The 111,394-nt window shown below is 71.8% G+C and carries 108 protein-coding genes, 4 tRNA genes and 1 pseudogene (2 of these 113 cut by a window edge); 62 read left to right on the top strand and 51 right to left on the bottom strand.

The window, feature by feature from the left end; all coding sequences use genetic code 11:
- The 5 genes from BGP79_RS12185 to BGP79_RS12165 all read right to left on the bottom strand — a co-directional run.
- Window positions 1-430, bottom strand: partial view of an inorganic phosphate transporter gene (locus BGP79_RS12185; protein ID WP_076695863.1) — the beginning only. 590 nt of this gene lie to the left of the window's left edge; 430 of the gene's 1,020 nt are visible here — the first part of the coding sequence; it begins with the start codon at window positions 428-430; its stop codon lies off the left edge, out of view.
- Between the two features lie 2 nt (window positions 431-432).
- Complete coding sequence (locus BGP79_RS16640; protein WP_076696077.1) at window positions 433-1,050, bottom strand: hypothetical protein; 618 nt, start codon at window positions 1,048-1,050, stop codon at window positions 433-435.
- 278 nt (window positions 1,051-1,328) lie between these two features.
- The gene (locus tag BGP79_RS12175; RefSeq protein ID WP_076695861.1) at window positions 1,329-2,804 is read right to left on the bottom strand and encodes a tetraspanin family protein; all 1,476 of its coding nucleotides are present in this window, start codon (window positions 2,802-2,804) and stop codon (window positions 1,329-1,331) included.
- Between the two features lie 87 nt (window positions 2,805-2,891).
- Window positions 2,892-3,539 (bottom strand): hypothetical protein, encoded by a 648-nt coding sequence (locus BGP79_RS12170; protein WP_076695859.1) that lies wholly within the window; start codon window positions 3,537-3,539, stop codon window positions 2,892-2,894.
- 54 nt (window positions 3,540-3,593) lie between these two features.
- Window positions 3,594-4,385 (bottom strand): carbon-nitrogen hydrolase family protein, encoded by a 792-nt coding sequence (locus tag BGP79_RS12165; protein WP_076695857.1) that lies wholly within the window; start codon window positions 4,383-4,385, stop codon window positions 3,594-3,596.
- A 35-nt stretch (window positions 4,386-4,420) separates the two neighbouring features.
- Here BGP79_RS12165 and BGP79_RS12160 point away from each other — a divergent pair, with 35 nt between their 5' ends.
- Complete coding sequence (locus BGP79_RS12160; RefSeq protein ID WP_076695855.1) at window positions 4,421-5,068, top strand: GntR family transcriptional regulator; 648 nt, start codon at window positions 4,421-4,423, stop codon at window positions 5,066-5,068.
- A 78-nt stretch (window positions 5,069-5,146) separates the two neighbouring features.
- Here the strand turns inward: BGP79_RS12160 and BGP79_RS12155 are convergent, their stop codons facing one another.
- The gene (locus tag BGP79_RS12155) at window positions 5,147-6,502 is read right to left on the bottom strand and encodes an MFS transporter (RefSeq protein ID WP_076695853.1); all 1,356 of its coding nucleotides are present in this window, start codon (window positions 6,500-6,502) and stop codon (window positions 5,147-5,149) included.
- A 148-nt stretch (window positions 6,503-6,650) separates the two neighbouring features.
- On the opposite strand from BGP79_RS12155, the gene BGP79_RS12150 reads away from it, so the two are divergent.
- The 6 genes from BGP79_RS12150 (at window position 6,651) to BGP79_RS12125 (ending at window position 11,909) form a co-directional block, all read left to right on the top strand.
- Window positions 6,651-7,328 carry a DUF2848 domain-containing protein gene (locus BGP79_RS12150; protein WP_076695852.1) on the top strand — a complete coding sequence of 226 codons (678 nt, stop codon included), beginning with the start codon at window positions 6,651-6,653 and terminating at the stop codon, window positions 7,326-7,328.
- 59 nt (window positions 7,329-7,387) lie between these two features.
- Window positions 7,388-8,137, top strand: coding sequence for a LamB/YcsF family protein (locus BGP79_RS12145; RefSeq protein WP_076695850.1), 750 nt, complete (start codon window positions 7,388-7,390; stop codon window positions 8,135-8,137).
- A 77-nt stretch (window positions 8,138-8,214) separates the two neighbouring features.
- Entirely contained in the window at window positions 8,215-9,924 is a 1,710-nt protein-coding gene (locus BGP79_RS12140; protein WP_076695848.1) for a 5-oxoprolinase/urea amidolyase family protein, read from the top strand.
- A gap of 15 nt (window positions 9,925-9,939) precedes the next feature.
- A complete protein-coding gene (locus BGP79_RS12135; RefSeq protein ID WP_076695847.1) occupies window positions 9,940-10,380 on the top strand; it encodes a hypothetical protein in 441 nt (146 codons plus the stop codon).
- Between the two features lie 67 nt (window positions 10,381-10,447).
- Window positions 10,448-10,523: transfer RNA gene (locus BGP79_RS12130), tRNA-Lys, on the top strand.
- 159 nt (window positions 10,524-10,682) lie between these two features.
- Window positions 10,683-11,909: a YbfB/YjiJ family MFS transporter gene (locus BGP79_RS12125; RefSeq protein ID WP_076696075.1), complete on the top strand. Its 1,227-nt coding sequence runs from the start codon at window positions 10,683-10,685 to the stop codon at window positions 11,907-11,909.
- A 10-nt stretch (window positions 11,910-11,919) separates the two neighbouring features.
- Here BGP79_RS12125 and BGP79_RS12120 read toward each other — a convergent pair whose 3' ends face one another.
- The 3 genes from BGP79_RS12120 to BGP79_RS12110 are packed head-to-tail and all read right to left on the bottom strand — an operon-like array spanning window position 11,920 to window position 15,223.
- Window positions 11,920-12,675 (bottom strand): SDR family NAD(P)-dependent oxidoreductase, encoded by a 756-nt coding sequence (locus BGP79_RS12120; protein ID WP_076695845.1) that lies wholly within the window; start codon window positions 12,673-12,675, stop codon window positions 11,920-11,922.
- Window positions 12,672-13,013, bottom strand: a complete 342-nt coding sequence (locus BGP79_RS12115) for a metal-sensitive transcriptional regulator (protein WP_076695843.1) — start codon at window positions 13,011-13,013, stop codon at window positions 12,672-12,674. Before BGP79_RS12115 ends, BGP79_RS12120 begins: the two co-directional genes overlap by 4 nt.
- Window positions 13,014-13,033: 20 nt before the next feature.
- Window positions 13,034-15,223, bottom strand: a complete 2,190-nt coding sequence (locus BGP79_RS12110; protein ID WP_083701868.1) for a heavy metal translocating P-type ATPase — start codon at window positions 15,221-15,223, stop codon at window positions 13,034-13,036.
- Between the two features lie 127 nt (window positions 15,224-15,350).
- Between BGP79_RS12110 and BGP79_RS12105 the strand changes: the two genes are divergently transcribed.
- Genes BGP79_RS12105 through BGP79_RS12095 form a run of 3 tightly spaced genes read left to right on the top strand, consistent with a single transcriptional unit; the run spans window position 15,351 to window position 18,212 of the window.
- The gene (locus BGP79_RS12105) at window positions 15,351-16,073 is read left to right on the top strand and encodes a DUF969 domain-containing protein (RefSeq protein ID WP_076695841.1); all 723 of its coding nucleotides are present in this window, start codon (window positions 15,351-15,353) and stop codon (window positions 16,071-16,073) included.
- Window positions 16,070-17,158 (top strand): DUF979 domain-containing protein, encoded by a 1,089-nt coding sequence (locus BGP79_RS12100; RefSeq protein WP_076695839.1) that lies wholly within the window; start codon window positions 16,070-16,072, stop codon window positions 17,156-17,158. Before BGP79_RS12105 ends, BGP79_RS12100 begins: the two co-directional genes overlap by 4 nt.
- A gap of 1 nt (window position 17,159) precedes the next feature.
- Window positions 17,160-18,212 carry a DUF2891 family protein gene (locus tag BGP79_RS12095; RefSeq protein WP_076695837.1) on the top strand — a complete coding sequence of 351 codons (1,053 nt, stop codon included), beginning with the start codon at window positions 17,160-17,162 and terminating at the stop codon, window positions 18,210-18,212.
- 12 nt (window positions 18,213-18,224) lie between these two features.
- On the opposite strand, the gene BGP79_RS12090 is transcribed toward BGP79_RS12095, so the two are convergent.
- On the bottom strand, window positions 18,225-18,572 hold the full coding sequence (locus tag BGP79_RS12090) for a branched-chain amino acid transporter permease (RefSeq protein WP_076695835.1): 348 nt from the start codon (window positions 18,570-18,572) through the stop codon (window positions 18,225-18,227).
- Complete coding sequence (locus BGP79_RS12085) at window positions 18,569-19,315, bottom strand: AzlC family ABC transporter permease (protein WP_076695833.1); 747 nt, start codon at window positions 19,313-19,315, stop codon at window positions 18,569-18,571. Before BGP79_RS12085 ends, BGP79_RS12090 begins: the two co-directional genes overlap by 4 nt.
- Window positions 19,316-19,497: 182 nt before the next feature.
- Between BGP79_RS12085 and BGP79_RS12080 the strand changes: the two genes are divergently transcribed.
- The 3 genes from BGP79_RS12080 (at window position 19,498) to BGP79_RS12070 (ending at window position 23,412) form a co-directional block, all read left to right on the top strand.
- Window positions 19,498-19,923 carry a low molecular weight phosphatase family protein gene (locus BGP79_RS12080; protein ID WP_076695828.1) on the top strand — a complete coding sequence of 142 codons (426 nt, stop codon included), beginning with the start codon at window positions 19,498-19,500 and terminating at the stop codon, window positions 19,921-19,923.
- A gap of 107 nt (window positions 19,924-20,030) precedes the next feature.
- Window positions 20,031-22,337, top strand: a complete 2,307-nt coding sequence (locus BGP79_RS12075; protein ID WP_076696072.1) for a DEAD/DEAH box helicase — start codon at window positions 20,031-20,033, stop codon at window positions 22,335-22,337.
- 178 nt (window positions 22,338-22,515) lie between these two features.
- A complete protein-coding gene (locus BGP79_RS12070; protein ID WP_076695821.1) occupies window positions 22,516-23,412 on the top strand; it encodes an alpha/beta hydrolase fold domain-containing protein in 897 nt (298 codons plus the stop codon).
- Window positions 23,413-23,541: 129 nt separating this feature from the next.
- Here BGP79_RS12070 and BGP79_RS12065 read toward each other — a convergent pair whose 3' ends face one another.
- From BGP79_RS12065 to BGP79_RS12040, 6 genes are all read right to left on the bottom strand, one after another.
- Window positions 23,542-23,856: a sigma factor gene (locus tag BGP79_RS12065; protein ID WP_076695815.1), complete on the bottom strand. Its 315-nt coding sequence runs from the start codon at window positions 23,854-23,856 to the stop codon at window positions 23,542-23,544.
- Window positions 23,857-23,976: 120 nt separating this feature from the next.
- The gene (locus tag BGP79_RS12060) at window positions 23,977-25,296 is read right to left on the bottom strand and encodes an amidohydrolase family protein (RefSeq protein WP_198928475.1); all 1,320 of its coding nucleotides are present in this window, start codon (window positions 25,294-25,296) and stop codon (window positions 23,977-23,979) included.
- A 28-nt stretch (window positions 25,297-25,324) separates the two neighbouring features.
- Window positions 25,325-26,326 (bottom strand): sugar phosphate isomerase/epimerase, encoded by a 1,002-nt coding sequence (locus tag BGP79_RS12055; protein ID WP_076695814.1) that lies wholly within the window; start codon window positions 26,324-26,326, stop codon window positions 25,325-25,327.
- Between the two features lie 58 nt (window positions 26,327-26,384).
- Complete coding sequence (locus BGP79_RS12050; RefSeq protein WP_076695813.1) at window positions 26,385-27,554, bottom strand: Gfo/Idh/MocA family protein; 1,170 nt, start codon at window positions 27,552-27,554, stop codon at window positions 26,385-26,387.
- Between the two features lie 2 nt (window positions 27,555-27,556).
- Window positions 27,557-28,687 (bottom strand): Gfo/Idh/MocA family protein, encoded by a 1,131-nt coding sequence (locus tag BGP79_RS12045; RefSeq protein ID WP_076695812.1) that lies wholly within the window; start codon window positions 28,685-28,687, stop codon window positions 27,557-27,559.
- Window positions 28,684-29,442: a sugar phosphate isomerase/epimerase gene (locus BGP79_RS12040; protein ID WP_076695807.1), complete on the bottom strand. Its 759-nt coding sequence runs from the start codon at window positions 29,440-29,442 to the stop codon at window positions 28,684-28,686. Before BGP79_RS12040 ends, BGP79_RS12045 begins: the two co-directional genes overlap by 4 nt.
- Before the next feature lie 165 nt (window positions 29,443-29,607).
- Here BGP79_RS12040 and BGP79_RS12035 point away from each other — a divergent pair, with 165 nt between their 5' ends.
- From BGP79_RS12035 to BGP79_RS12015, 5 genes are all read left to right on the top strand, one after another.
- Entirely contained in the window at window positions 29,608-30,870 is a 1,263-nt protein-coding gene (locus BGP79_RS12035; protein WP_083701866.1) for an ROK family transcriptional regulator, read from the top strand.
- Window positions 30,871-31,298: 428 nt separating this feature from the next.
- On the top strand, window positions 31,299-32,486 hold the full coding sequence (locus BGP79_RS12030) for an ABC transporter substrate-binding protein (RefSeq protein ID WP_369800200.1): 1,188 nt from the start codon (window positions 31,299-31,301) through the stop codon (window positions 32,484-32,486).
- 98 nt (window positions 32,487-32,584) lie between these two features.
- A complete protein-coding gene (locus BGP79_RS12025; protein WP_076695806.1) occupies window positions 32,585-33,565 on the top strand; it encodes a carbohydrate ABC transporter permease in 981 nt (326 codons plus the stop codon).
- Window positions 33,558-34,397: a carbohydrate ABC transporter permease gene (locus BGP79_RS12020; protein WP_076695805.1), complete on the top strand. Its 840-nt coding sequence runs from the start codon at window positions 33,558-33,560 to the stop codon at window positions 34,395-34,397. Before BGP79_RS12025 ends, BGP79_RS12020 begins: the two co-directional genes overlap by 8 nt.
- 241 nt (window positions 34,398-34,638) lie before the next feature.
- Entirely contained in the window at window positions 34,639-35,205 is a 567-nt protein-coding gene (locus BGP79_RS12015) for a type 1 glutamine amidotransferase domain-containing protein (protein ID WP_076695804.1), read from the top strand.
- 181 nt (window positions 35,206-35,386) lie between these two features.
- On the opposite strand, the gene BGP79_RS12010 is transcribed toward BGP79_RS12015, so the two are convergent.
- Window positions 35,387-36,355, bottom strand: a complete 969-nt coding sequence (locus tag BGP79_RS12010; protein ID WP_076695803.1) for a serine protein kinase RIO — start codon at window positions 36,353-36,355, stop codon at window positions 35,387-35,389.
- Between the two features lie 270 nt (window positions 36,356-36,625).
- Window positions 36,626-37,333, bottom strand: a complete 708-nt coding sequence (locus tag BGP79_RS12005; RefSeq protein ID WP_369800197.1) for an ABC transporter permease — start codon at window positions 37,331-37,333, stop codon at window positions 36,626-36,628.
- A gap of 118 nt (window positions 37,334-37,451) precedes the next feature.
- On the opposite strand from BGP79_RS12005, the gene BGP79_RS12000 reads away from it, so the two are divergent.
- Together BGP79_RS12000 and BGP79_RS11995 are read left to right on the top strand one after the other, a co-directional pair.
- Window positions 37,452-37,739, top strand: a complete 288-nt coding sequence (locus BGP79_RS12000; RefSeq protein ID WP_076695802.1) for an acylphosphatase — start codon at window positions 37,452-37,454, stop codon at window positions 37,737-37,739.
- Between the two features lie 32 nt (window positions 37,740-37,771).
- Entirely contained in the window at window positions 37,772-38,365 is a 594-nt protein-coding gene (locus tag BGP79_RS11995; RefSeq protein WP_076695800.1) for a hypothetical protein, read from the top strand.
- A gap of 113 nt (window positions 38,366-38,478) precedes the next feature.
- Here the strand turns inward: BGP79_RS11995 and BGP79_RS11990 are convergent, their stop codons facing one another.
- The gene (locus BGP79_RS11990) at window positions 38,479-39,852 is read right to left on the bottom strand and encodes an NAD-dependent succinate-semialdehyde dehydrogenase (RefSeq protein WP_076695798.1); all 1,374 of its coding nucleotides are present in this window, start codon (window positions 39,850-39,852) and stop codon (window positions 38,479-38,481) included.
- Between the two features lie 139 nt (window positions 39,853-39,991).
- On the opposite strand from BGP79_RS11990, the gene BGP79_RS11985 reads away from it, so the two are divergent.
- The 4 genes from BGP79_RS11985 to BGP79_RS11970 all read left to right on the top strand — a co-directional run bounded on the left by BGP79_RS11985 (window position 39,992) and on the right by BGP79_RS11970 (window position 43,220).
- Entirely contained in the window at window positions 39,992-40,639 is a 648-nt protein-coding gene (locus BGP79_RS11985) for a hypothetical protein (RefSeq protein WP_076695796.1), read from the top strand.
- 215 nt (window positions 40,640-40,854) lie between these two features.
- Entirely contained in the window at window positions 40,855-41,664 is an 810-nt protein-coding gene (locus tag BGP79_RS11980; protein ID WP_076695794.1) for a hypothetical protein, read from the top strand.
- Window positions 41,665-41,714: 50 nt separating this feature from the next.
- Entirely contained in the window at window positions 41,715-42,461 is a 747-nt protein-coding gene (locus BGP79_RS11975) for a class F sortase (RefSeq protein ID WP_083701864.1), read from the top strand.
- Between the two features lie 168 nt (window positions 42,462-42,629).
- Window positions 42,630-43,220 carry a YdeI family protein gene (locus tag BGP79_RS11970; RefSeq protein WP_076695792.1) on the top strand — a complete coding sequence of 197 codons (591 nt, stop codon included), beginning with the start codon at window positions 42,630-42,632 and terminating at the stop codon, window positions 43,218-43,220.
- Window positions 43,221-43,244: 24 nt separating this feature from the next.
- Here BGP79_RS11970 and BGP79_RS11965 read toward each other — a convergent pair whose 3' ends face one another.
- The 8 genes from BGP79_RS11965 to BGP79_RS11930 all read right to left on the bottom strand — a co-directional run bounded on the left by BGP79_RS11965 (window position 43,245) and on the right by BGP79_RS11930 (window position 51,522).
- A complete protein-coding gene (locus BGP79_RS11965; RefSeq protein WP_076695790.1) occupies window positions 43,245-44,195 on the bottom strand; it encodes a spermidine synthase in 951 nt (316 codons plus the stop codon).
- A gap of 264 nt (window positions 44,196-44,459) precedes the next feature.
- Entirely contained in the window at window positions 44,460-46,004 is a 1,545-nt protein-coding gene (locus BGP79_RS11960; RefSeq protein ID WP_076695788.1) for a long-chain fatty acid--CoA ligase, read from the bottom strand.
- A 46-nt stretch (window positions 46,005-46,050) separates the two neighbouring features.
- The gene (locus BGP79_RS11955; RefSeq protein WP_076695773.1) at window positions 46,051-47,388 is read right to left on the bottom strand and encodes an MFS transporter; all 1,338 of its coding nucleotides are present in this window, start codon (window positions 47,386-47,388) and stop codon (window positions 46,051-46,053) included.
- A gap of 127 nt (window positions 47,389-47,515) precedes the next feature.
- On the bottom strand, window positions 47,516-47,989 hold the full coding sequence (locus BGP79_RS11950) for a DUF3237 domain-containing protein (protein WP_076695771.1): 474 nt from the start codon (window positions 47,987-47,989) through the stop codon (window positions 47,516-47,518).
- Window positions 47,989-48,444 (bottom strand): MaoC family dehydratase, encoded by a 456-nt coding sequence (locus BGP79_RS11945; protein ID WP_076695769.1) that lies wholly within the window; start codon window positions 48,442-48,444, stop codon window positions 47,989-47,991. The genes BGP79_RS11950 and BGP79_RS11945 overlap by 1 nt, the downstream gene beginning before the upstream one ends.
- A gap of 42 nt (window positions 48,445-48,486) precedes the next feature.
- Window positions 48,487-49,671: an acyl-CoA dehydrogenase family protein gene (locus BGP79_RS11940; protein ID WP_076696064.1), complete on the bottom strand. Its 1,185-nt coding sequence runs from the start codon at window positions 49,669-49,671 to the stop codon at window positions 48,487-48,489.
- Between the two features lie 7 nt (window positions 49,672-49,678).
- Window positions 49,679-50,593 (bottom strand): amidohydrolase family protein, encoded by a 915-nt coding sequence (locus BGP79_RS11935; RefSeq protein ID WP_076695767.1) that lies wholly within the window; start codon window positions 50,591-50,593, stop codon window positions 49,679-49,681.
- Complete coding sequence (locus BGP79_RS11930; RefSeq protein ID WP_076695765.1) at window positions 50,590-51,522, bottom strand: SDR family NAD(P)-dependent oxidoreductase; 933 nt, start codon at window positions 51,520-51,522, stop codon at window positions 50,590-50,592. The genes BGP79_RS11935 and BGP79_RS11930 overlap by 4 nt, the downstream gene beginning before the upstream one ends.
- 125 nt (window positions 51,523-51,647) lie before the next feature.
- On the opposite strand from BGP79_RS11930, the gene BGP79_RS11925 reads away from it, so the two are divergent.
- The 5 genes from BGP79_RS11925 to BGP79_RS11905 all read left to right on the top strand — a co-directional run bounded on the left by BGP79_RS11925 (window position 51,648) and on the right by BGP79_RS11905 (window position 56,598).
- Complete coding sequence (locus BGP79_RS11925) at window positions 51,648-52,109, top strand: MarR family winged helix-turn-helix transcriptional regulator (protein WP_233121461.1); 462 nt, start codon at window positions 51,648-51,650, stop codon at window positions 52,107-52,109.
- Window positions 52,110-52,368: 259 nt separating this feature from the next.
- Window positions 52,369-53,712: a glycosyltransferase family 2 protein gene (locus BGP79_RS11920; protein ID WP_233121459.1), complete on the top strand. Its 1,344-nt coding sequence runs from the start codon at window positions 52,369-52,371 to the stop codon at window positions 53,710-53,712.
- On the top strand, window positions 53,709-53,942 hold the full coding sequence (locus BGP79_RS11915) for a hypothetical protein (protein WP_076695761.1): 234 nt from the start codon (window positions 53,709-53,711) through the stop codon (window positions 53,940-53,942). The genes BGP79_RS11920 and BGP79_RS11915 overlap by 4 nt, the downstream gene beginning before the upstream one ends.
- 135 nt (window positions 53,943-54,077) lie before the next feature.
- A complete protein-coding gene (locus BGP79_RS11910; RefSeq protein ID WP_076695759.1) occupies window positions 54,078-55,448 on the top strand; it encodes a cystathionine beta-synthase in 1,371 nt (456 codons plus the stop codon).
- A 1-nt stretch (window position 55,449) separates the two neighbouring features.
- Window positions 55,450-56,598, top strand: a complete 1,149-nt coding sequence (locus BGP79_RS11905; RefSeq protein ID WP_076695757.1) for a cystathionine gamma-synthase — start codon at window positions 55,450-55,452, stop codon at window positions 56,596-56,598.
- Window positions 56,599-56,710: 112 nt separating this feature from the next.
- Here the strand turns inward: BGP79_RS11905 and treS are convergent, their stop codons facing one another.
- From treS to BGP79_RS11880, 5 genes are all read right to left on the bottom strand, one after another.
- The gene (treS, locus tag BGP79_RS11900; protein WP_233121456.1) at window positions 56,711-58,963 is read right to left on the bottom strand and encodes a maltose alpha-D-glucosyltransferase; all 2,253 of its coding nucleotides are present in this window, start codon (window positions 58,961-58,963) and stop codon (window positions 56,711-56,713) included.
- 258 nt (window positions 58,964-59,221) lie between these two features.
- Entirely contained in the window at window positions 59,222-59,461 is a 240-nt protein-coding gene (locus BGP79_RS11895) for a hypothetical protein (protein ID WP_076695755.1), read from the bottom strand.
- A 113-nt stretch (window positions 59,462-59,574) separates the two neighbouring features.
- Entirely contained in the window at window positions 59,575-59,985 is a 411-nt protein-coding gene (locus BGP79_RS11890) for a RidA family protein (RefSeq protein ID WP_076695753.1), read from the bottom strand.
- Complete coding sequence (locus BGP79_RS11885; RefSeq protein WP_076695751.1) at window positions 59,982-60,764, bottom strand: IclR family transcriptional regulator; 783 nt, start codon at window positions 60,762-60,764, stop codon at window positions 59,982-59,984. The genes BGP79_RS11890 and BGP79_RS11885 overlap by 4 nt, the downstream gene beginning before the upstream one ends.
- Window positions 60,761-61,795 carry a sugar kinase gene (locus tag BGP79_RS11880; RefSeq protein WP_076695749.1) on the bottom strand — a complete coding sequence of 345 codons (1,035 nt, stop codon included), beginning with the start codon at window positions 61,793-61,795 and terminating at the stop codon, window positions 60,761-60,763. Before BGP79_RS11880 ends, BGP79_RS11885 begins: the two co-directional genes overlap by 4 nt.
- 159 nt (window positions 61,796-61,954) lie before the next feature.
- Between BGP79_RS11880 and BGP79_RS11875 the strand changes: the two genes are divergently transcribed.
- The 6 genes from BGP79_RS11875 to BGP79_RS11850 all read left to right on the top strand — a co-directional run bounded on the left by BGP79_RS11875 (window position 61,955) and on the right by BGP79_RS11850 (window position 69,046).
- Window positions 61,955-63,334: an amino acid deaminase gene (locus tag BGP79_RS11875; RefSeq protein ID WP_076695747.1), complete on the top strand. Its 1,380-nt coding sequence runs from the start codon at window positions 61,955-61,957 to the stop codon at window positions 63,332-63,334.
- Window positions 63,334-65,001, top strand: a complete 1,668-nt coding sequence (locus tag BGP79_RS11870) for an amidohydrolase family protein (protein ID WP_076695745.1) — start codon at window positions 63,334-63,336, stop codon at window positions 64,999-65,001. Before BGP79_RS11875 ends, BGP79_RS11870 begins: the two co-directional genes overlap by 1 nt.
- Window positions 64,994-65,731, top strand: a complete 738-nt coding sequence (locus BGP79_RS11865; RefSeq protein ID WP_083701862.1) for a bifunctional 4-hydroxy-2-oxoglutarate aldolase/2-dehydro-3-deoxy-phosphogluconate aldolase — start codon at window positions 64,994-64,996, stop codon at window positions 65,729-65,731. The genes BGP79_RS11870 and BGP79_RS11865 overlap by 8 nt, the downstream gene beginning before the upstream one ends.
- Window positions 65,731-67,122: a GntP family permease gene (locus tag BGP79_RS11860; protein WP_076695743.1), complete on the top strand. Its 1,392-nt coding sequence runs from the start codon at window positions 65,731-65,733 to the stop codon at window positions 67,120-67,122. Before BGP79_RS11865 ends, BGP79_RS11860 begins: the two co-directional genes overlap by 1 nt.
- Before the next feature lie 70 nt (window positions 67,123-67,192).
- Window positions 67,193-68,350, top strand: a complete 1,158-nt coding sequence (locus BGP79_RS11855; RefSeq protein ID WP_083701861.1) for an SDR family oxidoreductase — start codon at window positions 67,193-67,195, stop codon at window positions 68,348-68,350.
- A gap of 57 nt (window positions 68,351-68,407) precedes the next feature.
- On the top strand, window positions 68,408-69,046 hold the full coding sequence (locus tag BGP79_RS11850; RefSeq protein ID WP_076695741.1) for an alpha/beta hydrolase: 639 nt from the start codon (window positions 68,408-68,410) through the stop codon (window positions 69,044-69,046).
- A 201-nt stretch (window positions 69,047-69,247) separates the two neighbouring features.
- Here the strand turns inward: BGP79_RS11850 and BGP79_RS11845 are convergent, their stop codons facing one another.
- From BGP79_RS11845 to BGP79_RS11835, 3 genes and pseudogenes are all read right to left on the bottom strand, one after another.
- The gene (locus tag BGP79_RS11845; RefSeq protein ID WP_076695739.1) at window positions 69,248-70,000 is read right to left on the bottom strand and encodes a maleylpyruvate isomerase family mycothiol-dependent enzyme; all 753 of its coding nucleotides are present in this window, start codon (window positions 69,998-70,000) and stop codon (window positions 69,248-69,250) included.
- Between the two features lie 2 nt (window positions 70,001-70,002).
- Window positions 70,003-70,845, bottom strand: coding sequence for a fumarylacetoacetate hydrolase family protein (locus BGP79_RS11840; protein WP_076695737.1), 843 nt, complete (start codon window positions 70,843-70,845; stop codon window positions 70,003-70,005).
- Window positions 70,842-71,471, bottom strand: a pseudogene (locus tag BGP79_RS11835) (cupin domain-containing protein); the annotation flags it as partial. The pseudogene BGP79_RS11835 and the gene BGP79_RS11840, both read right to left, overlap by 4 nt.
- 88 nt (window positions 71,472-71,559) lie before the next feature.
- Here BGP79_RS11835 and BGP79_RS11830 point away from each other — a divergent pair.
- Window positions 71,560-72,450, top strand: a complete 891-nt coding sequence (locus tag BGP79_RS11830) for a hypothetical protein (protein ID WP_083701860.1) — start codon at window positions 71,560-71,562, stop codon at window positions 72,448-72,450.
- Window positions 72,447-73,202, top strand: a complete 756-nt coding sequence (locus BGP79_RS11825; protein WP_076695735.1) for an SDR family oxidoreductase — start codon at window positions 72,447-72,449, stop codon at window positions 73,200-73,202. Before BGP79_RS11830 ends, BGP79_RS11825 begins: the two co-directional genes overlap by 4 nt.
- Before the next feature lie 428 nt (window positions 73,203-73,630).
- On the opposite strand, the gene BGP79_RS11820 is transcribed toward BGP79_RS11825, so the two are convergent.
- Entirely contained in the window at window positions 73,631-74,941 is a 1,311-nt protein-coding gene (locus BGP79_RS11820; RefSeq protein ID WP_076695733.1) for a DUF445 domain-containing protein, read from the bottom strand.
- A gap of 168 nt (window positions 74,942-75,109) precedes the next feature.
- On the opposite strand from BGP79_RS11820, the gene BGP79_RS11815 reads away from it, so the two are divergent.
- From BGP79_RS11815 to BGP79_RS11800, 4 genes are all read left to right on the top strand, one after another.
- On the top strand, window positions 75,110-75,559 hold the full coding sequence (locus tag BGP79_RS11815) for a DUF4383 domain-containing protein (RefSeq protein WP_076695731.1): 450 nt from the start codon (window positions 75,110-75,112) through the stop codon (window positions 75,557-75,559).
- A gap of 243 nt (window positions 75,560-75,802) precedes the next feature.
- Window positions 75,803-76,852: a DUF4383 domain-containing protein gene (locus BGP79_RS17125; RefSeq protein ID WP_083701859.1), complete on the top strand. Its 1,050-nt coding sequence runs from the start codon at window positions 75,803-75,805 to the stop codon at window positions 76,850-76,852.
- A gap of 72 nt (window positions 76,853-76,924) precedes the next feature.
- A complete protein-coding gene (locus BGP79_RS11805; protein WP_233121453.1) occupies window positions 76,925-77,884 on the top strand; it encodes a glycerophosphodiester phosphodiesterase family protein in 960 nt (319 codons plus the stop codon).
- A gap of 4 nt (window positions 77,885-77,888) precedes the next feature.
- A complete protein-coding gene (locus BGP79_RS11800; RefSeq protein WP_083701858.1) occupies window positions 77,889-79,787 on the top strand; it encodes a glycoside hydrolase family 15 protein in 1,899 nt (632 codons plus the stop codon).
- A 10-nt stretch (window positions 79,788-79,797) separates the two neighbouring features.
- On the opposite strand, the gene BGP79_RS11795 is transcribed toward BGP79_RS11800, so the two are convergent.
- Both BGP79_RS11795 and pta read right to left on the bottom strand, forming a co-directional pair.
- On the bottom strand, window positions 79,798-80,958 hold the full coding sequence (locus tag BGP79_RS11795) for an acetate/propionate family kinase (protein ID WP_076695729.1): 1,161 nt from the start codon (window positions 80,956-80,958) through the stop codon (window positions 79,798-79,800).
- Between the two features lie 30 nt (window positions 80,959-80,988).
- Window positions 80,989-83,094, bottom strand: a complete 2,106-nt coding sequence (pta, locus tag BGP79_RS11790) for a phosphate acetyltransferase (protein WP_076695727.1) — start codon at window positions 83,092-83,094, stop codon at window positions 80,989-80,991.
- 105 nt (window positions 83,095-83,199) lie between these two features.
- On the opposite strand from pta, the gene BGP79_RS11785 reads away from it, so the two are divergent.
- Window positions 83,200-83,538, top strand: coding sequence for a thiamine-binding protein (locus BGP79_RS11785; RefSeq protein WP_076695725.1), 339 nt, complete (start codon window positions 83,200-83,202; stop codon window positions 83,536-83,538).
- 48 nt (window positions 83,539-83,586) lie between these two features.
- A complete protein-coding gene (locus tag BGP79_RS11780) occupies window positions 83,587-84,447 on the top strand; it encodes a spermidine synthase (RefSeq protein WP_076695723.1) in 861 nt (286 codons plus the stop codon).
- A gap of 42 nt (window positions 84,448-84,489) precedes the next feature.
- Here the strand turns inward: BGP79_RS11780 and BGP79_RS11775 are convergent, their stop codons facing one another.
- The 3 genes from BGP79_RS11775 to BGP79_RS11765 all read right to left on the bottom strand — a co-directional run bounded on the left by BGP79_RS11775 (window position 84,490) and on the right by BGP79_RS11765 (window position 86,112).
- Complete coding sequence (locus BGP79_RS11775) at window positions 84,490-84,867, bottom strand: type II toxin-antitoxin system VapC family toxin (protein WP_076695721.1); 378 nt, start codon at window positions 84,865-84,867, stop codon at window positions 84,490-84,492.
- Complete coding sequence (locus tag BGP79_RS11770) at window positions 84,864-85,106, bottom strand: hypothetical protein (RefSeq protein ID WP_076695719.1); 243 nt, start codon at window positions 85,104-85,106, stop codon at window positions 84,864-84,866. The genes BGP79_RS11775 and BGP79_RS11770 overlap by 4 nt, the downstream gene beginning before the upstream one ends.
- 91 nt (window positions 85,107-85,197) lie before the next feature.
- A complete protein-coding gene (locus BGP79_RS11765) occupies window positions 85,198-86,112 on the bottom strand; it encodes a LysR family transcriptional regulator (RefSeq protein ID WP_076696049.1) in 915 nt (304 codons plus the stop codon).
- A 193-nt stretch (window positions 86,113-86,305) separates the two neighbouring features.
- On the opposite strand from BGP79_RS11765, the gene BGP79_RS11760 reads away from it, so the two are divergent.
- From BGP79_RS11760 to BGP79_RS11745, 4 genes are read left to right on the top strand one after another with little or no spacing between them, the layout of a single operon-like run.
- Window positions 86,306-87,697 carry an MFS transporter gene (locus BGP79_RS11760; RefSeq protein ID WP_083701857.1) on the top strand — a complete coding sequence of 464 codons (1,392 nt, stop codon included), beginning with the start codon at window positions 86,306-86,308 and terminating at the stop codon, window positions 87,695-87,697.
- Window positions 87,694-88,488 carry a 3-hydroxybutyrate dehydrogenase gene (locus BGP79_RS11755; RefSeq protein ID WP_083701856.1) on the top strand — a complete coding sequence of 265 codons (795 nt, stop codon included), beginning with the start codon at window positions 87,694-87,696 and terminating at the stop codon, window positions 88,486-88,488. The genes BGP79_RS11760 and BGP79_RS11755 overlap by 4 nt, the downstream gene beginning before the upstream one ends.
- Before the next feature lie 53 nt (window positions 88,489-88,541).
- Window positions 88,542-89,324 carry a CoA transferase subunit A gene (locus tag BGP79_RS11750; protein WP_076696045.1) on the top strand — a complete coding sequence of 261 codons (783 nt, stop codon included), beginning with the start codon at window positions 88,542-88,544 and terminating at the stop codon, window positions 89,322-89,324.
- Between the two features lies 1 nt (window position 89,325).
- A complete protein-coding gene (locus BGP79_RS11745; RefSeq protein WP_076695717.1) occupies window positions 89,326-89,955 on the top strand; it encodes a CoA transferase subunit B in 630 nt (209 codons plus the stop codon).
- Window positions 89,956-90,037: 82 nt separating this feature from the next.
- Here BGP79_RS11745 and BGP79_RS11740 read toward each other — a convergent pair whose 3' ends face one another.
- Window positions 90,038-91,531: an NCS2 family permease gene (locus tag BGP79_RS11740; protein WP_083701854.1), complete on the bottom strand. Its 1,494-nt coding sequence runs from the start codon at window positions 91,529-91,531 to the stop codon at window positions 90,038-90,040.
- 181 nt (window positions 91,532-91,712) lie between these two features.
- On the opposite strand from BGP79_RS11740, the gene BGP79_RS11735 reads away from it, so the two are divergent.
- A complete protein-coding gene (locus tag BGP79_RS11735; protein WP_076695715.1) occupies window positions 91,713-92,699 on the top strand; it encodes a universal stress protein in 987 nt (328 codons plus the stop codon).
- 43 nt (window positions 92,700-92,742) lie between these two features.
- Here the strand turns inward: BGP79_RS11735 and BGP79_RS11730 are convergent, their stop codons facing one another.
- From BGP79_RS11730 to BGP79_RS11710, 5 genes are all read right to left on the bottom strand, one after another.
- Window positions 92,743-93,597 carry an ABC transporter permease subunit gene (locus tag BGP79_RS11730; protein WP_083701853.1) on the bottom strand — a complete coding sequence of 285 codons (855 nt, stop codon included), beginning with the start codon at window positions 93,595-93,597 and terminating at the stop codon, window positions 92,743-92,745.
- On the bottom strand, window positions 93,594-94,688 hold the full coding sequence (locus tag BGP79_RS11725) for an ABC transporter ATP-binding protein (protein WP_233121450.1): 1,095 nt from the start codon (window positions 94,686-94,688) through the stop codon (window positions 93,594-93,596). Before BGP79_RS11725 ends, BGP79_RS11730 begins: the two co-directional genes overlap by 4 nt.
- The gene (locus BGP79_RS11720; protein ID WP_076696036.1) at window positions 94,685-95,365 is read right to left on the bottom strand and encodes a TetR/AcrR family transcriptional regulator; all 681 of its coding nucleotides are present in this window, start codon (window positions 95,363-95,365) and stop codon (window positions 94,685-94,687) included. The genes BGP79_RS11725 and BGP79_RS11720 overlap by 4 nt, the downstream gene beginning before the upstream one ends.
- Before the next feature lie 50 nt (window positions 95,366-95,415).
- Complete coding sequence (locus BGP79_RS11715) at window positions 95,416-97,071, bottom strand: C40 family peptidase (protein ID WP_076696034.1); 1,656 nt, start codon at window positions 97,069-97,071, stop codon at window positions 95,416-95,418.
- A 249-nt stretch (window positions 97,072-97,320) separates the two neighbouring features.
- Entirely contained in the window at window positions 97,321-97,668 is a 348-nt protein-coding gene (locus tag BGP79_RS11710) for a metallopeptidase family protein (protein ID WP_233121447.1), read from the bottom strand.
- Window positions 97,669-97,805: 137 nt separating this feature from the next.
- On the opposite strand from BGP79_RS11710, the gene BGP79_RS11705 reads away from it, so the two are divergent.
- The 5 genes from BGP79_RS11705 (at window position 97,806) to BGP79_RS11690 (ending at window position 98,964) form a co-directional block, all read left to right on the top strand.
- Window positions 97,806-97,881, top strand: a tRNA-Glu gene (locus BGP79_RS11705).
- A gap of 70 nt (window positions 97,882-97,951) precedes the next feature.
- Window positions 97,952-98,025: transfer RNA gene (locus BGP79_RS11700), tRNA-Asp, on the top strand.
- A gap of 83 nt (window positions 98,026-98,108) precedes the next feature.
- Window positions 98,109-98,184, top strand: a tRNA-Phe gene (locus BGP79_RS11695).
- A 112-nt stretch (window positions 98,185-98,296) separates the two neighbouring features.
- Window positions 98,297-98,425: a hypothetical protein gene (locus BGP79_RS17050; RefSeq protein WP_255363083.1), complete on the top strand. Its 129-nt coding sequence runs from the start codon at window positions 98,297-98,299 to the stop codon at window positions 98,423-98,425.
- A 95-nt stretch (window positions 98,426-98,520) separates the two neighbouring features.
- Window positions 98,521-98,964 carry an Asp23/Gls24 family envelope stress response protein gene (locus BGP79_RS11690; protein WP_076695713.1) on the top strand — a complete coding sequence of 148 codons (444 nt, stop codon included), beginning with the start codon at window positions 98,521-98,523 and terminating at the stop codon, window positions 98,962-98,964.
- 62 nt (window positions 98,965-99,026) lie between these two features.
- Here the strand turns inward: BGP79_RS11690 and BGP79_RS11685 are convergent, their stop codons facing one another.
- A complete protein-coding gene (locus BGP79_RS11685) occupies window positions 99,027-100,748 on the bottom strand; it encodes a glycoside hydrolase family 13 protein (protein ID WP_083701851.1) in 1,722 nt (573 codons plus the stop codon).
- A 177-nt stretch (window positions 100,749-100,925) separates the two neighbouring features.
- Here BGP79_RS11685 and BGP79_RS11680 point away from each other — a divergent pair, with 177 nt between their 5' ends.
- The 5 genes from BGP79_RS11680 (at window position 100,926) to BGP79_RS11660 (ending at window position 105,749) form a co-directional block, all read left to right on the top strand.
- Entirely contained in the window at window positions 100,926-102,218 is a 1,293-nt protein-coding gene (locus tag BGP79_RS11680; protein WP_076695710.1) for an ABC transporter substrate-binding protein, read from the top strand.
- Between the two features lie 107 nt (window positions 102,219-102,325).
- Window positions 102,326-103,351 (top strand): carbohydrate ABC transporter permease, encoded by a 1,026-nt coding sequence (locus tag BGP79_RS11675; protein WP_076695708.1) that lies wholly within the window; start codon window positions 102,326-102,328, stop codon window positions 103,349-103,351.
- Entirely contained in the window at window positions 103,348-104,247 is a 900-nt protein-coding gene (locus tag BGP79_RS11670) for a carbohydrate ABC transporter permease (RefSeq protein WP_076695706.1), read from the top strand. Before BGP79_RS11675 ends, BGP79_RS11670 begins: the two co-directional genes overlap by 4 nt.
- Window positions 104,248-104,266: 19 nt before the next feature.
- Window positions 104,267-104,536: a hypothetical protein gene (locus BGP79_RS11665; protein WP_076695704.1), complete on the top strand. Its 270-nt coding sequence runs from the start codon at window positions 104,267-104,269 to the stop codon at window positions 104,534-104,536.
- 55 nt (window positions 104,537-104,591) lie between these two features.
- Complete coding sequence (locus BGP79_RS11660; protein WP_076695702.1) at window positions 104,592-105,749, top strand: LacI family DNA-binding transcriptional regulator; 1,158 nt, start codon at window positions 104,592-104,594, stop codon at window positions 105,747-105,749.
- Window positions 105,750-105,777: 28 nt separating this feature from the next.
- On the opposite strand, the gene BGP79_RS11655 is transcribed toward BGP79_RS11660, so the two are convergent.
- Window positions 105,778-106,620 (bottom strand): hypothetical protein, encoded by an 843-nt coding sequence (locus tag BGP79_RS11655; protein ID WP_076695700.1) that lies wholly within the window; start codon window positions 106,618-106,620, stop codon window positions 105,778-105,780.
- Between the two features lie 21 nt (window positions 106,621-106,641).
- Complete coding sequence (locus BGP79_RS11650) at window positions 106,642-107,445, bottom strand: exodeoxyribonuclease III (RefSeq protein WP_076695698.1); 804 nt, start codon at window positions 107,443-107,445, stop codon at window positions 106,642-106,644.
- A gap of 163 nt (window positions 107,446-107,608) precedes the next feature.
- Between BGP79_RS11650 and BGP79_RS11645 the strand changes: the two genes are divergently transcribed.
- From BGP79_RS11645 to BGP79_RS11630, 4 genes are all read left to right on the top strand, one after another.
- Window positions 107,609-109,108, top strand: a complete 1,500-nt coding sequence (locus BGP79_RS11645) for a CoA-acylating methylmalonate-semialdehyde dehydrogenase (protein WP_076695696.1) — start codon at window positions 107,609-107,611, stop codon at window positions 109,106-109,108.
- The gene (locus BGP79_RS11640; protein WP_076695694.1) at window positions 109,108-110,250 is read left to right on the top strand and encodes an enoyl-CoA hydratase/isomerase family protein; all 1,143 of its coding nucleotides are present in this window, start codon (window positions 109,108-109,110) and stop codon (window positions 110,248-110,250) included. Before BGP79_RS11645 ends, BGP79_RS11640 begins: the two co-directional genes overlap by 1 nt.
- A gap of 98 nt (window positions 110,251-110,348) precedes the next feature.
- Window positions 110,349-111,299, top strand: coding sequence for a 3-hydroxyisobutyrate dehydrogenase (mmsB, locus tag BGP79_RS11635; protein WP_076696030.1), 951 nt, complete (start codon window positions 110,349-110,351; stop codon window positions 111,297-111,299).
- 4 nt (window positions 111,300-111,303) lie between these two features.
- Window positions 111,304-111,394 carry the start of an enoyl-CoA hydratase gene (locus BGP79_RS11630; RefSeq protein ID WP_076696028.1) on the top strand. It continues 686 nt past the right edge of the window, so 91 of the gene's 777 nt are visible here — the first part of the coding sequence; it begins with the start codon at window positions 111,304-111,306; the stop codon falls past the right edge of the window.

Below are 111,394 nucleotides of genomic sequence, written 5' to 3'. Positions count from 1 at the left end.
TCGCGAGCAGCGGCAGGGCGACCGCGAGCCAGAACTGACCGTCCACCCCGTCGAGCGCCTCGTGGCCGAGCAGCACGGTGGCCACGGACGCCCCCACCAGCCCCGAGACGAGCGCGTGCGTCGTGGATGAGGGCAGCGACCACCAGTACGTCAGCAGGCCCCAGCAGCACGCGGCGAGCACGCCGCACAACAGCACGCCCAGATTGAACGGGCCGTCCGGCAGGATCAGCCAGTCGGCGACGGTCGAGCCGAGGGCGGTGCCGGCCACGCAGCCGAAGGCGTTGAAGACGGCCGCCACCAGGACGGCGATCGAGGGGCTGAGCGCGTGCGTGCGGACGGCCGTCGCGATCGAGTTGGAGACGTCGTGGAAGCCGGCGATGAACACGAGGGCCCCACTCACCACGAGGGTGATGACGAGCAGCAGCGACACCTCTAGGTTTCCCGCACGATGATCTGCCCGACGTCGCTGGCCATGTCCCGCAGCCGCCGGGTGGTCTCGACCAGCTGGTCGGCGAGGAAGCGGTGCCGTTCGAAGCCGGTCTGCGTGTGCTCGGCGAGCAGCTCGGCCAGGTGCTTGCGGTGGGTGCTCTCCGCCCGGCGCGAGAGCCGGTGCACCTCGATCCAGTAGTCCTCCAGCTCGTCCAGGGTGGTGAGCCGGCGCATCGCCCGGGTGGTGCTGTCGACCTGCTGGCTGATCACCTCGAGCTGCTCCGCGGGGCGCCGGGACAGGCCGGTCAACCGGTGCAGCTCGATCAGGTGGCCCGCGGCGTCCAGGCTCGTCATCACGCCGGTGATGTGGACGGCGAGCGCGTAGAGGTCCTCGCGGGGCAGCGGCGAGATCAGGCTCGTCCGCATCCGGGTGAGCAGCGCGAACTGCAGGTTGGCCGTGGTCGCGTCGAGCTCGTGGAGGGAGGCGGAGAGCCGGCCGGCGTCCTGCACGGACGCCCCGAGCAGTTCACCGAGGATGCGGACCGCTTCGCCCAGCTGCTGCGCCATCTCGGTGAGCAGCTCGATCCCCTCGTTCTGCTGGGGGAACAACGTGAAGCGCACGGGCTCACTGTAACCGGCCTGCGTGAACACCGGCGGCGACGCCGTCGCCGGTCCTCTTCACGTGGTCCGGTCGCGGAGGTCCCGGCCGTGCTCCGGGCAGAGAGGTGGCGCCGAACCGGGAGCGCCTCTCGGCGTAAGGCCGCTCGAAGCGGCTATATGTTGGAGCCCGGGGCTGCCACGGTTCGACGCCGTGCCTCAGTCAACTCCTCGACGTCGGGCCCTGTCAAACACCACCGGGAGCGCCTTGGCCGGGGCTCGCGAAACCGCAGGTCAGCGGCTCAATACCAATCGGCGGACCGCTCGGGTTCCCGGCCCAGCGACAGGCCGGCGAAGGACGCCACGAGCAGGCTGAGGCCCGCCAGCAGCGCCGCGAGCGGCGCTGTCGCGGTGACGTCGCGCTGCACGACGCCGAACACGCCCGCGGGCAGCACGGTCGAACCGGCGAGGAAGAGGAAGCCGGCCGCGAGGGCGACGACGAGGACCAGCACGCCGGCGACCACCATGCCGCCGGGCGCCCGCGACGTGCACGCCACCCCGATGGCCATCAGCACGATGCCGAGGACGAGGGAGAGCGGCCGGGTGACCTCGGCCGAGGGCCAGCCCGCCTGGGCGAACGAGCGGAGCAGGTTCTCCTGGGTCCCGAGGCAGAACAGCGCCAGCCCGGGGAGGAAGCAGATGGTCGAGAACAGGCCGAGGAAGAACGAGCTGACGGGGCCGGCCAGGTCCTCGGCGCGGCGACGGGTGGAGAAGGCGACACCGATCAGGAACAGCAGGACGCCGGCCAGCGCCGTCTCCGGGCGCACGAACGCCTCCGCCATCGGGCCCGGCACCGACCACGACGTCAGCTGGCCGCGGACCAGCGCGGCGGCGTCGCCGCTGAACAGGGCGACCAGAGCCGGCAGGCCGATCAGCGAGCCCATCAGGGGTGCCGTGGAACTGGTGCGACCGGCGATGAGCACGACCGCCACACACAGCACGCCGGCGCCGAAGCCCAGCACCGCGAGCAGGCCCCCGCCCAGCGGGGCGCCGGCGCGGACCGAGGGCGCGGCGGCGGTCCCGTTCATGCCGAGCAGCAGGGCGGCGATCACGGCGAGCAGCAGACCCAGCACCAGCAGGCCCAGCTTCGCGCCGATGCTCGCCCGGTACGGGTCGCGTGCGCTGACGAATGCCCGGTCGTCGACGCGGTCGTCCCGGTCGAGGCGGTCGGATCGCAGGGCAGCCGCGCGACCGCGCCGGCCCCGGCCGTTCTGGTCGTCCTGGTCATCGGGATACCGGTCGTCCGGATCCGCGTCCTGGTCGTCCTCGCCCCAGGCGGCTCGCTCGCTGCTGATCGGCTGCGGGGCCGTCGTCTCCCGCTCGTCCCGGCGTGACGGCGCCTCGGCCCGGTCGAACGCCTCGGTGCGGTCGCCGACCGGCTCGCGGGTGCCCGCGGATCCGCGACCGGTGGACGCGATCGGCCGGGTGGGCGTCTCGTCCACGCCCTCGTCGCCGCCGTCGTCCTCGGAGACGTACAGGTCGGATTCGTACCAGTTGCTGTAGTCCGGGCCGTCGCTTCTGCGGCTCTTGCCGGAGCGGTTCAGCGGCGTGGTCGGGTTCACCTGGGTGGGGGCTCCGCCGTCGAGGTCGGGCCGGTCGATGGCCTGCGTCCGGTCCCACGACGACGTGGCGATCGGCTCGGTCGGCGACGTGGACGATCCGCGCGTCCTGCGGGCGCCGGTGGTCTCGTCGGGCTGGTCCTCTGGCCGGATCTGCATGCGTTCCAGCCTATCGGCGTGGGGTGGACGACGCCGGTCCGGCGACCCGCCGGCGACCACCGTCCGGGTGGGTCGGCCCGGACGAGATCAGTCCAGGTGGCCGCGGCGCCAGGCCTCCGCCGATGCCTCCAGGTCCTCCGCCGTCTTGATCAGCCGGTGCGAGCGCCGGGTGAGCTCGGTGGCGTAGTCGGGCTTGCTGGTCTCCGCGTCGTCGGCGAAGTTCGCCTGCCCGAGGGCGACCACCCGGCAGAAGGCGGCGCTGCGCTCGAGGGCGACGTCGAACTCCCCGTCGAAGGCGCCGGAGAGGATCGCGTCCGCCATCTCCCGCATCTCGACCGCCCCGGGCGGCTCGGCCACCCCGGCGACCACGTTGGCGACCTGCGCCTTCGCCTGACCGGACTTGAAGAACTCGGCGATCCGCTGCGGGTCACGCTGCGCGGAGGCCCGGATCGCGTACAGCCGCCAGAGGGCACCGGGCAGCGAGCGGGCGGGGCTCTCCGCCCACATCTCGGCGATCGCCTCCAGCCCCTGCTTGTCGGCGAGCTTGACCAGCCGGCGGGTCACCTCGGGGTCCTCGGACGCGCGGCCGTGGCGGACGAGAGCGCGGGCGGCCAGGTGCGCCGCCTCGGAGATCCGGACGGGATCCGCGCCCCCCTCGTACGACTCGAATCCCGCGGGATCCATCTGCACGGGGCGGTGCGGTCGGGGTGCTGAAGAGCTGGGCTTCTCGCTCATGCCCGTCAGGATACTCCCGGCCCGCCGGACGAACCCGACGCCCGGAGCACCCGGTCAGAGCCGGGCGTTGGCCAGGACCGGCAGCGTGCGGCGGGTCTGCGCGACGACGTCGGGATCGACGTCCACGACGAGCAGATCGGCCTGACCCTCGAGGACGGCGACGGGGAAGCCCAGCGGATCGATCAGTGCGCTGTGGCCGACGCCGGTCGGGGCGCCGTCCTTGACCGGGACGCCCGTGACCTGCGGGTCGGCCTGGCCCGCCGCCGCGACGTACGCGGTCGCGTCCAGGGCGCGGGCCCGCACCAGCAGGTCCCACTGCTCGGTCTTGGACGGGCCGGCGCCCCAGGACGCGCAGACGGCGATCACCTGGGCGCCCTCGTTCGCGAGCCGGGTGAACAGCGCCGGGAAGCGCACGTCGTAGCAGGTGGCCAGGCCCACGGTCACGCCGTCGACCGTGAACGTCACCGGCGCGTCCCCGGCGTCGACGGTGTCCGACTCCGCGAACCCGAACGCGTCGAAGAGGTGGATCTTGTCGTAGTGCGCGTCCACGCCGGGGCCGGTGGCGAGCAGGGTGTTGCGCACCTTCCCGTCCGCGCCCGGGGTGAACATGCCGACGACGACCGTGACGTCGTGCTCGGCGGCGATCTGCCGCACCGCGGTCGCCCACGGCCCGTCGACCGGCTCGGCGATGTCCGTCAGGCGGTGCCCGAAGGCGCGCATCGTCGCCTCGGGGAAGACGACGAGGCGTGCTCCCTCGGCCGCCGCCCGGGCGGTGTACTCGCGGACCAGCGCGAGGTTCTCCTCGAGATCGGGTCCGCTGGTGATCTGGGCCAGTGCTGTACGCATCGAGACGTGTCCTCCTCGTGTTGTATACATAAGGTATGCGAGATGGTGCCCCTGCGGCCACGTCCGGTCGGGAACGTGCCTACGCGTACCTGCGCGACGAGGTCCTCTCCGACCCCGCCCGGCAGGGCACCTTCCTGAACGAGACCGAACTGGCCGCGTCCATCGGCGTCTCCCGCACGCCCGTGCGTGAGGCGCTCCTGCTGCTCGTCGCGGACGGGCTGGTCGAGATGATCCCGCAGCGCGGCGCCCGCGTGCCGGTGATCGGCCGGCAGCAGATCCACGACCTCATGCAGGTGCGCGCCATGCTCGAGTGCCAGTCCGCGCTGAGCACCATGCACGCCGACACCGCGCCGGTCGCCGCCATGGACGAGGTGCTCGCCGCGCAGGAGTCCCTGGCCGACGGCGGGGACGAGCGGGCGTTCATCGACCTGGACCGCGCCTTCCACCAGTCGCTGATCGACGCCGTCGGCAACGGGCTGCTCTCGGCCACCTACGCCCGACTGCGCTCCCGTCAGATCGTGATCGGCGTGGAGGCCCTCTTCCGGTCCCCGGAGCGGCAGCGCCAGGTGGTCGCCGAGCACCGGGCGATCCTGGCGGCTCTCGCGGCGGGCGACGACGAGGCGGCGACCGCCGCGATCACCGAGCACCTGCGGGTCACCGAACGCGTGTTGCTCGGCGGCTGAGGACCAGCCGCCGAGCAACACGCGCGGATCACGAGCGACGGCGTCGGCCACTCGCCAGGGCCGGGGTCGCGGCGGGACTCACAGGCTGGGGGAGTTCTGGTGATCGGCCGCGTACTGGCGCAGGTACTGGTCGTCCTCGTCGTGATTCGCCGGCCGACCCATCGCCAGGCCGATCAGGGTGAGCACGCACGCCACTGCCACGTAGAGCGCGACCGGCCACCACACGGCGCCGTTCGACGAGACGAGCGTGAACATCAGGGGCGCCACCGCCCCGCCGAACACGCCGGCGATCGTGTAGGCGAGCGAGGCGCCGGTGTAGCGCAGCCGCGGGTGGAACTGCTCGATCACGTACGCGGCCTGCGGGCCGTACATGAACGAGTGGAACGTCAGCCCGATGATGAGAGCGACGATGAGCAGCCCCTGGGCGCCGGGTTGGAGGATGACGAAGAACAGGAAGCTGAAGACGGCGGTGCCGGCGGCGGCCACGGCGTACAGCGCCCGCCGCGAGACCCGGTCCGAGAGCCAGCCGGCCAGCGGGATCGTCACCAGCTGGAACGCCGAGCCGACCAGCACGGCCACGAGGGCCGCGTTGCGGGACAGGTTCAGGTGCTGCACCGCGTACGTCAGGCTGAACACCGTCAGCAGCGCGTAGAGCACGTCGGGCCCGAGCCGGGAGAGGATGCCGGAGATCAGCGGCCGCAGCTGGGTGGCGAAGACCTCCCGCACGGGCGACTCGGAGCGGTCGCCGCGGGACTCGAGCGCCTTGAACACGGGGGTGTCCTCGAGCTTGAGCCGGATCCACAGACCGAACGCGACCAGCAGGGCGGAGAGCAGGAACGCCACGCGCCAGCCCCACTCGAGGAACGCGTCGGACGGGAGGGACGCCGTGAGCACGGCCAGCGCGCCGTTGGCGAGCAGGTTGCCGGCCGGGGGGCCGATCTGCGCGGCGGACGCCCAGAAGCCGCGCCGCTTCGGGTCGCCGAACTCGCTGGAGAGCAGGACGGCGCCGCCCCACTCGCCGCCCACGCCCACGCCCTGCGCGAAGCGCAGCACCACGAGCAGCAGGGCGGCGGTGCCGCCGATGTCGACATAGGTCGGCAGCACGCCGATCAGGAAGGTCGAGATGCCGATCAGCAGGAGGGTGATGACGAGGACGCGCTTGCGGCCGATGATGTCACCGAGCCGGCCGAACACCACCCCGCCGACGGGCCGGGAGACGTAGCCGACGGCGTACGTGCTGAAGGCCAGCAGCGTCGACGTGAACTGGTCCGTCGACGGGAAGAACAGGATGGGGAAGACCAGGGCGGAGGCGGCGGAGTAGACGGCGAAGTCGTACCACTCCAGCGATGTGCCGGTGAGGCTGGCGACGAACGCCTTGTACAGGCCTCGGCGGTCGATGGCCTCGTCGGGGGAGACCGGGCGGTCGGGGGTCATGGATTCTCCTCGGTAACGGTGCGCGGGGAATGACGTGTTGTATACATTAGGCATACAGCGACGTGCTGACCAGACCTGCGGCGGCGTCGTCGCGAGACTTGACCTCCCTGTTGCACACCGACACACCGCCGACACATGAGGAGCCCCGATGACCACCCTGACCTTCGCCCTTCCCGACGGCACCACCGAGACCGTTGCCGTGACCCGCCTGCTCAACGCCGGGTACGCCGGCCGCGACCAGGCCGAGGTGCGGGCTCACATCGAGGAGCTGGCCGAGCTCGGCGTGCCCGGGCCGGACACCATCCCGACCATGTACCCCATCGCTCCCTACCTCGCCCAGCAGACCGACGTCGTCCAGGTCCAGCACGCGAAGACCTCCGGCGAGGCCGAGTGGGCGCTGATCATCACCGAGTCCGGCGTCCTGCTCACCGCGGCCTGCGACCACACCGACCGCAACCTCGAGGTGCACGGCGTCGCGTGGAGCAAGAACGCCTCCCCGGACGTCATCGCCACCGACGCGTGGCGGCTGGACGACGTCCGCGACCACCTCGACGCGCTAACCCTCAAGGCGTGGGTGGGGGAGGACCGGGCGCTCATCCAGGACGGCACGCTCGGCGCGCTGCTCGACCCGGACCACTGGCTCGGTGTGCTCGCCGAGCGGGGCCTGGACACGCCGGGCACCGTGCTGATCTCCGGCACCATCACGATGAAGCAGGGCGTCGACCAGTTCGCCGACCGCTGGGAGGTCGAGATCGGCGATCCGACCACCGGGGCCACCATCGGCCTCGCCTACGCCGTCGAGCCGCTGCCCGAGCCGATCGGCTGACGCGCGCCGGTCGTGTGCTCATAATGAGGGACGACCGGCCACCCTCGTCAGGAGGTGCGATGGACCTGAACTGCGATCTCGGCGAGTCCTTCGGCGCGTGGACGATGGGGGACGACGAGGCGATGTTCTCGCTCGTCACCAGCGTCAACGTCGCCTGCGGCTTCCATGCCGGGGACCCGATGACCATGCTGCGGTCCTGCCGCCTCGCCGGCGAGCACGGCGTCACGGTGGGGGCGCACGTCGCCTACCGGGACCTGGCCGGTTTCGGGCGGCGCCGGATGGACGTCGCCCCCGACGAGCTGACCGCGGACGTGCTCTACCAGCTGGCCGCCCTGGACGGGATCGCCCGCGCGACCGGGACCGCCGTCCGCTACGTCAAGCCGCACGGCGCGCTCTACAACACGATCGCCGTTGACGAGTCCCAGGCCCGCGCGGTGGTGGCCGGCGTCCGTCTGGCCGACCCCGCCCTGCCGATCCTCGGGCTGCCGGCCTCGGTGATCGAGGCGGTCTGCGCCGAGGAGAGGCACCCGTTCGTGCGCGAGGCCTTCGTGGACCGCGCGTACACGCCCGGCGGTGCTCTGGTCTCCCGCCGGGAGGAGGGCGCCGTGCTGCACGACGTCGAGGAGATCGCCGAGCGCGCCGTCGTGATGGCGCGCGACGGGCACGTGACCGCCGTGGACGGCACCGTCACCGAGGTCCGGCCCCGTTCCCTGTGCGTGCACGGCGACACCCCGGGCGCGGTCGCGATGGCCGACGCCGTCCGGAAGGCGCTGACCGGTGCCGGCATCGAACTGGGGGCGTTCGCATGAGTGGGACCCGTCCGTCGGCGCTCTCGTCCACCCCGTCGTCGGCTCCGGCCTCGGCAGCACCCTCGTCGGATCCCTCCGTGCGGGTACTGCCCGACGGCGACCGGGCCCTGCTGGTCGAGCTCGCCGACAATGCCGCCGTACTCCGCCTGCGCGCCCGCTTGCAGGCGCGCCGACCCGACGCCGTCGTGGACCTCGTTCCGGCCGCCCGGACCCTGCTCGTCATCGTCGCGACCCCGGCCGACCTGCCCGGGGCCCGCACGTGGCTCGCCGGCGTCCTCGGATCGGCGGGTCCTGAGGTGGACGTGTCCGCGACCACCGACGCGGGCCGCGAGATCAGCGTTCCCGTGCGTTACGACGGGCCCGACCTGGCCGACGTCGCCGCCGAGCTCGGCGTCGACGTCGACGAGGTGATCGCCCGGCACACCGGCACCGTGTGGCGCGTGGGGTTCATGGGCTTCGCACCCGGCTTCGGATACCTGCTGCCGGCGGATGCCGCCGGGTCCCCCGATGCCGAGTCCGCCTCCGGGGGTCACGGTCTGACCGTCCGGCGGCTGCCCACCCCGCGGACGCGCGTGCGGCCGGGCTCCGTCGCGCTCGCCGACGGCTTCAGCGCCGTCTACCCGGCGGCCTCGCCCGGCGGATGGCGGCTGATCGGCAGCACGGACCACCCGATGTGGGACGCCGGTGCGCAGCCGCCCGCCGCCGTCGGGCCCGGCGACACGGTGCGCTTCGTGGTGGCCGCCGCCGCCACCAGCACTGATACCGCGACCGCCACCGAGGCACCGATCGGACCGCTTGCCGGCGCCTCGCCGGTCACGCGTGCCACCGCCGCAGGACGGGCCGGCGCCGCGGTGCGGAAGCTCACCGTGCTGCAGGCCGGCCCGCAGACGCTCATCCAGGACGCCGGACGCGCGGGGCAGGCCGACCTCGGTGTCAGCCCGGCCGGCGCGCTGGACCGGCACGCCGCCGCCGTGGCCACCGCCCTGGTCGGCAACGACCCCGGCACCCCGCTGCTCGAGGTGCTCCAGGGCGGCCTGCAGCTGCGCGCCCACGCGGAACTGCTGTGCGCGGTCACCGGAGCGGACGGCCCGGTGCGCGTCAACGCCGAGCCGGTCTCGGCCAACCGGTCGCTGACGATCCCCGCGGGCGGGCTGCTCGACATCGGCCCCGCGGTCACCGGCATGCGCTACTACCTGGCCTTCCAGGGCGGCATCGAGGCGACGCCCGTGCTCGGCTCGGCCAGCGCCGATCTGCTCTCCGGTCTCGGGCCGAGGCCGCTGGCCACCGGCGACGAACTGGCCGTCGGCCGGACCCGGCTCACGCTCGCCCGGCCGAGGCGCCCGCTCCGGCCGCGGCCGGCGGAGGAGGGCGACGCCGTCGTCCGCGTGCGGCCCGGTCCCCGGCGGGACTGGTTCGACGACGCGGCGTGGCAGGCACTGATGGACGAACGCTGGACGGTGACCGGCGACTCGAACCGGGTCGGGACCCGGCTCGACGGACCGGCCCTGACCCGGGTGCGCGAGGACGAGCTGCCGAGCGAGGGCATGGTCACCGGGTCGCTCCAGGTGCCTCCATCCGGGCTGCCGACGATCTTCCTGGCCGACCACCCCGTCACCGGCGGCTACCCCGTCATCGCCGTCGTCGTCGACGCGGACCTCGACGTCCTGGCCCAGCTGCGGCCCGGCCAGGGGCTGCGGTTCACCGACGGCGCGCTGCGGGTCGGGGCCGGGCTGCAGGGTTCGGTCAACCGGATCGAGCGGGCCGTCGGCTCGCTGTTCCGCCGCTGACGGAGGCCCACCGCGATGATTCCCACCGAGCTGGCCCGGGCGCTGCGCACCGCGGGACTGCGCTGGACCCCGGAGCCGGGGGACCGGTTCGTCCTGGACCCGGAGCAGTCCCGGCTGGTGCCGGACGAGGACCGCAAGGACGTCTACACGGTCAGCGACATGACCATCGAGGCGCACGAGTACCCGACCGGCACCATCCTCGGCTTCAACGGCACCACCGAGTGGGCGCTGGACTCGGTGGACCTGCAGGACGCACTGTGGCTCCCGGCCGAGGGCCAGCTGCGGGACCTGCTGCGGGACGGATTCCGGTCGTTGACGGCCGACGAGGACGGGCGGTTCACCGTCCGCGCCCGGTTGCGTGGCGAGGACCGCGCCTTCACCGGTGCCACCGCCTCCGAGGCCTACGGGGAAGCGCTGCTCGCGCTGCTCCTGCTGGCGGTCGCACCGCCGGACTGACGGTCGCTGCACCTGCCGATGATGCCGTCGTCATGCGCTACCGTGGAGGCAGCCCGCTCGCGGGCAGGGGCCTCTAGCTCAGTTGGCAGAGCATCGGACTTTTAATCCGCGGGTCGTGGGTTCGAGCCCCACGGGGCCCACCACCTCGACGGTCGAACCGAACACCCCATCACCGTGACGGCCGGTCGACGTCCCGAGCCGAACCGCTCACGGTCGGCAGGTGCCGACGTGGCCGGCGGCGTGACCTCTCCCTGTCGAACCGTTGCCGTGCCCGGATGATCGGGTTCACGGAGAAAGAGGCGATGGCCATCCCGGTGGAAGAACGCAGCACGCAGCCCGGCTGGTCGGTCGCCCTCCGGACGGCCGCCGTGCTGGCCGCGGCGATGGGGGTGGGCCGCTTCGTCTTCACGCCGATCCTGCCGCTCATGGAGGCGCAGGCCGGGTTGTCCCCGCAGCAGGCGAGCCTGCTGGCGACGGGCAATTACCTCGGCTACCTCGTCGGGGCGGTCCTCGGGATCCTCGTGCCGACCGTCAGCCGCTCCCGCCCGGCCCTCCAGATCAGCGGCGTCGTCCTGGTGGTCACCCTGGCCGTCATGCCCCTCGTGCACGATGTCGCCACCTGGGTGGCGTTGCGTGGGATCGCCGGCGTCGCGAGCGCGGTGGTGTTCATGGTGGCCGGCAACACGATCCTCACGCAGCTCGCCCGCTCGGCGGCGCACCTGGTCGGGTGGGCCTACGGCGGCGTGGGCGCCGGGATCGCCCTGTCCGGGATCCTCGTCGCGATCGTGCAGCAGGTGGGGGACTGGCAGACGGCCTGGTGGTCGGCGGCGGCCCTGACCGTCGTTCTGCTCGCCATCGGCTGGCCCGTCGGTGAGGTCGGCCGGCGTCGGGCCGTCCCGGCGGCACAGGCAGGCCGGCAGGAGCGCCATCTCGGGCTGTTCGGTCTGCTCAGCGCGTCCTACGTCCTCGAGGGGGCGGGGTACATCATCGCCGGCACCTTCCTCGTCGCCGCCGTGCACGCCACCGCGCCGGGCTGGCTCAGCGCCGGCGTGTGGATCATCGTCGGGCTCGCGTCGCTGCCCTCGAGCGCCCTCTGGTCCCGGCTGAGCTCCCGCGCCTCCCGGCCCACGCTGATCGCGGGCGCACTGCTGCTCCAGGCGATCGGCATCGCGCTGCCGGCCCTCTCGGAGAGCCCGGCCGCCGCGATCGCGTCCGCGGTGCTGTTCGGCGCCACCTTCATCGGCGTCACGACGCTGTCCCTCGCGACGGGCCGGCAGCTCGGGGTGTCCAGCGCGGTGGCGATCCTCACCGCCGGCTACGGCGTCGGCCAGGTGGCGGGCCCGTTGATCGTCGCGCCGCTGCTCGGCAGCGGTTACCGGACGGCGCTGCTCGTGGGCGCCGGCATCGTCCTCGCCGCCGCCGTCGCGGCCGGACTCATGCGGCTTCGCTTCCCGCTCCCGGGCCGGGCCGGGACGTCCACGCCGATCCCGTCCACACCGACCCCGTCCACACCGTCGTCGTCGGCCTGAGCGGCCGGCGTCACCAGGGGGCGCGCGTCCCGTCCCAGGACCACAGGGCGCCGGTCGGGCCCGAGTCCGGCAGCAGCGCGAGCCGGACGGCTCCGGTCGCGGCCTCCGCCGGGTCGCCGCCCGCCGTCATCCCCGGGATCAGGTTCGTGGTGCGCAGGCCGGGCGCGAGCGCGTTGACCTTGAAACGCTCGCCGAGGGACTGCGACGTCAGCAGCGTCACCGCGTTGACCGCGGTCTTCGAGGACCGGTAGGCGAGGCCGCCGCCACGCACGCGCTCCCAGTCGAACTGCGGGTTGGGCCCGCTGTTCCAGGTCAGGGAGCCGGTGCCGCTGGAGATGTTGACGATGCGCGGGTGGGCCGAGCGTTCCAGGGCGGGCAGGAACGCCTGCGTGACGGTGATCAGGCCGAAGACGTTGGTCTCGTAGGCGAGCCGGAGCTGGTCGAGCGACGTCGACGCGAGGTCATCGCCGCCGGGGTTGACGCCCGCGTTGTTCACGAGCACGTCCAGGTCGCCGACGGTCGCGGCCGCCCGCGCGACGGACTCCGGATCGACGACGTCGAGCTGCACCGCGCGGGCGCCGCGGCCGAGCCGCTCGGCGGCGTCGACGCCGCGCACCTCGTCTCGGGCGGCGACCCACACGGTCAGGCCGCGGTCGAGCAGCTGGTCGGCGATCTGATAGCCGATGCCGCTGTTCGCCCCGGTGACGAGGGCGATGCCGTCGTGCGGCCCGTCGGCCAGCTCAGGGAGGACGTCCTGCTCGGTCATGACTTCACGAGCCGCGCGATGGCGTCGGACGCTTCCTTGATCTTCTGCTCGGCGTCCGGACCGCCGGCCTTCGCCGCGTCCACGACGCAGTGCTTGAGGTGGTCGTCGAGCAGGCCCAGGGCGACATTCTCCAGGGCACTGGTCAGGGCGCTGATCTGGGTGAGGATGTCGATGCAGTAGGTGTCCTCGTCGATCATCCGGTGGATGCCGCGCGCCTGGCCCTCGATGCGCTTGAGGCGCGCGAGGTACCGGTCCTTGTCACTGATGTAGCCGTGGACGGGGCTCGACGGCGCTGTCGACGCCGATGCGGTCGACGGAGTCTCGGACGTGGTGGCCATGGTGGTGGCTTCCTTACTTCTCAGCTGCGAGTCGCGGGTCGGCGGTCGGGGGAGCGGGATTCGGACGAGCGGTCGTCGGACGAGTGGGATTCGAGGAACGCGGCGACGCTGCGGGCCGGCGTCAGGTCGAGGCGGCGCAGCAACTGCGCGTTCAGCGCCACGACGACGGTGGAGATCGACATCAGGATCGCTCCCACGCTCATCGGCAGGACGAACCCGATCGGGGCCAGGACACCGGCGGCCAGCGGCACGGAGATCAGATTGTATCCGGCGGCCCACCACAGGTTCTGCTGCATCTTCCGGTACGCGGCCCGGGAGAGGGCGATGACGGAGAGCACCGAGCGCGGGTCCGAGGAGGCGAGGATGACGCCGGCGGAGGCGATCGCCACGTCCGTGCCGGCGCCGATCGCGATGCCGACGTCGGCCGCCGCCAGGGCGGGCGCGTCGTTCACGCCGTCACCGACCATCGCCACTCTCCGGCCCTCCCGCTGCAGCTCGGTGACGGTCGCGGCCTTGTCCTCCGGCCGCACCCCCGCGTACACGCGGTCGATGCCGAGCTCGCGGGCGACGGTCTCGGCCACGGGCCGGGCGTCACCGGTCACCATCACCACCTGCACCCCGGCGGCGTGCAGGGCGTCGACGGCGTCACGGGACTCGGGCCGCACCTCGTCGGCCAGCCGGAGCGCCCCGGCGACGCGGCCGTCGACGACGACGTGCAGGACGATCGCGCCCTCGTCGTGCCACGGGCCGGCCTCGGGCAGTTCGTCGAGGCCGCGCTGCTCGAGCAGGCGGGGGCCGCCGACCTCGACGACGGTGCCGTCGACCGTGGCGCGCACGCCGACCGCGGGGGAGGAGGTGAAGCCGTCCGCCGCGGGCAACTCGAGCCCGCGGTCGCCGGCCGCGCGGACGATCGCCGTCGCCAGGGGGTGCTCGCTGGCCCGTTCGGCGGCCGCGGCACGAGCGAGCACATCGTCCTCGGAGCGGGCTCCGGCCTCGCCGGCCGCGGTCGCGACGGCGGTGACGGTCGGCTCGCCCCGGGTCAGCGTCCCCGTCTTGTCCATCAGCACGGTGTCCACGGTCCGCATCGACTCCAGGGCGAGCCGGTCGGTGACCAGCACGCCACCGCGGGCCGCCCGCTCGGTCGCGATCGCGACGACGAGGGGGATGGCCAGGCCGAGGGCGTGCGGGCAGGCAATGACGAGGACGGTGATGGTGCGCACGACGGCGTCATCGGGCATCCCGATCGCGGTCCAGACCAGCGCGGTGATCACGGCGGAGCCGAGCGCGAACCAGAACAGCCAGGCGGCGGCGGTGTCGGCGATCCGCTGCGCGCGGGAGCTGGAGCCCTGCGCCTCCGCGACGAGCCGGCGGATGCCGGCCAGGGCGGTGTCCTCCCCGATCGCGGTCACCTCGACCCGCAGCCCGGAGTCGGTGGCGACGGTGCCGGCGACGACGCGGTCACCGGTCGAGCGTTCCACCGGGGTGGACTCGCCGGTCACCATCGACTCGTCCATGCTGGCCGACCCGTCGACGATCCGCCCGTCCGCGGGCACGGCCGCACCGGGGCGGACGAGCACGAGGTCGCCCACCATCAGGTCGGAGGGGTCCACGGGCACGACGTCGTCGCCGTCGATCCGCTCGGCGGCGTCGGGCAGCAGCGCGGCGAGGGAGTCCAGGGCGGACGTCGTCATCGCGAGCGAGCGCATCTCGATCCAGTGCCCGAGCAGCATGATGACGACCAGCAGCGCGAGCTCCCACCAGAAGTGCAGTTGCGCATCGAGCAGGCCGAGGCTCGCGCCCCAGGAGGCGAGGAACGCGACGGTGATGGCGAGGGCGATCAGCAGCATCATGCCGGGCCTGCGCGAGCGCAGTTCCGCGACGCCGCCGGTGAGGAACGGGCGGCCGCCCCAGACGTAGAGCACGGTGCCGAGCACCGGGGAGAGCCACGGCACCCAGGCGGCGTCGGGCAGGTGGTAGCCGAGCAGGTGGGCGAACATCTCGTTGAACGCCACCACCGGCACGGCGAGGACGAGCATGATCCAGAACAGCCGGCGGAACTGGGCGACGTGGTCGCCGTGACCGGCATGACCTTCATGGCCGGCGCCGTGGCTCTCGTGGCCGCCGTGGTGGTGCTCGTGAGCAGGCCTGGACCCGGCGGTGGGGGTGCGGGATTCGTCGATGGTGGAACTGGCGTGTCGGTCGTGTGCCATGACCCTACGGTATACCCCTAGGGGGTATTAGAGGAAGAGTCTGCCCACGACAGGGGGTTGAGCTGGGCCGACAATCGGACGATGCTGGCTAGTTGGCCTGCTCTGTCCGCCGCTCGGAGGGAATCGCATGTTCGTCCTCATCGGCGTCGCCGTCGTCATCGTCGGTTTCGCCCTCCGCGTCAACGCCCTGCTCGTCGTCACCGTCGCCGGCATCGTCACCGCCCTCATCGGCGGGATCGGGCCGGTCGGCATCCTCGACGCCTTCGGCAACGGTTTCGCCTCGAGCCGGTCGGTGACGACCTTCGCGCTCGTGCTGCCCGTGATCGGACTGATCGAGCGCTACGGCCTGCAGGTCCAGGCCAAACGCCTCATCGCGAAGCTGGATCGCCTCACCACGGGGCGCCTGCTCGCCGCGTACCTCGCGGTCCGCCAGGTCACCGCCGCGGTGGGGTTGATGAGCATCGGCGGGCCGGCGCAGACCGTCAGGCCGCTCGTCTACCCGATGGCCGAGGGCGCCGCGACGAAGCGGTACGGCACCCTCAGCGAGCGGATGCGCGAGAAGGTCAAGGGGTTCTCGGCCTCGTCCGACACGGTCGGGGTGTTCTTCGGCGAGGACGTCTTCGTCGCGGTCGGGTCCATCCTGCTCATCACGACGTTCGTCGACAGCACGTACCACCTGACGCTCGAGCCGATCAACCTGGCGCTGTGGGCCATCCCGACCGGTGTCGCGGCCCTGCTGATCCACGGCACGCGCCTGCTGCTGCTCGACCGCCGGCTCGACCGGATGGCCGCCGACCTGGCGACGTCCGCCGGCTCCGGGGAGCGCGCCACGACGGGAGGCGCGGCATGATCACCAACGAATGGCTCTACTGGCTCATCGGCGCGTTCTTCGTGGCCGTCTCCGTCCTCATCCTGCTCGACGCCGGCCACGCGAAGCGCCTCGGCAACGCCGCGTTCTGGGGCGTCCTCGGGCTGAGCTTCTTCTACGGCACCTTCGTCGCGGCCAAATCGGCGCCCGCGTGGGTGCTCGGCATCGCGGTCCTCGTCATGGTGGCCCTGGCCGGCTTCGGGTTCACCGGCACGACGAGCCGGACGCGCACGTCCGCGGTCGCCGGCGCCGGGGCCGGGCAGCCCACCGGTCCGGCGACGCCCACGTCGGCCATCCCGCGGGTGGCCGGTCCGGGACGGGAGGCCGCTCCGTCGGTGCTGGCGACGTCCTCGCCCGAGGAGCGGGAGGACTTCGCGACGCGGTTCGGCAACCGCCTGTTCGTCCCCGCCCTCGTGGTGCCGCTCGTCGCTGTGCTCGTCGCGACGCTCGGCCCGCTCATCCGCATCGGCGGGAAGCCGCTGCTCGCCGAGGGCAGTGCCACGCTGACCGGGCTGGGGATCGGCGCGGTCCTCGCGGTCGTCGTCGCCGTCCTCATCCTGCGGCCGCCGCGGCCCGTGACGACGCCGCTGCGGGAGGGTGGCCGGCTGCTGCAGGCGATCGGCTGGGCCGCGCTGCTGCCGCAGATGCTCTCGACGCTGGGCATCGTCTTCACCCAGGCCGGCGTCGGCACCGCCGTCGGCACCATCGCCAAGGCCGTGCTGCCGGAGGGCTCCCTGCTCGCCGCGGTCGTGGTCTACTGCGCCGGCATGGCCATCTTCACGATCGTCATGGGCAACGCCTTCGCGGCGTTCCCGATCATGACGGCGGCGATCGGGTGGCCGGTCCTCGTGCAGGGCTTCGGCGGCAACCCCGCGGCCGTCTTCGCGATCGGTATGCTCGCCGGGTTCTGCGGGACGCTCGTGACCCCGATGGCCGCCAACTTCAACCTCGTGCCCGCCGCCCTGCTCGAGATGCGGGACAAGTACGGGCCGATCAAGGCGCAGCTCCCGACCGCCGGGATCCTGCTCGTCGTCAACATGGGAGTGATGTACTTTGTCGCGTTCTGACGTGTCCCTCGACCGTTCTGCCTGGGCCTCCGCCTTCGCGCGGGTGGTGATCGGCAACCTCGAACGGGAGTACCCGTACGCCGCCCAGCACACCACCGTCGGCCCCGAGGACCGGGCGCTGCCGGTCGAGCTGCATCCGGCGTTCGCGACGTCGTACGACTGGCACTCCTCGGTGCACATGCACTGGCTGGCGGCGCGCCTGGCCGCGTACGCCTCGACGACCTCGGACACCCTCGGCGGGCTCGAGGCGCAGGTGACCGGCATCCTCGAGGCCCACCTGACGGCCCACAACCTGGCCCGGGAGGCCGAGTACCTCGCCGCGACCCCGCACTACGAACGGCCGTACGGCTGGGCGTGGGGCTTCCGGCTCGCGGCCGAGGTATCGACGTCCGAGGCGCCGGCGATCCGCGCCCTCGCGCCGGGGTTCACGCCCTTCATCGACGTCCTGGAGGACCTGACGACCCGGTGGGTCCAGAACGCGGCCTACCCCGTGCGGCACGACGTGCACTCCAACTCCGCCTTCGGGCTGCTGCTCGCGCTCGACGCCGCACGGGTGCTCGGCCGGGCCGAGCTCGCCGAGACGGTGTCCCGCACGGCGCGCGCATGGTTCGGATCGGACGCGGGCTGGCCGTTCGCGTGGGAGCGTAGCGGGCACGACTTCCTCTCGGCCGGTTTCGCCGAGGCGGACCTGATGCGGGCCGTGCTGCCCGCGGCCGAGTTCGCCGGCTGGGCGGACGGGTTCTTCTCGGCGCTGGAGCCGGGCGACGAGGTGCTCGCCCCGGCCGTCGTCCGGGACGAGAACGACCCGCAGCAGGTGCACCTCTTCGGGCTGGATCTCTCGCGGGCCGGCTCCGCGCGCCGCGTCGTCGACGCACTGCGGGATGCCGGCGCGACCGGGGGTCTGGTCGAGACGCTCGAGCCCGCGGTCGAGCCGCTGCTCGCCGCCGGCCTCGCCGCGAGCGTCGGCGAGGAGTACTACTCGACGCACTGGCTCGCCTCGTTCGCGTGGGATGCGATGGAGGCCCGGGAGCACGCCGCACTCACCGTCGGCTGACGCCTGACGCGGTCAGGCCATCCCGGCGACGTTGACCAGCACGACGAACGTCGCCGTGCCGAGGCCGACGCTGAGGAGGGTTCGCCGGCCGAGCGTCAGGTGCACCACGACGGTGACGACGACGGCGATCAGCCCGGAGAGCAGCGACCCCGTGTCGTGGCCGGCCGAGGAACGGAAGGTGACCGCGGCCAGGATGCCGAGGATCCCGACGGGCATCCACACCGACATGGTCTGCACGAAGCGGGACGCCCGCAGCGGCTTCAGCAGCGCGAAGGGCAGCGCCCGCAGCGTGAAGGTGATCGCGAACATGATCGCCAGCACCCCGGCCACGTACCAGCCGTTCAGGCCGCCCGCGATCATGACGCCGCCCCCGGCTCGCGGCCCGGCGCATCCCGTCCGGACCGGTCCCGGCTCACCGCGAAGCGGATCACGAGCAGCACGACGAAGCCGATCAGCCCGGCGAACAGGGCCGAGTCCGGCATCAGGACGACCGCGAGCGAGAAGCTGAGGCCGGCCAGCAGCAGCGACGGCAACTCCTTCCGGCTGCGGCAGGCGTCCAGGGTAAGGGTGATGAAGAGGGCGCACAGTGCGAACTCGAGGCCGGCGATCCGGAACGGGATCAGCTGTGCCAGGGCGACGCCGGTCAGCCCGCCGCCCACCCAGTACGTCTGGAAGGCGACCTGCATCGAGACCAGCCGCCAGGAGGTCCAGGCGCGCGGCCGGCCCGCGGTGACGGCGAACGCCTCGTCGATGAGGGCGTACATCGAGTAGGTCCGTGCCACCGGGTTCCGCACCACGTGCAGGGGGAACGTGAAGGCGTAGAACACGTGCCGGAAGTTGACGAGGAAGGTGGTCAGCGCGATCGTCGCGAGCGGGGTGACGGCCGTGATCATAGTGATCATCAGCAGTTCGAGGGACCCGGCGAAACCGAAGGTCGAGAGGGCCGGGGCGATCCACCACGGCAGCCCGGCCTGGATGACGAGCACCCCGAAGGCGATGCCGATCGGGTACATGCCCAGTCCCGCGGCGAGGGAGTCCTGCACGCCCGCGGCCACCTGCCGGCGCCGCGACTGCGGTGGCGCCGCCACGATCGTCTCCGTCACCCCACCATGATCTCAGGATCGGCGCGCCATCCGGTTGCCGATCTGGTTGACGAAGGCCTCGACCGTGCAATCATGTGGCCTGCGAGGGTGTTCGTCCGCAACCGGATCATGACGATCGCCGGCATCCAGAAGGTCACCTCGCGCTTCCCCATGAAGGTGATCAAGTCGCTGCGGAGGACACCGTGAACGAGGAACGCCCCTGCGTCGTGTTCGTGTGCGTGAAGAACGCGGGCAAGTCCCAGATGGCCGCCGCCCTCGCCCGCCGTGACGCGGGTGAGGCGCTCGAGATCCACTCGGCCGGAGTCCGGCCCGGCTCGGAGCTGAACGACCTCTCGCGGCGGTCCCTCGAGGAGGCCGGTGCCTCGGTGGCGGGGGAGTACCCCAAGCCGCTCGACGCCGCCCTGCTGCGCCGGGCCGATCGCGTCGTCGTGCTCGGCCGGGAGGCCGTGGTCGAGCCGGTCGAGGGCATGCGCGGCACGATCGTCACGTGGGACACCGACGAACCGTCCACCCGCGGGATCGAGGGCATCGAACGGATGCGGCTGGTCCGGGACGACATCGCCCGCCGGGTGGATGCGCTGGTCAGCGAGCTGGTGCCGCGCGACTGACGTGGTCGTCCGCAGCCGCCCGGCGAACTGTCGGAGGAACCTGAGAGGCTGGGACCATGAGCCCGACCGATCAGCAGACCGCGCAGCCCTCTGACGCGAGCACCGAGATGAGCACCGAGACGAGCACCGAGACGAGTGCGCAGCCGAGCCCTCATCAGGAGCCGGCCGTCCGCGACGACGCCCTGTACGCCGAGGCGCTCGAGGTGCTGCACGCGCTGACCGGCAGCACGGACGCGCGATTCCACCCGGGCCAGTACGAGGCGATCGAGGCGCTGGTCGCCGACCACCGCCGCGCCCTCGTCGTCCAGCGCACCGGGTGGGGCAAGTCCGCGGTCTACTTCCTCGCGTCCCTGCTGCTGCGCCGTCGCGGTGCGGGACCGGCGCTGATCGTCTCTCCGCTGCTGGCGCTGATGCGGGACCAGATCGGCGCCGCCGAGCGCGCCGGCGTGCGTGCCGTGGCGATCAACTCCGCGAACGCCACCGAGTGGACCGACATCTCCGCCCGGCTGGCCGCGGACGACGTCGACGTCCTGCTCATCTCGCCCGAGCGGCTCACCAACCCGCGGTTCCGCGCCGAGCAGCTGCCGGATCTGATCCGCCGGTGCGCGCTCGTGGTCATCGACGAGGCGCACTGCATCTCCGACTGGGGGCACGACTTCCGGCCGGACTACCGCCGCATCCGCGACCTGCTCGCCGAGCTGCCCGACGGGGTGCCCGTGCTCGCGACGACGGCGACGGCGAACGCACGGGTGGTCGCCGACGTCGCGGAGCAGCTGGACGTACGCCTGATGGACGGCGCCCCGGCCGAGGAGGATTCCGGTGCAGGAGCTGGAACGGGTGAGCACGACGGCGTCTTCACCCTGCGCGGCCCGCTCGCGCGCAGCTCCCTGCGCCTGGGCGTGCTGCGGCTGGGCAACAACACCGACCGGCTCGGCTGGCTGCTGCAACACCTCGGGGACCTGCACGGGTCCGGCATCATCTACGCCCTCACCGTCGCGGCCGCCGAGGACACCGCCCGCGCGCTCGCGGCCGCCGGCCACGACGTGCGTGCCTACACCGGGCGCACGGACCCGGCCGACCGGCAGGAGCTCGAGGACGCGCTCAAGGGCAACCGGGTCAAGGCCCTGGTCGCCACCAGCGCGCTGGGCATGGGCTTCGACAAGCCCGACCTCGGCTTCGTCATCCACCTCGGGGCGCCGTCCTCACCGGTCGCGTACTACCAGCAGGTGGGCCGTGCCGGCCGGTCCGGGGCGGACGCCGACGTGCTGCTGCTGCCCGGCATCGAGGACGAGAACATCTGGCAGTACTTCGCCACCGCCTCGATGCCGCGCCGGGAGAAGGCCGAGGCCGTCATCGGCGAGCTGACCGGTGCGGGCGGGTCGCTCAGCGTCCCGGCCCTGGAGGCCCGGGTCGACCTGCGCCGCACGCCTCTGGAGCTGCTGCTCAAGGTGCTCGCGGTCGACGGGGCGATCGAGAAGGTGTCCGGCGGCTGGCAGGCCACCGGGGTGCCCTGGGAGTACGACGAGCAGCGGTACGCCGCGATCGCCGCCGCCCGGAAGGCCGAGCAGCAGGCGATGCTCGAGTACGAGCGGACCACCGGGTGCCGGATGGAGTTCCTCACCCGGCAGCTCGACGACGAGGACGCCGCACCGTGCGGCCGCTGCGACCGTTGCACCGCGCCCTGGTACCCGGCCGCCGTCGACGCCGGCAGCACCGAGCGCGCCGCCGGGGCCCTGGCCGCGGCCGGCGTGGAGATCGAGCCGCGCAGTACGTGGCCCTCCGGCATGGACCGGCTCGGCGTCACCGACGGCGACGGCTCCCCGGTCAAGGGCAAGATTCCCGAGGGGGACCGCGCCGAGCCGGGCCGTGCCCTCGCCCGGCTCTCCGATCTGGGTTTCGGGGGCCGGCTCCGCGAGCTGCTCGAGCCTCGTCTCGACGCGACCGGTGGCGAGGAGAACGGCAGCGGCGAGAGCGGGGTCGGCGGTGCGCACGACGGGGACCTGCCGCCGGATCTGGGCAAGGCCTGCGTCCGGGTGCTCCGGGAGTGGAGCTGGGCGCGTCGCCCCGCCGGTGTCGTCGCGCTGGGCTCCCGCACCCATCCACGGCTGATCACGTCGCTGGCCCGCGGCCTGGCCGAGGTGGGGCGGCTGCAGTACCTCGGCGAGATGCCGGTGCGGGACGGCCACCCGGCGTCCCGCCCGGGCGGGAACAGCGCGTTCCGGCTCGCGGGCGTGTGGGGTGGCCACGTCGTGACCCCCGAGCTGGCCGCGGCGCTCGCGGAGCTGGACGGGGAACCCGTGCTGCTCGTGGATGACCTCGTCGACTCCCGGTGGACGCTCACCGTGGCCGCCCGGGACCTGCGCCGGGCCGGTGCGGGCGCGGTGCTGCCGTTCACGCTCGCCTCCGCGGGCTAGCACGCTCGCCTCGGCGGGCCAGCACGGGCCGCTCCGCGGGAACGGACAGCTGCGCGGGGTAGCGTGAGCGCATCGGTGCTGGTCAACACGCGGTCCCGGCGCATGTCGGTGCCGGTCGACCCGCCGATCCGTCGGTTCCCTCGAGTCCGGTCCTCCCGAGTCAGGAGCGCTTTCGTCCATGGTCACGCTGCCCGATGCCCTCGTCTCCCCGCTGCTGCGCCTGGCGGGGGCGAACAAGCCGTTCGTCACCGCCGACGGTGCCCGGAGGCGGCTGGAGGACAACGTCCTGCGCCCGGCCGCGTACGGACCGCCGAAGCGTCTGCGCAGCGACGTCCGCGTCGACGTCGTCCAGGATCGGCACTGGCCGGTGTACACGGTCACACCCACCGCCACGGAGCGTCCCGCGGGCAGCGTCGTCTATGCGCACGGGGGTGGCTGGGTCAACCAGATCGTGGGCTTCCACTGGCGCCTGATCGCGGACATCGCCGCGGAAGCGGGCGTCGCCGTCACCGTCCCGATCTATCCGCTGGTGCCGTACGGGACGGCGGGGGAGACCCGGGACCGGGTCGTCGAACTCGTGCGCTCCAACCTCGAGACGTACGGGCCGACGTTCCTCGCCGGCGACTCCGCCGGTGGCCAGATCGCCCTCTCCGCCGCCCTCAAGCTGCGGGACGAGGGCATCCGGTTGCCCATGACCACCCTCATCTCCCCCGCACTGGACCTGACGTTCAGCAACCCGCGCATCCCTGACGTGCAGCCGACCGACCCGTGGCTCGGCACCGAGGGCGCCACCGTCTTCGCGGAGGCCTGGCGGGGTGACCTGCCGATGACCGACCCGGCCGTGAGCCCGCTCTTCGGCGACCTCGCCGGGCTCGGTCCGTTGACCGTCTTCATCGGATCGCGCGACGTGCTCAACCCCGACGTCCACCTGCTGGAGAAGAAGGCGCGGGACGCCGGCGTCGAGATCACCGTCTTCGAGAAGCCGGGGCAGGTGCACGTCTATCCGCTGCTGCCCACCCGCATCGGTCGCGAGGCCTCCCGGGAGGTCGTGCAGAGCATCACCCGGGCGCTCTGACCGCACCGTGCTCTGACCGCACCGTGCTCTGACCGCACCGTGCTCTGACCGCACCGTGCTCTGACCGCGTCGCGGACGGGTTCGTGCGGTGACGGCGCGCCGGTCGGCCGGCCGTTCGTCATCCCGCGGTCACGCCGCGGGGTGCTCGGGCCGGCCCCGCCCCTCGGACGCGCACCGGCGGGCGAGCGCCAGACACCAGGTCGTCGCGGTGCCGTGATCGGCGTTCCAGGCCGCGGCGTGCTGCCAGATGCGCAGATACGTCTCGTGCAGGACCTCTTCGCTGTGCCGCTCGCCCGCGACGGCGGCCCGGACCACCGCGAAGACGGGACCGCACGTCGCGTCGTAGAGCGCGCCGAAAGCATCACGATCTCCACGCGCCACCGCGGCCAGGAGATCGGCGAGGTGGTCGTCGCGGGAGACGACGGCATCATCCGAACTCCCCATCCGCTCAGCATGGCATCATCAGCCCGCTGATAGTTCGATGCCGCGTCACGATTCGATGACGATCCGGCCGGCATCGTTCCCGGTCAGGCCGGCGATGAGCCGGTCAACCCACCGCCCGATCTACCGGCGGTAGTCGAAGGCCACCAGGTCGCCGACGCCGGTACGCCGGACCATCCCCCAGCGGCTGACCCAGCCACCGGCTCCGGCGCCGCGGCGCACCGAGCGGCTCTCGAAGGCCACGATCTCGCCGTTGACCAGCGTCCAGATGGCGCGCTTCTCGTGCTGGTTGATCACCGTCACGTTGCCCAGCGCCCCGGCGCCCAGATGGCCGGTCTTCTCGGTCCACCAGGGGTTGCGGGTCCGCTCGCTCAACAACCGCGCGGGATTCGCCGTCATCGTCGCCACCGCCCGGGAGAGGGTGAGCACCCCGGACTCGGCCACCTCGAGAATGGCCGGGATGTTGTCGCGGGTGTCACCGAACCCCTTCATGGTGGCCTCGAGCTGTCCGTCGGAGATGAGGATGTCGACGTCTCCGCGGTGCAGCGCGTCCATCGCCAGCTGCTGGGAGGCCTTCGTCATCTTCAGGCCCTCACGGCTGCCGAGGCTCGGCCGGAGCATCGAGGTCACGAACTCGGCGCTCACGTGCGGCTCCTCGACCAGGGCGAGGACCCGCGCCATGCTCTCCACCGGATCGCCGTGGGACCCGGAGCCCGCCGCCGTCGCATGGCCGAGGTGGACAGGGCGCCCGTTCGACAGACTGACGACGCGCTCCGCGTGCGTCGGATCCTGCGTGTGCGACATGTACAGCAGGCCGGCCTCGGAGGTGATCCGGTAGATGGCGTCGATCCGGTCGTCCGCCTGGATGAAGTGCCCCATGTGGTCCTTGATGCCGATGCACAGGGGAGCCGTGAGCGCGGTGATCGGATTGCGGGTCATGCGCGTGGTGGCGATCTCGGGGTCGAGTTCTCCCTTGAGCATGGTGATGATCTCGTCCACGGAGAGCATGGTGCCCAGCAGGTTGGCGGCGCCGATGAACACGCCCAGGTTGATCGGCAGGCCACGGTCGACCTCGGCGCCGAGCAGCGCCGGGGCCATCAGGGTGTTGCCCGCTCCCGGGGAGAGCGCGAACGTCACGCCGTCCTGGGTCGCCTCGAAGATCGGCTGCGTGCTGACCTCGAACAGGTCGCCCAGGTGCAGGTGGATGTCGATCAGCCCGGGCACCACCAGCAGGCCCTCGCAGTCGAGGATCCGGTCCCCGGGCTCCGGTGCCAGATCGTCTCCGGTCTCCACGACGTGACCGCCGTCGACGGCGATGTCGGTGACCCGGTCGACGTCGTTGGCGGGGTCGACCACGTGACCGCCCTTGAGCAGGATCCGGCCGCGGTCCTCGATGCCGTCGAGCCGGTCGTGCAGGGTGCCGTGGCGGGTGTTGGCCAGCACGGCGGCCAGGTTGTCCAGGTTGATGCTCTCAGCTCTGGTTGCTGAACGCGGCGTCGAACGACTGCGTCGAGGGCGCGAAGTCGTACTTCTTCAGCGCGGCCAGCGCCTCGGGAGCGCCCTCCAGGCGGTCCATGCCGGCGTCCTCCCACTCGATCGAGATCGGGCCGTCGTAGCCGATCGCCGTCAGCGCGCGGAACGCGGACTCCCAGGGCACGTCGCCCCGGCCGGCGGAGACGAAGTCCCAGCCGCGTCGCGGGTCGCCCCACGGCAGGTGCGAACCCATCACGGTGTTCCGCCCGGTCATCCGCACCTTCGTGTCCTTGCAGTCCACGTGGTAGATCCGGTCCTTGAAGTCCCAGATGAAGCTCACCGGGTCGATGCCCTGCCACATGAAGTGGCTCGGGTCCCAGTTCAGCCCGAATGCCTCACGGTGCCCGATGGCCTCGAGCGTGCGCACCGTCGTCCAGTAGTCGTAGGCGATCTCGGAGGGGTGCACCTCGTGCGCGAACCGGACGCCGCACTCGTCGAACACGTCGAGGATCGGGTTCCACCGGTCCGCGAAGTCCTGGTACCCGGCGTCGATCACGGACTCCGGGACGGGCGGGAACATGGCCACGTAGGGCCAGATGGACGAGCCGGTGAACCCGACGACGGTCGTGACGCCGAGCGCCTTCGCCAGCCGCGCGGTGTGCTTCAGCTCCTCCGCCGCCCGCTGACGGACGCCCTCGGGGTCGCCGTCGCCCCACACCGTCGGCCCGACGATCGCCTGGTGGCGGAAGTCGATCGGGTCGTCGCACACGGCCTGACCCTTGAGGTGGTTGGAGATCGCCCAGACCTTCAGGCCATGCTTGTCGAGCACCGCCTTCTTCGACGCGATGTACTCCTCGTCGTCCCAGCGCCACGCGTCCAGGTGGTCACCGGAGACGGCGATCTCGAGGCCGTCGTAGCCCCACGAGGCCGCGAGTCGGGCCACCTCCTCGAAGGGCAGGTCGGCCCACTGGCCGGTGAACAGGGTGTACGGGCGGGGCATCGGGGCCTCCTGCGACGACGGGACGGGCGGGGAGTAGGAAAGGGGAGGGGGAGGAGGGTCAGGCGCTGCCGACGGTGACGACGGAGCTCTTCGCCGCCGCCGACTCCTGCACGGCGGCGAGGACCCGCTGGACGGCCAGCCCCTCGGCGAACGAGGGGCTCGGCGCGACTCCGGTGTCGATCGCGGTCAGGAAGTCCCGGATCTGGTGGGTGAAGGTGTGCTCCCACCCGATGGTGTGGCCCGGCGGCCACCACGCGTCCAGGTACGGGTGCCCCGGCTCCGTGACGAGGATCCGGGCGGACCCCTGGGTCAGGGGAGAGCCGGCGCCGTCGAAGACCGTCAGTTCGTTCAGCCGCTCCAGGTCGAACCCGAGGCTGCCCGCGCTGCCGTAGACCTCGATGGTCAGCGCGTTCTTCCGGCCGAGCGCCACCCGGGACACCTCGACGCTGGCGACCGCGCCGCCGGCGAGGCTCAGCGTCGCCCACGCGGCGTCGTCCACCGTGACCGGCTCCGGGCCGTCGGGCCCGTTCCGGGTCGGCACGAAGGTGTGCAGCCGGCCCGAGACGTCGGTGACGGTGTCCCCGAGCAGGAACTGCACCTGGTCCACGGCGTGGGAGGCGATGTCCCCCAGCGCCCCGGAACCGGCGGTCTCCTTGCGCAGCCGCCAGGTCATCGGGGCGGTCTCGTCCGCCAGCCAGTCCTGCAGGTAGCTCACCCGCACCTGGCGCACCGTGCCCAGCCGCCCCTCGGCGATCAGGTCGCGGGCCAGGGCGAGGGCCGGCACACGCCGGTAGTTGAACCCGACCATGGACCGCACGCCCCGGGTCGCCGCCTCCTCGGCGGCGGCGACCATGGCGGCGGACTCGGTCATGGAGTTGGCCAGCGGCTTCTCGACGAGCACGTGCTTGCCGGCCTCGAGGAACGCACACGCCATCTCCGCGTGCAGCCAGCCCGGTGTGCAGATGTCGACGATGTCGATGTCGTCCCGGTCCAGCAGGGTGCGCCAGTCGGTCGCGGACTCCGCCCAGCCGTACCGGGCGGCCGCCTCGCCGACGGCGTCGGCGTCCCGGCCGACGAGCACCTTCCGTTCGAACGCCGGCACGTCGAAGTAGCTGGCCACGTTCCGCCACGCCTGGGAGTGGGCCTTGCCCATGAAGGCGTAGCCGATGGTGGCTACACCCAACGGGCGAGAATCCAGGCGAGAACCCGGGCGCTGCTGGCCGGACATGGTCAGAGCGTCTTCTCGGTCGGGTCGAAGTCCTCCGGCAGCGGCTCGGCGGCGACGGCGGTGCTCTCCAGCGAGATGAAGGAGCCGGTCTCGATCGACTCGGCGATCGAGACCATCGCGTCCAGCACGTGGTACGCGGCCTCGCCCTGCGCCCGGTGCGGCACGCCGGCCCGGATGGCGCGGGCCATCTCGAGCACGCCGGTGCCGCGCGAGGCGGTCGACCCGACGGCCGGGATGATCTCCGGATCGGCCCCGGCACGCGTGAGGACGATGTCGCCGTCGAACATGTTCGGGTCCGGGAAAGCGATCGTCGCCTCGCTGCCGGTGATCTCCACGACGCCGACGTTCTGCTTGGGCGAGTCGAAGCTGAAGATGCTCTGCGAGGACTCGCCGCCCTCGAACTGGGCGATGGCGCTGACGTGGGTGGGGACGGTGACGTCGAACGCCTCACCGGCCTTCGGGCCCGAGCCGATGGTGCGGGACGGCCGGGACTGCGAGCCGAAGGCGCCCACCTTCGCGATGGGGCCGAAGGTCTGCACCAGGGTGGTCAGGTAGTACGGGCCGATGTCGAACAGCGGACCCGCGCCGGCCTGGAACAGGAAGGCGGGGTTCGGGTGCCAGGACTCGGGGCCGGGGGACTGCATGAGCGTCAGCGCCGTCAGCGGGGTGCCGATGTCGCCGCGGGCGACGGTGCGCAGCGCGGTCTGCAGGCCGGCGCCGAGGAACGTGTCGGGAGCGCAGCCGAGCCGCACGCCCGCCGCGTCGGCGGCCTTGAGCAGGCCGAGGCCGCTCTCACGATCGAGGGAGAACGGCTTCTCGCTCCACACGTGCTTGCCCGCCTCGACGGCGGCGGTCGCCACCTCGACGTGGGCAGCGGGGATGGTCAGGTTGATGACGATCTCGACGTCCGGGTGCGCCAGGGCGTCCTCGACGCTGCCGGACGCCGGGATGCCGTACTCCGCGGCCCGCGTGGCAGCGACCTCGGGGAACAGGTCGGCGACCATGAGCACCTGCACGTCCGGGAACCGGGTGAGGTTGCTCAGATACTCCTTGCTGATGACGCCGGCGCCGATGATGGCAAGACCGACAGGCCCGGAACGCTGGGCGGTGGAGGTGGTGGTCTGCTCGCTCATCGGGTGGATCCCTCCGTGGTCGCGGCGGTGGAGCCGTTGAGGTAGGTCAGGCTGTCGGCGACGGCGGTGAAGATGTCGCCGGTGAAGTCGTCGAGCTCGACGACGGCGGTCTCGACGGACGAGCCGGCGGCGAGGACGTCGCGGATGGGCATCTTGCCGCTCCCCACGGCCACCTGATCCTTGTCCTCGGTGGTCAGCGGGCCGTCCTTGATGTGGACGAAGCGGACGCGGTCGCCGAGCCGGCGCAGCAGCTCGACCGGGTCCTCGCCGCCCACGGCCGCCCAGTAGGTGTCGACCTCGAGCACGACGGCGTCGTCGAGGTGCTCCGCGAGCACCTCGAGGCCCGAGCGCCCGTCGATCCGGGACTGCAGCTCGAACTCGTGGTTGTGGTAGCCGACGCGGATGCCGTGCTTCGCCCCGGCCTCGGCCGCGGCGTTGAGCGCCTGGGCGGTGGCGGCGATGTCCTCGGCGCTCTGCCAGCGGGCGCGATCCACGTGCGGGTCGATGACGGTCTCGATGCCCAGCTGCTTCGCCGCCGCGAAGATCTCCTCCTGGTCGGCGCTGAGCAGGGGCGCGTGCCCGGACGGGGCGGTCAGGCCGTGCTCCTTGAACGCGGCCTCGAGCTCGTCGGCGGTGGCGACGAAGTTGTAGGGCTCGACGGCGGTGTAGCCGATCTCGGCGACGCGGGCGATGGTGCCCGGGAGATCCGCGGTCAGGGCGTCGCGGACGGTGTACAGCTGCAGGGCATAGCGCACGAGGGGCCTCCTGGCGATGGACGGGTAGGCGGGACCGCGTACCCGGCTGAGCGAACTCACCACCGAACCTAGGGCAGCTTCTGACAGTGGTCAAGCAAAAGATGTGACAAAGTCGACGTCCGCAACCATGTGACACGCAGAAGTGCCGCGTGCTATCACTGGGGAATGTCGTCGCCGCTCGCAAGCACGAGGACGCCCGCGCCCGGCGGCCTCATCCTGTCCGCGAGCACCGTCGTGCTCCCGGCCCCCGCCAGCACGGCCCTGAGGGCGGGAGAACTCTTCCAGGTGCTGCGCGACGGTCACGCTCGCACGCGGGCCGAACTCGCCGAGATCACCGGCCTGGCCCGGTCGACCATCGCCACCCGGATCGACGCCCTGATGTCCTGCGGCCTGATCGGCCCGGCCGGGGAGGCCGTCTCCTCCGGCGGCCGGCCGCCGTCGCGCTTCGCCTTCTCCGCCTCCTCACGAGTCGTGCTCGCCGTCGATGTCGGCGCGACGCACGTGCTGATCGCCCTGACCGACCTCGGCGGCCGGGTGCTGGACGAGTCCCGCGCCGCGATCGCGGTGTCCGTCGGTCCGGTGGCTGTCCTCGACCTCGTCGTCGACCAGGCGCGCCTGCTGCTCGAGCGTTCCGGCCGTGACGTGCGGGAACTGGCCGGTATCGGCATCGGGCTGCCCGGGCCGGTCGAGCACTCCACCGGCCGTCCCGCGAACCCGCCCATCATGCCGGGCTGGGACGGCTTCGACGTGCCCGCGTACGTCCAGCAGTCGTTCGGCCTGGGGCGGGAGCTCGACGTCCTCGTCGACAACGACGTCAACATCATGGCCCTCGGCGAACGGGCCGGCTACTGGCCGATCGAGGAGAACCTGCTCTTCGTCAAGGTGGCCACCGGCATCGGTGCCGGCATCGTGGGGCGCGGCCTGCTGCAGCGCGGAGCCGACGGCACCGCCGGGGACATCGGCCACGTCCGCCTCTCCCGCGGTGACGGCGTGCTGTGCCGCTGCGGCAACGTCGGTTGCCTCGAGGCGCTGGCCTCCGGGCCGGCGGTCGCCTCCGCCCTGGCCGTAGCCGGGGTGCCCGCTGAGAGCGGCGAGGACGTCCTCGACCTCGTCCGCCACGGCAGCGTCCAGGCGGTCCAGGCCGTCCGCCAGGCCGGCCGGGACATCGGCGAGGTCCTCGCGACCTGCGTCAACCTGCTCAACCCGTCGGTGATCGTGATCGGTGGCGGCCTCTCCGCGGCCGGGGAGTACCTGCTCGCCGGCGTGCGCGAGATGGTCTACCAGCGCTCCCTGCCGCTGGCCACCGCCCGACTGCGCATCGTCCAGTCGATGGCCGGCGACCGGGCCGGCGTGCTCGGCGCCAGCCGCATGATCATCGACCACGTCCTCTCCCCGGACCGCATCGGCGCCCTCGTCTCCGAGGCCTGACCCGGCTTCCCCGGACGCATTCCCGCGCGACCCCGGCTCCTCGACAGCCGTTGCCCCGGGCCCGATCGGCCCCTCGGGGCCCTCCGGTCGACGGGCTCGCGTCAGCATGCCCACCGGCCATTCCGGTACCCGTCCCGGCGTCGTCGAGCCCTCTCCCAGATTCACCAAGAAGGTGCGAACTTTTGATTGACGCTCGTCGTTAGTACGTCTACGTTGTTGCGCAGGCCACATTCCTGGCTCCGTCCGCGATGACGCCGACACATGCGACACAGACAAGGAAGTCCCGCAGTGAAACTTCGAATTCTCGCTGCGAGCGCCGTGATCACCGCGCTCGCTCTGTCCACCACCGCCTGTGGTGGTAGCGGCAGCAACTCCTCCGCCAGTGGCAGCAGCAGTGGCGGCGCGAGCAGCGGCGGCACCCTCACCTACTGGGCCTCCAACCAGGGCACCAGCCTGGACAACGACAAGGAGGTGCTGACCCCGCAGCTGCAGAAGTTCACCGAGCAGACCGGCATCAAGGTCAACCTCGAGGTCATCGGCTGGAACGACCTGCAGACCCGCATCCAGAGGCGGTCACCTCGGGCCAGGCGCCCGACGTCGTCAACATCGGCAACACGTGGGCCGCCTCGCTGCAGTCCACCGGCGCCTTCATGCCGTTCGACCAGTCGGCCATGGACGCCATCGGCGGCAAGGACAAGTTCGTCAAGACCGCGCTGGACACCGGAGGCATGGCGGGTCAGGACCCGACCTCGGTGCCGCTGTACGGCCTCGCCTACGGCCTGTACTACAACAAGGCGATGCTCGACAAGGCCGGCGTGAAGCCGCCGACCAACTGGGACGAGCTCGTCGCGGCGGCGAAGAAGCTGACCGACGGCAAGCAGTACGGCTTCTCCCTCGCGGCCGGCAGCTACACCGAGAACGCTCACTTCGCGTTCATCAACGCCGCGCAGAACGGTGCGGATCTGTTCGACAAGGACGGCAAGCCGACCTTCACCTCCGACGGCGTCGTCAACGGCATCAAGCGGTACCTGGACCTGATGCAGGCCGACAAGGTCGTCAACGTCTCCAACGCCCAGTACGACAACGGCGTCAAGGCGGTCAACGACTTCGCGACCAAGAAGGTCGCGATGATCATCAACCAGAACAACGCGGACAACAGCATCCAGGCCAACGGGATGAAGTCGTCCGAGTACGGCGTGATCCCGTTCCCCGCCCCGGCCGACAGCACCACCAAGACCGCCAGCCACGTGGCCGGCATCAACATGTCCGTCTTCAACAACACGAAGAACAAGGACGCGGCCCTGAAGTTCGTCAAGTACATGACGAGCGACGAGACCCAGTCCGCCCTGGACAAGAAGTTCACCGCCCTGCCGGTGCTCAAGGGCAAGACGCCGAACTTCACGGACAACCCGGAGGAGGCCAAGATCTTCGCCGACATCTACGAGACGAAGTCGAAGCCCCTGCCGCTGGTGGCCGCTGAGGACCAGTTCGAGAGCACGGTCGGCAAGGCCATGAACGACATGTTCGCCAAGATCGCCTCCGGCGGCACGGTGAGCACGGACGACATCAAGAGCGCCCTGCAGACCGCTCAGGACCAGGTGTCCTCGGCCGGATGACGCGTCGGGCGGGTCCGGCACCAGCCGGGCCCGCCCCTTCCTCCGTCGACCGCCGTCCTGAAGGCGGCGTCCGCCCCAGCGAGAAAGGGGGAGCCCGCGTGTCCACGACCGCGCTGCGCCCCAGTACCCCCAGCCCCACCACCCCGCCCGTCGTCCCCTCGGGTCGCCGCAGCCGCCGTTCCGGCTGGTGGCTTCCCTACGCCCTGCTGGCCCCGGCCGTCGTCTTCGAGCTCGTGATCCACGTGATCCCCATGGTCACCGGCATCTGGATGAGCCTGCTGCGGCTGACGAAGGCCTTCATCGCCAACTGGGGCCGCGCCCCGTTCGTCGGCGGCACCAACTACTCCGTGGCCCTGGACTTCAACAGCGCCATCGGCGCCGGGCTGCTCCGCTCCTTCGGCATCACCGTCGCCTTCACGATCCTCGTCGTCGGGATCGCCTGGGTGCTCGGCATGGCCGCCGCCGTCGCCCTGCAGCGCCCCTTCCGCGGCCGCGCGATCTTCCGCACCCTGTTCCTCGTGCCCTACGCCCTGCCCATGTACGCCGGCATCATCGCCTGGAAGTTCATGCTGCAGAAGGACACCGGTGCCGTGAACCACTTCCTCTACGACAACCTGGGCCTCGGCGGGGACAAGCCGTTCTGGCTGATCGGCGACAACGCCTTCGTCGCCATCGTCGTCGTCGCCGTGTGGCGGCTGTGGCCCTTCGCCTTCCTGATGCTGATGGCCGGTCTGCAGTCCATCCCCGACGACGTCTACGAGGCCTCCGCCGTCGACGGCGCGCGCCCCTTCCGGCAGTGGAGCTCCATCACCCTGCCGATGCTGCGGCCCGTCAACATGGTCCTCGTGCTCGTCATGTTCCTGTGGACGTTCAACGACTTCAACACCCCGTTCGTGCTGTTCGGCAACGCCCAGCCGCCCGCCGGCGACCTGATCTCGTTCCACATCTACAACGCCTCGTTCCTGACCTGGAACTTCGGCTCCGGAGCCGCGATGTCCGTGCTGCTGCTCCTGTTCCTGCTCGTCGTCACCGGCCTCTACCTGCTGGTGCTGAACCGGAGGTCGAAGACCGATGCGTGAGACCACGGGCGCCCGGGCCTTCCGGATCGTCGTCATCGCCGTGCTGAGCATCTTCACGGCGGTCCCGGTGTACGTCATGATCACCTCGGCGATGAAGCCGCTCTCCGACGTGCAGGGCGACTTCACCTGGCTGCCGACCTCGGTGACCTTCGCCCCCTTCGTGGACATGTGGAAGACCGTGCCGCTGGCCAGCTACTTCCTCAACAGCGTCGTCGTCGCCGGCATCGCCACGATCCTCAGCGTGATCATCGCGATCTTCGCCGCCTACGCGGTCTCGCGGTACCGGTTCCGCGGCCGCACCATCTTCTCGACGACGGTGCTCTCGACCCAGATGTTCCCCGGCGTGCTGTTCCTGCTGCCGCTGTTCCTCATCTTCGTCAACGTCAACACCCTGACCGGCATCCAGCTGGTGGGCACGCGCGGTGGCCTGATCATCACGTACCTGACCTTCTCGCTGCCGTTCTCCATCTGGATGCTGGCCGGCTACTTCGACGGCATCCCGCGGGATCTCGACGAGGCCGCCCTCGTGGACGGCTGCGGGCCGATGAAGGCGCTGCTGAGCGTGGTGCTGCCGGCGGCCCGCCCCGGCCTGGTGGCGGTGGCGATCTACAGCTTCATGACGTCGTGGGGCGAGGTCCTGTTCGCGTCGGTGATGACGACGGACGCGAACCGCACGCTCGCCGTCGGTCTGCAGCTGTACTCGACGCAGACCAACGTCTACTGGAATCAGATCATGGCGGCGTCCCTCGTCGTCTCGATCCCCGTCGTCGTCGGCTTCCTGCTCCTGCAGCGCAGCTTCGTCGCCGGCCTGACGGCGGGCGCGGTGAAGTAACCGCACACGCCGCCTCGTGGCCGCCTGTCCCCGGACACGTCGCCACGACCACCGAACGAGGATCCCGGGTCGAAGCCTCCCGACCCGGGATCCTTTCGGTCTGTCCGGGTTCTTCGCGAGGAGAGAACAGCGCTGGCCGGTACGCGGGATCCTCAGTAGGCTGACGAAAGACGCGTGCGGTGCCGGACAACCGGCACAGCGGCGCGCCGACGACAGTACCGATCGACGGGAGGACCCCCAGATGGCACAGACGCTCGACGGCAAGAAGATCGCGTTCCTGCTCACCGATGGTGTGGAGCAGGTGGAACTGACGCACCCGTGGCAGGCGGTGAAGGACGCCGGTGGCACCCCGGTGCTGATCTCCCCGAAGGACGACACCGTCCAGGGCATGAACGGGGACACCGAGGAGGGCGACACCTTCCCGGTGGACGTCAAGCTCGCCGACGCCAAGCCGGAGGACTACGCCTCGCTGGTGATTCCCGGCGGCGTCGTCAACGCCGACACCCTGCGCACCGAGCAGGCGGCCGTGGCGTTCGCCAAGGCCTTCTTCGACGCGAAGAAGCCGGTCGCCTCGATCTGCCACGGTCCGTGGCTGCTCATCGAGGCCGGCGTGGTGGAGGGGCGCAAGCTCACCTCCTACCCCTCGCTGCAGACCGACCTGAAGAACGCCGGGGCGACGTGGGTGGACGAGACGGTCGTCGTCGACCAGGGCCTGACCACCAGCCGCAACCCCGATGACCTGGAGGCGTTCAGCGCCAAGGTCGTCGAGGAGGCCGCGGAGGGCCAGCACGAGGGTCAGCACGCCTGATCCACGCACGATCACGCAGCAGGGGCGGTGCCGGACGGCGCCGCCCCTGCTGCGTGTCTGGGGGTGCTCTTCGCGACGTCGGGTGTTCGCCGAGTGGACGGATGACGTCGCTATTCATGCCGGATGAGTGCAGGACCCGTCCACTTGACGAGAGCGTGCCGTCGCCGCACGCCTCGCCGTCTCAGCGCAGCTCGGCGAGCACCGTCGCGACCAGGTCGTCCGGCTCGACGGGTAGCCCGCGCCCGACGAACCAGCGCGCCATCGTCGTGCAGTCCCGCGCCAGCAACTCGGCTCCGCGCGGGTTCGAGACGGTGTCCACGATCTGCGGGACGTCGATGACGACGAGCCGGCGCCCGGCCGCGAGCACGTTGTAGGGGGAGAGGTCCCCGTGGGCGAGGCCGAGCCGGGCGAATGAGACCAGCACGTCGCGGGTCTGGTGCCACCAGTCCCACAGCAACTCGCTTCCGGCCGCGCCGGTGGGGACGGACGCCTGCTGCAGCCGGGGCGCCGCGGTGACGCCGGCCGGGTCGTCGGCGTCGGGGATGAACTCGAGCAGCAGTTCCGTCCCGTCGATCTGCACGGGATAGGGCACGGGCAGTCCCTCGGCGTACAGCAGCCGGAGGGCGGCCCACTCGGCGCCCGCCCACTGCGCGGCGGCCACCGTGCGGCCGAAGGTGGACCCCGTCTCGAGGGCACGCGCGTCGCGGGACCGGCGGGTGGTCCGTCCCTCGGTGTAGACGGAGCTGCGGTGGAACTGGCGGTGCTCGCTGGACCGGTAGCGCTTGGCGGCCAGCAGGCACGACGCCTCGGTGGTGGCGCGCTCGAGGAGGAAGACGTCGGCCTCCTTGCCGGTCTTCAGGACACCGAGTTCGGTGTCGACGGCGGCGGCGTCCTCGATCACCCAGTCCGGCCGGGGATCGGGGCCGCGGCAGCCGCGCTCGACGTCGTTGAAGGTGGACCAGCGCCGGCCGGGCGCGAGAGCGGAGCCGGTCTCGTCGTCGAAGGACAGCGTCAGGCCGGCGAAGTGCTGCAGTTCGTGAGGGTGGCGCAGCTCGAGAGAGGGGCGCAGCTCGAGGGAGGGGCGCAGCTCGGGAGGGAGCTGGTCGTTGCTGTGGTGAGAATCTGCGTGCGGGTCAGAGGACCAGGACATGCGGGGGACTCCAGGGGGAGGAGGGATGCGGGGCCACGGGACCGGCGGTGCGGCCGTCGTCGATGCGGGTCATCACGTCCTCCTCTCCTGCGAATCCGGGGCGGGTACCCCTCGGGGGACCCCTGCGCACCAGCGGGTGCGCGGGCTCAGTCTCGCACCGCGGCACCGGGCGGGCAAGAGGCGGGACAGAGGCGACCCAGTTGCGTCAGCCGCGGGGGTCGGCGGGCCTGGTGCGACCGAGGCGACCGCGGAACGCGATGATCGAGCCGGTCACGGCACCGGCGGCCAGGATCGAGGCGAGCACCACGAGCTGGAACCGGCCCGCCTCCAGGGTGATGCCCCGCCGAACACGGCGCCCACAAAGGCGCCCGGGAGCACGACGATGCCGGTGGTGCGGGTCTGGTCGATGCTCGGCACCAGGGCGGTGTGCACCGCGTCGCGGGCCAGCCGCGCCACCGACTGCCGGCCGGTGGCGCCCAGGGAGAGCCACGCCTCCACCTCGTCCCAGTGGTCGACGACGGACGCGGTGAACAGGCGCGACGTCAGCGTGGCGATCGTCATCGCGTTGCCGATCACGATGCCGCCGACGGCGAGCACGTAGCGCGGGGAGAAGGTGATGGCGCCGGTCAGGAACACCACGGCCATGGCGATCACCGGCCCGGCGACGATGGCCGCCGCCAGCACGGGGACGGCGGCGCGCGGTGCCCGGACGCGCCGGGCGGCCGTGAGCACGGCGAAGCCCAGCATGAGCGTCAGGGCGAGTGCCACCAGCCGGCCGTCGGTGATCACGCCGCTGAGGACGAGGCTGAGCGCCGCGAGCTGGACGACCGCTCGCACGATCGCGAGCGGGATCTGGGCGGGCGAGGGCACCCGGCCGGCGCGCAGCAGCAGGGCGGCCAGCGTGGTCAGCAGGGCGACGGCGACGAGGGTCGCGATCCACGGCCCCGGCGACGTCAGCTCGGCGGACAGGTCCGTCATCACCCGTCCTCCTCCCGTCCGCCGGTCCCGGTGCCCGGGCTGGCCTCGATTCTCCCTGCCCCGGCTGGGCTGGCCGTGGACCCTGCCGCTGGACCGGCGCGGTGACTACGCTGGTCACATGGGCGTCACCAGCGAACCGTCCCGGTTGACCGCCGTCATCAGCGGCATGGTCCAGGGTGTCGGATTCCGGTTCTGGGTCAGGGAACAGGCCGACCGGCTGCGGCTGAGCGGATCGGCGAGCAATCGTGCCGACGGTACCGTGCGCGTCGTCGTCGAGGGCAGCCGTCACGACTGCGAGGACCTGCTGACGCGGCTCACCTCCGGGCGCACGCCCGGCACGGTGGAGCACGTCCGCAGCGAGTTCTCCGACGCCACCGGGCAGTTCCAGGGCTTCACGGTCAGCTGACCCGCACCCGAACCGATCGAGAGGAGAGCCCGATGGTCCTCACGTTGCTCGTCATCGTGATCGGCGTGCTGCTGATCGCCGGGATCGCCACGTACAGCTCCGCGTCCCTGGTCCGGGGCAGCGCCGACCGGGCCGCGGATGCGGCCGGGAGGCCGGCCGACGCCGACGTGATCGAACCGGACGCCGCGTTCTGGACCGGGTTCGCCGGCATCGCCGGGGTGATCGCGGTCGCGGCCCTCGGGGCGGCCATCGTCGGGCGCGCCGGCCTGCTGCTCGCGGTGGCGGCCTTCGTCGCCATCCTGCTCGCCGGTACCCACCTGCTGCGCACCACCCGGCAGCGGGTCCGCCAGCGGGTGCTCGACGCGGCTGCCGGCCGGATGACGGCACTGCGCGCCCGGCACGACGCCGTCGTCGAACGCTGGCTGGCCTACGAACTGGACCCGGGCAAGCAGATCGAGTACCCGCAGATGACCGACGTGAGCCAGCCGTCCGCGGCCGCCGTCGTGCGCGCGATGCGGCAGGCGCGGGACGCACGCGACGCCGCCGACGAGGCCGGGTACGCCGACGCGGTCACCCGGCTCGAGCAGACCTTCGCCGAGGCGGAGCGGCGCGCGCTCGGGCAATGAACGCCTCCACCGGACGGTCGAGCCCGCCGGTTGACGGCGGGCTGAGATCTCCCGGACGCACGTCGCCCCGGGCGGCCGGAGCCGGACCCGGGGCGACGAACGGGAACCGCTGATCAGCGCGTGACGCGGACCAGCTTCTTGTTGACGAACTCGTCCATGCCGAACTGCGCGAGCTCCCGGCCGACGCCGGAGCGCTTCACGCCACCGAACGGCAGATCCGCGGCGGTGGCGCCGTGCTCGTTGACGAAGGCCATGCCGACGTCGAGCCGGTCGGCCACCTCGGCGGCGCGGTCCGCGTCACCGCTCCACACGGAGCCGGAGAGGCCGTACGGCGAGCTGTTCGCCAGCTCGACGGCCTCGTCGGCGGACGCGACCTTGTAGACGACGGCCGCGGGGCCGAAGAGCTCCTCGCTGTAGGCGCGCATCTGCGGGGTGACGTCGGTCAGCACGGTCGGCTGCACCCAGGCGCCCGCCCCGTCGATGCGCTTGCCGCCGGCACGCACGGTGGCGCCCTTGGCGACGGCGTCGTCGATCTGCTCCATCAGGGTGTCCACCGCGGAGGTGGAGGAGAGGGGCCCGACGAAGGTCTTCGGGTTGGTCGGGTCACCCGGAGTGACGGCGCCGAGCGAGGCGGAGAGCTTCTCGACGAAGTCGTCGTACACGTCCTCCACCACGATGAACCGCTTGGCGGCGTTGCAGGCCTGGCCGCCGTTGACCAGGCGGGCACCGGCGGCCTGCTTGACGGTGGCGTCCAGGTCCGGGGCGTCCAGGACGATGAACGGGTCCGAGCCGCCGAGTTCGAGGACAACCTTCTTCAGGTTGCGGCCGGCGATCTCCGCGACCGCCGAGCCGGCGCGCTCGGAACCGGTCAGTGAGACGCCCTGCACGCGCGGATCGGCGATCATGTCGGCGATCTGGTCGTTCGTGGCGAAGACGTTGATGTACGCGTCCGCGGGCAGCCCGGCGTCACGGAACAGCTGCTCCATCGCGAGGGCGTTCTGCGGACAGTTCGGGGCGTGCTTGAGGATGATCGTGTTGCCCAGCATCAGGTTCGGCGCGGCGAACCGGGCCACCTGGTAGTGCGGGAAGTTCCACGGCATGATGCCGACGAGCGAGCCGATGGCCTCCTTGCGGACGACGGCGCGGCCGCCCTGCGCGACGTCGAGCTCCTCGTCCGCGAGGAAGGACGGGCCCTTGTCCGCGTAGTAGGCGAAGATGTCCTTGCAGATGTCCATCTCGAACCCGCTCTGGCGGACGGGCTTGCCCATCTCCAGGGTGGTCAGCTCGGACAGCTCCTGCTTGCGCTCGGCGTAGAGCTCGGCGACGCGGGCGAGCACTCGGCTGCGCTCCTCGACCGGCGTCTCCCGCCAGGAGAGGAACGCGCGGTGCGAGCGGTCCAGCACCTCCTCCACGCCTTCGGTGGTCAGTTCGTCGAATTCCTTCAGGGTCTCGCCGGTGGCCGGATTAACGGTGGTGTAGGAAGTCATGCCTTCACCCTAGGCACGGTCCGCCGGGTGCCGCATCCTGCCTCGCCACGAGCGCAATCGGGGCCAATCCACCGGCGCTCCGGTACCGAACACCCAGCAATACTTTCGTCCCCGAGCCACATCCGATCCAGGAGTCATCATGCGTCGTGCCGGACTCGTCCTCGCCGCCGGGGTGATCGCGCTCGCCGGATGCGCGGGCCCGGTCGCCGCCACCGGGGAGTCGCCGGCGCCGGCGGCCTCCAGTGCCGCCCCGTCACCGAGCGCCTCGCCTTCGCGCGCAGCCCCGTCGAGCGCAGCCGCATCCTCCGCCGCCGCGGCCCCGTCGACTGCGGACACCGGTCACACCGCCACGGGCACGACGCCCCCGGCGAAGATCAGCATGATCTGCTCCGACAAGGAGGTGCTCGCCCGGATCACCGCCCTCGCCGGCGCGAGTGCCGTAGCCGGCCGCACCTCGACCTGGGAGGACGGCCTCTACACCTGCCGCTACCCGGTGAAGGGCGGGGCCCTCGTGGTCAGCGTCAAGCAGCCCGCGGCGGGTACCGAGCGCGCCTGGTTCGACCAGCAGCGTTCGCGGTATCCCGGCATCGCCACCATCGACGGGCTCACCAACTTCGGGCTGCCCGGGGCCAGCACCGGGGACGGCGTCGTGCTCTTCCTCAACGACGGCATGACGCTGACCATCGACGCGCGACAGATGACCGATCACGCGGCGAGCCAGCGTTCCGACGACGCATACGCGCTCGCCAGTGTCGTCATCGCCTGCTGGCGGCACGACTCGTTCTGATGATTCGATCCCCAGCGGATCACCGGCACCACCCGAGCGGGGCGGACGCAACGGCGTCCGCCCCGTCGTCATGTCCGGGCTCGTTTGCGCACGTCAGGGAGAGGCTGGAAAAGATTCCTCCAATCCGATCCTCAGCATGCTCCGAATACCCGGTGTCAGATGGATCACGAGGCGCCGACGCGAGCCGGTAGCCCCACACTCAAGGGAGCACCACCATGAAGCGGACTTCTGCACTCCTCGCGGCCCCGGCCCTCGCGCTGGGCGCTCTCGCCCTCGCCGCCGGCCCGGCCCAGGCGCAGGGCACCAGCTCGGACACCGGCAGCTGGACCTACCAGACGCAGCTGAAGCAGCTCAACAACAGCACCGCCAGCGGCAGCGTGTGGATCACGGTCAATGGCAACCAGGCCACCGTCACCGAGAACGTGACCGGTCTGCCGGCCTCGTTCAACGGCCAGGCCTACCCGCACGTCCAGCACATCCACATCGGTGCCATGGGCATGTGCCCGGACGCCTCCGCGGACAAGAACGGTGACGGCGTCGTCAGCGTCACCGAGGGTGCCCCGCACTACGGCAAGATCGCTCAGACCCTGACCACCAGCGGGGACTTCTCGCCGGCCAGCGCGACCGATCTGAAGCTGGCGCCCTCCGGCGGCACCATCAACTACAAGCGGACCATCACCCTCAGCGACGAGACCCTCGCGGCGCTGAAGGCGAACACCGCCTCCATCGTGGTCCACGGTCTGGACCCGGCCACCCTGTCCCCGGCTGCGCAGAAGGCAAAGAGCGACATCGTTCCGTCCCTGCCGCTGGCCGCCACCTCGCCGGCTCTCTGCGGTGAGCTGCGGGCCTCCCAGATGGGCGCCATGCCCAACGGTGCCCCGGAGACCGGTGTGAAGTCGGCCGCCCAGACCACGTCCACGGACGCCACCCCGGGTGTCCTCGCCGCTGCCGGTGGGGTTCTCGTGGCCGGTGCCGCCGCGTTCGGTCTGAACCGTCGCCGGACTGCCCGCAAGGCGCAGGACTGACCGGTCCAGCAGTCACCAGGAAACACTGAGCAGGAAAGAGTCACATCACCATGAGTGACCCACGCAGCCGCCGCGGATCGGTCTCCCGGTCCGCGGCGGCCGCCGTGCTCACTCTCGGACTGGCGAGTGGGGTTCTCGCGGGGTGCGCCGCACCGGCCGCGACAGGATCTGCCGCCGGACCGAGCACGAGCATCGGCGCCAGCAGCCCGACCACCACCGCCACGGCGACTCCGTCACCGACGAAGTCGACCGCACCCGCCTCCAAGCCCAGCGTCGCGGCAGCGGCCGCACCGGCGGCCCCACCCGCGAAGACCAAGGTCTCGGGTCCGGTCCTGCCGGCGTCCCGCCCGACCCGACTGGACATCCCCTCGATCGGTGTGGGGACCGACCTCATCGACCTCGGGCGTCAGGACGACGGCACCACCGCGGTCCCGCCCGGCGAGGCCGGCTCACCCGCCGGCTGGTACCAGTACTCGCCGTCGCCGGGCCAGCAGGGGCCCGCCATCATCCTCGGCCACGTCAACACGACGACCATCCCCGAGGGCGTGTTCTTCCGGCTGCACGAGATGCAGCCCGGCCAGCAGTTCACCGTCACCCGGGCCGACGGCCGTGTGGCCGTGTTCCAGGTGGACAAGCTGCGCACCGTGCGGAAGGACCAGTTCCCCACCCTCGAGGTGTACGGGAACACCGCCCGCTCCGAGATCCGGCTGATCACCTGCGGTGACTACCAGGCCTCCTCGGACCGGTTCGAGGAGAACACCATCGTCTACGCGCATCTGATCGGCAGCCACCGCTGACCGACCGTCCGCGCGGAACCCCATCATCCTGGTGCCCCGTCCGCTCGCTCCCGTGCTCCTTGCACGGGGTGGGCAGGCGGGGCACAGTGGTGTCCGCCCACAGCTCCGTGCCGTGGGCTCGACCGGCACCGCGCCGGTCCGGTCCGGCTCGTCGTGAGGAGCACCGTCATGGCTGCCACCGATGCCCCGCGTCTGCGCTGCACCGATCAAACGCAGTGGCGCGACTGGCTGGCCGAGCACCAGGACGAGCCCGACGGCGTCTGGCTGGTGTTCGCCAAGAAGGACGCGGTGAAGCGCGACCCTGCGGCCCTCACCGTCACCTACGCGGAGGCGCTCGAGGTGGCCCTGCAGCACGGCTGGATCGACGGTCAGGCGCGCAGCCTCGACGAGGTGAGCTACCTGCAGCGGTTCACCCCGCGCCGACCCCGCAGCGTGTGGTCCGTGCGCAACCGGACGGCGGTCGAGGCGATGATCGCGGCCGGAACGATGACGCCGCGCGGTCTGGCGGAGGTGGAGCGAGCCCGGGCGGACGGGCGCTGGGACGCCGCGTACGCCGGGCCGAAGGACGCCCAACCCCATCCCGACTTCCTCGCTGCGCTCGCCGCCAGTCCGGAGGCCGCGGCGTTCTACGCGACCCTGTCCAGCCAGAACCGGTACGCCCTGTACTTCCGCATCCAGAACGTCAAGCGCGAAGAGACGCGGGCACGCCGGATCGAGCAGTTCGTGGCGATGCTCGCCCGCGGCGAGACGATCTACTGAACCGGCGCCGTCCGGCCGCTCGAGCTACTGGCCGGCCGTGGTTTCCGGTGACGGTCCCGGGTCCTCCTCGTCGAGTTCCGGTGCCGGGAGGTCGGGATCGCGGCCGTGCGTCAGACGCCGGAGCCGGCGACGCCGTTCCGCGTCCGCCACCCGCCACCGCTGCTCGGGGTCGTCCTCGGGCGCCGGTACCCCGGCGGCGAAGTCGGCGAGCTCGTCCCGGTCCAGGCCGGCGGCCGGGTGCGGGCCCTGCGCGACGAGGCCGTCGAGCCATCGCCGCGTCAGTGGCCTGCGGGCGGCGACGAGGACGAGGTTGCCCGGGTGCTCGCCCGTGAACATCGGGGTCTCCGCCAGGGCGGCAACGCCGTCGAACACCTCGAGGAGCGCAGCGGCCTGCGACCGGAAGAACGTCAGCGGCGGGTCGTCGCCGACGTTGACGACCAGCACGCCGTCGTCGGGGAGCAGGGCCGCGAGCTCGCGGTAGAAGCCGGTGGTGGTCAGGTGCTCCGGGGCGTCGGCGCCGGCGAAGACGTCGAGGACGACGAGGTCGGTCGCACCGCCCAGGAGGTGGGCGGCGAACCCGGCGGCGACCCGGGCGTCGTCGCCGATGCGCTGCAGGTCGATGTTCTCCGGCAGCGGCAGGTGCTCCTCGACGAAGGAGAGCAGCCCCCATTCGATGTCCACGACCACCTGCGGGGAGCCCGGCCGGGTGACGGCGATGTAGCGGGGAAGAGTCATCGCGCCCGCGCCCAGGTGGACGGCTCGGATGGGGCCGGCCGGCAGGGCGTCGACGACGTTGCTGATCCGGTACAGGTACTCGTAGACGATCCGCGTCTGGTCGGTCAGGTCGACGTGCGACTGCTCCGCACCATCGATGAACAGCACGTGCCCGTCACCGCCCCAACCGTCCGGCTCGATGGTCGCGACCGTCCCGGAAAGGGGCAGTCGGATCGACGGCGGATTGTTCGCGGCGGCCATGGATCGAGTGTGACACGCCGTCCGAGGTCGGTGGCTCTGCCGTCCGTCCGCTCGCGACGTCGGCCCGGTTCCGGCGTCAAGAATTTCGCCGAGTGGACGGTTGATGCGCTCAAACCAGGTGAATGGGTGCGTTATCGGTCCACTCCACGAAGGACGGCCATCGAGTGGACGGATGATGCACTCAAACGGCGCGAATGGGTGCGGTATCCGTCCACTCGACGCAGGACGGCGCAGGACGACGCCGCCGGCCGACGCCAGCGACTCTCAGCCGAACTGCTTCCGCAAGTCGGCCTTGCGGATCTTCCCGCTCGCCGTCCGCGGCATCTGGTCGGTGAACACCACGGACTTCGGCAGCTTGTACCGCGCCAGCCGCCCGTCCAGGTGGGCGAGGACCTCCTCGGCGCTGAGCGTCGTCCCCTCCCGGACGCTGATCACGGCGCGGCCGACCTCGCCCCACGTCGGGTCGGGCACGCCGATGACGGCGACGGCGGCCACGGCGTCCAGCTCGGCCACCACCTGCTCGATCTCGGCCGGGTAGATGTTCTCGCCGCCGGAGATGATCATGTCCTTGAGCCGGTCCGAGATGAACAGGAAGCCGTCCTCGTCGAGATGGCCCATGTCCCCCGAGCGGAACCAGCCGCCCTCGTCGAAGGACTGCTCCGTGGCATCGGGCCGCTGCCAGTACGCGCCGATCACGTTGGGGCCGCAGATCTGGATCTCCCCGGTCTCCCCGGCGGGAACCGGCGAGCCGTCCGGCCCGGCGATCCGCACGTCCGTGAAGAAGTGCGGGAGGCCGCCGGAGCCGGCCTTCGATGCCGAGTAGCGGACCGGCAGGGTGGTCGCGCCCGGCGCCGTCTCCGTCATGCCGTAGCCCATCGTGAAGGCCAGCCCGCGCTCCTCGTACGCCTGGAGCACCCGGAGCGGGACCGCCGACCCGCCGCACGTGAGCTTGCTCAGCGACGATATGTCCCGCGTCGCCCAGTCCGGGTGCTCGGCGAGCATCTGGTAGGTGGTGGGCACCCCGGAGATCGCCGTCGCCCGGTGTTCCTCGATCAGCCGCAGCGCCTCGCCGGGGTCGAACCGGGGCTCGAGGACGAGCGTCGCGCCCTTGAGCAGGGTCGGCAGCGCCCCCATGTCCAGGGCCGCGACGTGGAACAACGGCGAGATCATCAGCGACACGTCGGTCGAGGCGAGATCGAAGTCCACCAGCACGTTCAGGCAGTTCCACGTCACGTTGCCGTGCGTGAGCACCGCCCCCTTGGGCCGCCCGGTGGTGCCGGAGGTGTAGAGGATCAGTGCGGGGTCCTCGGCCCCGACCGGCAGGTCGATCCGCTCCGGGTCCGCCGCGGCCAGCGCCTCCTCGTAGTCGATGTCCTGCGCCGGGACGGTGCCGGAGAACCGCGGATCGGGCCCGTCGTCCACGCGCAGCCGGAGCGCCACCGGGGTGTCCGCGCTGCCGGGCAGGGCGAGGCCGGTGAGCGAGGAGGCGTGGACGAGGACGGTCGCCCCGCTGTCGGTGAGGGCGAACTGCAGCTCGGGGGCGGCGAGGCGCGTGTTCAGCGGTACGAACACCGCCCCGCAGACCCCGGCGGCGAACAGCGTCTCCAGGAAGGCCGGGTGGTTCTCGCCCAGGTAGGCCACCCGGTCCCCGGGCCGGATCCCGCGCTCGCGCAGCGCCGCGGCGAGCCGGTCGACGCGGTCGGCGAGCTCGTCGTACGTCGTCGTCCGACCCCGGCACACCAGCGCGGTGCGCCCGGCGGACTTGGGCAGCCGACGGTGCGGCCAGGATCCGAGACCGGTGTTCAGCATGGGATCTCCTTCGGGCGAGAGGACGAGAGGACGGCGGGAAAGGCGGTCAGTGCTCGACGGTGGTCAGGTCCAGGTCGCGGCTCTCCCGGGTGAACAGCACCGCGACCAGACTGACGACGCCGACGACGGCGAGGAAGACGACCACGGGCACGATCGAGCGCTGGCTGGACGCGTACAGCGAGGCGAGGATGCCCGGGGTGAAACCGCCGCCGAGCAGCGTCGCGAGCTGGTAGCCGCCGGAGGCGCCGGTGTAGCGGGAGGCGGTGCCGAACTGCTCGGAGACGAAGGCGGCGAGCGGACCGTACAGGCACGAGTGCAGGAACAGGCCGATCGTGAAGCCGAGGAAGATCAGCACCGGATTCGCCGAGCCGACCAGGGCGAAGAACGGGAACAGGTACAGGATGAACAGCACGAGGCCGCCGACGATCATGGGCTTGCGGCCCACCCGGTCCGAGAGCCGCCCGGCGCCGATCACGACGAAGATGCTGATGAACGAGGCGGCGGAGAAGGCGAACAGCGTGCCTTGGCGTTCGGCGCCGGCGGCCACCGCGTAGGTGACCGCGAAGGTCGCCATCGTCACCTGGAACGCGAAGCCCGCCGCGGCGCCCAGCGCCGTGAGGATCAGCGCCTTCGGGCGGCGCAGCACGGAGAAGAGCGGGACGGCGGGGCGTTCAGCCTCGTTCCGCTCGGCCTGCGCCATCGCGGCCTTGAACACCGGGCTCTCGGAGATCCGGGAGCGGACGTACAGGCCGACGGCGAGCAGCACGACGGAGAGCAGGAACGGCACCCGCCAGCCCCAGGCGAGGAACTGGTCGGTCGGCAGGGCCGCGAACAGCCCGAGGATCAGGGTGCCGAGCACCGCGCCGGACGGGGCACCGGCGTTCGCGAACGACGCCGCGAAACCGCGCCGGCCGGAGGCGGCGTGCTCGAGCGCCATCAGGGCGGCACCGCCCCACTCGCCGCCGACGGCGATGCCCTGGCACACGCGCAGCAGGATCAGCAGGATCGGGGCGAGCGCGCCGATCACTGCCGGCGTCGGGATGAGCCCGATCAGGGTGGACCCGATGCCCATCAGGCTCATGGTCAGCACGAGCATCTTCTTGCGGCCGAGTCGGTCCCCGAAGTGGCCGAAGATGAACCCGCCGAGCGGCCGGGCCACGTAGCCGGCGGCGAACGTGCCGAACGAGGCGATGGTGGCGGTCAGCGGGTCCAGGTTCGCGAAGAACACGGCGCCGAAGACGAGAGACGACGCGGTCGCGTAGAGCAGGAAGTCGTAGAACTCGATGGTGCTGCCCAGATAGCTGGACAGCAGGACCCGGCGCACCTCGCGGCGGTCGGTGGCCACGGTCGCCACGGACGGGGTCTCGGGAGCGGCGTTGCTCATGGGGGACTCCAGGGTTCAGGACGACGGGCGTCGTTGCCGGTCGTCATCGGGAACAGCAGGGGTGAGCGGCGCGGTGAGCGGACGAGAGAGGTGAGGGTCGCCGGGTGGAGGGGAGGTGCGGGATGAATCAGTCGAGGAGGAAGAACGCGAGGTCCACGGCGTCGGGCCGGCGCTCGCCGGTGCCGACGAACAGGCGGCCGACGAGCCAGGCCCAGCGCTCGCCGGTGCCGTGCAGGCGGGGCCAGGACCTGAAGTAGAGCCGAGCGGGGTCGACCGGTTCGGACCGGGCGATCGCGGCCAGGTCCTCCGCCGAGCCCGACCGGATCGCGGCGTTGTGCACGAACAGGTGCTCGCCGTCGTCCAGCGCGATGCCGTAGCGGGCGTCCAGCTCGCTGACGGTCGCACTGATGCCGCGCTGCACGTCCGCCCCGGCCGGCAGCACCGTGCCGGTGAAGGGCCGGCCGTCCGGGTCGGTGCCGGTGACGGTGCCCCCGGTGATGGGAACGATCCGCCGCGCCCCGTCGGTGGTCTGGCCGATCGTGGCCGGGGCGGCCACCCGCACACTCAGGGTGCAGAACGGCGTCAGCGTCGGCGTGCGCATCAGCGGTAGAAGCGGGCCAGGAAGGTGGCGACGACGGCGGGCCGGTCGCTGTCCTCGAGCTCGATCACCTGCTCGACGGTCAGCTGCACCCCGTCGCCCTTGACCTCCTCGACCGCGGCGATGGTCGAGGACATGCGGACCTGGGCACCGACCGGCACGGGTGCGGTGAAACGGACCCGGTCGAGGCCGTAGTTGACCTTCGTCCGCACGTCCGAGACGTCCATCAGCTCGCCCCACAGCGGGATGAGCAGGGCGAGGGTCAGGAAGCCGTGGGCGATCGGACCGCCGAACGGGCCGTCCTTGGCCCGCTCCGGGTCGACGTGGATCCACTGGTGATCGTCCGCCGCGTCGGCGAACGTGTTGACCTGCTCCTGCGTGATGGTGCGCCAGGGGCCGGGGCCGACCGTGGTGCCGACCAGGCCCGGCAGCTCGTCGAATGTGTACATCGTCGTCATGGGGTGTCCTCTCGAGACGGAACGGGTCAGGGGTGGAGACGATCAGTGGGTGAAGGCGCTCAGCCCGGTGATGGCGCGGCCGACGATGAGCGCGTTGATCTCGTGGGTGCCCTCGTAGGAGTAGATGGCCTCGGCGTCGGCGAAGAAGCGGGCGACGTCGGTGTCCAGGGTGATGCCGTTGCCGCCGCAGACCTCCCGGGCCAGCGCCACGGACTCGCGCATCCGGGCCGCGCACCACGACTTGGCCAGGGCGGAGTCCTCGTCCCGGTAGACGCCGGCGTCCTGCTGCACGGACAGCCGCGTGAGCAGGCCGAGGCAGCCGGTGACGTTGCCGAGGATCCGGGCGAGCTTCTCCTGGACGAGCTGGAACCCGGCGACCGGCCGGCCGAACTGGGTGCGCTCGGTCGTGTACCGCAGGGCCGCCTCGTAGGCGCCGGCCTGGACGCCGGCGGCGATCCACGCGACGTCCGAACGCATCCGCCGCAGCATCCGGCCCACGTCCTTGAACGAGGCGCAGTTGCCCAGCCGGAACTCCTCGGCCACCTCGACCCCGGTGAGCGTGATGTGGGCGTTCTGCACCATCCGCAGCGCGATCTTGTTCGGGATCACGTCCATCTGCACGCCCGGGGCGTCCGTGCGCACGAGGAAGCCCTTGACCTGCCCGTCCGCGGTGTCCCGGGCGAAGACGGCGAGGTACTCCGCGAGCGTCGCGGTGCCGATCCAGCGCTTGGCGCCGTCGAGCACCCACGTGTCCCCGGTCCGCGTCGCCGTCGTCGCCAGGCCACCGGCGACGTCGGAGCCGTGATCCGGCTCGGTCAGCGCGAACACGCCGCGCATCCGCCACGAGGTGATCTCGGGATCCCAGCGGGCCACCTGCTCGGCGGTGCCGCCCTCCCGCACCGCGGTGCGGAACAACCCGGACTGGCCCGTGTAGTAGGTGGCGAGGGAGGCGTCGGTGCGCGCCAGCTCGAAGGTGCGGAACGCGTGGTAGAGGCCGCGCGGCTCCGCGCCGTCCGCGGTGAGCGTCGGCGGCGTCATCAGGTCCAGCGCCTGCAGCGGCTCGATGAGCGCCGTGGGGAACTCGGCCCGGTCCCAGTGCTCGGCGAGGAGCGGATGCGCCTGCTCGTCCAGCACCCGGCGCAGGCTCCCCAGCACCTCGCGCTCGGCGTCGGTCAGCAGCGACTCGTGGTCGTACGGGTCGCACGCCGCGTAGAGACGGTCCGTCATGGTCGCCTCACGCCCCGGCCGCGGACGATGCACGGGACGTCAGCCCCAGCAGCCGGACGGCGTTGTCCTTGAGGATCTTCGGCCGCACCTCGTCGGAGAACGACTGCTGCTCGAACGCACCGAGCCACTTCTGCGGGGTGATCAGCGGGTAGTCCGTCCCGAACAGCACCTTGTCCTGCAGCATCCGGTTGGACGCCTCGACCAGGGACTCCGGGAAGTACTTCGGGGACCAGCCGGAGAGGTCGATGTACACGTTGGCCTTGTGGGTGGCGATCGAGTTCGCCTCCTCCTGCCAGGGCACCGACGGGTGCGCCATGATCACCGGCAGGCCCGGGAAGTCGGCCGCCACGTCGTCGATCAGCAGCGGATTCGAGAAGGCGAGCTTGATACCGCCGCCGCCGGGCAGGCCGGCGCCCATCCCGTTCTGGCCGGTGTGGAAGATGCACGGCAGCCCGATCCGCTCCAGCGCCGCCCACAGCGCGTGGAACTGCGGGTCCGACGGGTCGAAGCCCTGCAGGCTCGGGTGGAACTTGAAGCCGCGCACGCCCAGCTCCCCGGCCAGGTACTCCGCGCGGGCGATCGCCTCGGCGCCGGTGCGGGGATCGACGCTGCCGAACGGGATGAGCACGTCGTTGTTCCGGGCCGCGCCGGCGACGAGGTCCTCGATGCTGTTCGGCTCGTGTTTCAACGCCGTCCGGGCGTCGACGGTGAAGACGACGGCGGCCATGCCCCACGCGCGGTAGCGCTCGGCGATGGTGTCGATGTCCGGGCTGCGGTCCTCGGCCTTGAAGTAGGCGCTGGACGCCTCGGTGAGGGTCTCCGGCAGTGACGCGTGGCCGTGACCGTCCACCTCGACGTGCACGTGCATGTCGATGGCAGTCACGGCGTCGGGGTCGACGCCGAGCTCGTAGCGGGTGCTCACGTCGCGTCCTCCTGCGGCTTCAGCTCGTCCGGCAGGGGCGGCAGCGTCTCGCCGACGGTGGCCAGGTGGCCCTCGGCGACGGTCGGGAACTGCTCCCGCAGCGCGTCGTACGTCCAGCCGCCCTCGCGGTACTCGGTCACGACGGCGGTCGGGTGGGAGAAGATCTGCAGCCGGTCCCCGCCCGCCCCGATGGCCTGCCCGGTGATGGACGCGGCGTCGTCGGAGGCGAGCCAGGCGACCAGCCCGGCGACGTCGGCGGCGGTCCCGAAGCCGAGGTCGTGCCGGAAGAAGGGCGGCATGGCCTCGCCCCGCTCGTCGGCCTCGACCGCGGCGGCGAAGTAGGGGACCGTCTTCGTCATCGCGGTGGCGGCGACGGGGATGACGGCGTTGACGGTGACCCCGGCCTTTGTCATCTCCAGCGCCCAGGTGCGCACCATGCCAACGATGCCGGCCTTCGCGGCGGCGTAGTTGGTCTGCCCGAAGTTGCCGTACTGTCCGGTGGGGGAGCCGATCGTGATGATCCGGCCGGCGACGCCGTGCTCCTTGAAGTACGCGTACGCCTCCCGGACGCAGGTGAAGGTGCCGCGCAGGTGGACGCCGATGACGACGTCGAAGTCCTCATCGGTCATCTTCAGCAGGGACTTGTCCCGCAGCACGCCGGCGTTGGTGACGAGGATGTCGAGGCCCCCGAAGGTCTCGACGGCGGTGCGCACGAGCTGTTGCGCGGTCTCGGTGGAGCCGACCGGGGCGACGACGGCGACGGCCTTGCCGCCCGCGTCGGTGATGGCGGCGACGGCGGCGTCGGCCACGTCCTGGCGGACGTCGTTGATCACGACGGCGGCGCCCTGGCGAGCGAGCTCGACGGCGTAGGCGAGCCCCAGTCCCTGACCCGAGCCGGTGACGATGGCGGTCTTGCCCTGCAGGCTCATCCGATCCTCCTGTGCGTCTGCGTGAACGGTTCTCGCCGATGCGGTGAGATCCTTGTCATGGTCCATGAGAATATGGATCATTGAAAATGTCAACGATTGATGATCGACGATTTCGTGGAGGCCCTGTGACCATCGGAGACGCCGTGGGGACGACGCAGCCCCGGCTCGCGCAGGCATCGATCGCCGACGACATCGGCCTGCTGCTGGCCAAGCTGCACGCCGTCGGTTCGGTGCGCAACAACCGCGCCCTCGCCGACGTCCAGCTGCGGGAGCGGTCCTACTCGGTGCTGCGCCTGGCCTGCAGCGGGCTCGAGCCGACGCAGCGGGAGCTGGCCGAGTTCCTCAGCCTCGACCCGAGCCAGATCGTGGCGCTGGTCGACGAGCTGGAGCGGCGCGGCCTGGTGGTGCGGGAGCAGGGGCGCACCGACCGGCGGCAGAAGATCGTCCTCGGCACGCCCGAGGGTGAGCGCATCCACGCGCAGGCCCTGGCCGCCGTGCGGGCGAGCGAGCGGGACCAGCTGGCCGCCCTCGACGACGAGGAGGAGGCCACCCTGCGGGCGCTGCTGCGCCGCGCCCTGTGGCACTGACGGCGGCTCGAGGACATGGCTCCTCGCGTCGTCGTCGACCGGGGCGGCGAGCGTGAGGCTCGCGGAGCACCGCCCCGGCGACGTCTCGATGGACGAGAGACACGCCCGGCGATCATCACCCCACTGAGTGACCTGCGGAGATGTTCCCGGTACCCTCGCTGACGTGGGAGGGCGCTGGTTTCAGAGATTTGTCGGGCTCCTCATCCTGGGTGCGGTCGGTCTCGCTGCCGCACTCCTGTGGTGGGGGGTTGCATCCAACGTGCCTGCTCGGCTCTGGGAGCCGGTGCAGCTGAGCGTCGCGGGGGTGTGGAGCGTCTTCTACGACGCGAACCTGCCCGACCTGCGGGTGCTCGCGATCGCGGGCGCACTCGCCCTGTTCCTCGGGGCTGGCATCGCCCTGGTGGAACGGCGGGTCGCCACGATCTACCGCCGCTCGCCACCGCACGTGCGCACCCGGCCGCTCGCCCCGCGCGTCATCATGGAGGCCACCCGCGGCGTCTTCGCCGGCCCCGTGACCATCACGGTGCTGATCCCGGCGCACAACGAGCAGGCCACCCTGCCGGGTACCCTCGCGTCGCTGATGCAGCAGAGCCGCCGGCCCGACCGGATCATCGTCGTCGCCGACAACTGCACCGACCGCACGGTGGAGTTCGCCCACGCCGCCGGCGTCGAGGTGCACGAGACGGTCGGCAACACGGAGAAGAAGGGCGGCGCGCTCAACCAGGTGCTGCGCGTCCTGCTGCCGGGCCAGAAGGACAACGACGTCGTCATGGTGATGGACGCCGACACGACGCTGGACCAGGGCTTCCTCGACGCCGCGGAGAATTCCTTCGAGTGGGACCGCGCGCTGATGGCCGTCGGCGGCCTGTTCTACGGCGAGGAGGGACACGGCCTGATCGGCCAGTTCCAGCGCAACGAGTACGTTCGGTACAGCCGCGAGATCGCCCGCCGGCGCGGCCGCGTCTTCGTCCTCACCGGCACCGCGTCGATCTTCCGGCCGGTGGCCCTGCGCGCCATCGCCGCCGCCCGCGGACGTCAGATCCCCGGCCGCACCGGCGACGTGTACGACACCGCCGCGCTGACCGAGGACAACGAGCTGACCATCGCCCTGAAGTCCCTCGGCGGCCTGATGATCTCCCCGCCCGGGTGCACCGTCGTCACCGAGCTGATGCCGTCCTGGCGCACCCTGTGGCAGCAGCGGCTGCGGTGGCAGCGGGGCGCCCTGGAGAACCTCGGCGCGTACGGCGTGACGCCGCAGACCATCCGCTACTGGGCGCAGCAGCTCGGCATCGGCTACAGCGTGATCGGGCTGAGCACCTACCTGTTGCTCATCATCGTCATGCTGGTGTCGATGGACAGCTGGGTCTGGTTCCCGTTCTGGCTCGGGGTCGGCGTCATCTTCGCGGTCGAACGCGTGGTCACCGTCTGGAAGGGTGGCTGGCGGGCCCGGCTGCTCGCACTCACCGTCTTCCCGGAACTGTTCTTCGACCTCGTCCTCGACGTCGTCTTCGTCAAGGGCATCCTGGACATCACGCGAGGGCGCCGGGCCACCTGGACCCACCTCGCCCGCACCGAGACACCGGAAACGGCAGGCCGCTCGTGAACATCGTCATCCTCGCCGCCGTCGCCGCGCCCCGGGGCATCCTGCTGCCGGAGTCGGTGCTCTACGGGCACGCGTTCGCGGTCCTGTCCACCTTCGTCGCCATCAACACCGTGATGTACGCGGCGCTGACCATCGCCAAGCTGCTGCCCCCGATCCACCTGCCGCGGCGCCGCAACGGCCGGCGGCTGCGCGCGGAGACCCGCAGCATCTACCCCGACGGGGAGCGCTGAGCCCTCTGCCGACGTCGTTGACGGGCGCGTCCGCGCGCTGCTGACGGCGTCCGCCCACGGATGACGCCGGGCGTCCGCGGTCCGGCACCGTCCCGGCGCGCTCGGTACGCTGGAGTGTTACCTCAGGAGGCACCCATGCGCTACGCCGAGTCCGTCCTGGACACCATCGGCAACACCCCGCTCGTCAAGCTCACCAGCGTCACCGAGGGCATCGCCGCCACGGTGCTGGCGAAGGTCGAGTTCTTCAACCCGGGCGGTTCGGTCAAGGACCGCATCGCGACGGCGATGATCGACGAGGCGGAGAAGTCCGGCAGGCTCAAGCCCGGCGGCACCATCGTCGAACCGACCAGCGGCAACACCGGCGTCGGGCTCGCCCTGGTCGCCCAGCAGCGCGGGTACCGCTGCATCTTCGTGTGCCCCGACAAGGTGGCCGAGGACAAGCGGGCGACGCTGCGGGCGTACGGCGCCGAGGTGGTCGTCACCCCGACCGCGGTAGCCCCCGACAGCCCCGAGTCCTACTACGGCGTCTCCGACCGGATCGTCGCCGAGACCCCGGGCGCGTTCAAGCCCAACCAGTTCTTCAACCCGGCCGGCCCGGCCGCCCACTACGCGAGCACCGGCCCGGAGATCTGGCGGGACACCGAGGGGCAGATCACCCACTTCGTCGCCGGTATCGGCACCGGCGGCACCATCTCTGGTACCTCGCGGTTCCTCAAGGAGGCCTCGGATCGCCGCGTCCGCGTGATCGGCGCGGACCCGCTCGGCTCCATCTACTCCGGCGGCACCGGGCGGCCCTACCTGGTCGAGGGCGTCGGCGAGGACATGTGGCCGGACGCCTACACCCCGGACCTGGTCGACGAGGTCATCGCGATCGACGACGCCGCGTCCTTCGCCATGACCCGGCGCCTGGCGCGCGAGGAGGGCCTGCTCGTCGGCGGTTCCTCCGGGATGGCGGTCGCGGCGGCCCTGAAGGCGGCGAAGGACCTGCCGGCCGACGCCGTCGTCGTCGTGCTGCTGCCGGACTCCGGTCGCGGCTACCTGCAGAAGGTCTACTCGGACGCGTGGATGCGCTCCCTCGGCTTCGCCGAGCCGGACGGCGGCACGACCGTGCGCGAGGTGCTCGCCGGGAAGAACGGCGGCCTGCCGGCCCTGGTGCACGCGCACCCGTCCGACACCGTGCACGACGCGATCGAGATCATGCACGAGTTCGGTGTCAGCCAGTTGCCCGTGCTCTCCACCGAGCCGCCCGTCGTGCTCGGCGAGGTCGTCGGATCGCTCGACGAGCGGTCCCTGCTCGACGCCGTCTTCACCGGCGCCGCCCGGCTCGCCGACCCGGTCAGCCGGCACCAGCGCACCGGCCTGCCGCACATCGGCATCCACGAGGACATCGACAGCCTGCAGCAGCGCCTGCGGGACACGGACGCCCTGCTGGTGCTCGAGGAGGCGAAGCCCGCCGGCGTCGTCACCCGCAGCGACCTGCTGGCGTTCTACGCGAAGGAGGCATGACATGCCCGGTTTCTCCACCCGCGCCATCCACGACGGCCAGGTTCCCGACTCGCGCACCGGCGCGGTGATCCCCCCGATCTTCATGACGTCCACGTTCGTCCAGGACGGCGTCGGCAACATGCGCGAGGGCTATGAGTACTCCCGCTCCGGCAACCCGAGCCGCGACGCGCTGCAGACCCAGCTCGCCAGCCTCGAGGGCGGCACCCGGGCGTTCACGTTCGGCTCCGGGCTCGCCGCGGAGGACGCCCTGGTCCGTGCGGTGCTGAAGCCGGGCGATCACCTGCTGATGGGCAACGACGTGTACGGCGGCTCCCACCGGCTGATGAACCGCATCTGGGCGCCGTGGGGCATCGAGCTCTCCACCGTCGACGTCGCCGATCTCGACGCCGTCCGCGCGGCGATCCGCCCGAACACGAGGATGCTCTGGGTCGAGACCCCGTCGAACCCGCTGATGACGATCTCGGACATCGCGGCCCTGGCGCAGATCGGCCACGACGCCGGTGCCGTCGTCGTCGCGGACAACACCTTCGCCACCCCGGCCCTGCAGCAGCCGCTCAGCCTCGGCGCGGACGTCGTCGTGCACTCGACCACGAAGTACATCGGCGGGCACTCCGACGTGGTCGGCGGCGCGCTGATCGTCGGCGACGACGCCGAGCTGGCCGAGGGGATCGGCTTCCTGCAGTTCGCGGTCGGGGCGATCAACTCGCCGATGGACGCGTGGCTCACCTCGCGGTCGCTGAAGACGCTCGACGTGCGGATGGAGCGGCACTCCGCGAACGCACAGCGGGTCGCCGAGGCGCTCACCGGCAACCCGGCCGTCTCGCAGGTGTTCTACCCGGGCCTGCCGGACCACCCCGGGCACGAGCTCGCCGCCCGGCAGATGTCCCGCTTCGGGGGCATGGTCTCGATGCGGCTGGCCGGCGGCGCGCAGGCGGCGCTGGACCTGGTCCGGCACACCGAGCTGTTCGCCCTCGCCGAGTCCCTCGGCGGGGTGGAGAGCCTGGTCTGCTACCCGTCCGAGATGACGCACGCGTCCGTCAAGGGCACCGAGCTGGCCGTCCCGGAGGATCTGCTGCGGCTCTCGGTCGGCATCGAGGACGCCGACGACCTGGTCGCCGACCTCGAGGCCGCCTTCGCCGCGATCGGCTGACGCGCACTTCTGTCGAAACGAGCGCCAGCTCGTCAACAGATGCTCCATCCGGGCCCTCCGAGGGCCCGGATGCGACACCTATTGACGAGCTGGCGTCAGGTCGTCGGGGCGCTCAGGAGTCGGCGGGCTCCCGTACGAGCAGCGTCGTGCCGCGGTGCGCGCCGAGGCGGACGGCCAGCTTCCCGCCGTCGACCCGACCGACCGTCTGACCCGTGAAGGCGTCGATGACGCGGGCGCCCTCGGGCAGGTGCTGCGAGCCGAACGCGTCGTCGATGTCCTCGGTCGAGAAGTTGAGCACCGTGACGGCGAGGGCATCCGTGGCGGTGCGCTGCACCATCGCCAGCAGGCCGCCCTGCGGGACCGCCGGCACGTCGAGCAGCGTGCCCGCCGCGATGCCGTGCCGCTCGCGGATCTCCAGGACCCGGGCGAGCCGCATGGCGAACGAGCCGTCGTCGGCGAGCTGGTCCGGCAGTGAGGCGTAGAGGCTGCGCGCCCGGGGCAGGCCCGAGCCGGACATGCGGGTCTCCGACATCGAGCCCGCCAGGTCGTGCGCACCCCGGTTGACCCAGCGGGTGTCGCCGTGGGCGATCAGGGACTTCACCTGGTCACGCTCGAGCGGCAGCACCCCGCGCAGGTCCCAGCCGGACAGCGCGAACACGCCCGGCTGCAGCGCGTTGTACATCGCCAGCAGCAGGTGTGCGTCCCGGATCCGCTCGATGTCGTCCTCGCTGATGGTGTCCAGGTCCCGGATCCCCAGCGCCGCGGTGATGACGCTCGCGGTGGTGCAGGCGATGCCGTTCGTGGTGAACACGAGGTTGTACGGGGCGGCCTCGCCGGTGATCTTCTCGCGCAGGGTGGACTGGACCTGCTCGGCCAGCTCCGCGCCCGTCAGCGACCGGCCACCGAGCTCGAAGACCTCGTCCCGGTGACGGGTGACGAAGTGGACCAGCTCGTACGTCAGCTCGTCGTGGTTCTGCAGGGCGTGCACGAGGCTCGCCTGGTCGACGCCCACCTCCATCGCCTGGTGCAGGGTCAACCGGAGGAACTCCGTGTCGCCGGTGACCAGGGCGTGGTGGTACCCGGGCCGGGTGACGAAGTCGTACGACAGGTCCGGCCCGACGGCCGAGGTGGACCGGATGTCGTCGATGCTGAGGTTCAGCTCCTGGAACGTGAACCCCCCGACCTTGCGGACCATGGAACCGATGAGCTGGTTGGCCGCCTCGGAGAGCGGGTGACCCTCGGACCAGCCCGCGGCCTCCTCGACGCCCTTCTCGACGCCGAGGAACCCGTTGGCGTCCAGGCGGAGCGCCCCGGTGCCGAGGTCGAGCAGGGAGTGCAGCGCGTCGCCCATCACCAGGCGCATCCCGGAGAAGGTGGGGTCCAGCCAGTTCAGCGACGGCTGGCCGTCCTTGAAGTAGTGCAGATAGACCCAGCGGCGCACCTTGCCGGTCGTGTCGACCACCGGGCGGGTGACGCTCCAGTTGGTCTCCTTGACGCCCGGCTCGTAGAAGATGACGCGCTGCAGCTCGCCGATGATGTACCCGGCCTCCTGCAGGGCGCGCTCGGTCGCCGGGTCGATGTTGACCGAGTCCTTGCCCCCGGGCACGTCCGGCAGCAGGTGCCAGTCCGACTCGGGGACGTCGATCATGTGGTACAGCCCCGGGTAGTCCCGGTGGTTCATCTCGGCGAGCCGGAAGTCGGCGCCCTTGCCGGTGTGGCCGGGCACGATGTCGTCGATGATCGTGCCGTTGTGGTCCTTGGCGGTGATGCACATCGCCCGGAACTCGTCCTCGGTCCCGAACAGCGGATCGATCGCCATGCTGACCCGGTCGAAGTGACCGTCCACACTCGGCGTGTACTCCCAGCCGTCGAGTCCCCCGGCGCGCTTGACCGGGCCGGTGTGGATGGCGTCGATGCCGATCTGCTCGAACGCCTCCCAGAGCCGCGGGTCACCGAGGGTGGCGAGGAACGACTGGCCCGGCCGCGTGATGAGCGAGAGCGGGTAGGCGGTGAACCACACCGACGCGGTGCTCACGGCCTTGCGCGGGTTGGGCCGGGCGTACGGGTTCTGCCACATGCTGGCCTGGCCGGACAGCTGCCGGGAGAGCGTCTTGGCGTCGCCCAGCATGGACTGGGCACGCAGCCACTCGACGTACGCGGGGTTGGTGCCGACCGGTTCGAACGGCGGCAGCGCGTCGCCGAACTGCTGGTTGCGGCGAGCCCGCGGGCGCGCCTGCCGCGGACGCGCGGGATAGAACGCCTCGTCGTAGTTGACGTCGGTCGGCTCGGCGTCCTCCGCCGTGGGCGGCGGGACGTCGACCAGCGGCAGAGAGGTCGTCTCCGGGGCGGGCTCGGCAACGGTCATGCGTGGCTCCTCCATCGGGTCCATCGGGGTCGATCACACTCGAGATCGTTCGGCGTTCTTCGGCGGTTCCGCGGACGACGACGGGTCCGGCGGAAGGGGACCGCCGCGCATCGCGCCATCGGTCTTTCATATCACTGCTGACGGCCGGCGCCCGCCCCGCACGTGCTCCGACGACGACGTCGCCCCTCCGCCGGCGGACCGGGGGAGGGGCGAGGTCGTGGTGACGATGGCCGCGAGGCGGCCGGGACACACCCGGATTCAGCCGGCCTGCAGCCGGATCGGATGTGCCTCCCGCATCCGGAGGAGCCGCGCCACGCAGGCGTGCCGGTCCATGGTGACCGGGTGCGGATCCTCCAGCTCCAGGTATTCGTGGTCGAGCTGCATGACCACACGACTGTGCAGGACATGGAGCTCGGCCGTGGACAACCCATCGAGTTCCTCGGGAAAGTCGTCGTCGACGGTGCACCTGATCGACTCCGAGGACATGATCTCGGTCATCCTTCCTCCTATCCAGAGTGCGGGGACCTGGGAAGGATGGGATCACTCTAACCAGTCCGCAGGCCCAGCGGGAGGGCCGGGCAGCGGGCAGGGTCAGGCAGGGTCGAACGCGGTCAGCTCGTGACGGCGAGCGCGTCGATCTCCACCAGCATGACCTCGTGCGGCAGGTCGACGAACACCGTGGTGCGGGCGGGGAGGTCTCCACTGGACACGTTCGCCGCGACGAACTCGCCGTAGGCCTCGTTCATCGCGCCGAAGTCCTCCCGCTTGGTCAGGTAGACGCGGAACATCAGCACATCCTCCACCGACGCGCCGCCGGCGGTCAGGATCGCCTTGACGTTCTCGAGCGTGCGCAGCGTCTGGGCCTTCACGTCGCCCGCGGCGATGTACTCGTTGGTCGCCGGGTCCATGGGGCCCTGCCCGGAGACCTGGAGCAGGCCGCCCTTCGCCGCCCCCTGCGAGAAGGTGTGCGCGGGGGCGGGCGCCTCGTCGGTGGTCACGACGGTCTTGGTCGATGCGCTCATGAGGGGGTCCTCTCGTTCTGGGTCGGGGTGGTGGGAGGTCGGGTCCAGCCGAGGTCGGCCGAGACGGCGTCGGTGCAGGCGACCAGCTCGGGCACGAGGTCGAGCAGGCCGGGCCGGTCGAGCAGGACGACGGGCACCGAGCAGGAGGCCGCGGCAATCACGCGGCCCCGGGCGTCGTGGATGGGCGCGGCCACGCAGTGCACGAACGCCTCGTGCTCGGAGCCGTCGAGCGCCCAGCCCTGGCGGGCGACGGTCGCCAGCTCGGCGAGCAGGCCCTCCGGCGTCGTGATGGTGTGCTCGGTGAGGGGGACGTAATCGATGCCGTCGGCGATGGCCCGCTGCCGGGCGGGCGGCAGGTCCGCGAGCAGCACCTTGGCGACGGCGGCCGCGTGCAGGGCCGCGGTCAGGCCCACCCGGGAGTACATGCGCACCGGGTGGCGGGACTCGAGCTTGTCGATGTAGACGACGTCGTCGCCCTCCAGGGCCGCCAGGTGCACCGTGTGGCCGGTGCTCTGGTTGAAACGGGCCAGGTGCGGACGGGCGATGCCGATCACCTCCCGCTGGTCCAGGGCGACGGCGGCGAGCGCGAACAGCTGGGAACCCAGGCGGTAGCGCTGCGTCTCGTCGCGGACCACGAAGCGCCGCTCCTCCAGGGCGTGCAGCAGCCGCATCACCGTGGTCTTGTGCACCGACGCCGCGGCGGCCAGCTCGTCGAGGCCGGCGGGTCCGTTCGCGAGCCGCTCCAGCAGGTCGAGCGCGCGCAGCAGGCTCTGGCTCATCGCCGCGTTCCCGTGGTGCGGGCGTTCTCGGCGGCCGGGCCGGGCAGGAAGCCCGCGTGGGTCACGACGGTGGTCGCCCACTCCTCGTCCGTGCAGGCGAGCAGTCGGTCGCGGACCGCCGGCTCGGGCAGCACGCCGCGGTCGGAGCGGACCGTGAGGGTGGCCGCGGCGGCGACGTGACCGCGCCGCAGGCGAGCCCGCTCGTCGAGGCCGTGGAGCAGGCCGCTGAGATACCCGGAGGCGAAGGCGTCACCCGCGCCGACGGGTTCGACCGTGTCCACGGTCAGCGCCGGGACGCGGGTGGACGAGCCGTCGTGGGCGAGCGCCGTGGCGTGCACCGCGCCGTCCTTGACGACGACGACCTCCGGGGTGGGCAGCAGCCGGCGCAACTCGCTCGCGGTGGTGGTGCCGAAGGCGGCCTCGGCCTCGTCGGCGCCGACGAGGACGACGTCGGCCCGGTCGGCCAGGCCGGCCAGCACGGACGGGTCGCGGCCGGCCCACAGGGCGGGCCGCCAGTTGACGTCGAAGCTGATCCGCTGGTGCGGTCGACGCTCGGCGAGCAGGCGCCGGACGAGTGCCAGGCAGCCGTCGGAGAGGGCGGCCGTGATGCCGCTCAGGTGCACGAGGTCCGCCCGGTCCAGCAGGGCGACGACGGCGGGATCGTCCAGCAGCTCCGGGGTCATGGCCGCGGCTGCCGACGCGCTGCGGTAGTAGAGGACGCTGCCCGGCGCCTCGTCCGGAGTGGGGCTCGGCACCTTGACGTAGAGACCGGTCGGGCGGGCGTCGTCGATCTGGACGGCGGCGGTGCCGACCCCGTGGGCGTCCAGTTCGCGCCGGATGCGCTCACCGAATCCGTCGTCACCCACGCGGCTCACCCAGTGGGCGTCCACACCCGTCGCGGCGAGGCCCAGGGCGACGTTCGACTCCGCCCCGCCGGCGCCGACCCGCAGCGCCTCGGCATCGGCGAGCGACTGCCCGCCCGGGGGTGTCAGCACGGCCATGGTCTCGCCCAGGCACACGGCGGTCGGCATCGGGGAGGTGCTCCTGACAGAGTGGGGACGGATCGGGCGCGGTGTTGACGCCCATCACGCCTCAATGCTAGACAAGTCACACTCCACGCGCAACGACCGTTGCGCCATGTGCAACGGACGCGCTCGGTCGGTGACTGCGCATACGAATGAGAGGACCCCATGGTTGACGCTCCCGGTACCGCACCGGCCATCGACGCGGCCCTCGTCGGCGCCCTGGCCGACGAGGTGCTGGACTGGCGGCACAAGGCGGTCCCGGCGTTGCGACACGGGGGGACCGCGCGCGACCTCGCCTCGGGCAGCACCGCGCTCGCGGACCTGCAGACCCCCGTGCTGACGCTCGAGTCCGCGGCCCTGACCCACAACCGGGACCGGATGGCCGCGTGGTGCCGGGAGCACGGCGTGCTGCTCGCCCCGCACGGCAAGACGACCATGGCGCCCTCCCTCTGGGCGGACCAGCTCGAGTACGGCGCGTGGGGGATCACCCTGGCCACCCCCGCGCAGCTGCGGGTCGCCCGGCGCTTCGGCGTGCACACGCTGATGCTGGCCAACAGCCTCACCGATCCGCAGGCGGTCCGCTGGGTGGCCGACGAGGTGGCCGGCGGCGCGCGGATCGTCTCCTGGGTGGACGACGTCCGCACCGTTGAGTTGATCGACGAGGTCCTCGACGCCACCGGCGACGCGGCGACGGATGCGGCCGGCGTGCGGCTCGAGGTGGTCGTCGAGCTCGGGGGAGCGGGCGGGCGCACCGGGGCCCGCAGCGTCGCGTCCGCGCTCGACGTCGCCCGTGCCGTCGGGGCCAGCCGGCACCTGAGCCTCGCCGGGGTCGGCGGCTACGAGGGATCCCTCGCGCACACCGCCGACGAGACCGGCCTGACCGCCGTGCGCGACTACCTGACCGCCGTCCGGGCGCTGCACGAGCGGCTGCTCGCCGACGGCGCGTACCCGGGCGACGCCCTGATCACCGCCGGCGGCAGCGCCTACTTCGACGACGTCGTCGAGATCCTCGGCCCCTGCGCGACCGGCGCCCCCGCCGGGACCGGACGCAGCGGCGGACCCCGGGTCGACGTCGTGCTCCGTTCCGGGGCGTACCTGATCCACGACGACGGCTTCTACCGCGGCATCTCGCCGTTCTCCCGGCAGGGTCCCGACCGGCCCGAGGGCGCCGCCGCCTTCCACTCCGCGATGCACGCGTGGGCGCGGGTCGTCTCAGCTCCGGAACCCGGGCTCGCCATCCTCGACGCCGGCAAGCGCGACCTGCCCGTCGACGAGGGGATGCCCGTGCCGCAGCTGATCGGCCCCGGCCTCGGCGCCCCCATGCGCCCCCTGACCGGCGCCCGGATCACCGCGGTCAACGACCAGCACTGCTACCTGGTGACCGACCCCGACGACGACACCGCGCCACGGCCCGGCGACGTCGTCCGGCTCGGCCTCTCGCACCCGTGCACCGCGATGGACAAGTGGACGCTGATCCCCGTGATCGACGACGCGTCCCGGCCCGAGGACGCCGTCGTCGTCGACACGGTGCGCACGTTCTTCTGATGGCGGCCACCGACACACCCACGACTGCTCAGACCACCCTGATCACCGGTGCCACCGTCGTCGACGGGACGGGCGCACCCCGCCGTCGTGCCGACGTGGCCGTCGAGGGGACCCGCATCGCGGCCGTGACCGCTCCCGGGGAACTGCGCGGCACCGCCGCGGACCGCACGATCGACGCCGACGGGCTCGTCCTCACCCCCGGCTTCATCGACATGCACGCCCACTCGGACCTGCAGCTGCTCGTCACCCCGGACCACGTGGCGAAGCTGAGCCAGGGCGTCACGACCGAGCTGCTCGGCCAGGACGGCCTCTCCTACGCGCCCGTCGACGACGCCTCCCTCGCCGGGATCCGCGAGAAGATCGCCGGCTGGAACGACGACCCGGACGGTTTCGACTGGTCCTGGCGCAGCGTCCGCGAGTATCTCGACCGGCTGGACCGGGTGCAGCCCGACGGCGGCCGGATCGCCACCAACGCCGCCTACCTCGTGCCGCAGGGCACCGTCCGCGCGCTCGTCACGGGCTTCGACGAGGGCAGCCCCACCCCCGAGCAGGTGTCCCGGATGCAGGACGTCGTGCGGACCGGGATGCTCGACGGCGCACTCGGCCTCTCCTCCGGGCTGACCTACACGCCGGGCATGTACGCGGACACCGCCGAGCTCGCGGCCCTGTGCCGCACCGTGGCCGAGCTCGGCGGCTTCTACGCCCCGCACCACCGCTCCTACGGGAAGGGTGCGCTCGAGGCCTACGCCGAGATGATCGGCCTGAGTCGGGACACCGGGTGCGCCCTGCACCTGGCCCACGCGACCATGAACTTCGCCGAGAACGCCGGGCGCGCCCCCGACCTGCTCGCCCTGATCGACGGCGCGCTCGACGCCGGCGCCGACATCACGCTGGACTCCTACCCCTACCTGCCGGGCGCGACGACGCTCTCGGCGGTGCTGCCGAGCTGGGCCTCCGCGGGCGGCGTCGACGGGACCCTCGCCCGGCTCGCCGAGCCGACCGCGCGGGCCCGGATCCGGGAGGACCTCGAGGTGCACGGGTCGGACGGCTGCCACGGCGTCACCGCCGACTGGGACACGATCGAGATCAGCGGCGTCCGCCACCCGGAGCTCGAGGGGTACGTCGGCCGCACCGTCGCCGCGATCGCCGCCGACGAGGGCCGCGAGGCGTTCGATGTCTTCGCCGACATCCTCACTCGCGACCGGTGCGGTACCGGGATCCTCCAGCACGTGGGCCACGAGGAGAACGTGCGCGCCATCATGGTCCACCGGGCCCACACCGGCGGCAGCGACGGCATCCTCGTCGGGGTCAAGCCGCACCCGCGGGCCTGGGGGACCTTCCCCCGCTACCTCGGCCACTACAGCCGCGAGTTGCAGCTGATGAGCCTCGAGGAGACCGTCCACCGCCTGACCGGTCGCCCCGCCGCGCGGCTGCGGCTGGACCGGCGTGGCCTCGTCCGGGCCGGCTGGGCGGCCGACCTCGTGCTCCTCGACCCCGACACGGTGGCCGACCGCGCCACCTTCGACGACCCGCGCCGCCCGGCGGCGGGCATCCACCACGTCCTCGTCAACGGCGTCGCCGCCGTCGACGACGGACGGCCCACCGGCGCCCGCGCGGGACGCGCGCTGCGCCGCACCCCGAGAGGAACCGCATCCCCCGATGACTGACGACCCCCGCTCCGGCCCGGCCACCGTGCCTCCCGACGCCGGCCCGGCCACCGCGCCCGGCATCGCCCCACCCGAGCCGACCGGTCTGACCGGTCGGCTCGCCGCCGACCGGACCCTCGCCGTCGTGCGTGCGAACCGCATCCCCGACGCGGCCGACCTGCTCGGCTCGCTCACCGCCGGCGGCATCCGGATCCTCGAACTGACCTTCACGACGCCGGACGTGCTCACCCACCTGCGGGCGGCGGCCGCGGCCGCGGACGCGCTCGGGGCGCTCGTCGGCGCCGGCACCGTGCTGACCGCCGACCAGGCCCGGGCCGCCGTCGACGCGGGTGCCCGGTTCCTGGTCACGCCGGGCATCCGGCCCGAGGTGGCCGCCGTGGCCGTCGAGGCCGGCATCCCCGTCAGCCTCGGAGCGATGACGCCCACCGAGGTCGCCCAGTCGCTGGACCTGGGCTCCGAGATCGTCAAGATCTTCCCCGCGCGCACTCTCGGACCCGGCCATCTCAAGGATCTCCACGGGCCGTTCCCGGACGCCCGGCTGCTGCCCTCGGGCGGCGTCGACGCGCGCAACGCCCGCGGCTGGCTCGATGCCGGCGCCTTCGCCGTGTGCAGCGGGACCTCCGTCGTACCCCCGGCCGCGGTCGAGGCCGCCGCCTGGGACGACATCACCGCCCGCGCCCGGGACTTCACCACCGCCCTGACCACCCCCTCCACCTCCGAGGAGAACTGATGGACGCGTTCTTCACCTGGCTCCACCACGACACGGCCGGCCTGCTGCTGCTCGCCGCCGCCGGCATCGCCCTGCTGCTGTTCCTCATCATCAAGGTCAAGGTCGAACCATTCATCGCTCTCGTCGGGACCGGCGTCGTCGTCGCCCTCGTCGGCGGGGTCAGCATCGAGCAACTGGTCGGGACGCCCACCAAGAGCAGCGACGCCCTGATCGAGAAGGGCTTCGCGAGCATCCTCGGGCACATCACGCTGATCATCGGTCTCGGCACCGTGCTCGGCGCGATCCTCGAACGTTCCGGCGGCGCCAAGGTGCTGCTGGACCGGCTGGTGCGCATCTTCGGCGAGAAGGGCACCCCGCTGGCGATGGGCATCACCGGCTTCGTGCTCGGCATCCCGGTGTTCTTCGACATCGGCATCTTCGTGCTCGCGCCGCTGGTCTACGTCGCCGCCCGCCGCGGTGGCCGCTCGCTCGCGCTGTACGCGCTGCCGCTGCTCGCCGGCCTGTCCGTCACCCACGCGTTCCTGCCGCCCCACCCCGGCCCCGTGGCCGCCGCCGGCCTGTTCGGCGTCGAGCTCGGCTGGCTGATCATCATGGGCCTGGCCTGCGGCATCCCCGCCTGGTTCGTCTCCGGCATCCTGTGGGGCACCTGGATCGGCAAGCGGGTGCACACGACGGTGCCCGAGGACATGGTCGCGGACGAGAGCGACGCGGCCGTGGGCCGCGAGCCGGGGCTCGGGACCGTGCTGCTGGCGATCGGGCTGCCGATGGTGCTCATCCTCGGCGGCACGTTCGGCAACGTGTTCCTGCCCCCGGGCCTGGGCCGCGACATCCTCATCTTCTTCGGCAACCCGGCGATCGCCCTGACCGTCGCGGTGCTGCTGGCGATGTGGCTGCTCGGCACCCGGCGCGGCATGGCGGCGTCGGACCTCGCCACGCTCAGCTCCAATGCGCTGCGGCCGATCGGCATGATCATCCTCGTCGTCGGCGCCGGTGCGTTCTTCGGCGCCGTGCTCGCCGCGACCGGCGTCGGTGCCGCCGTCGCCAAGAGCCTCGCGACGGCGGGCCTGCCGGTGATTCTCTCCGCCTACGTCATCTCCTGCGGGCTACGCATCGCGCAGGGCTCGGCGACGGTGGCGATCGTGACCACGGGCGGCATCCTCGCGCCGACGCTGACCTCCGCCGGCTACTCGCAGCCCGAACTGGCCCTGATCGTCATCGCCATCTCGTCCGGCTCGATCATCGCCAGCCACGTCAACGACGGCGGGTTCTGGATCATCTCCAAGTACTTCAACATGTCGGTCAAGGACACGCTGAAGACGTGGACGGTACTGGAGACGGTGCTCTCCGTGGTGGGCTTCGCGGTGGCGAGCCTACTGTTCCTCGTGGTCTGAGCCGACCCCGATCGACACGCGGCGCGGGCCGGGCAGGAATTTCCTGTCCGGCCCGCGGCCTGTACGAGGGGTGACCGAGACGAACGCGAACCCCGACACCTCCACCAGCGAGACCACCAGCGAGACCAGCGACGAGAGCAGCGGCCGCGGGAAGCGGACCGCGCTGGTCGTCGGAGCCAGCGGCATCACCGGCTCCGCCCTCGTCGAGCAGCTCACCGCGAGCGGCTGGGAGGTCCTGGCCCTCTCGCGGCGGCCGACCGCTCCATCGGCTGCGGGGACAGGTGTGCGCGGCATCGCCGCCGACCTGCGCGACCCGGACAGCCTGCGCGCCGCGCTCGCGTCCGAGGCGCCCACCCACGTCTTCTTCACTGCCTGGCAGCGGATGCCCACCGAGGCCGAGAACATCGCGGTCAACAGCGCCATGGTGCGGGACCTGCTCGCCGCCCTCGCCCACGCCTCGCTGCAGCATGCGGCGCTCGTCACCGGGCTCAAGCACTACCTCGGGCCGTTCGAGGCGTACGGGCAGGGGACGATGCCGGAGACGCCCTTCCACGAGGAGGAGCCCCGGCACGAGACCCCGAACTTCTACTACGCGCAGGAGGACGAGCTGTTCGCCGCGGCCGCCCGGCAGGACTTCTCCTGGTCCGTGCACCGCTCGCACACCGTGATCGGCCACGCCGTCGGCAACGCCATGAACATCGGGCTGACGCTCGCGGTGCAGGCGACCCTGGCGAAGGAGCTCGACCTGCCGTTCGTGTTCCCCGGCAGCGCGACCCAGTGGAACGGCCTGACGGACATGACGGACGCCGGGGTCCTGGCCGAGCAGATGATCTGGGCGTCGACGGACCCGGCCGGCGCGAACGAGCCCTTCAACATCGTCAACGGGGACGTGTTCCGGTGGCGCTGGATGTGGCCGCGGCTGGCCGCGCACCTCGGGGTGCCCGCGGAGCGCGTCGTCGGCTTCGAGGGCGAGCCCCGGCCGCTCGAGCAGCAGATGGCCGAGCACGAGGCGGCGTGGCCGGCCATCGCGCAGCGGCACGGGCTCGTGGAGGCGGACATCACCCGGCTGGCGTCCTGGTGGCACACCGACGCCGACCTCGGGCGGGACCTGGAGGTGGTGACCGACATGGGCAAGAGCCGCGCCGCCGGTTTCACCGGCTACCGCCGCACCGAGCAGGCCTTCGCGGACCTCTTCGACCGCTACCGCGCGGAGCGGCTGATCCCGTGAGCCGCGGCAGCACTGGTTCCGGCGGGAACGTCCAGCGGGTCCGGCGATACTGACGGGATGACGTCGACGATGCCGGGCGCCTTCTCCCGGCCGGAGGGCGAGCGGGCAGGCACCCACCTGCTCGTCATGCTGCACGGGTACGGCACCGGCGAGGAGCGGATGGAGTCCCTGTTCGCCACGCTGCCCGCCGGCTTCACCGCCGCGGCCCCGCGCGGGAGCCTGGACGTGGGCGGCGACGTCGGCTGGTACCTGCTGGACCCCGGTCTTCGTACCGACCAGGGGCAGGTCATCACCGCCGCCTCCGGCGTCCTCGCGTGGCTGGACGGCGTGCTCGCGACCGGGCCGTTCGCCAGCGTCAGCCTCTTCGGCTTCTCCCAGGGGATGGCGATGGCGACGATGCTGCTGCGGCTGAGGCCCGAGAAGTTCCGGTGCGTGATCGGCATCGGCGGCTTCGTCCCCGAGGTCGAACTGCTCGCGGTCACCGAGCCGCTGCCGACGCGGGTCCCGTACCTGTGGCAGCGCGGTACCGCGGACCTGGTGATCCATCCCGGTGCGCTCGGCTACACCGCGGAGTGGCTGGAGGGGAACACCGCCCTGACCCGGCGGGAGTTCGACGGCGGCCGGCACGTCATCACTCCGGCCATGATGATCGAGACCGACCTCTTCCTGCGGGAGCACGTCCTCGAGGCCGGCTGAGCGCAGCCTCGGATCAGTCGGATTCGCTGAGCCCACCGGTGCAACGGCCCCAGCGAGTGGTGCTGCTGTGACGGACGTGCGCACGCCGTCGCCACACCGGCCCCTCGCGTCCCCCTCGGTGTAGCCCTTGCTCCGCCGCAGACGCCGAAGGCCGCCCGGGGCCCGAGCGGCCTTCACACGAGAACGGCGAGCGAGACGCGCCTAGATCCAGGCGGGAGCCGCCGGGGCGGCCGAGCCGTCCGCGAACACGACGCCGGAAGCCTCGCCGGCCGGCACGCGACCGGACGCCCAGCGCACCAGGTCAGGCAGGGAACCGCTGACCTCGGTGGCGTCGTCCTCGGAGGCCCCCACCCGTTCGCCGTCGTGCGGCCCCCCGGTGACGGTCAGCGCGACGGCGTTCCCGCGCGTGGCCCACACCCCGGTGATGTCCGTGAGCAGCCGGCGCAGGACGTCGGTCGGCACGTCGGTGAACCGGGCGCCGTTGTCCAGGTCGATCGCGTGCGGCCACACCTCACGGGTGCGCATCCACACGGTCTCGGACACCGGCACAGTCCGGCCCTGGGCGGTACGGACCTCGGCGGCCCACTTCTCGTCCGGCAGGTCGCGCCACTCGACGGAGAGGTGCACCGCCGAGTGGTCGAACAGGTTGAGCAGCGCGATCGGCGGCAGCGTGGCGCCGAACTCGATCTCCCGGTTGCGGTACTCCATGTCCGGGTACATCGGGGTCTCCACGCCGGTCGCCGCCCACTCGACGAGCCGGGCCACCGCACGAGCGTTGCACCCGACGTGCGCGATCAGCTGGCGCCGGTTCCAGCCGGGCAGCAAGGACGGCTCGTCCATGTCCGCGTAGGAGAGTTTGCCGAGCTTGCGGGCGAAGAACGCCGTGCCCCGCCGCGCGGTCAGCAGGCCGGCGCGGACCTCCTCGTCCGTGACCAGGTCGTGCCGGGCGACCACGCTCAGGCTCCCGCGGTGGCGGACACCTGGGCGCGGGCGACGTTGACCAGCTCGCCGATGCCCTCGATGCGCGTCGTCACGGTCTGGCCGTCGGTGATGTACACCTCGGGCGTGCGGGCGCGGCCGACGCCCCCGGTGGTGCCGGTGAGGATCAGGTCGCCGGGGTTCAGCGTGATGATCTCGGAGATGTACGAGACGAGGAACTCGGGGCCGTGGACCAGGTCGCCGATGGAGCCGAGCTGCATCCGCTGACCGTCGACCTCGGTGGTGATCGCCGCGTCCTTCGCCAGCTCGTCGGGGGTGACGACGACGGGGCCGATCGGCGTGGACGCCTCCCACATCTTGCCCTGCAGCCACTCCTTGGTGCGGAACTGGTAGGACCGCATCGAGATGTCGTTGGCGACGGTGTACCCGGCGATGTACTCGCCGGCCTCCGCCTCGGACACGCGGCGCGCGGTCCTGCCGATGACGACGGCCAGCTCGGCCTCCCAGTCGATCGCCGGGTCCGCCTCGGGCAGCTCGACGTCGTCGTACGGGCCGGTCAGCGTCTCGGCGAACTTGGCGAAGAGCGTCGGGTACTCGGGCAGGTCACGGCCCATCTCGGTGATGTGGGAGGCGTAGTTCAGCCCGACGCACAGCACCTTGGACGGCGACGGCACGACGGCGGCGAGGTCGGCGCCCTCGACGGCGTGCTGCGCGCCGTGCGCGGCCGCGGCGATCTGCTCCCAGCCCTCCCGGGCGAACAGCCGGCCGAGGTCGGCGTACCCGTCGATCTCGACGAACGCGTCGCCGTCCTGCCGGACGGCGACGGTCCCGGATGAAGTGCGCAGGGTCGCAAGCTTCACTTGGTCTCTCCTTCGATGTAGGTGCGGTTGAAGGCGAGGCGCTCGTAGATGGGCGCGTCGCCGAATCGGAACAGGTCGAAGTCGGTCTCGGCCTCGATGGACCAGGCGGCCCAGGACGGGACGACGATCATGTCGCCCTTGGTCACCATGTGCGTCTGCCCGTCGAGCACGAACGCGCCGGTGCCCTCGAACACCTGGTACACCGACGAGCCGACCTCGCGGACGGTGCGGGTCTGCGCCCCGGCGCGTAGCCGGTGGAACTCGGCGCGGATCGTCGGCATCACGTCCCCGCCGGTGGTCGGGTTGGTGAAGCGGACGGCGGCGTGGCCCTGGCCGACAGTGGCCGGGTAGCCCTCGTCCTCGAGGGCGAGCTGCTCGGTCAGCGCCCGGTCGGTGTGCTCCCACCGGTACGCGCCGATGGGGGAGTTGACGGTGTTCTGCAGGCCCGAGAGGGGGCGCAGGCCCGGGTTGGCCCACAGCCGCTCGGAGCGGGAGATGTCCGGGGTGGCCTCGTCGGTCACGCGCTCGGTGCCGAACTCGAAGAAGCCGGCGTCCATGCCGTGCACGAGCGGGATGTCCAGCCCGTCGATCCACGCCATCGGCTGGTCGGTCTCGTTGTGGTCTCCACCTGCACCGGCTTCCTCGCCGGGCCGGACGACGCTCAGTGCCCTGAGTACAGTAAGGGCAGAGCCACGCCCGCGATCAGGAGGAACCATGTCATCCGAGCGCCCGGTCAACCCGGCCATGAAATTCGTGACCCGAGCGGCCTTCGACGACGACGGCAACCCGAAGCCGGGCCTGACCCGCGTCCTGAACCGGACCCTCGACGTCAACCGCCCGCTGGTCCTGGCCAACCTCAAGCGACTGCGGCGGAAGCACCCCGACGCGAGCGCGAAGAAGCTGGCCAGACTGCTCCAGCGCGACTACCTGGCGGCCGTGACCGTCGGCGGCGGCGGGATCGGCGCGACCGCCGTCGTGCCCGGCATCGGCACCGTCGCCTCGCTCGGCCTCTCCGCCGTCGCGACCGGCGCCTTCCTCGAGGCGAGCGCCTTCTACGCGCAGTCCATCGCCGAGCTGCACGGGGTGCACGCGAAGGACCCCGAGAAGACGAAGACCATGGTCATGGCGATCATGCTCGGCGAGGAGGGCAGCCAGCTGATGCAGTCCTTCGCTGCCCAGGCCGCCGGACGTGGCGCCGGGCCGACGGCCCGCTGGGGGCTCGTCCTCGGGCGTGGCGGCTCCGACACCATCACGAAGACGATCGTGGCGAGCATCCGCCGCCGCTTCATCAAGCGGTACCTGCTGCGCAGCGGCGGAGCCGTCCTCGGCCGGGCCCTGCCGTTCGGCATCGGTGCCGTGGTCGGCGGTGGCGCGAACCTCGCGATGGGTCGAGCGGTGATCAAGGCGACCACCGACGCCTTCGGCGAGGTCCCCGAGACGCTCCCCGGTGAGCTGGTCGCCGATCTGCAGCGGGTGCAGCTTCCCGCCTCGTCGGGCACGACGTCGGGTTCGGGCACCGCCTCGAGCACTGATTCCTCGGACGCGGGTTCCTCCGGCACGGGTTCTGCCTCGGACACGGGTTCTGCGTCGGACACGGTCCGGTGAGCACGGCGCTCGTCACCGGCGCCTCCGCCGGTCTCGGCGCCGAGTTCGCCCGTCAGCTGGCCGCGGCCGGGCACGACCTCGTGCTCGTGGCGCGCGACGAGGCCCGCCTGACCGCGCTCGCCGCCGACCTGCAGCGGGACCACGGCGTGCGTGCCGAGGTGCTTCCCGCGGATCTCGTCACCGACGAGGGTCTCGCTGCCGTGCGGGCCCGGATCGAGCAGGCCGCGGATCCCGTGACGGTGCTCGTCAACAACGCCGGCTACGGGATCCCGACCGACTTCGTCGACACCGCCCTGGCCGACGAACAGCGCATGCTCCAGCTGCTCGTCGAGGTGCCGATGGCGCTGAGCCACGTCGCGATCCCGGTGTTCGCCGGACGCGGCGGCGGCCACATCGTCAACGTCTCCTCGGTGGCCGGGTTCATCCCGCGGGGCACGTACGGAGCGGCGAAGGCGTGGCTGACCAGCTTCAGCCGCTGGGCCAACACCCGGTATCGGTCGCGTGGCGTCGTCGTCACCGCGGTCTGCCCAGGACTGGTGCGCACCGAGTTCCACGGCCGGATGAAGGTGGACACCCGGAACGTGCCCGGCTTCGCCTGGCTGGATGCGCCGCTCGTGGTGCGGGAAGGCCTGGCCGCGGCGTTCGCAGGCCGCGCCGTCGTCGTCCCGTCGAAGCGCTACCGGACCGTCGTCGCGCTCAGCAAGGCGCTCCCGGACCGGCTGATGGCCGCCGCCGGCCGTCTCGGCCATTGACGTGGCGCTTTCCGCCCGACCGTCGCACTGAGTCAGCGGGTTCCGCCCGATTGTCGCAGTGAGTTAGCGGGTTCCGCCCGGTCGTTGCGGTGAGTTAGCGGGTGCCGCCCGAAACGGGTACTCAAAGAGCCCTGGTTTCGGGCGAAACTGGCTGACTCACCGGTGAACGACGACCGTCGAGGCTGCGCCGAGTCCGTCTGAGCTGAGTCCGTCAGTTGCGCCCTGCATCTCCGCTCAGTCCGTCAGTTCCGTCCGAGAGCCCCGGTCAAAGATCACGGCCTGCGGGCGATACTGACGGACTCGCACCGATTGGGCCGCAACGCCCCCGACGTGACCCGCCGACCGGGCCGGAGCCGGTCACCACCCGACCTGACGCAGCGCCAACCCGTCGACACGGCGCCCGACGAGGTGACCGGGCCGCTCCAGCCCTACCCGAAGACGGCGTGCGCGACGGCGAAGATGGCGAGGCCGGCCAGGGAGCCGACCACCGTGCCGTTGATCCGGATGAACTGCAGATCCTTGCCGACCGCGAGCTCGATCTTGGCGGAGGTCTCCTCGCCGTCCCACCGCTCGACGGTGTCGGTGATGATGGACGCTGCCTCGTGCCGGTAGCGGCGCACCAGGTAGGCCGCCGTGTCGCCGAGCCAGCCGTCCACCTTGCCCGCGAGCTCGTCGTCGTCGCACAGGCGCTGACCGAACTCCGTCACCAGGCCGGTGAACCGCCGGGAGAGGTCGCTGTCGGGATCGGACACCGCGGCCAGCAGCGCCGCCTTCGTCTGCTCCCAGGCGGTCGCCGCGAAGCCGCGGACCCGGGGGTCGTCGAACGTGTTCTCCTTGATCCGGTCGACGCGGGCCATCATCGCCGGGTCGTGCTGCATGTCGTCGGCGAGGCGCAGCAGGTAGTCGTCGATCGAGCGGCGCACCTGGTGCTGCGGGTCCGCCTGCACGGCGCGCACGAACTTGAGCACCTCGCTGTGCACCTTGTAGCCGACGACGCCGTCGATCATGGACGGCACCCACGAGGGCGAGCGCTCGGTGACGAGGTCGATGACGGTGCCCTGATGGGTGTCGAGCCACTCCTCGGCGCGGTCCACCAGCATGTCGACCACGGGACGGTGGTGCCCGTCGACGAACAGTTCGTGCGCGACGCGGCCGAGCGGCGGGCCCCACGGCGGGTCGATGACGTGGCGCCGGACCATGCTCTCGATCATGCCGGCGACGTCCTCGTCCTTCAGGAGTGTCAGGGCGCCGCGGATGATGACGGCACCCTCGGCCGTGACGGTCTGCGCACCGGTGCGGCCGTCCTCCCCGGCCGTGACGAGCCACCCCCCGGCCCGTCGGGAGACGTGCGCCGCGGCGAGTTTCTCCCGCACCACCGGCTCCGAGAGGAAGTTCGACTCGACGAATTCGCCCAGGGAGGCGCCGATGGCGTCCTTGCGTCGCGGGATGATCGCCGTGTGCGGGATGGGCAGTCCCATCGGCCGCTTGAACAGGGCGGTGACGGCGAACCAGTCCGCGAGGGCGCCCACCATCCCGCCCTCGGCCGCCGCCCGTACGTACTGCAGCCACGGGTAGCGGCCCTGGAGGGCGAAGGCGACGAGGAAGACGACGGCGAGCGCGATGAGCAGGGAGAGCGCGAGGGTCTTCATCCGGCGCAGGCCTGCCGCCCGGGCGGCATCGCCTCCTCCCGGTGTCGCCACCGGGTCGGTCGCGGTCGGGGTGCCGATGGTGGTCGTCATGGCTCTATCTTCCCGCGTGGCGGAGCTGTGACGGCTATCACCCTCCTGACGTGCAAGAAGACACGAAAATGAGACCAGCAGCCTGCTGACAATCCATTACGGTGAGGTGCACCGAACACATCGGTGAACGGACGGCAACCGCTGTCCATCTGTCATCCAGGAGGGGCCATGACCACCACTCACACTCGCACCGGCCGGGCACCCGTGCAGACCGTCGCCCTGCTCGTCGGCGCTGTCTTCCTGCTCGTCGGTGTGCTCGGGTTCGTTCCCGGCATCACCAGCAACTACGGCGCGCTGATGTTCGGCGGCCACCACTCGGAGGCCATGCTGCTCGGCCTCTTCCAGGTGTCCATCCTGCACAACATCGTGCACCTGCTGTTCGGCGTCGTCGGCATCTCGCTGTCCCGCTCCTTCGCGGGCGCGAAGAACTTCCTCATCGGCGGCGGCGTGATCTACCTCGTGCTGTGGCTGTACGGCCTGTTCATCGGCCAGGAGTCGGCCGCCAACTTCGTCCCGCTGAACACCGCGGACAACTGGCTGCACTTCGTGCTCGGCGTGGCCATGCTGGGCCTCGGCATCGTCCTCGGCCGGCAGGTCACCACCCGCCGCACCGTCTGACACCAGCGCAACACCGACCGACGGCCGGGTGACGCACCACGTCACCCGGCCGTCGGCGTCTGTACGCCCCCGCCGTCCCGGCGGACCGGTCGGGACGGCGGGGGCCTGTGACGTCGGCGACCCGACGAGTAGCATCAGGCCCACACCGCTGCGGAGGCATCGGCACCCCGTTCCGTGCGCCATCGACTGAAGCATCGATCACCGACCGCGCCATGGAGGCGCGGTCCGACGGAGGAGACGACCATGAGCAGCAACGTCAATCGCCCGAACGAGTTCGGTGACCACCCCGACGATCCTCGCCGCCTCGATCCGGCGGACACCGACGGGCCCCGCCACGCGGCGGACACCGGCCCCGAGGGCCAGCGCTACCCGGACCAGGGCTCTCCCGATCAGCGTGGTGCGGGGGAGGCCGACGGGCTGCGGGACATCCGCGACGGCGGGTACGACGACGGCCGGTACGCCGATGACCGCGGCCGCAACACCCGCGACGGCGGCTACGACGACGACCGTGGCCCGAACACCCACAACGGCGGGTACGACGAGAGCCGGGTACGGAACAGCGGCGACGGCGGGTACGACGACCGCGGACGCACCACCCGTGATGGCACGTACGAGAACGTCGGCGACAACGTCGGCGACAACCGGTATGACGACGGCCGGGACACCCGTGGCGCCGGTGCGGCCGCGGCCGGCGCTCCCGCCGCCGCTCGGAACGCCGACACCCGCAACGCCGACACCCGCAACGCCGACACCCGCAACGCCGACGCCCGTGACACCGACGCCCGCGACAGCCGGGCCGAGGACGTCGCCACCCGGCGTGCAGGCACCACGGAGCGGATCGTCAAGGAGCGCACCCGGGCCAGCCGCGGCATCGCCCGCACGGTGGCGGCCATCATCGCCGTCGTCTTCCTCGTCGTCGGCGTGCTCGGGTTCATCCCCGGCATCACCAGCAACGTGGACCAGCTGACCTTCGCCGGCCACAGCTCCGGCGCCCTGCTGCTCGGTATCTTCCAGGTCTCGGTGCTGCACAACATCGTCCACCTCGCGTTCGGCGTCGTCGGCCTGCTGATGTCCCGCACGGCCGGGGCCGCCCGCACGTTCCTGATCGGCGGCGGCATCATCTACCTGGTGCTGTGGGTCCTCGGCCTGCTGTTCGGCCACGTCGACACGCTGAACGTCGTGCCCGTCAACGACGCCGACAACTGGCTGCACCTCGGCCTCGGCGTCGTCATGGTGCTGCTCGGCCTGATCGTGGGCCGGCGCCGTACCGTCAGCCGCGAGATCGTCGGCTGACACGCGTGTGCGTGGGCCTGCACGGCCGCTGCCTCCAGCGGCCGTGCAGGCCCGGCCACTAGAGTCGGCGCTGTGAGCGATGCGCTGAGCAAGTCACCGCCCGGGTCGTCCGCGCAGACCCCGGCCGTCTACGCCCACCGCGGTGCCAGTGCCCGCTGGGCGGAGCACACTCGGGCCGCGTACCTGCAGGCCCTCGAGGACGGCGCCGACGGCGTCGAGTGCGATATCCACCTGACGCGTGACGGTCACCCGGTGCTCTGGCACGACGACACCCTGGACCGCACCTCCGACGGCACCGGCGACGTCGCCAATCTGACCCTGGCGGCCATGCGCCGTCTCGACGTCAGTTCGTGGAAGGGCGCCGCCATCCCCACCCGGTTCGGCGCCCGCTCGCAGCAGCTGCTCACCCTCGACGACCTGCTCGACCTGCTCCTGGCGCACGGCCGGCCCGTCGGCCTCGCCATCGAGCTCAAGCACCCCAGCCCCGCCGGACGCCGGCTGGAGGAGACCGTGCTCACCGTGCTGATGCGGCGCGGGCTGGACCCGGAGACCTGTCGCCTCGGCACCATCAGCGTCTCGTTCATGAGCTTCTCCGCGGAGGCGGTCAACTATCTGATCGCCACGGTCGACAGCGATCACGTCTGCCAGCTCATCGACGAGGTCTCCATCCACGACCTGCGCACCAAGGAACTGCTCGGCCCGGTGATGCGGACCATCGTCACCCGCTACCTGCGCCGGATCTTCTCCGAGGCGAACGTCGTGATCAACAACCAGCGGGTGGGGATGGTGGGGCCGGGCGTCGCCTACGTGCGCCGGCACCCGCGCCGCATCGAACGCTGGATCGCCGCCGGCGCCCTGCTGCGGGTGTGGACGGTCGACGACGTCGAGGACGCCCGGTTCTGCCTGGACCGGGGCGTGCAGCAACTGACCAGCAACCGTCCGGGAGAGCTGCGAGCGTGGCTGCAGACCGAGCGGGTGCTGCCGACCGAGCGAGCCGGCCGGCCCGCTCCCGCCACCACCCCGGGAGTCTGAGCTCTTGTCCACGCCGATCCGCGACTACGCCTTCCTCTCCGACCTGCACGCCGGGCTGCTGGTCTCCCGGCACGGCAGCATCGACTGGCTCAGCTTCCCGCGCTTCGACGCGCCGTCGTTCTTCTCCGCCCTGCTCGGCGACCCCCACCGCAGCCGGTGGTCGCTGCACGCCGTCGGCGGGACGGTCCGCGAGCGGCGCTACCTGCCGGGCACCTTCGTGCTCGAGACCGTCTGGGAGACGGCCACCGGCACCGCCCGGGTCACCGAGTTCATGCCCATCGACCACCCGGACGAGCTGCCGCGCGCGGACGTCGTGCGCCGGATCGAGGCGCTCAGCGGCACCGTCGAATTCACCGAGGACCTCGTCATCCGTTTCGGCTACGGCCGCACCGTGCCGTGGGTGCGCCGGGTGGCCGACCCGGACGGGACGCCGACGCTGGTGGCGATCGGCGGTCCGGAGGCGCTCGTGCTGCGCCAACCGGACCTGCCCACCGGGTCCGATCACCACCACCGCGGCACCGTGCGAGTCACCGCGGACGGATCGGCCGAGGGATCGACCAGCACCTCAGCCGGTGCGTCCGCCGACGGCGCCCACGGCAGGCGCCAGGCGGACCTCGTGCTCAGCTGGTTCCACTCCCACCGGCCCGTGCCCGACCGGATCGACGTCGACGCCGCGCTGGCCCGCACCATCGGCTACTGGGAGCGGTGGACGGAGAGCTGCACGAATACGGGCGCCCACGACACCTGGGTGCGCCGCTCCCTGCTCGTGCTGCGCGCCCTGACCCACGAGGCCACCGGCGGGATCGTGGCCGCCGCGACGACGTCGCTGCCCGAACAGCTCGGCGGGGCCCGCAACTGGGACTACCGGTTCTGCTGGCTGCGGGATGCCGCCCTGACGCTCGAGTCGATGCTCGACCACGGGTACGCGGAGGAGGCGCTGCACTGGCGCAACTGGCTGCTGCGCGCCGTCGCCGGCGACATCGCCGACCTGCAGATCGTCTACGGCGTCGCGGGGGAGCGGGAGCTCGGGGAGCGGGAGCTGCCGCACCTGGAGGGCTACGCCGGGTCGCCGCCGGTGCGCATCGGCAACGGCGCGGTCGACCAGTACCAGGCCGACGTCGTGGGCGAGGTGATGGTCGCGCTCGGCAAGCTGCGTGGTGTCGGGGTCGCCGAGGACGAGTTCTCCTGGTCCCTGCAGCGCGAGCTGCTCCGCTACGCCGAACACCATCTGGACCGCAAGGACCAGGGACTGTGGGAGATGCGCGGCGACGAGCACTACTTCACCCACTCGCGGGTGATGATGTGGGCCGCGTTCGACCAGGGCGTCCGCGCCGTCCACGAGCACGGCATGACCGGCCCGGCCGCCCGCTGGGCGAAGCTGCGCGACCAGCTGCACGACGAGATCATGGCGAAGGGCTTCGACGAGGCGAGCAACTCCTTCGTCCAGACGTACGACGGCACCGAGGTGGACGCCTCGCTGCTCCAGCTGCCGCAGGTGGGGTTCATCGGCTACCACGACCCGCGGATGCTCGGCACGGTGGCCCGGATCGAGCAGGAGCTGCGCGGCAAGGAGGGGCTGGTGCTGCGCTACCGCACCGAGCACTCCGACGACGGGCTGACCCCGGGCGAGCACCCGTTCCTGGCCTGCTCGTTCTGGCTGGTGGAGCAGTACGCGATGACGGGCCGGCACGACGACGCCGTCGCCCTGATGGACACCGTCATCGCCTGCGGCAACGACCTGCAGCTGTTCTCCGAGGAGTACGACCCGGACACCGAGCGGATGGTCGGCAACTTCCCGCAGGCCTTCTCACACCTGACGCTGATCCGGGCCTCCGACGCGCTCGGCGGCTACGACCCGAACCGGGGTCGCGGGCACCGGCACACGCTGCCCGCCGCGCCCTGAGCGCCGGCCCTCAGCCCGTGACCAGGGCCGCCGTCGCCTCTGCGATCGCCCGTTCCTCGTCGGTCGGGACGACGAGGACGGGAATGGCCGAGTCCTCACCGCTGATCCGCCGGGCGACCGTCGAGCGCTCCGCGTTGGCGGCGTCGTCGAGCGTGATGCCCAGCGCGCCGAGCCGCCCGACGACGCGGGCGCGGAAGCCGGCCGCGTTCTCCCCGATGCCCGCGGTGAAGACGACGACCTGCGTGCCGCCGACCGCCACGTGGTAGGCGCCGACGTACTTGGCCAGCCGGTAGCTCGCCACGTCGAGCGCGAGTTCCGCGTACCGGTCACCGCCCTCGGCCGCCTCGGTGACGGCCCGCATGTCCGACCGTCCGGCCAGCCCCTTGAGCCCGGATTCCTTGTTCAGCAGCCGGTCCATCTCCTCGGCCGTGTGGATGTCCCGCTCGATCAGCTGCGTGATGACGGAGGGGTCGACGTCGCCGGACCGGGTGCCCATCACCAGCCCCTCCAGCGGGGTGTAGCCCATGGACGTGTCGACGCTGACGCCGCCCTTGATCGCGGTGACGGACGCGCCGTTGCCCAGGTGCGCGATGACGGCGGCGAAGGAGGAGCGCTCGATGCCGAGGAACGCCGCGGCGGCCCCGGTGACCAGGTCGTGGCTGGTGCCGTGGAAGCCGTACCGGCGCACCCCGTGCTCCGAGTAGAGCGAGTCCGGCAGCGCATACCGCCACGCGTGCTCGGGCAGCGTGCGGTGGAACGCGGTGTCGAAGACGGCGACCTGCGGCAGGTCCGGCAGGGAGTGCGTGATGGCGCGGATGCCGAGCACCGCGGCCGGGTTGTGCAGCGGCGCGAGCGGGGCCAGCCGCTCGATCGCCCGGGTGATCTCGTTGGTGATCACCACCGGCCCCGAGAACCGCTCACCGCCGTGCACCACGCGGTGTCCGACGGCGTCGAGCGTGCGCCCGCCCAGCTCGTCGTCGAGCCGGTGCGTGAGCAGGTCGAGGGCGTGCTGGTGGTCCGGCACCTCCGCCTCACCGATCCGCTCGATCAAGCCCGAGGTCACGACCTCCCCGGTGGCGGTGCCGACGGCGGGATCACTGCCGGCGTCCGGTACCTCCCGCACCTGGTACTTGACGGAGGACGAACCGGAGTTCAGGACGAGCACGAGCACGGGTTGGCCTCTCGATCGGGTCGGGGGAGATCAGTCGGTGGTGGTGGTGGCGTCGGTCGGGACTGAGTCGGTCTGGCCCTGGATCGCGGTGATCGCGACCGTGTTCACGATGTCCTCGACCGTGCAGCCGCGGGAGAGGTCGTTGACCGGCTTGCGCAGCCCCTGCAGCACGGGCCCGACGGCGACCGCCCCGGAGGACTGCTGCACCGCCTTGTACGTGTTGTTGCCGGTGTTCAGGTCCGGGAAGATGAACACCGTCGCCTGGCCCGCGACGGTCGATTCCGGCAGCTTCGACGCCGCGACGGAGGCGTTGACCGCCGCGTCGTACTGGATCGGCCCCTCGACGGCCAGCTCAGGACGGCGCTCGCGGACCAGCTCCGTCGCCCGCCGCACCTCGTCGACCGCGCCGCCGGAACCGGAGACGCCGGTCGAATAGGAGAGCATCGCGACCTTCGGGTCGACGCCGAACTGGGCGGCGGTCTGCGCCGAGGCCAGGGCGATGTCGGCGAGCTGCTCCTCGTCCGGCTCCGGGTTGACGGCGCAGTCCCCGTACACGAGCACGCGGTCCGCGAGCAGCATGAAGAACACGCTGGAGACGATCCGCACGTCCGGCCGCGTCTTGACGAACTCGAGGGCCGGCCGGATGGTGTTCGCCGTCGTGTGCGCGGCGCCGGAGACCATGCCGTCCACCTCGCCGAGCTGGACCATCATGGTGCCGAAGTAGGAGCCGTCGAGCATCACCTCCCGCGCCCGGGCGACGTCGACGCCCTTGTGGGCGCGCAGCCGCGCGTACTCCGCCGCGAACCGCTCCCGCAGCTCGCTCGTGGCGGGGTCGATGATGGTCAGCCCGGTCAGGTCGACGCCCTCGCGGGCGGCGACGTCGCGCACGTCCTGCTCGGGGCCGAGCAGCGTCAGGTCGCACACGTCGCGGCGGTGCAGGATCTCCGCCGCGTGCAGGATGCGGGGGTCGGTGCCCTCGGGCAGCACGATGTGCCGGCGCTGCGACCGGGCCCGTTCGATCAGACCGTGCAGGAACCGCAGCGGCGTCATCTTCTCCGGCCGGGGCAGGTCGAGGCGGGCGAGCAGCTCGGAGCCGTCGACCTGCCGGTGCCACGCCCCGAGCGCGGCGGCGATCTTGCGCGGCTGCCCGGTCGCGAGGTCGCCCTGCACCTCCACCACCTGCCGCGTCGTCGTGAACGTGTCCGCGCTGGAGAGGAACACGGGGAACGCCGCGTGGGTGAGGAGCCGGGTGACCAGCGGATTCGGCGTCAGCCCGTTCGTCAGGATCATGGCCGAGGGGACCGGGAACTGCGGGGTCATCGCCGAGGCGGTGGCGGCGAGGATCGCGTCGGACCGGTCCCCGGACACGATGACGAGGGTGCCGTCGTCGAGCACGCTGAGCAGGTTGCCGCCCTCCATGGAGGCGACCTTGACGTCGCTGATGTCCCGCGCCGGCCCCTCCGGCCCGGTGACGCGCTCCAGCCCCAGGGCCCGCTCCATCTCGACCACGGAAGGCAGCCCGAGCGAGGGGATCTCCGGGATGACGTACACGGGCCGCCGGGTGCTGCCGGGGCGCACGGTGGTCGTCACGGCGTCCACGTCGGCCGCCTTCACCCGGTTGACCAGCATCGCGAGGATGGACACGTTCTCCGCGTGCAGGCTGCGGCGGGCGACGTCGACGGCGTCCACGGCCTCCTCGACCGTCCGGTTGCGGCCGGAGACGACGCCGACGACGTGGCAGCCGAGGTTGTTGGCGAGCCGGCTGTTCAGGTCGAACTCGACGGCGGCGTCCTGCCCCGAGAGGTTGGTGCCCTCGACCAGGACGATGTCGCACTCGCGGGCGATCTCCCCGAACAGGGCGACGGAGCGGGAGTCGATCTCGTCGCGTTCCCCGGAGATCAGCAGGGCGCGCGCGTCCTTCGCGGTCATGCCGGCGCGGGCGGTGGCCTCCGTGAGCCCGAAGGAGGAGCGCATCAGCGCCACCATCGAGTCCTCGTCCGGGCTCGACGCCGGGGTGATGGGCCGGAAGAACCCGATCCGGTCCGCTCGCTTGTACAGCGAGTCCGCCAGCCCCAGGGAGACGAGGTTGAGGCCGGCGCCCTGCGTCATGGCGCTGACGTAGATCCCGCGTGCCATGGTGCTCCTTCGCTCGGTTGCCCCCATTGTTGCAGCCGATGCGCCGGACGAGGATGCGTTGAGGCTGCGCGGGCGAGGGGCAGGCACCGGTGCCAGACTGGACCCATGATCGTCGCCTTCTCCGTGTCCCCCGCCGGTGCCCCGTCCGATCCTGCCCTGCGCGCCGGGGAGGGTGATGCGTCCGTGCACACCGCCGTCGCCGAGGCCGTCCGGATCGTCCGCGAGTCCGGCCTGCCCAATCACACCAGCTCGATGTTCACCGAGATCGAGGGGGAGTGGGACGAGGTGATGGACGTCGTCAAGCGGGCCACCGAGGCCGTCGGCCGCTACGGCAGCCGCGTCTCCCTCGTGCTCAAGGCCGACATCCGGCCGGGCCACAGCGGGGAGATCACCGGCAAGGTGGACCGGGTCGAGGGCCTGCTCGCGGACGGTGCCGGAGCGTGATCGCCGCGCCGATCCGCTCCATCTGCGCGCGATGACGGGCGGCTGCTGATGGCGCGCCGCCGACCGCGTCGCGACGCGGACGCCGAGCGCTCGACGACGGATGCGACCGACGCCGCCGGCCCGGTCGCGGGCGTCTACCCGATCGACACCGGCACCGCCGAGCTCGCGCCGGACCCCTACCGCGACGGCGCCTGGCAGCTGCTCGTCAACGGTGTCCTCTCCTCCCACTGGGTGCCGGACGACCCGGCCGCGCTCGACTTCGAGTACATGCGGTGGATCGCCGCGCTGCTGCGGGACCGGTTCGACGACGACGCCGCCCTGCGTGTTCTCCATCTCGGCGGAGCCGGGTGTTCCCTGGCGCGGTGGGCTCACGCCGTCTACCCCGCCAGCCGGCAGGTGGCCGTCGAGATCGATGCGGCGCTCGCCGCCCTGGTCCGCGACCGGTTCGACCTGCCGCGCGCCCCGATGCTGCGGCTGCGCGTGGGGGAGGCCCGCGGCGTCACCGAGTCCCTGACGCCGGGCACGCGCGACGTCGTGATCCGGGACGTGTTCGCCGGGGCCGTGACGCCCGAGCCGCTGACGACGCTCGAGTTCACCCGAGCGGTCGATCGGCTGCTCGACACCCGTGGCGTCTACGTCGCCAACTGCGGCGACCGGCCGGATCTCACTCTCGCCCGCGGGGAGGCCGCGACCATCGCCGCCGTCTTCGAGCACACCGTCGCGATCGCGGACCCGCCGATGTTCAAGGGCCGCCGCTGGGGCAACATCATCCTCGCCGGCTCGCACACCCCGCTCGAGCCGTCGCCGGCGCTGCGGCGGACGCTGCTCACCGACGCGGTGCCCGCGCAGGTGTGGGACGACGCGCAGGTCCGCCGCTTCGCGGCCGGCTCGCGGCCCCGGGTGGACTGACCAGGATCGTCCCGTCGCCGGTCTGCGCGTGTCGCGGCCGGTTCACACCAGGTCGATCCGGCACCGAGTCCCGGGAGCCCGTGCCAGTCGCGTGTCGGTGGTCAGCAAGGCGCTGGCACCGGTCGACTCCGCCAGGGCGACGTAGGTGGCGTCGTAGCCGCTGAGATTGTGCCTCAACTCCCAGATCCGCGGGCGGAGCCAGTCGGCCGGAAACCTGGTCAGCATCAGCTCGATGAAACCCTCCAGCGCGAGAGCCCCTTGCTCCTCGCTGAGCGCGCCGCGGCTCACCAGGCCACGCAGCACATGGGTCACCTCACTGTCGATCAGGTGCGGACACGCCAGTTCCTCGTCGCCCAGCTTCCCCGGGTCGAGCCGTCCGGCGAGCAGTTCGACGACGACGCCGGCATCGACGATCTTCAATCGCCGCGTCCCTCGTGCAGCACGGCCAGGATGGTGTCGCGCTCCGTCCGACCTCGCACGCGTTCCTGGGTGCGGTGGATGACCTCGACGTTGTCGCGCACGATCTGCGCACGCCTGGCGAGATGCTCCAACTCGCGCTGCATGTACCTGGTCAGCGACAGGCCTTCCGCCCGGGCGGCCCGAGCGATGGCGTCGTGGACGTCGTCGGGAACGTCGCGGATGTGCATGACCTTCGGCATCTGCGCATCCTAGACCCGAGTGGGTGCAGGATGCACCCACGGCCGACCGTAGATCGTGCGGAGGGATGAACGAGCCACCGTTGCGACCGCCTCACTCCGGTAGCAATGCGCCCCGCATCCGGTCCACCTGCGCGCGGAGCTCGGCGACGAACGCCGCGACAGCCGGCTGGCGCAGCGCCTCCCGCCGGCTGACCAGCCAGTACCCGAGCGTCTCGGAGGCCTCGGCCGGGAACAGCCGGACGAGGTCGTCGTGGCGGTCGGCGATGAAGCACGGCAGCAGGCCGAGCCCGGCCCCGCCGCGAGTGGCCTCCACGTGCACGAACACGTTGGTCGATGTCAGGGCGTCCCGCATCGCCGGCAGGATGCGGGGCGCCGCGTCGAGCGGGTCCACGCTGAGCATCGAGTCGATGAAGTAGATCAGCGGGGCGCCGCTCAGCTCCGCCACCGAGCCCGGCGTACCGTGCTCGGCCAGCCAGGCGCGCGACGCGTAAAGCCCCAGCCGGTAGTCCGCCAGCCAGATCGCCTCGGCCCGGCGGACCTCCGGCTTGCCCACCACCACCTCCAGGTCCAGCCCGGTGCGGTGCTGCAGCGCTCGCCGGGTGGTGGTGACGACCTCCAGGGAGATGCCGGGATGGCGCCGGCGGAGCCGGGCGACCGCGGGCGGCACGACCAGCGCGCTGAATCCGTCGGTCGCGCTGATCCGGATCACGCCGTTGAGCGCGGGCGCCTCGTGGTCCCCGCGCAGGCGCGCGATCGCGGCCTCGACGTGTTCCGCCTCCGCCAGTGCGGACCGGCCGAGCTCGGTCAACTCCCAGCCCGAGGGCGAGCGGGCGAGCAGCCGGCCGCCGAGCTGCCGCTCCAGGGCGGTCATCCGGCGGGAGACGGTCGTGTGGTTCAGCCCGAGGTCGTCGGCGGCGGTGACGTACGTCCCGGAGCGGGCGACGGCCAGGAACACGAGCAGATCGTCTGCAATCGCAGAACCTGCGGGGGAGGTCGACGACACCATGATCTGCATTCTTGCAGATGCTCTCTGCCGGGCTGGTCATTGCCGGGAGACCCCTGTCTCTCCCTACACTGCTCGGGCAGCTGGTGGCGTGGATCACACACCGGCGTCCCCGGCTCGATCCATCCGGCCGGGCCACCTTCGCACCGGCGTCGCCGACGACGCCGCGTCCATGACGATGCCGTCAGGAGAACAGATGAGCACCCAGAACAACGTGGCGGAGACCCCCGGCGGCGCAGCCCGGCGGGACCCGAACCCGGACCGGCGCGACCTGCGCCGCGTCGTCGCCGCATCGATGGCGGGCACCGTCGTGGAGTGGTACGAGTTCTTCCTCTACGCCTCGGCCGCCGCCCTCGTCTTCAACAAGACGTTCTTCCCCCCGGGCACGAGCGAGATCGACGGCTTCATCCAGATCATGCTGACCTACGCGGTGGGCTTCGTCGCCCGCCCGCTCGGCGGCATCGTCTTCGGCCACTTCGGGGACCGGTTCGGCCGCAAGCACCTGCTCCAGGTCTCGATCATCCTGGTGGGCATCGCGACCTTCCTGATGGGTTGCCTGCCCGACTTCGCCACCATCGGCTACGCCGCGCCGATCCTGCTCGTGGTGCTGCGCTTCCTGCAGGGCTTCGCGGTCGGCGGTGAGTGGGGCGGCGCCGTCCTGCTCGTGGCCGAGCACGCCCCGAACGCCCGTCGCGGCTTCTGGGCCGCGTGGCCGCAGGCCGCCGTCCCCGGCGGAAACCTGGTCGCCACCCTCGTGCTGTGGATCCTCTCCACCACCCTGACCAGCGCCCAGTTCCTCGGCTGGGGTTGGCGGATCGCGTTCTGGCTGTCGGCCGTCATCGTGGTCATCGGCTACTACATCCGCACCCGGATCACCGACGCCCCGATCTTCCAGGAGGTCCAGAACGAGGTCGAGGAGTCGCAGGCCCAGTCCTACGGCGTCGCCGAGGTCTTCCGCCGCTACCCCAAGGGCGTCTTCGGCGCCATGGGCCTGCGGCTGGCCGAGAACATCATGTACTACCTGGTGGTCACGTTCTCGCTCTTCTACCTGACGCAGCTGAAGGTCAACACCGCCGAGATCCTCGGCCTGATGTTCATCGCCCACGCCATCCACTTCCTCACCGTGCCGGTGTGGGGTGGGCTGACCGACCGCGTGGGTCGCCGCCCGGTCTACGCCGTGGGCGCCGTCCTGTCGGCCACGTGGGGCTTCTTCGCCTTCCCGATGTTCGACACGCGCAGCACCGTCGTCATCCTCGCCGCCATCGTGATCGGCCTGCTCTTCCACGGCATGATGTACGCCGGCCAGCCGGCCATCATGGCGGAGATGTTCCCGACCCGGATGCGCTACTCCGGCGTCTCGCTCGGCTACCAGGTGACCTCGGTGATCGCCGGTTCGCTGGCCCCGACCATCGGCGCCTCGCTGCTGAAGGACTTCCACTCCTCGGTCCCGGTCGCCATCTACCTCGCGATCGCCTGCGTCATCACGCTCGCCGCCGTAGCGTGGATCAAGGAGACGACGGGCATCTCCCTGCACGACGTCGACGACGAGGACCGGCAGCGCCTGCTGACCGAGAAGGGAACCGTGTGAGCACCTCACCGCACACCAGCACCACCCCCGCGCCCGCCGCGGCCGCCGACCTGACCGGGCGGACCGCCCTGGTCACCGGCGCCGCGAGCGGGATCGGGGCTGCCATCGCCCGCGCCCTGGCCGGCCAGGGCGCCCACGTGGTCGCCGCCGACCGGGACGACGCCGGCGCGCAGGCGATCGCCGAGGCGACGGGCGGCACGCCGTGGACCGTCGACCTGTCCGACCTCGACGCGGTCGCCGCGCCGCCCGTGGACGAGATCGACATCCTGGTCAACAACGCCGGCATCCAGCGGGTCAGCCCGATCGAGGAGTTCGACCCGGCGGACTTCCGCCGCATCATCACCCTGATGCTGGAGTCCCCGTTCATGCTGATCCGCGCCGCGCTGCCGCACATGTACGCGCAGGGCTGGGGCCGGATCGTGAACATCTCCTCGGTGCACGGGTTGCGTGCGTCGGCGTACAAGAGCGCCTACGTGACCGCCAAGCACGGGCTCGAGGGGCTCTCGAAGACCACCGCCCTGGAGGGCGGCCCGCACGGGGTGACGAGCAACTGCATCAACCCGGCCTACGTCAACACCCCGCTCGTGCAGCACCAGATCGCCGACCAGGCGAAGCTGCACGGGCTGGCCGAGGACGAGGTGGTCGAGAAGATCATGCTCACCGAGAGCAGCATCAAGCGGCTCGTGGAACCGGACGAGGTGGCATCGTTGGCCCTGTGGCTGGTCTCCGCGCATGCGGGGATGGTCACGGGAGCCTCGTACACGATGGACGGCGGATGGAGCGCACGGTGACACCGACCTCGAATGGACGGAGCGGGCCGCTCACCCAGCGGCCCGGCAGCAAGGTGGTGGGCACGGTCGAGGAGGCCGTGGCCGGCATCGGCGACGGCGCTCTGCTGGCCGTCGGCGGGTTCGGCCTGTGCGGGGTGCCGCAGGTGCTGATCGACGGGGTCCTCGCCTCGGGCGCCACGGACCTGGCGATCGCCTCGAACAACTGTGGCGTCGACGAGTCCGGCCTCGGGGTGCTGCTGATGGCGCACCGGATCCGGAAGATGTTCTCCTCCTACGTGGGGGAGAACAAGGAGTTCGCCCGCCAGTTCCTCTCCGGCGAGCTCGAGGTCGAGCTGATGCCGCAGGGCACGCTGGCGGAGAAGCTGCGGGCCGGCGGTTCCGGCATCGCCGCGTTCTTCACCCAGGCCGGTGTCGGCACGCAGATCGCCGACGGCGGCCTGCCCCGGAAGTACGACGCCGACGGCGGGATCGCGCTCGCCTCCCCGGCGAAGGAGGTGCGCGAGTTCGACCACGGCGGCAACACCACCGCGTTCGTGCTCGAGGAGGCCATCGTCGCCGACTTCGCCCTCGTGCACGCCCTCAAGGCGGACGTCTACGGGAACCTGGTCTTCAACAAGGCGGCGCGGAACTTCAACCCGCTCGCGGCGATGTCCGGCACGGTGTGCATCGTCCAGGCCGAGGAGGTCGTCGAGCCCGGCGAGCTGGACCCCGACGAGATCCACCTGTCGGGTGTCTACGTGCACCGGATCCTGCCGGTCGGCACCGACATCGCCAAGCCGATCGAGAAGCGCACAGTGACGGCCGCTGGCACTGCCGCGCGCGACGGAGGGAACTGACATGGCCTGGACCCGCGAGCAGATGGCCGCCCGGGCGGCGGAGGAGCTGCCCGACGGCGCGTTCGTCAACCTCGGCATCGGGCTGCCGACACTGGTGCCGAACTACATTCCGGAGGGCCGGTTCATCATGTTCCAGTCCGAGAACGGGATCCTCGGCGTCGGGCCGTACCCCACCGAGGACGCCGTCGACCCGGACCTGATCAACGCGGGCAAGGAGACCGTGACGACCTTGCCGGGCGCCTCGTTCTTCGACTCCGCCACCAGCTTCGGCATGATCCGCGGCGGGAAGATCGACGTCGCCATTCTCGGCGGCATGCAGGTCTCCGCCGGCGGGGACCTGGCCAACTGGATGATCCCCGGGAAGATGGTCAAGGGCATGGGCGGCGCGATGGACCTCGTCCACGGCGCCAAGCACCGCATCGTGCTGATGGACCACTGCGCCAGGGACGGCTCCCCGAAGATCCTCGAGCAGTGCGACCTGCCCCTGACGGGCGCCAAGGTCGTCAACCGGATCATCACCGACCTCGGGGTCCTCGACGTCACCGACGACGGACTGGCCCTCGTCGAACTGGCCCCGGGTGTCACCGCGGAGCAGATCCAGGCGAAGACGGGCGCGCCCGTCGCCGTCTGATCCGGCTCCACAACGTGAACAGGTCCCGGCTCCTCTGGGGGAGCCGGGACCTGCTTGTCGTGCGGGGTGTTCGCGCGGCCGATCAGTGGACGCCGAGGACCTGCTGGATCGCGCCGACGGCGAAGAACAGGACGAACGCCCCGGCCACCACGTACATCAGCGGGTGGACGTCGCGACCCCGGCGCTGCACCAGGCGGATCAGCGTGTAGGTGACGAACCCGGCGCCGAGGCCGTTGGCGATCGAGTAGGTGAACGGCATCAGCGCGAAGGTCAGGAACGCCGGCAGCGCGATGCCGATGTCGGTCCAGTCGATCCGACCCACCTGCGAGGCCATCATGAAGCCGACGACGACGAGGGCCGGGGCCACCGCCTCGAACGGCACCAGGTAGATCAGGGGCGTCAGGAACATGGCGATCAGAAACAGCACGCCGGTGACGACGTTGGCGAACCCGGTGCGGGCGCCCTCACCGATGCCGGCGCCGGACTCGACGAAGATCTGGTTGGACGAGACCGAGGCGCCACCGCCGGCGACGGCGCCGAGCGCGTCCACCATGAGCACCCGGTTGACCCGGGGGAGGTTGCCCTTCTCGTCCGTCAGTCCGGCCTCGTTGCCGAGGCCCACCATCGTGCCCATCGCGTCGAAGAAGATGCTGAGCAGGATGACGAAGGCGAGCAGCAGCGCCGAGACCGCGCCGAGGTGGGCGAACGAGCCGAACAGGCTGACGTTGCCGATCAGGCTCAGGTCCGGTGCGGACCAGGCGGGCATCGACGGGACGACGAGCGACCAGCCCTGCTGGTTCGGCGGGGTGTCCGGCCCGAGGAAGGTGGGCCCGATGTGGAAGATCGCCTCGAGGATGTTGGCGAGGATCGTGGAGGCGATGATGCCGATCAGGATCGCGCCCCGCACCTTGCGGACGACGAGGGCGATGGTCAGGCCGAGGCCGATGAGGAACACCAGGGTCGGCCAGCCGACCAGCTTCCCGTCGAAGCCGAGACCGACCGGCACGGTGGTGCCGGCGGCGTCCGGCACGCGGCGCACGAACCCGGCGTTGACCAGTCCGATGAGGGCGATGAACAGCCCGATGCCGACGACGATCGCCGTCTTCAGGCCCTCGGGCACGGCCCGGAAGACCGCCTCCCGGAAGCCGGTGGCGACGAGGACCAGCATGGCCAGGCCGGCGAGGACGACGAGGCCCATCATGTCCGGCCAGGTCATCCCCGGGTGGGTGGCGACGGTGATGGACACCAGGGCGTTGACGCCGAGGCCCGTGGCGATGGCGAACGGGTAGCGGGCCCACAGGCCCATCGCCAGGGTCATGATGCCGGCCACCAGGGCGGTGACGGCGGCGACCCGGGGGATGCCCAGCAGGTTCCCGGCCGAGTCGGGCCCGGCGAGGATCAGGGGGTTGAGCACGACGATGTAGCTCATCGCGAAGAAGGTGGCCAGACCGCCGCGGATCTCACGCGAGAGCGTCGATCCCCGTTCGCTGATCTGGAAGAAACGGTCGAGGCGACCGTGGGGTCGCGTCGCCGCGTTCGCGCCGGTACCGGCCGGTGCCGGTGAATGTCCGCTCATGGATGAAGTCCTCCGCCCGTGCCGAGTGCACCATGAATCGTAACCGTTCGATCACGCCCGTGAACGGTCTCGGGCACCCGCCGTGACGAACACCTCAGCGGTGATGCTTGCAGCGGTACCCTCGGACCACGAACACCACCGCTGCAACCACCGTCGATCGACAGCCGAGAGCGAGGATGCCATGACCGACCAGCCCCGAACCGGAACCCCCGATCCCACGACCGGATCGAGTCCGTCCGATCCGCTGCCCGTGGTGGTCGGCGTCGACGGTTCCGACCACAGCCTCGCCGCCCTCCGGTGGGCGATCGCGGAGGCCCGCAGCCGGCGGGCGCCGCTCGTCGCCCTGACCGCCTACAGCGTGCCGATCTTCGCCGCGTCCGGGATGGACGGCGGCTACGCCACGATCGACGACAGCATCATCCGCGACGGCGCGCAGGCGGTGGTCGACGCGGCCGTGCAGGGTGTCGACACCGAAGGACTCGCCCTGCAGACGTCGGTCGAGTCCGGCGACGCCGCCGGGGTGCTGCTCGGATGGTCCGAACGGGCACAGGTGGTCGTGGTGGGCTCCCGCGGGCGCGGCGGCTTCGTGGGCCGGCTGCTCGGCTCCGTCAGCGGCGCCTTGCCCGCGCACGCCCACTGCCCGATCGTCACCGTCCCGCCCGCGGCCAAGCGGGCCGACCGGGTCGAGGACGTCATCGTCTCCGCCGTCGACGGCTCCGAGCACGCCCGGATGGCCGTGATCGCCGCGGCCGAGGAAGCGCGACGGGCCGGCCTGCCGCTGCGCCTGCTGTGCGCGCTGCCGCCGATCACCGCCTCGATGGCGTGGGTGCCCGCCCCCCTGGACCGGGACGGCATGCGGCACGACATCGACGAGCAGATGGTGGCCGGCACCCGCTGGCTGCAGCACCACTTCCCCGACCTGGACATCACCTACGACATCATCGACGGCGTCCCGGTGGACGTCGTCGTCGAGGCGTCCGCGTCCGCACGGCTCGTGGTCCTCGGCACCCGCGGCCGCGGGGGCTTCGCCGGCATGCTGCTCGGCTCGACCAGCCGCGGGGTGCAGGCGCACGCCCGGGGCCCGGTGATGGTCGTGCCGGACCGGGACGACCCGCGCCTGGCCGACCGCTCGTCGTTCGGTCCGATGGCGGAGGGCCAGACAGCCTGACGGCACGGACGCCGCCGGCCGTCCAGGAGGCGTCTTCCGGCACCTACCGCCCGACGTCGCGGCGGCTGAACAGCGCGACGGCGACGGCGACGAGCGCCGCGATCGCCACGGCGAACGCGAGCACCACACCGCCGTCGGCGCCGTGGGCCACCGGATCCGTCCCGAACACCGCGTGGTACGGAGAGAAGGCGTGGAGCCACTGCAGGTCCGCGGACTGGTTGCCCAGGGCGTTGAACACGTAGCCGAGGACGGCGACGGCGGTCCCGGCGCCGACGCCGGCCACGCGCCGTCCCGTCACCGCTCCGGCAGCCAGGGCCACCGTGCCGGTCAGCAGGGCGAGCAGGCCGAACTGCAGGCACGTCCCGGCGAGATGACCGGCGTCCAGCCCGAGCTGTGAGGGCCCGTTCAGGACGAGGACGACGACGAACACCACGACCACCATCACGGCGACCCGCACCGCCAGGGCCGCGAAGCGTTCGAGCACCACCTGGGTGCGCGTGACGCCGTGGGCGAGCGTGAGCTCGAGCTGGCCCGACTCCTCGTCACCGCCCACCGCGGCGGCACCCCAGCCGATGACCGCGATCGTCGTGAGCACGAAGCCCATCAGCCCGAAGAAGGTGGACTGGGTGTAGCCGGTGCCGGTGCCGATCTGGTCGTAGTTCAGGGTGCGGACCAGCTCGCGCGGCAGCGCGGCGATCAGCTGCTGCATCTGCTGGCTGCCGCCGATCGACGGGAAGAGCGGCAGGTACAGGCACAGCGCGGCGGTGAGCCCGACGCACCAGCCCACGAGCGACCGCCAGCTGCTCTCCAGGGCGACCACGAAGAGCGGCACCACCGCACGCCCGCCGTGGCGGTCCGCGGATTCCGGCCGGCCGGCGCTCCGCACGGTCGCACTCATCGTGCCGCCTCCGTCGCGCCGGTGATCGCGGTGGTGGACCCCTCCGCCACCGGCTCGGGCCCGTACAGGCGCAGGACCGCGTCCTGCAGGTCGGGCTCCTCCAGCACCAGGTCGGTCACCGGCAGCCCGGCGATCGCCCGCAGCAGGGCCTGGACGGAACCGCCGGCCTCCGCGTGCACGTCCACGACGCCGTCGTGCGCCTGTACGCGGACCGCGGTCAGGCCGGCAGCGTCCACGGCCGTCGCGAGGGCGGTGTCCAGGGCGGCGCCCGGTGAGGCCCCGGCGTCCACCTGCAGCCGCACGCGGCGGACGGCGGAGCGGCGCAGGTCCTCGACGCCGGCCACCTCCACCACGGCCCCGTCGCGCAGGATCACCACGGCGTCGGCCGCCTCCTGGATCTCGCTGATCACGTGGGAGGAGAGCAGCACGGTACGGCCGTCGTCGCGGGCCTGCCGCACCAGGGCGAGGAACTCCTGCTGGATCAGCGGGTCCAGCCCACTGGTCGGCTCGTCGAGGACGAGCACCTCGGGGTCGTGCATGAACGCCTGGATCAGGCCGAGCTTCTGCTTGTTGCCCTTCGACAGCGTGCGGACGGGCCGGTCCAGGTCGAGGCGGAGCCGGTCGGCCAGGTCCTCCACCCGGCCGTGCGGCACCGGGCCGGAGATGGCGGCCCAGTGGGCGAGCAGGCGGCGGCCGCTGATCCGCCCCTGGAGGATCAGCTCGCCGGGCAGATAGCCGACGCGGCGGCGCAGCGCGGGTCCGCCGGTGCGACTGTCCGTGCCCGCGAGCGTGGTCCGGCCCGAGGTGGGCCGGATGATGTCCAGGAGGATCCGCATCGTCGTCGTCTTACCCGCACCGTTCGGGCCGATCAACCCGTACACGCTGCCCGCCGGGACCGCGAAGTCCACCTGGCGCAGCGCCTCGTGCCGGCCGAACCGCTTGGTGAGGCCGACGACCTCGACGGCGTTCGGCCCGGTGGCGGGTTCGATCGGCAGCGGCCGGCGAAGGGTGGCGGCAGCCGAGGTCGCGAGCCCGCCGTCGGGCATCATCCCGTCAGCCGCCGCGGCATCCGCCGTGTGACGTCCGCTCACGGCCCGACCTCCGTCCTCCCGGTGTCCGCCGTCGCGAGGGACTCCTCGGTGATCCGGCGGATCGAGTCGTCGGTGTAGAAACCCTCGGTGTAGAGCTGGAGCAGGGGACCGGAGAGACGCCGCAGCGCGGCAGGGCCGAAGGACTGCTCACCGAGGGCCACGGCGAGCTGGTCCGGCAGCAGCAGCATGGCGAGGCTGCCCATGGCCATCACGACCGCGGTCGCGCGCGGGTCGCTCATCGGGCGCAGGGTGCCGTCGGCGACGCCGTGCACCACGTACCGCTCGGTCTCGGCGATCATCGTCGCGACGAACCGCGTCCCGGTCTCCGTTCCCTCGGTCACCGCGCGGGCCATGTAGTCCATGGGCACCCGCTCCGCGTCCGGGTCGGAGAGGAACGAGCGGATCACCCGCCGCATGCCCTCCTCGCTGGCTTCCTCGCGGGCCCGGCCGACGAACCAGGCGAGGACGTGCTCGTCGCAGGCCCGCCGCAGCCCGTCCTTGCTGCCGAAGTGGTGGATCAGCAGGGCCGGGCTCACGCCGGCGTCTGCGGCGATCGCCCGCACCGTGGTGGGGTGGAAGCCGTCATGGGCGAACCGGGCGACGGCCGCATCGCGGATCCGTGCCCGGGTGGTGAGGTCGTCCTCGCCGGAAGCGGTCGAACCCCCTACTGAACGCATGTTCAGCATGCTAAACGCTTGTTCAGTACCGGGGAAGACCCGGTGAGGAATCAGTAGCGGGCGGCGTACCCGTAGGGAACCATGCCGACCAGCTCGCTCAGGTCGTTGACCATGATGCCCTGGGTCGGGTTGAGCGCGTGGACCACCTTGTTGTTCCCCAGGTAGATCGCGATGTGGTAGAAACCGGGACCGTCGCCGAACACCAGCAGGTCGCCGTAGCGGGCCTGGGCGAGTGGGACGCGGGTGGGCGCGGCCCAGAACTGGTCGGTGCCGCCACGCGGTACGTCGATGCCGGCGGCCCGGAAAGCCTGCTGCACCAGCCCGGAGCAGTCGAAGCCGACCGGTCCGTTGCCGCCCCAGACGTAGGTGCCGCCGACCTTGGAGAGCGCGTACGCGACCATGATGCGGATCGCGTCCGAGGACGCCCCGGGTGCCGGCGCCGGCGCCGGGGCAGGCACCGGGGCGGGTGCGGGATCAGGTGCCGGCGCAGGTGCGGGTGCCGGGGCGGGCTCGGGTGCCGGGGCCGGAGCGGGCGCCGGTGCCGGGGTGGCCACCGGAGCCGGCGCCGGCGCGACGGGCGACGGTGCGGGGGCTGGGGCGACCGGTCGGGGAGCAGGGGGGATGACCGGTCGCGGACGGGCCGGTGTCACGGCCGCCGGGCGCACGGCGGGAACCGTCGGCGCGGCCGAGGGAGTGACCGCGGTGGCGGTCGCCACGGGGGCCGGGGCCGCCGTCGACGGTGCCGGGGCTGGTGCGGGAGCCGGTGACGCGGGGGACTGCGGTGCCGAGGTGACCGCGGGTGCCGGGGTGGCCGGCGCCGTCGGCGCGGCGACCGAGGCCGGACGCGCCGGTGCGGCCTGGGCGCGCGAGGCGGCGACGGCCACCGCGAGGGCGGCCTGCTGACGTGCGCGCTCGAGCCCGGCCACCCGGGTCCGTTCCAGGGCGACCGTCGTGTTCCGCAGCTGGGCCAGCTGGCCGATCATGACGGTGCGGTCCCGGGCCTGGTCGGCCGCCTGCGCCTGCTGCGACGAGGCTGCCGAAGCCGCGCCGGTCCGGGCCGCGTCGGCAGCGGACGCGGCATCGGAGGCGGCGCGACGGGCCTCGTCCGCGCCGGCACGCAGCGACGAGGCCGACCGAGCGGCACGCGTGGCGGTCTCGATGGTGCGGGTGCGGCGTTCGGCCAGCACCGCGGCGGTCGCGGCGCGCTCCAGGTCGGCTTCGGAGCCACGGCCGGAGAACAGCCCCGCGGCGGCGGGGCTGATGCCCGCGGTGCGGTACATCGTGCTCGCGAGGCGTCCGGCGTCGTCGCGGGCGGACCGGAGCGAGACGTCGGCCGCATCCGCGGCGGCGGTGGCGGCATCCGCGGCCCGCTGACGCTCCTGACTGACCTGCAGTGCTGTCGTGTACTGGTCCGCGGCCTGCAGTGCCGTGACCATGGCGCGGGCGGCGTCCGCCTGCGCGACGTCCAGCCGCACCTCGATCCGGCGCACCTCGGCCGCGGTGGCGGCCTCGTTCCCCTTCGCCCGCGCGATGTCGTCGGCGGTCGGCAGGGCGCCGTTCGCGTCAGCTGTGGGGGAGGCGGGGAGCCGCGGCGTCTCCTCGGCGGTGGCCGGCGCCATGCCGGCGGTGACCAGCAGGAGGCCGACGCAGACACCGGCGACGGCGCGCGTCAGGGCGACGGTGGGTCGGGATGCTGCCAGGATCATGGGTTCCTCGGTGCCGGTGACATCGACGGTGCCGGCCCGCCGACGCCCCGTGTGCACGGGCCCGGCTCATCGGGTCGAGAGACTCGACCGCGCGCCGGGGAACGTCCTGGAAGCTGACACCAGGACTGACAATAGAAACGCAGTTATCACTTTGGCAACAGTTTTCCCACCAATAACATAAACAACATCCGTGTCATTCGGCGCGCACGTCACACGGCGTGTCGTGGAATCGCGTCAGGGTGGGAGGGGTCAGCCCCAGCCGAGCTCGTCCAGGCGATCGTCGTCGATGCCGAAATGATGCGCGACCTCGTGCACCACGGTGGTGCGGATCTCGTCGACCACGTCGTCCGGCGTCGCGGCCATCGCCAGGATGGGGCCACGGTAGATGGTGATGCGATCGGGCAGTGACCCGGCGTCCCACCAGCTGTCCCGCTCGGTCAGGGGCGTGCCCTCGTAGAGCCCGAGCAGGCCCGGTTCCTCGGGCTCCTCGGCCACGAAGACGGCGACGTTGGACATCGCGTCGCGCAGGTCCTCCGGGATCGCCCGCAGGGCCACCCGCACCGCCAGGTCGAAATCGTCCTCGGACAGGTCCACCACCCTGCCATTGTCTCCGTCGGCACCGGGACCTGCCGTTTTGGCGGAACCGGTACCGTCCCCTATGCTGATGGAGGTCCACAACGGGATGCCTCGCCGACGGGGAGTCTTTCCTCGCGCAGGATCCGTGACGTGCCCGGGCCCCCATCGTCTAGTGGCCTAGGACACCGCCCTTTCACGGCGGCGACACGGGTTCGAATCCCGTTGGGGGTACCACGGAGGTCTGCGGATCTCCGGACTCACTCGCTGGGGTAGGATGATGGTTCTGCCTCGGTGGGTACACCAAGGCCCTGTAGCGCAGTTGGTTAGCGCGCCGCCCTGTCACGGCGGAGGTCGCGGGTTCAAGTCCCGTCAGGGTCGCTCAGGCGGCTCCGGTCAACGATGAGAATCGTTCGTTCGGGGTCGTCGCGGCATATCGCCCTCGGTTCGCCGGAGCGGTGCCGGGCTCTGTAGCTCAGTTGGTAGAGCGTTCGACTGAAAATCGAAAGGTCACCGGATCGACGCCGGTCGGAGCCACCATCGAAGAAGCCCCCGGAATCTCTGGGGGCTTCTGTCGTCCCCGGCCCGATCGCACGGCGGGGGTGGCGGCCCGCCCAGGTGCAGCAGCGGGCTGGTCTTCCACCGGGTCGACGTGGCTGAGTTCCTCGGGGCGGTCGCGACTCCATGCCACGGCACCGGGCCGACGGGTCCGGGTTCCGGTAGGGAGGTGCGCATGGTGCTGTTGCTGCTCGCGGGCCTGCGCACCCCGGCGGCCGACTGACGGGAGCGACGACGGTGCGGGCGTTGGGCCCGTCTGCACCGCCTGATCGATACGCTGGGGCGAGCCGTCATCCGCACCGACCCGGAGGAGCATTCGTGACCTCGCTCGAGAGCCGCGCGACCGCACCGGCCGTCCCGCACCGGGACCGCCGCGACGAGGACATGGCCGGCGCCACGCACATCGCCGACATCGCCGCCGCGCGCGTTGCCGCGCTCGCCGCCCGCCGGGTGCCCGGCGTCCACGCCCTCGGAGCCGGGACGCCGCGGGCGATCGGAGCGATCCGGGAGGCCGTGGGCGCCGACGACACCCGCAGCGGTGTCCGCGTCGAGGTCGGCAGCCGGCAGATCGCCGTCGACGTCGTGTTGATCGCCGAGTTCGGTGAGCACCTGCGCGAGACCGCCGAACGGGTCCGCGCCGCGGTGCATCACGACGTCGAGCGGCTCGTGGGCCTGCAGGTGACCGAGGTCAACGTCGAGGTCGCCGACGTGCACGTGCCGGACGGTCGCCTGGAGCGGGCGGAGCGCCCCGAGGGCGACTGAGCCCCGAGACGCGCATGGCCGGCACCCGGAAGGGTGCCGGCCACGCGCGGTGACGACCGAGGTCAGGGCAGGCGCACCCACACGGCCGCGTCCGGCACCAGGGCGCCGCCGTCGATCGCGTCCGGAACGCTCCCCAGCAGCAGCTCGGCGCCGGCGGGCAGCTCGAAGGCGCGGTCCGAGGTGTTGAGCACCACGAGCATGTCCCCGGTGGTGAAGGCGAGGATGCCCTCGGCCGGCGCGTGCACGTCGGCCCAGGCCATCGTCCCGGTGCCGAGGCGCAGTTCCCGCCGCAGGGCGATCATCTGCCGGTACAGCTCCAGCGTCGAGCCGGGCACACCCTCCTGCACGTCGGCGGCGTGGTCGGCGAAGGACGCCGGTTGCGGCAGCCAGCTGGCGCCGGTGGGGGAGAATCCGTAGGCCGGAGCCCCGGCCTGCCACGGCAGCGGCACCCGGCAGCCGTCACGGCCGACGTCGGCTCCGCCGCTGCGCACGAACGTCGGGTCCTCCCGCACGTCGGCCGGCAACTGCGTGGCCTCCGGCAGCCCGAGCTCCTCGCCCTGATACAGGTACGCGGATCCGGGCAGCGCCAGCATGGCGAGCGTCGCCGCGCGAGCCCGCCGCAGGCCGATCCCGGCGTCGGGCTGCTCGTCCTCGGCGCCGATGCCGGCGGAACGACCGGTCGGGTCGGCCAGGCCGAAGCGGCTCGTGTGCCGCACCACGTCGTGGTTGGACAGCACCCACGTGGTGGGGGCGCCGACCGCGCCGTTCGCGCTCATCACGCTGTCGACGGCGCGGGCCATCCCGGCCGCGTCCCAGCCCTCGATCAGGAACTCGAAGTTGAAGGCCTGCTGCATCTCGTCCGGGCGGACGTACTTGGCCAGCCGGGGCGCGGGCTCGACCCAGGCCTCGGCGACCATCATGCGGTCGCCGTCGTACTCCCCGAGCACCTCGTTCCAGTGGCGGTAGATCTCGTGCACGCCCTCCTGGTCGAACATGGGCGCGGGCACGTGCTCCTCGATCGGGTCCGCGCCCTCGGCCCGCTTCGTGCCCTCGACCATCGCCGTGTGCCCGTCCCAGTCCGGCAGGTCGGGGTGCTTGACCAGGCCATGGGCGACGTCGACGCGGAACCCGGCCACGCCGCGGTCCAGCCAGAACCGCAGGACGTCGTCGAACTCCGCGACGACCTCGGGGTTGTGCCAGTTCAGGTCCGGCTGGGTGACGTCGAACAGGTGCAGATACCACTGCCCGTCCGATACCCGGGTCCAGCCGGGGCCGCCGAACACGGACGTCCAGTTGTTCGGGGGTTCGCTGCCGTCCGGGCCGCGGCCGTCGCGGAACAGGTAGCGGTCCCGCTCGGGAGAGCCCGGCGCCGCGGTCAGCGCCGCCTGGAACCAGGCGTGCTCGTTGGAGGTGTGGTTGGGCACCAGGTCGACGATCGTGCGGATGCCCAGGCCGTCCGCCTTCTCCCGCAGCGCGTCGAAGTCCGCCAGCGTGCCGAACCGGGGGTCGACCTGCCGGTAGTCGGCGACGTCGTAGCCCGCGTCGTGCTGGGGTGACAGGTAGAACGGGGAGAGCCACAGCGCGTCGACGCCGAGCGAGGCCAGGTGGTCCAGGCGGGCCGTGATGCCGGGCAGATCGCCCATGCCGTCTCCGTCCGCGTCCGCGAAGGACCGGGGGTACACCTGATAGATGACGGCGTCGGCCCACCAGGGGGTGGTCCGGGTGTCGGCCTGGGCGGGTTCGAGGGTCACGGGTTCCTCTCCAGGGTGGGCGGCCGGGCCCATCGGAGGTCTCTCCGTCCGGGGCCCGGTCGCGGGACGGCCGATAACGATTCGGCGCCACCCACTCTCTCACGGGCGTAAGCGCTTGCGAAGGGCGTCGCCGCATAACTACTATGACGCAGGTCACGGGAGGCGTCGGGCCTGTCCGTTCGTGGCACCGTCTCAACGAGGAGAACCGGCATGGGAATGCGGAAGAAGATCGTCCCCCTGGCAATGGCGAGCGCGCTGGCGCTCTCGCTGGCGGCCTGCGGGGGCGGGGGGTCCAGCTCCGGCGGGGGCGGGCAGCAGAACAGCGACGCGGCCGCCAACATGGAAGGGCGCGGCCCCATCACCTACGTCCAGGGCAAGGACAACTCCAATGTGGTGGCGCCGATGGTCGCCAAGTGGAACGCGGCGCACCCGAACGAGAAGGTCACCTTCAAGGAGCAGTCGGACAACGCCGACCAGCAGCACGACGACCTGGTGAAGAACTTCCAGGTGAAGAACCCCAACTACGACGTCGTCAGCGTCGACGTGGTGTGGACCGCCGAGTTCGCGGCCAAGGGCTGGCTGCAGCCGCTCAAGGACTCGATGGCGCTCGACACGTCCAAGATGATCCCGTCGACCGTCAAGGCGGCGACCTACAACAACACGCTGTACGCGGCTCCGCAGTCCTCGGACGGCGGCATCCTCTGGTACCGCAAGGATCTCGTCCCGACCCCGCCGAAGACGTGGGACGAGATGATCAAGGACTGCGACGTCGCGAAGAAGAACAACATCGGTTGCTACGCCGGTCAGTTCGCCAAGTACGAGGGCCTGACCGTGAACGCGTCCGAGGCGATCAACTCGGCCGGCGGCAAGATCCTCGACGACAGCGGCAAGCCCGCCGTCAACTCGGACGAGGCGAAGAAGGGCCTGCAGAACCTGGTCGACGCCTACAAGAACGGGGACATCCCCAAGGAGGGCATCACCTTCCAGGAGGAGCAGTCGCGGGCCGCGTTCCAGAACGGCAACCTGCTGTTCCTGCGCAACTGGCCCTACGTCTACAACCTGCTCAAGGGTGAGGGCTCGAAGGTCGCGGACAAGTTCGGCATGGCGCCGCTGCCCGGCAAGGACGGCCCCGGCGCGTCCTCGCTCGGCGGTCACAGCTCGGCCATCAGCGTCTACTCGAAGAACAAGGCCACGGCCAAGGACTTCCTGGCCTTCGTGACGAGCGAGGAGCAGCAGAAGGCCTTCGCCGTCAACGGCTCGCTCGCCCCGGTGCTCGGCTCCCTCTACACCGACGCCGCCGTGGTCAAGGAGCTTCCGTACCTGCCGGTGCTGAAGACCTCGATCGACAACGCCGTGCCGCGTCCGGTGACGCCGTTCTACCCCGCGGTGACCAAGGCGATCCAGGACAACGCCTACGCCGCGATCAAGGGTGAGAAGGATGTCAGCACCGCGGTCGACGACATGAACAAGGCACTGACGGCCGCCACCGCCGGCTCCCAGTGATCGACGCCGGGGGCGGGCACGGATAGCCGGTCCCGCCCCCGGTCCCTTTTTCTCTCATCATCACTCGGTGTCCCGGTTCCGACCGGGCGCGCACGAAAGGAGGGACCATGTCGACGGCTGTGGACGAGACCGACCTCAACGGCGGCGGCACGGCGCCCGCTCCGCTCGAAGAACGAGCGGAGAAGACCCAGGGGCGGCAGGCAGTCCTGCTGCTGGCCCCGACCCTGATCCTGCTGGCCATCGTGATCCTGTATCCGGTGATCAGCGCCATCACCCTGTCCTTCCAGAAGGACCAGGGACTCGACCCCGCGACCGGCCTCTTCGTCGAGGGCGGCCCGGCGGGCTTCAGCAACTACACGGCGTGGCTGCTCCAGCAGTGCCCCGCCGGTGCCGGCGCGTTCACGTGCCCGGACGGCAGCATCGGCGGCCAGTTCTGGTCGGCGACGGGCGTCACCTTCCTCTTCACCATCGTCACCGTGGCCCTGGAGACCGTCCTCGGCTTCTGGATGGCAACCATCATGGCCCGCAAGTTCAAGGGCCGTGGCCTCCTGCGGGCGGCCGTCCTCGTGCCGTGGGCCATTCCCACCGCGGTCACCGCGAAGCTGTGGTACTTCATCTTCGCCTCCGACGGCATCCTCAATCATCTGATCGGACAGACGATCCTCTGGACCGGCAGTGAGTGGCCGGCCCGCTGGGCGATCATCATCGCGGACACGTGGAAGACGACGCCGTTCATGGCGCTGCTCATCCTCGCGGGCCTGCAGCTCATCCCCGCCGAGGTGTACGAGGCCGCCAAGGTCGACGGCACCACCGCCTGGCAGCGGTTCATGCAGATCACGCTGCCGCTGGTCAAGCCGGCGCTGATGGTCGCGATCCTGTTCCGCGTGCTGGACGCGCTGCGCATGTACGACCTGCCGGCCATCCTCACCGGCGGCGCCAACGGCACGACGACGCTGTCCATCCTGGTGATCCAGCAGATGCGGGCCGGTGTCAACAGTGCCGCCGCCCTGTCGACGATCACCTTCATCATCATCTTCCTGGTGGCCTTCATCTTCGTGAAGTTCCTGGGAGCCAACGTCGTCGAGGGCGCAGGCCCGAAGCGCCGGAAGCGGAAGAAGGTGGCAGCGGCATGACCGTCGTCGCAGGCCCGGCGGCCGGCGAGGCCGCGCAGGAACAGATCCCGAACAACTCGGCGAGCCGGCGCGACCGGTGGGCGAACATCCGCACGTACATCAGTGCGGTGATCATCCTGCTGTGGTGCCTGGCCCCGTTCTACTGGATGGTGGTCACCGCGTTCCGGGACGTGAACTACACGTTCGACAACACGCCCTGGCCGACGCACGTGACCATGGACAACTTCCGGGCCGCGTTCGACGAGAGCACCGGCAACCACTTCCTGCTCGCGCTCGGCAACAGCCTGCTCGTCTCGACCGTGACCACGGTGATCTCACTGATCGTCGGTGTCTTCGCGGCGTACGCGCTGGCGCGGCTGAACTTCCGCGGCAAGTTCCTCATCCTCGGCTTCATCCTGGGGGCCTCGATGTTCCCCGGTGTGGCCCTGGTGACGCCGCTGTTCCAGCTGTTCACGCGTATCGAGTGGATCGGCACCTACCAGGCGCTGATCATCCCGAGCATCTCGTTCGTGCTCCCGCTGACTGTCTACACCCTCACCTCCTTCTTCCGCGAGATGCCGTGGGAGCTCGAGGAGGCGGCGCGGATGGACGGGTGCACCCCGGGCGAGGCGTTCCGGAAGGTGATCATGCCGCTGGCGGCGCCGGCGGTGTTCACCACGGCGATCCTGGCGTTCATCTCGGCGTGGAACGAGTTCCTCATCGCGAGCCAGCTCTCCAACGAGTCCACCCGGACGGTGACGGTGGCGATCGCGTACTTCGCCGGCGCCATCCCGCGGCAGGAGCCCTACACCACGGTGATGGCGGCGGGCACGATCGTGACCATTCCGCTGGTCATCCTCGTGCTCATCTTCCAGCGGCGGATCGTCGACGGCCTCACGGCCGGTGGCGTGAAGTAGCCGGCGGGTTTCGAACGACGTGCGGTACGAGGACGACGACGACGAGGACGATCTCGACGCAGAGGATCACCTGCGTCGGGTCCGGATCGCCGAGCACCTGGAAGCGGTGATCGGGTTCCTCGCCTTCGCCGTCCTCGCCGTCGCCGGCATCGGCGTCTACACGGCGGTGACCGGCCAGCAGGCGTGGACGTGGTTCGTCGGCGCCGTCGTCCTCGCCGCCGTCGTGGTCGCCCTGTGGCGGTTCCGACGGCGGCTCCCCCGGGTCGAGGTGCGGCGTCGCCCGTCCTGACGACGACGCCGCCCTCCATCCCCCTCCACCGGTCTCTCCAGAAGGTCACTCCCTCATGCCCAGCATCGACGAGGTCGCGGCGCGCGCGGGTGTCTCCACCGCGACCGTGTCCCGTGCCCTGCGTGGCCGGTCCGGGGTCTCGCCCGAGACCCGGGACCGGGTCCTGGCGATCGCCGATGACATGGGCTACGTCGCGTCCTCCTCGGCGGCGGGCCTGGCCACCGGCCGGAACATGGCCATCGGCGTGCTCGTGCCGGTGGTGCACCGCTGGTTCTTCGCCAGCGCCATCGAGGGCGTGGACCGGCAGTTGCGCGCTCGCGGCTACGACCTCGACCTCTACAGCCTCGGCGGCCACGGCACCAACCGGGAGCGGGTCTTCCACCGGTCGATGCTGCGCAAACGCATCGACGGCCTGGTCGTCCTGTGCATGGCGCTGACCGACGACGAGCTCGCGGCGCTGCACGCGCTGGAGCAGCCGGTGATCGTCGTCGGCGGACCCGTCGAGGGCTGCCGGCACATCAGCATCGACGACCGGGCGGCGCTGCGGGACGCGACCGAGCACCTGATCGGCCTCGGTCACGAGCGGATCGTGCACCTGGCCGGCGGCGGCTCCTTCGGCATCGACTTCTCCGTGCCGCGGCTCCGGGCCGCCGGTTTCGAGGATGCGATGACGGCGGCCGGCCTGCCGGTGGGTCCGGCCTCCACGCTGTTCGGCGACTACGAGGCGAGGACGTCGAAGGACGTCGTCGCCCGGGCTCTCGCCGGCGATCCCGCGCAGCGGCCCACCGGGGTGGTCGCGTCCTCGGACGAGATGGCGTTCGGTGCGCTGCTGGCGGCCGCAGAGGCCGGTCTGCGCGTACCCGAGGACGTCTCGGTGATCGGGGTCGACGATCACGATTTCTCCGAGGTGTTCGGGTTGACCACCATCCGGCAGGATCCGATCGCGGCGGGGGAGCGGGCCGCCGGCCTGCTGCTCGCCGCGCTCGAGAAGGACGCGGCCGTCCCGATCGACCAGCCCGCGACGGAGCCGCACGAACTCGTCGTCCGCCGCAGCACCGGACGGGCACCCGTGCTGGCCGGCGCCGCTCAGGGAGCCGGTTCCGGCTCCGGGTCCGGCGAACGGGCCGCCCGTGGTCCGATCGACCGGACGGGCAGCCGGATCCCGTCCCGGCCCGTCGGCGCCGGACTCAGCCGGACCCGGTCGCGGGCGTAGCGATCTCCCCGCCGGCGCGGGTGCCCCTTCAGGAGGCGCGGGCGAGCTGCTTGATCGGCAGCCACCGGCCGGCCAGGCGCCGGTAGGCGGCCGCCGCACCGGTCATGTCCGCCTCGGCCAGGCACTCGATGCCCAGCCGCAGGTCGGAGGGCGAGTCGTCCGGGTACACGGACTCCGCGACCTGGCCGTAGTCGAGGGCGATCGCGGCGCCGTCGTCGAACCCGTCCAGCCACTCGGACAGGTCGGCGAGCTCGGTGAGCAGATCCATCTCCGGGACGACGGCGGCGAGGCTGGTCGCCGCGAACTGCAGCCGCTCGCGGGCCTCCCCGATGCCCGCGCACAGGCGGCAGTTGCGGATCCGGCCGCCGGAGCGGAACACCTGCACGGGGTCCTCGTCGCTGAACAGGGCGAACCAGGCGAGTGGAACGCCCCAGGTGGCGGTGCGGGTGTGCAACCGATCCGTCCCGTCCGAGGTCCGCAGGTCGTCGAGGTGGCGTTCGAGCGCCTCGCCCGGCACCACGAGTTCGGCGAGGTCGGTGGAGACGGCGTTGCTGAGCTTCTCCGCGGCGAGCAGGGCGCGCACGCCGAGCTGGCCCGGGTTGAACAGGGTGCGGGTGGTGCCCGCCTCGTCGGTCACGTCGAGCGCGCGGACGTGCTCGGGGCCGACCGGGAACGGCTGGTACCGCGGTTCGCAGGCCCGCGCGAGGGAGGCCAGCATCTCCTGCCGGTCCGCCGCGGCGGGGTCCTCGGCGTCACCGATCAACCCGTGCGGCTCGAAGGCGCGCAGCGGCTCGTACACCCGCAGGTGCGACTGGAAGGGAAGGCCGGCGGCGACGTCGTACGTCCCTCCGACCGCCACGATGCCGACCATGGGGTCAGCGTAGACCCGCGGTCACGCCAGCTCCACCACCACGGGGGCGTGGTCCGACGCGCCCTTGCCCTTGCGTTCCTGCCGGTCGATCGAGGCGCCCGTGACCCGTGCCGCCAGGGCAGGGGAGCCGAGCACGAAGTCGATGCGCATGCCCTCCCGGCGCGGGAAGCGCAGCTGCTTGTAGTCCCAGTACGTGTAGACGCCGGGTCCGGGCGTGTACGGGCGGACGACGTCGGTGAACCCGGCCTCCTCGAAGGCGTGGAAGGCGGCCCGCTCGGGCGCGCTGACGTGGGTGGACTCCTCCCGCTCGAACAGCTCGATGTCCCACACGTCCTCGTCGCGCGGGGCCACGTTCCAGTCCCCGACGAGGGCCACCTGGGCGTCCGGGTCCGCGGCGATCCAGCCGGCGGCCTGGTCCTTCAGCACGCCGAGCCAGTCGATCTTGTACTGCATGTGCGGGTCGTTCCGGTCACGGCCGTTGGGCACGTAGAGGCTCCACACCCGCACGCCGCCGCAGGTGGCCGCGATCGCCCGGGACTCCTGGACGGCGTCCTGCCCGTCCTTGCCGAAGGTGGGCTGGCCGTCGAAGGTGCGCTGGACGTCCGCCAGTCCGACGCGGGAGGCGATGGCCACCCCGTTCCACTGGCTCACGCCGAAGTGGGCGACATCGTAGCCCATCCGTTCGAACAGGTCCCAGGGGAAGTTCTCGTCCTTGCACTTGGTCTCCTGGATGGCCAGCACGTCCACGTCGGAGCGGTCCAGCCAGGCCTCCACGCGGTCGGCACGGGCACGCAGGGAGTTCACATTCCACGTCGCGATCCTCACCGCTCCAACGTACCAAGAGGGCCGAGGGCACCGGCGGCCCGCGGCGGCCCGGCTGGTCATTTACTAGGATGTCCGAGTAATCTCTGAGGAGACGTGGATCACACCCGGCTCGGATCCGAGCGGCGGTCCGCGGTCCCTCGGTATTCGATGCGAAGGAGCTCCGGTGACGCGCGATCTCACCCACTACAGCGGCGGTGCCCACCGGGACGGAACGTCCGGCCGCTTCAGCGACGTCCACGACCCGGCCACCGGGCAGGTGACGTCCCGCGTGCCGCTGGCCGACGCGGACGAGGTCGCCGACATCATCGGCGTCGCTGCCGCGGCCCAGCCCGGCTGGGCCGCGACCAACCCGCAGCGGCGGGCACGGGTCCTGCTGCGCTTCGTCGACCTGGTCAACGAGCACGTCGACGAGCTGGCCGCTCTGCTCTCCTCCGAGCACGGCAAGACCCTGGCCGACGCGAAGGGCGACATCGCCCGCGGCATCGAGGTGGTCGAGTTCTGCGCGGCCGCGCCGCACCTGCTCAAGGGCGAGTTCTCCGACAGTGTGGGCACCGGCATCGACGTGCACTCGCTGCGGCAGCCGCTCGGCGTCGTCGCCGGCATCACCCCGTTCAACTTCCCCGCGATGATCCCGCTGTGGAAGGCCGGCCCCGCGCTGGCCGCCGGCAACGCCTTCGTGCTCAAGCCGTCGGAGCGGGACCCCTCCGTGCCGCTGCGCCTGGCCGAGCTGCTGACCGAGGCGGGACTGCCGGACGGCGTCTTCAGCGTCGTCAACGGCGACAAGGTCGCGGTCGATGCCCTGCTCGACGACCCGCGGATCAAGGCCGTCGGCTTCGTCGGGTCCACGCCGATCGCGCAGAGCATCTACGCCCACGCCGCCGCGAACGGCAAACGCGCCCAGTGCTTCGGCGGGGCGAAGAACCACATGATCATCCTCCCGGACGCGGACCTGGACATGGCCGCGGATGCGCTGATCGGCGCCGGCTACGGATCGGCCGGGGAGCGCTGCATGGCGATCTCGGTCGCCGTGCCCGTGGGGGAGCAGACGGCGGACGCGCTCGTCGCCCGACTGAAGGAGCGGATCGACGGGCTGCGCCTCGGCGAGGCCACTGACCCGGACGCCGACTTCGGCCCCGTGGTCAGCGCCGCGGCGAAGGAACGCATCGAGGCGGCCATCGCCACCGGCGTCGAGGAGGGTGCCGAGCTGGTGGCCGACGGCCGGGGGCGCACCGTCGAGGGGTACCCGGACGGCTTCTGGGTCGGCCCGACCCTGTTCGACCGGGTCCGGCCCGAGATGGAGCTCTACCGCGAGGAGATCTTCGGTCCGGTGCTCTCCGTGATCCGCGCCGCGGACTACGAGGAGGCTCTCCGCCTGCCCAGCGAGCACCAGTACGGCAACGGCGTGGCGATCTTCACCCGCGACGGGGACGCCGCCCGGGACTTCGCCTCCCGCGTCGAGGTCGGCATGGTCGGCGTCAACGTGCCGATCCCCGTCCCGATCGCCTACTACACGTTCGGTGGCTGGAAGGCCTCCGGTTTCGGCGACCTCAACCAGCACGGGGCGGACGCGTTCCGCTTCTACACGCGCACCAAGACGGTCACCACCCGCTGGCCCTCCGGCATCCGCTCCGGTGCCAGCTTCGTGATGCCTGAGGGCAGCTGATGACGCCGGAGCAGGCTCCCGGCGCGGAGGAGGCTCCCGTCCTCACCGAGGTCCGCGGTCACCTGGGCGTCATCACGCTCAACCGGCCGCGTGCCGTCAACGCCCTGACGGAGCCGATGGTCGAGCTGATGCTGGACGCGCTGGCGCGGTGGCGTGACGACGACACCGTCGCGCAGGTGCTGGTGCGCGGCGCGGGGGAGCGCGGGCTGTGCGCGGGCGGCGACATCGTCGCCATCTACCGGGACATGACGGCCGGCGACGCCGGTGCGATCCGGCAGGACGGCCGACGGGACACCTCCGCGAGCGAGCGGTTCTGGGCGCGGGAGTACCTGCTGAACGCCATCATCGCGGAGTACCCCAAGCCGTACGTGGCGTTCATGGACGGGCTCGTGCTCGGCGGCGGCATCGGCATCTCCGCGCACGGCAGCCACCGGCTGGTCACCGAGCGCACCCGCAGCGGGATGCCGGAGACGACCATCGGGTTCGCGCCCGACGTCGGCGGCACCTGGTTGCTCTCCCGGCCCGACGGCGGCGCGGGCCTGCACGCCGCGCTGACCGGCGCCCACCTGGACGCCGCCGATGCGCTGCACCTCGGCCTCGCGGATCATCTGGTGGCCGCCGAGGACCTGGACGCGATCGCGACGGCGCTGGAGACCGAGCCGGCCGACGACGTCGTCGCGCGCTTCGCGGCCGAGGCGGTCCCGGCCTCGGCGCTCGCCGACGGCAGGACATGGATCGACGACGCGTACGGCCAGGACTCCCCGGCCGCCGTCCTGGACCGGCTGGACGAGCTCGGCCGGACCGGGCACGAGGAGGCCGCCGGCACCGCGGCGACCATCCGGGAGAAGTCGCCGACCTCGGTGACCGTGACGTTCGAGGGCATCCGCCGGGCCCGGGACCTGCCTCGGCTCGAGGACGCGCTGGCGAGCGAGTACCGGGTGGGGCTGCGCCTGCTCCAGGGTCACGACTTCCCGGAGGGCGTCCGCGCCCAGGTGATCGACAAGGACCGCACCCCGCACTGGGAACCGCCGACGCTGGCGGAGGTGGAACCGGCCACCGTCGAGGCCTGCTTCGCGGGTCTCGGCGAGGACGAGCTGGACCTGACCGCGGTCGACGAGACGGCAACGAAGGACGCATCATGACCGACACCCCCACCCCCTCCGGCGACCCGGCCCCCGGCGATCCAGCCCCGACCGATCCGAGCTCGGCGGGCCGGATCGCCTTCCTCGGGCTGGGCCACATGGGCCTGCCGATGGCCGCGAACCTCGTGGCCGCGGGCTACGACGTCGCCGGGTTCGACGTCGTGCCCGCCGCGATCGACGCCGCCCGCACCGCCGGCATCCCGGTCGCGGACAGTGCCCTCGACGCCGCCGCCGGCGCCCGCATCGTCCTCACCATGTTCCCGAGCGGCGCCCACCTGCTGCAGGCCTACCGTGGCGGGGCGGACGGGTCCGGGCTGCTCGCCGCGGCCGAGTCCGACACGCTGTTCCTGGACTGCTCGACCATCACCGTCGAGGAGTCCCGGGAGGCCGCCGACGCCGCGCTCGCCGCCGGGCACCGCAGTGCGGACGCGCCCGTCTCCGGCGGCGTCGTCGGCGCCGAGGCCGGCACCCTGACCTTCATGGTCGGCGCGGACGAGGCCGATCTGCCGCAGCTGGTGCCGCTGCTCGAGGTGATGGGCCGAAAGATCGTGCACTGCGGTGGTCACGGCGCCGGCCAGGCGGCCAAGATCTGCAACAACATGATCCTCGGCGCCAGCATGATCGTCTCCGCCGAGGCGTTCGTGCTCGGGGAGAAGCTCGGCCTGTCCCACCAGGCGCTCTTCGACGTCGTCTCGACCGCCTCCGGGCAGTGCTGGTCCGTGACGACGAACTGCCCCGTGCCCGGTCCCGTGCCGACGAGCCCCGCCAATCGGGACTACCGGCCGGGCTTCGCCGGGGCGCTGATGGCCAAGGACCTCGGGCTCGCGCTCGCCGCCCTGCAGAGCACGGGTGTCGCCGCGGAGATCGGTCCCGCCGCGGCCGCCATCTACCAGCGGTACGCCGCGGGCGAGGGCGCCACCCGGGACTTCTCGGGCATCATCACGGACATCCGGGACGCCTCGGCGGGCGCCCCGGCCGATGCCGGTACTGCTGCCGGTGACTCCGCCGGGGATGATGCCGCAGCCGGCGACGCCACCGTGGGAGGGTGAGGACATGAGCGACGACGCGAACGTGCTGATCGAGACCCGCGGCCGGACCGGCCTCATCACCCTGAACCGGCCGAAGGCGCTCAACGCCCTGAACA

The organism is Tersicoccus sp. Bi-70 (assembly GCF_001968825.1).
Classification (GTDB): domain Bacteria; phylum Actinomycetota; class Actinomycetes; order Actinomycetales; family Micrococcaceae; genus Tersicoccus.
This window is presented reverse-complemented; position numbering and strand designations above follow the sequence as displayed.

What these genes read in the sequence shown, in the direction of transcription:
- BGP79_RS11945 (WP_076695769.1), bottom strand. Translation starts at nt 48,444, where the DNA reads ATGACGACGATGTACACATTCGACGAGCTGCCGGGCCTGGTCGGCACC.
- BGP79_RS12035 (WP_083701866.1), top strand. Translation starts at nt 29,608, where the DNA reads ATGTCGTCGCCGCTCGCAAGCACGAGGACGCCCGCGCCCGGCGGCCTC.
- BGP79_RS11765 (WP_076696049.1), bottom strand. Translation starts at nt 86,112, where the DNA reads ATGGTGTCGTCGACCTCCCCCGCAGGTTCTGCGATTGCAGACGATCTG.
- BGP79_RS12070 (WP_076695821.1), top strand. Translation starts at nt 22,516, where the DNA reads ATGGTCACGCTGCCCGATGCCCTCGTCTCCCCGCTGCTGCGCCTGGCG.
- BGP79_RS12010 (WP_076695803.1), bottom strand. Translation starts at nt 36,355, where the DNA reads ATGTCCTGGTCCTCTGACCCGCACGCAGATTCTCACCACAGCAACGAC.
- BGP79_RS11715 (WP_076696034.1), bottom strand. Translation starts at nt 97,071, where the DNA reads ATGATCCTGGCAGCATCCCGACCCACCGTCGCCCTGACGCGCGCCGTC.
- BGP79_RS12090 (WP_076695835.1), bottom strand. Translation starts at nt 18,572, where the DNA reads ATGATCGCGGGCGGCCTGAACGGCTGGTACGTGGCCGGGGTGCTGGCG.
- BGP79_RS12100 (WP_076695839.1), top strand. Translation starts at nt 16,070, where the DNA reads ATGATCACCAACGAATGGCTCTACTGGCTCATCGGCGCGTTCTTCGTG.
- BGP79_RS12050 (WP_076695813.1), bottom strand. Translation starts at nt 27,554, where the DNA reads ATGTCCGGCCAGCAGCGCCCGGGTTCTCGCCTGGATTCTCGCCCGTTG.
- BGP79_RS11745 (WP_076695717.1), top strand. Translation starts at nt 89,326, where the DNA reads ATGGCCTGGACCCGCGAGCAGATGGCCGCCCGGGCGGCGGAGGAGCTG.
- BGP79_RS12160 (WP_076695855.1), top strand. Translation starts at nt 4,421, where the DNA reads ATGCGAGATGGTGCCCCTGCGGCCACGTCCGGTCGGGAACGTGCCTAC.
- BGP79_RS11655 (WP_076695700.1), bottom strand. Translation starts at nt 106,620, where the DNA reads ATGGTCGGCATCGTGGCGGTCGGAGGGACGTACGACGTCGCCGCCGGC.
- BGP79_RS11880 (WP_076695749.1), bottom strand. Translation starts at nt 61,795, where the DNA reads ATGCCGACCGCCGTGTGCCTGGGCGAGACCATGGCCGTGCTGACACCC.
- BGP79_RS12055 (WP_076695814.1), bottom strand. Translation starts at nt 26,326, where the DNA reads ATGCCCCGCCCGTACACCCTGTTCACCGGCCAGTGGGCCGACCTGCCC.
- BGP79_RS11875 (WP_076695747.1), top strand. Translation starts at nt 61,955, where the DNA reads ATGGTTGACGCTCCCGGTACCGCACCGGCCATCGACGCGGCCCTCGTC.
- BGP79_RS11870 (WP_076695745.1), top strand. Translation starts at nt 63,334, where the DNA reads ATGGCGGCCACCGACACACCCACGACTGCTCAGACCACCCTGATCACC.
- BGP79_RS11990 (WP_076695798.1), bottom strand. Translation starts at nt 39,852, where the DNA reads ATGACTTCCTACACCACCGTTAATCCGGCCACCGGCGAGACCCTGAAG.
- BGP79_RS11975 (WP_083701864.1), top strand. Translation starts at nt 41,715, where the DNA reads ATGAGTGACCCACGCAGCCGCCGCGGATCGGTCTCCCGGTCCGCGGCG.
- BGP79_RS11985 (WP_076695796.1), top strand. Translation starts at nt 39,992, where the DNA reads ATGCGTCGTGCCGGACTCGTCCTCGCCGCCGGGGTGATCGCGCTCGCC.
- BGP79_RS11830 (WP_083701860.1), top strand. Translation starts at nt 71,560, where the DNA reads ATGTCATCCGAGCGCCCGGTCAACCCGGCCATGAAATTCGTGACCCGA.
- BGP79_RS12175 (WP_076695861.1), bottom strand. Translation starts at nt 2,804, where the DNA reads ATGCAGATCCGGCCAGAGGACCAGCCCGACGAGACCACCGGCGCCCGC.
- BGP79_RS11730 (WP_083701853.1), bottom strand. Translation starts at nt 93,597, where the DNA reads ATGAGTGCGACCGTGCGGAGCGCCGGCCGGCCGGAATCCGCGGACCGC.
- BGP79_RS11685 (WP_083701851.1), bottom strand. Translation starts at nt 100,748, where the DNA reads ATGGGCCCGGCCGCCCACCCTGGAGAGGAACCCGTGACCCTCGAACCC.
- BGP79_RS11735 (WP_076695715.1), top strand. Translation starts at nt 91,713, where the DNA reads ATGACCGACCAGCCCCGAACCGGAACCCCCGATCCCACGACCGGATCG.
- BGP79_RS12045 (WP_076695812.1), bottom strand. Translation starts at nt 28,687, where the DNA reads ATGAGCGAGCAGACCACCACCTCCACCGCCCAGCGTTCCGGGCCTGTC.
- BGP79_RS11960 (WP_076695788.1), bottom strand. Translation starts at nt 46,004, where the DNA reads ATGCTGAACACCGGTCTCGGATCCTGGCCGCACCGTCGGCTGCCCAAG.
- pta (WP_076695727.1), bottom strand. Translation starts at nt 83,094, where the DNA reads ATGGCACGCGGGATCTACGTCAGCGCCATGACGCAGGGCGCCGGCCTC.
- BGP79_RS12165 (WP_076695857.1), bottom strand. Translation starts at nt 4,385, where the DNA reads ATGCGTACAGCACTGGCCCAGATCACCAGCGGACCCGATCTCGAGGAG.
- BGP79_RS11910 (WP_076695759.1), top strand. Translation starts at nt 54,078, where the DNA reads ATGCGCTACGCCGAGTCCGTCCTGGACACCATCGGCAACACCCCGCTC.
- BGP79_RS11940 (WP_076696064.1), bottom strand. Translation starts at nt 49,671, where the DNA reads ATGACGGACCGTCTCTACGCGGCGTGCGACCCGTACGACCACGAGTCG.
- BGP79_RS11770 (WP_076695719.1), bottom strand. Translation starts at nt 85,106, where the DNA reads ATGCCGAAGGTCATGCACATCCGCGACGTTCCCGACGACGTCCACGAC.
- BGP79_RS11640 (WP_076695694.1), top strand. Translation starts at nt 109,108, where the DNA reads ATGACGCCGGAGCAGGCTCCCGGCGCGGAGGAGGCTCCCGTCCTCACC.
- mmsB (WP_076696030.1), top strand. Translation starts at nt 110,349, where the DNA reads ATGGGCCTGCCGATGGCCGCGAACCTCGTGGCCGCGGGCTACGACGTC.
- BGP79_RS11785 (WP_076695725.1), top strand. Translation starts at nt 83,200, where the DNA reads ATGATCGTCGCCTTCTCCGTGTCCCCCGCCGGTGCCCCGTCCGATCCT.
- BGP79_RS12115 (WP_076695843.1), bottom strand. Translation starts at nt 13,013, where the DNA reads ATGGCCACCACGTCCGAGACTCCGTCGACCGCATCGGCGTCGACAGCG.
- BGP79_RS12065 (WP_076695815.1), bottom strand. Translation starts at nt 23,856, where the DNA reads ATGGGGAGTTCGGATGATGCCGTCGTCTCCCGCGACGACCACCTCGCC.
- BGP79_RS11720 (WP_076696036.1), bottom strand. Translation starts at nt 95,365, where the DNA reads ATGCGTTCAGTAGGGGGTTCGACCGCTTCCGGCGAGGACGACCTCACC.
- BGP79_RS12170 (WP_076695859.1), bottom strand. Translation starts at nt 3,539, where the DNA reads ATGAGCGAGAAGCCCAGCTCTTCAGCACCCCGACCGCACCGCCCCGTG.
- BGP79_RS12155 (WP_076695853.1), bottom strand. Translation starts at nt 6,502, where the DNA reads ATGACCCCCGACCGCCCGGTCTCCCCCGACGAGGCCATCGACCGCCGA.
- BGP79_RS11660 (WP_076695702.1), top strand. Translation starts at nt 104,592, where the DNA reads ATGCCCAGCATCGACGAGGTCGCGGCGCGCGCGGGTGTCTCCACCGCG.
- BGP79_RS11965 (WP_076695790.1), bottom strand. Translation starts at nt 44,195, where the DNA reads ATGGCCGCCGCGAACAATCCGCCGTCGATCCGACTGCCCCTTTCCGGG.
- BGP79_RS11890 (WP_076695753.1), bottom strand. Translation starts at nt 59,985, where the DNA reads ATGAGCGCATCGACCAAGACCGTCGTGACCACCGACGAGGCGCCCGCC.
- BGP79_RS11680 (WP_076695710.1), top strand. Translation starts at nt 100,926, where the DNA reads ATGGGAATGCGGAAGAAGATCGTCCCCCTGGCAATGGCGAGCGCGCTG.
- BGP79_RS12120 (WP_076695845.1), bottom strand. Translation starts at nt 12,675, where the DNA reads ATGACCGAGCAGGACGTCCTCCCTGAGCTGGCCGACGGGCCGCACGAC.
- BGP79_RS11905 (WP_076695757.1), top strand. Translation starts at nt 55,450, where the DNA reads ATGCCCGGTTTCTCCACCCGCGCCATCCACGACGGCCAGGTTCCCGAC.
- BGP79_RS11850 (WP_076695741.1), top strand. Translation starts at nt 68,408, where the DNA reads ATGACGTCGACGATGCCGGGCGCCTTCTCCCGGCCGGAGGGCGAGCGG.
- BGP79_RS12125 (WP_076696075.1), top strand. Translation starts at nt 10,683, where the DNA reads ATGGCCATCCCGGTGGAAGAACGCAGCACGCAGCCCGGCTGGTCGGTC.
- BGP79_RS12110 (WP_083701868.1), bottom strand. Translation starts at nt 15,223, where the DNA reads ATGGCACACGACCGACACGCCAGTTCCACCATCGACGAATCCCGCACC.
- BGP79_RS17125 (WP_083701859.1), top strand. Translation starts at nt 75,803, where the DNA reads ATGAGCAGCAACGTCAATCGCCCGAACGAGTTCGGTGACCACCCCGAC.
- BGP79_RS12075 (WP_076696072.1), top strand. Translation starts at nt 20,031, where the DNA reads ATGAGCACCGAGACGAGCACCGAGACGAGTGCGCAGCCGAGCCCTCAT.
- BGP79_RS11865 (WP_083701862.1), top strand. Translation starts at nt 64,994, where the DNA reads ATGACTGACGACCCCCGCTCCGGCCCGGCCACCGTGCCTCCCGACGCC.
- BGP79_RS12105 (WP_076695841.1), top strand. Translation starts at nt 15,351, where the DNA reads ATGTTCGTCCTCATCGGCGTCGCCGTCGTCATCGTCGGTTTCGCCCTC.
- BGP79_RS11995 (WP_076695800.1), top strand. Translation starts at nt 37,772, where the DNA reads ATGGTCCTCACGTTGCTCGTCATCGTGATCGGCGTGCTGCTGATCGCC.
- BGP79_RS12150 (WP_076695852.1), top strand. Translation starts at nt 6,651, where the DNA reads ATGACCACCCTGACCTTCGCCCTTCCCGACGGCACCACCGAGACCGTT.
- BGP79_RS12000 (WP_076695802.1), top strand. Translation starts at nt 37,452, where the DNA reads ATGGGCGTCACCAGCGAACCGTCCCGGTTGACCGCCGTCATCAGCGGC.
- BGP79_RS11820 (WP_076695733.1), bottom strand. Translation starts at nt 74,941, where the DNA reads ATGACGACCACCATCGGCACCCCGACCGCGACCGACCCGGTGGCGACA.
- BGP79_RS11780 (WP_076695723.1), top strand. Translation starts at nt 83,587, where the DNA reads ATGGCGCGCCGCCGACCGCGTCGCGACGCGGACGCCGAGCGCTCGACG.
- BGP79_RS11815 (WP_076695731.1), top strand. Translation starts at nt 75,110, where the DNA reads ATGACCACCACTCACACTCGCACCGGCCGGGCACCCGTGCAGACCGTC.
- BGP79_RS11895 (WP_076695755.1), bottom strand. Translation starts at nt 59,461, where the DNA reads ATGACCGAGATCATGTCCTCGGAGTCGATCAGGTGCACCGTCGACGAC.
- BGP79_RS12015 (WP_076695804.1), top strand. Translation starts at nt 34,639, where the DNA reads ATGGCACAGACGCTCGACGGCAAGAAGATCGCGTTCCTGCTCACCGAT.
- BGP79_RS12135 (WP_076695847.1), top strand. Translation starts at nt 9,940, where the DNA reads ATGATTCCCACCGAGCTGGCCCGGGCGCTGCGCACCGCGGGACTGCGC.
- BGP79_RS12005 (WP_369800197.1), bottom strand. Translation starts at nt 37,333, where the DNA reads ATGACGGACCTGTCCGCCGAGCTGACGTCGCCGGGGCCGTGGATCGCG.
- BGP79_RS11970 (WP_076695792.1), top strand. Translation starts at nt 42,630, where the DNA reads ATGGCTGCCACCGATGCCCCGCGTCTGCGCTGCACCGATCAAACGCAG.
- BGP79_RS11860 (WP_076695743.1), top strand. Translation starts at nt 65,731, where the DNA reads ATGGACGCGTTCTTCACCTGGCTCCACCACGACACGGCCGGCCTGCTG.
- BGP79_RS11740 (WP_083701854.1), bottom strand. Translation starts at nt 91,531, where the DNA reads ATGAGCGGACATTCACCGGCACCGGCCGGTACCGGCGCGAACGCGGCG.
- BGP79_RS11955 (WP_076695773.1), bottom strand. Translation starts at nt 47,388, where the DNA reads ATGAGCAACGCCGCTCCCGAGACCCCGTCCGTGGCGACCGTGGCCACC.
- BGP79_RS12020 (WP_076695805.1), top strand. Translation starts at nt 33,558, where the DNA reads ATGCGTGAGACCACGGGCGCCCGGGCCTTCCGGATCGTCGTCATCGCC.
- treS (WP_233121456.1), bottom strand. Translation starts at nt 58,963, where the DNA reads ATGACCGTTGCCGAGCCCGCCCCGGAGACGACCTCTCTGCCGCTGGTC.
- BGP79_RS11950 (WP_076695771.1), bottom strand. Translation starts at nt 47,989, where the DNA reads ATGCGCACGCCGACGCTGACGCCGTTCTGCACCCTGAGTGTGCGGGTG.
- BGP79_RS11930 (WP_076695765.1), bottom strand. Translation starts at nt 51,522, where the DNA reads ATGAGCCTGCAGGGCAAGACCGCCATCGTCACCGGCTCGGGTCAGGGA.
- BGP79_RS11980 (WP_076695794.1), top strand. Translation starts at nt 40,855, where the DNA reads ATGAAGCGGACTTCTGCACTCCTCGCGGCCCCGGCCCTCGCGCTGGGC.
- BGP79_RS12145 (WP_076695850.1), top strand. Translation starts at nt 7,388, where the DNA reads ATGGACCTGAACTGCGATCTCGGCGAGTCCTTCGGCGCGTGGACGATG.
- BGP79_RS11760 (WP_083701857.1), top strand. Translation starts at nt 86,306, where the DNA reads ATGAGCACCCAGAACAACGTGGCGGAGACCCCCGGCGGCGCAGCCCGG.
- BGP79_RS11675 (WP_076695708.1), top strand. Translation starts at nt 102,326, where the DNA reads ATGTCGACGGCTGTGGACGAGACCGACCTCAACGGCGGCGGCACGGCG.
- BGP79_RS11670 (WP_076695706.1), top strand. Translation starts at nt 103,348, where the DNA reads ATGACCGTCGTCGCAGGCCCGGCGGCCGGCGAGGCCGCGCAGGAACAG.
- BGP79_RS11885 (WP_076695751.1), bottom strand. Translation starts at nt 60,764, where the DNA reads ATGAGCCAGAGCCTGCTGCGCGCGCTCGACCTGCTGGAGCGGCTCGCG.